The sequence below is a fragment of the Chlorogloeopsis fritschii PCC 6912 genome (genome assembly GCF_000317285.1).
In the GTDB taxonomy this organism is placed as follows: domain Bacteria; phylum Cyanobacteriota; class Cyanobacteriia; order Cyanobacteriales; family Nostocaceae; genus Chlorogloeopsis; species Chlorogloeopsis fritschii.
The window spans coordinates 1-115,343 of record NZ_AJLN01000063.1 but is presented as its reverse complement, the minus strand read 5'-3'; the positions used below and the strand labels follow the sequence as shown (position 1 = coordinate 115,343).

95 protein-coding genes, 1 other RNA gene and 1 pseudogene are annotated in these 115,343 nt (G+C 41.5%); 44 read left to right on the top strand and 53 right to left on the bottom strand.

Going from position 1 to position 115,343, the window contains the following annotated elements:
- Positions 1 to 201 precede the first annotated feature (201 nt).
- From UYC_RS0110870 to UYC_RS0110860, 3 genes and pseudogenes are all read left to right on the top strand, one after another.
- On the top strand, positions 202 to 750 hold the full coding sequence (locus UYC_RS0110870; RefSeq protein ID WP_016876902.1) for a L,D-transpeptidase: 549 nt from the start codon (positions 202 to 204) through the stop codon (positions 748 to 750).
- A 182-nt stretch (positions 751 to 932) separates the two neighbouring features.
- Positions 933 to 1,247: pseudogene (locus UYC_RS0110865) on the top strand (aldo/keto reductase); the annotation flags it as partial.
- A 681-nt stretch (positions 1,248 to 1,928) separates the two neighbouring features.
- Positions 1,929 to 2,639 carry a hypothetical protein gene (locus UYC_RS0110860; protein ID WP_016876904.1) on the top strand — a complete coding sequence of 237 codons (711 nt, stop codon included), beginning with the start codon at positions 1,929 to 1,931 and terminating at the stop codon, positions 2,637 to 2,639.
- Between the two features lie 72 nt (positions 2,640 to 2,711).
- On the opposite strand, the gene UYC_RS0110855 is transcribed toward UYC_RS0110860, so the two are convergent.
- Positions 2,712 to 3,647 (bottom strand): alpha/beta fold hydrolase, encoded by a 936-nt coding sequence (locus UYC_RS0110855; protein ID WP_016876905.1) that lies wholly within the window; start codon positions 3,645 to 3,647, stop codon positions 2,712 to 2,714.
- Positions 3,648 to 3,798: 151 nt separating this feature from the next.
- Here UYC_RS0110855 and UYC_RS0110850 point away from each other — a divergent pair, with 151 nt between their 5' ends.
- Positions 3,799 to 4,671 (top strand): shikimate dehydrogenase, encoded by an 873-nt coding sequence (locus UYC_RS0110850; protein WP_016876906.1) that lies wholly within the window; start codon positions 3,799 to 3,801, stop codon positions 4,669 to 4,671.
- A gap of 176 nt (positions 4,672 to 4,847) precedes the next feature.
- On the opposite strand, the gene UYC_RS0110845 is transcribed toward UYC_RS0110850, so the two are convergent.
- Positions 4,848 to 5,897 carry a hemerythrin domain-containing protein gene (locus UYC_RS0110845; RefSeq protein ID WP_016876907.1) on the bottom strand — a complete coding sequence of 350 codons (1,050 nt, stop codon included), beginning with the start codon at positions 5,895 to 5,897 and terminating at the stop codon, positions 4,848 to 4,850.
- A gap of 296 nt (positions 5,898 to 6,193) precedes the next feature.
- Positions 6,194 to 7,477: an acetylornithine transaminase gene (locus tag UYC_RS0110840; RefSeq protein WP_016876908.1), complete on the bottom strand. Its 1,284-nt coding sequence runs from the start codon at positions 7,475 to 7,477 to the stop codon at positions 6,194 to 6,196.
- 141 nt (positions 7,478 to 7,618) lie between these two features.
- Between UYC_RS0110840 and UYC_RS0110835 the strand changes: the two genes are divergently transcribed.
- Both UYC_RS0110835 and UYC_RS0110830 read left to right on the top strand, forming a co-directional pair.
- The gene (locus UYC_RS0110835; RefSeq protein WP_016876909.1) at positions 7,619 to 8,683 is read left to right on the top strand and encodes a potassium channel family protein; all 1,065 of its coding nucleotides are present in this window, start codon (positions 7,619 to 7,621) and stop codon (positions 8,681 to 8,683) included.
- A 381-nt stretch (positions 8,684 to 9,064) separates the two neighbouring features.
- Positions 9,065 to 10,261, top strand: a complete 1,197-nt coding sequence (locus tag UYC_RS0110830; RefSeq protein ID WP_016876910.1) for a sensor histidine kinase — start codon at positions 9,065 to 9,067, stop codon at positions 10,259 to 10,261.
- Positions 10,262 to 10,423: 162 nt separating this feature from the next.
- Here UYC_RS0110830 and UYC_RS35495 read toward each other — a convergent pair whose 3' ends face one another.
- The 4 genes from UYC_RS35495 to UYC_RS0110805 all read right to left on the bottom strand — a co-directional run bounded on the left by UYC_RS35495 (position 10,424) and on the right by UYC_RS0110805 (position 14,849).
- Positions 10,424 to 12,040, bottom strand: coding sequence for a mercuric reductase (locus UYC_RS35495; protein WP_235181618.1), 1,617 nt, complete (start codon positions 12,038 to 12,040; stop codon positions 10,424 to 10,426).
- Positions 12,041 to 12,234: 194 nt separating this feature from the next.
- A complete protein-coding gene (locus tag UYC_RS0110820) occupies positions 12,235 to 13,005 on the bottom strand; it encodes a TVP38/TMEM64 family protein (protein WP_016876912.1) in 771 nt (256 codons plus the stop codon).
- 116 nt (positions 13,006 to 13,121) lie between these two features.
- The gene (locus UYC_RS0110815) at positions 13,122 to 13,859 is read right to left on the bottom strand and encodes a TVP38/TMEM64 family protein (RefSeq protein ID WP_016876913.1); all 738 of its coding nucleotides are present in this window, start codon (positions 13,857 to 13,859) and stop codon (positions 13,122 to 13,124) included.
- Between the two features lie 279 nt (positions 13,860 to 14,138).
- Complete coding sequence (locus UYC_RS0110805; protein ID WP_016876915.1) at positions 14,139 to 14,849, bottom strand: TIGR04283 family arsenosugar biosynthesis glycosyltransferase; 711 nt, start codon at positions 14,847 to 14,849, stop codon at positions 14,139 to 14,141.
- Between the two features lie 204 nt (positions 14,850 to 15,053).
- Between UYC_RS0110805 and nrtS the strand changes: the two genes are divergently transcribed.
- The 3 genes from nrtS to UYC_RS0110790 all read left to right on the top strand — a co-directional run bounded on the left by nrtS (position 15,054) and on the right by UYC_RS0110790 (position 16,750).
- On the top strand, positions 15,054 to 15,239 hold the full coding sequence (gene nrtS / locus UYC_RS35490) for a nitrate/nitrite transporter NrtS (protein ID WP_321164251.1): 186 nt from the start codon (positions 15,054 to 15,056) through the stop codon (positions 15,237 to 15,239).
- A gap of 154 nt (positions 15,240 to 15,393) precedes the next feature.
- A complete protein-coding gene (gene ttcA, locus UYC_RS0110795) occupies positions 15,394 to 16,203 on the top strand; it encodes a tRNA 2-thiocytidine(32) synthetase TtcA (RefSeq protein ID WP_016876917.1) in 810 nt (269 codons plus the stop codon).
- Positions 16,204 to 16,252: 49 nt separating this feature from the next.
- A complete protein-coding gene (locus UYC_RS0110790) occupies positions 16,253 to 16,750 on the top strand; it encodes a pentapeptide repeat-containing protein (RefSeq protein ID WP_016876918.1) in 498 nt (165 codons plus the stop codon).
- Between the two features lie 32 nt (positions 16,751 to 16,782).
- Here UYC_RS0110790 and UYC_RS0110785 read toward each other — a convergent pair whose 3' ends face one another.
- Entirely contained in the window at positions 16,783 to 17,613 is an 831-nt protein-coding gene (locus UYC_RS0110785) for a redoxin domain-containing protein (RefSeq protein ID WP_016876919.1), read from the bottom strand.
- A 341-nt stretch (positions 17,614 to 17,954) separates the two neighbouring features.
- On the opposite strand from UYC_RS0110785, the gene UYC_RS0110780 reads away from it, so the two are divergent.
- Together UYC_RS0110780 and UYC_RS0110775 are read left to right on the top strand one after the other, a co-directional pair.
- Positions 17,955 to 19,028 (top strand): DUF262 domain-containing protein, encoded by a 1,074-nt coding sequence (locus UYC_RS0110780; protein ID WP_016876920.1) that lies wholly within the window; start codon positions 17,955 to 17,957, stop codon positions 19,026 to 19,028.
- Positions 19,025 to 19,717 (top strand): MAE_28990/MAE_18760 family HEPN-like nuclease, encoded by a 693-nt coding sequence (locus UYC_RS0110775; protein WP_016876921.1) that lies wholly within the window; start codon positions 19,025 to 19,027, stop codon positions 19,715 to 19,717. Before UYC_RS0110780 ends, UYC_RS0110775 begins: the two co-directional genes overlap by 4 nt.
- Positions 19,718 to 19,825: 108 nt before the next feature.
- Here the strand turns inward: UYC_RS0110775 and UYC_RS0110770 are convergent, their stop codons facing one another.
- Positions 19,826 to 20,143, bottom strand: a complete 318-nt coding sequence (locus UYC_RS0110770) for a helix-turn-helix domain-containing transcriptional regulator (RefSeq protein WP_016876922.1) — start codon at positions 20,141 to 20,143, stop codon at positions 19,826 to 19,828.
- Positions 20,115 to 20,459 carry a type II toxin-antitoxin system RelE/ParE family toxin gene (locus UYC_RS0110765; protein WP_016876923.1) on the bottom strand — a complete coding sequence of 115 codons (345 nt, stop codon included), beginning with the start codon at positions 20,457 to 20,459 and terminating at the stop codon, positions 20,115 to 20,117. The genes UYC_RS0110770 and UYC_RS0110765 overlap by 29 nt, the downstream gene beginning before the upstream one ends.
- A 154-nt stretch (positions 20,460 to 20,613) precedes the next feature.
- Here UYC_RS0110765 and UYC_RS0110760 point away from each other — a divergent pair, with 154 nt between their 5' ends.
- A complete protein-coding gene (locus UYC_RS0110760; protein ID WP_016876924.1) occupies positions 20,614 to 22,119 on the top strand; it encodes a bifunctional metallophosphatase/5'-nucleotidase in 1,506 nt (501 codons plus the stop codon).
- Between the two features lie 371 nt (positions 22,120 to 22,490).
- On the opposite strand, the gene UYC_RS0110755 is transcribed toward UYC_RS0110760, so the two are convergent.
- Positions 22,491 to 25,193 (bottom strand): MGH1-like glycoside hydrolase domain-containing protein, encoded by a 2,703-nt coding sequence (locus UYC_RS0110755; RefSeq protein WP_016876925.1) that lies wholly within the window; start codon positions 25,191 to 25,193, stop codon positions 22,491 to 22,493.
- A gap of 199 nt (positions 25,194 to 25,392) precedes the next feature.
- Here UYC_RS0110755 and UYC_RS0110750 point away from each other — a divergent pair, with 199 nt between their 5' ends.
- Positions 25,393 to 26,382: a cyclase family protein gene (locus UYC_RS0110750; protein ID WP_016876926.1), complete on the top strand. Its 990-nt coding sequence runs from the start codon at positions 25,393 to 25,395 to the stop codon at positions 26,380 to 26,382.
- A 328-nt stretch (positions 26,383 to 26,710) separates the two neighbouring features.
- Here UYC_RS0110750 and UYC_RS0110740 read toward each other — a convergent pair whose 3' ends face one another.
- The 6 genes from UYC_RS0110740 to UYC_RS0110715 all read right to left on the bottom strand — a co-directional run bounded on the left by UYC_RS0110740 (position 26,711) and on the right by UYC_RS0110715 (position 31,477).
- On the bottom strand, positions 26,711 to 27,460 hold the full coding sequence (locus UYC_RS0110740) for a M50 family metallopeptidase (RefSeq protein WP_016876928.1): 750 nt from the start codon (positions 27,458 to 27,460) through the stop codon (positions 26,711 to 26,713).
- 63 nt (positions 27,461 to 27,523) lie between these two features.
- Entirely contained in the window at positions 27,524 to 27,892 is a 369-nt protein-coding gene (locus UYC_RS0110735) for an FHA domain-containing protein (protein WP_016876929.1), read from the bottom strand.
- 40 nt (positions 27,893 to 27,932) lie between these two features.
- Entirely contained in the window at positions 27,933 to 28,802 is an 870-nt protein-coding gene (locus UYC_RS0110730; RefSeq protein WP_016876930.1) for an FHA domain-containing protein, read from the bottom strand.
- Positions 28,803 to 28,954: 152 nt separating this feature from the next.
- Positions 28,955 to 29,692: a 6-phosphogluconolactonase gene (gene pgl, locus UYC_RS0110725; protein ID WP_016876931.1), complete on the bottom strand. Its 738-nt coding sequence runs from the start codon at positions 29,690 to 29,692 to the stop codon at positions 28,955 to 28,957.
- A 255-nt stretch (positions 29,693 to 29,947) separates the two neighbouring features.
- Positions 29,948 to 30,688 carry a ribonuclease PH gene (rph, locus tag UYC_RS0110720; RefSeq protein ID WP_016876932.1) on the bottom strand — a complete coding sequence of 247 codons (741 nt, stop codon included), beginning with the start codon at positions 30,686 to 30,688 and terminating at the stop codon, positions 29,948 to 29,950.
- A gap of 240 nt (positions 30,689 to 30,928) precedes the next feature.
- On the bottom strand, positions 30,929 to 31,477 hold the full coding sequence (locus tag UYC_RS0110715; protein ID WP_016876933.1) for an adenylate kinase family protein: 549 nt from the start codon (positions 31,475 to 31,477) through the stop codon (positions 30,929 to 30,931).
- Between the two features lie 365 nt (positions 31,478 to 31,842).
- Here UYC_RS0110715 and UYC_RS0110705 point away from each other — a divergent pair, with 365 nt between their 5' ends.
- Together UYC_RS0110705 and dcd are read left to right on the top strand one after the other, a co-directional pair.
- The gene (locus tag UYC_RS0110705) at positions 31,843 to 32,379 is read left to right on the top strand and encodes a P-loop NTPase family protein (protein ID WP_016876935.1); all 537 of its coding nucleotides are present in this window, start codon (positions 31,843 to 31,845) and stop codon (positions 32,377 to 32,379) included.
- Between the two features lie 327 nt (positions 32,380 to 32,706).
- On the top strand, positions 32,707 to 33,276 hold the full coding sequence (dcd, locus tag UYC_RS0110700; RefSeq protein WP_016876936.1) for a dCTP deaminase: 570 nt from the start codon (positions 32,707 to 32,709) through the stop codon (positions 33,274 to 33,276).
- A gap of 5 nt (positions 33,277 to 33,281) precedes the next feature.
- Here dcd and UYC_RS0110695 read toward each other — a convergent pair whose 3' ends face one another.
- The 8 genes from UYC_RS0110695 to UYC_RS0110665 form a co-directional block, all read right to left on the bottom strand.
- Positions 33,282 to 34,931, bottom strand: a complete 1,650-nt coding sequence (locus UYC_RS0110695; RefSeq protein ID WP_016876937.1) for an FAD-dependent thymidylate synthase — start codon at positions 34,929 to 34,931, stop codon at positions 33,282 to 33,284.
- 127 nt (positions 34,932 to 35,058) lie between these two features.
- Positions 35,059 to 35,481: a preQ(1) synthase gene (queF, locus tag UYC_RS0110690; RefSeq protein WP_016876938.1), complete on the bottom strand. Its 423-nt coding sequence runs from the start codon at positions 35,479 to 35,481 to the stop codon at positions 35,059 to 35,061.
- Positions 35,482 to 35,540: 59 nt separating this feature from the next.
- Positions 35,541 to 35,924 carry a hypothetical protein gene (locus UYC_RS0110685; protein WP_026087626.1) on the bottom strand — a complete coding sequence of 128 codons (384 nt, stop codon included), beginning with the start codon at positions 35,922 to 35,924 and terminating at the stop codon, positions 35,541 to 35,543.
- A 314-nt stretch (positions 35,925 to 36,238) separates the two neighbouring features.
- On the bottom strand, positions 36,239 to 36,628 hold the full coding sequence (locus UYC_RS0110680) for a phasin family protein (RefSeq protein ID WP_016876940.1): 390 nt from the start codon (positions 36,626 to 36,628) through the stop codon (positions 36,239 to 36,241).
- 25 nt (positions 36,629 to 36,653) lie between these two features.
- An RNA gene (gene ffs / locus UYC_RS36110) (signal recognition particle sRNA small type) lies at positions 36,654 to 36,750 on the bottom strand.
- Positions 36,751 to 36,784: 34 nt separating this feature from the next.
- Positions 36,785 to 37,051, bottom strand: a complete 267-nt coding sequence (locus tag UYC_RS0110675) for a YciI family protein (RefSeq protein ID WP_016876941.1) — start codon at positions 37,049 to 37,051, stop codon at positions 36,785 to 36,787.
- Positions 37,052 to 37,089: 38 nt separating this feature from the next.
- Positions 37,090 to 38,496, bottom strand: a complete 1,407-nt coding sequence (locus UYC_RS0110670; protein WP_016876942.1) for a cytochrome c biogenesis protein — start codon at positions 38,494 to 38,496, stop codon at positions 37,090 to 37,092.
- Between the two features lie 201 nt (positions 38,497 to 38,697).
- A complete protein-coding gene (locus tag UYC_RS0110665) occupies positions 38,698 to 39,438 on the bottom strand; it encodes a cytochrome c biogenesis protein CcdA (protein ID WP_016876943.1) in 741 nt (246 codons plus the stop codon).
- Positions 39,439 to 39,674: 236 nt separating this feature from the next.
- Here UYC_RS0110665 and UYC_RS0110660 point away from each other — a divergent pair, with 236 nt between their 5' ends.
- The 5 genes from UYC_RS0110660 (at position 39,675) to UYC_RS0110640 (ending at position 41,678) form a co-directional block, all read left to right on the top strand.
- Positions 39,675 to 40,319: a Uma2 family endonuclease gene (locus tag UYC_RS0110660; RefSeq protein ID WP_016876944.1), complete on the top strand. Its 645-nt coding sequence runs from the start codon at positions 39,675 to 39,677 to the stop codon at positions 40,317 to 40,319.
- Positions 40,320 to 40,328: 9 nt separating this feature from the next.
- A complete protein-coding gene (locus UYC_RS38880) occupies positions 40,329 to 40,466 on the top strand; it encodes a hypothetical protein (protein WP_016876945.1) in 138 nt (45 codons plus the stop codon).
- A gap of 36 nt (positions 40,467 to 40,502) precedes the next feature.
- The gene (locus UYC_RS39895) at positions 40,503 to 40,625 is read left to right on the top strand and encodes a hypothetical protein (RefSeq protein ID WP_016876946.1); all 123 of its coding nucleotides are present in this window, start codon (positions 40,503 to 40,505) and stop codon (positions 40,623 to 40,625) included.
- Positions 40,626 to 40,906: 281 nt separating this feature from the next.
- Positions 40,907 to 41,305 carry a phage holin family protein gene (locus UYC_RS0110645; protein WP_016876947.1) on the top strand — a complete coding sequence of 133 codons (399 nt, stop codon included), beginning with the start codon at positions 40,907 to 40,909 and terminating at the stop codon, positions 41,303 to 41,305.
- A 181-nt stretch (positions 41,306 to 41,486) separates the two neighbouring features.
- Positions 41,487 to 41,678 (top strand): YqaE/Pmp3 family membrane protein, encoded by a 192-nt coding sequence (locus UYC_RS0110640; protein WP_016876948.1) that lies wholly within the window; start codon positions 41,487 to 41,489, stop codon positions 41,676 to 41,678.
- Between the two features lie 236 nt (positions 41,679 to 41,914).
- Here UYC_RS0110640 and UYC_RS0110635 read toward each other — a convergent pair whose 3' ends face one another.
- Complete coding sequence (locus UYC_RS0110635; RefSeq protein WP_016876949.1) at positions 41,915 to 42,703, bottom strand: hypothetical protein; 789 nt, start codon at positions 42,701 to 42,703, stop codon at positions 41,915 to 41,917.
- 804 nt (positions 42,704 to 43,507) lie between these two features.
- Positions 43,508 to 44,101, bottom strand: a complete 594-nt coding sequence (locus tag UYC_RS0110630; protein ID WP_016876950.1) for a hypothetical protein — start codon at positions 44,099 to 44,101, stop codon at positions 43,508 to 43,510.
- A gap of 205 nt (positions 44,102 to 44,306) precedes the next feature.
- Between UYC_RS0110630 and UYC_RS0110625 the strand changes: the two genes are divergently transcribed.
- Positions 44,307 to 44,948, top strand: a complete 642-nt coding sequence (locus tag UYC_RS0110625; protein ID WP_016876951.1) for an RNA polymerase sigma factor — start codon at positions 44,307 to 44,309, stop codon at positions 44,946 to 44,948.
- Positions 44,949 to 45,035: 87 nt separating this feature from the next.
- Complete coding sequence (locus UYC_RS0110620; RefSeq protein WP_016876952.1) at positions 45,036 to 46,112, top strand: tetratricopeptide repeat protein; 1,077 nt, start codon at positions 45,036 to 45,038, stop codon at positions 46,110 to 46,112.
- Positions 46,113 to 46,348: 236 nt separating this feature from the next.
- On the opposite strand, the gene UYC_RS0110610 is transcribed toward UYC_RS0110620, so the two are convergent.
- Positions 46,349 to 47,386 carry a response regulator gene (locus UYC_RS0110610; protein WP_016876954.1) on the bottom strand — a complete coding sequence of 346 codons (1,038 nt, stop codon included), beginning with the start codon at positions 47,384 to 47,386 and terminating at the stop codon, positions 46,349 to 46,351.
- Between the two features lie 708 nt (positions 47,387 to 48,094).
- Between UYC_RS0110610 and UYC_RS0110600 the strand changes: the two genes are divergently transcribed.
- On the top strand, positions 48,095 to 48,355 hold the full coding sequence (locus UYC_RS0110600) for a CRR7 family NDH-1 assembly protein (protein WP_016876956.1): 261 nt from the start codon (positions 48,095 to 48,097) through the stop codon (positions 48,353 to 48,355).
- A gap of 130 nt (positions 48,356 to 48,485) precedes the next feature.
- Here UYC_RS0110600 and UYC_RS0110595 read toward each other — a convergent pair whose 3' ends face one another.
- The gene (locus tag UYC_RS0110595; protein WP_016876957.1) at positions 48,486 to 49,034 is read right to left on the bottom strand and encodes a DUF2854 domain-containing protein; all 549 of its coding nucleotides are present in this window, start codon (positions 49,032 to 49,034) and stop codon (positions 48,486 to 48,488) included.
- A 146-nt stretch (positions 49,035 to 49,180) separates the two neighbouring features.
- Here UYC_RS0110595 and UYC_RS0110590 point away from each other — a divergent pair, with 146 nt between their 5' ends.
- Entirely contained in the window at positions 49,181 to 49,363 is a 183-nt protein-coding gene (locus UYC_RS0110590) for a hypothetical protein (protein WP_016876958.1), read from the top strand.
- 152 nt (positions 49,364 to 49,515) lie between these two features.
- Here the strand turns inward: UYC_RS0110590 and UYC_RS0110585 are convergent, their stop codons facing one another.
- The 7 genes from UYC_RS0110585 to rpoB all read right to left on the bottom strand — a co-directional run bounded on the left by UYC_RS0110585 (position 49,516) and on the right by rpoB (position 64,828).
- The gene (locus UYC_RS0110585; RefSeq protein ID WP_016876959.1) at positions 49,516 to 49,932 is read right to left on the bottom strand and encodes a response regulator; all 417 of its coding nucleotides are present in this window, start codon (positions 49,930 to 49,932) and stop codon (positions 49,516 to 49,518) included.
- A 155-nt stretch (positions 49,933 to 50,087) separates the two neighbouring features.
- Positions 50,088 to 52,304 carry a polyphosphate kinase 1 gene (gene ppk1, locus UYC_RS0110580; protein WP_016876960.1) on the bottom strand — a complete coding sequence of 739 codons (2,217 nt, stop codon included), beginning with the start codon at positions 52,302 to 52,304 and terminating at the stop codon, positions 50,088 to 50,090.
- Between the two features lie 339 nt (positions 52,305 to 52,643).
- The gene (locus tag UYC_RS0110575) at positions 52,644 to 53,069 is read right to left on the bottom strand and encodes a universal stress protein (protein ID WP_026087627.1); all 426 of its coding nucleotides are present in this window, start codon (positions 53,067 to 53,069) and stop codon (positions 52,644 to 52,646) included.
- 217 nt (positions 53,070 to 53,286) lie between these two features.
- A complete protein-coding gene (gene hisD / locus UYC_RS0110570) occupies positions 53,287 to 54,600 on the bottom strand; it encodes a histidinol dehydrogenase (protein ID WP_016876962.1) in 1,314 nt (437 codons plus the stop codon).
- Between the two features lie 725 nt (positions 54,601 to 55,325).
- Entirely contained in the window at positions 55,326 to 59,381 is a 4,056-nt protein-coding gene (locus UYC_RS0110565; RefSeq protein ID WP_016876963.1) for a DNA-directed RNA polymerase subunit beta'', read from the bottom strand.
- A 55-nt stretch (positions 59,382 to 59,436) separates the two neighbouring features.
- A complete protein-coding gene (locus UYC_RS39890; RefSeq protein WP_016876964.1) occupies positions 59,437 to 61,314 on the bottom strand; it encodes a DNA-directed RNA polymerase subunit gamma in 1,878 nt (625 codons plus the stop codon).
- A 214-nt stretch (positions 61,315 to 61,528) separates the two neighbouring features.
- Positions 61,529 to 64,828 carry a DNA-directed RNA polymerase subunit beta gene (rpoB, locus tag UYC_RS0110555; protein WP_016876965.1) on the bottom strand — a complete coding sequence of 1,100 codons (3,300 nt, stop codon included), beginning with the start codon at positions 64,826 to 64,828 and terminating at the stop codon, positions 61,529 to 61,531.
- A gap of 38 nt (positions 64,829 to 64,866) precedes the next feature.
- Between rpoB and UYC_RS0110550 the strand changes: the two genes are divergently transcribed.
- Positions 64,867 to 65,124 carry a hypothetical protein gene (locus UYC_RS0110550; protein WP_016876966.1) on the top strand — a complete coding sequence of 86 codons (258 nt, stop codon included), beginning with the start codon at positions 64,867 to 64,869 and terminating at the stop codon, positions 65,122 to 65,124.
- A 406-nt stretch (positions 65,125 to 65,530) separates the two neighbouring features.
- On the opposite strand, the gene UYC_RS0110545 is transcribed toward UYC_RS0110550, so the two are convergent.
- From UYC_RS0110545 to UYC_RS0110535, 3 genes are all read right to left on the bottom strand, one after another.
- Entirely contained in the window at positions 65,531 to 66,316 is a 786-nt protein-coding gene (locus tag UYC_RS0110545) for a TatD family hydrolase (protein ID WP_026087628.1), read from the bottom strand.
- A gap of 97 nt (positions 66,317 to 66,413) precedes the next feature.
- Positions 66,414 to 66,719 carry a 30S ribosomal protein S20 gene (gene rpsT, locus UYC_RS0110540; RefSeq protein WP_016876968.1) on the bottom strand — a complete coding sequence of 102 codons (306 nt, stop codon included), beginning with the start codon at positions 66,717 to 66,719 and terminating at the stop codon, positions 66,414 to 66,416.
- Positions 66,720 to 67,093: 374 nt separating this feature from the next.
- The gene (locus UYC_RS0110535; protein WP_016876969.1) at positions 67,094 to 67,573 is read right to left on the bottom strand and encodes a tetratricopeptide repeat protein; all 480 of its coding nucleotides are present in this window, start codon (positions 67,571 to 67,573) and stop codon (positions 67,094 to 67,096) included.
- Positions 67,574 to 68,054: 481 nt separating this feature from the next.
- On the opposite strand from UYC_RS0110535, the gene UYC_RS0110530 reads away from it, so the two are divergent.
- Both UYC_RS0110530 and UYC_RS0110525 read left to right on the top strand, forming a co-directional pair.
- Complete coding sequence (locus UYC_RS0110530; RefSeq protein ID WP_016876970.1) at positions 68,055 to 68,375, top strand: hypothetical protein; 321 nt, start codon at positions 68,055 to 68,057, stop codon at positions 68,373 to 68,375.
- An 89-nt stretch (positions 68,376 to 68,464) separates the two neighbouring features.
- Positions 68,465 to 69,007, top strand: a complete 543-nt coding sequence (locus UYC_RS0110525) for a GIY-YIG nuclease family protein (RefSeq protein ID WP_016876971.1) — start codon at positions 68,465 to 68,467, stop codon at positions 69,005 to 69,007.
- Positions 69,008 to 69,188: 181 nt separating this feature from the next.
- Here the strand turns inward: UYC_RS0110525 and UYC_RS0110520 are convergent, their stop codons facing one another.
- Both UYC_RS0110520 and UYC_RS0110515 read right to left on the bottom strand, forming a co-directional pair.
- Positions 69,189 to 69,962, bottom strand: a complete 774-nt coding sequence (locus UYC_RS0110520; protein WP_200862369.1) for an enoyl-CoA hydratase/isomerase family protein — start codon at positions 69,960 to 69,962, stop codon at positions 69,189 to 69,191.
- 56 nt (positions 69,963 to 70,018) lie between these two features.
- A complete protein-coding gene (locus tag UYC_RS0110515; protein ID WP_016876973.1) occupies positions 70,019 to 70,963 on the bottom strand; it encodes a helix-turn-helix domain-containing protein in 945 nt (314 codons plus the stop codon).
- Positions 70,964 to 71,146: 183 nt separating this feature from the next.
- Here UYC_RS0110515 and UYC_RS0110510 point away from each other — a divergent pair, with 183 nt between their 5' ends.
- The 4 genes from UYC_RS0110510 (at position 71,147) to UYC_RS0110485 (ending at position 80,050) form a co-directional block, all read left to right on the top strand.
- Positions 71,147 to 73,558 (top strand): GH116 family glycosyl hydrolase, encoded by a 2,412-nt coding sequence (locus UYC_RS0110510; protein ID WP_016876974.1) that lies wholly within the window; start codon positions 71,147 to 71,149, stop codon positions 73,556 to 73,558.
- Between the two features lie 894 nt (positions 73,559 to 74,452).
- The gene (locus tag UYC_RS0110495; protein WP_026087629.1) at positions 74,453 to 77,626 is read left to right on the top strand and encodes a cysteine peptidase family C39 domain-containing protein; all 3,174 of its coding nucleotides are present in this window, start codon (positions 74,453 to 74,455) and stop codon (positions 77,624 to 77,626) included.
- A gap of 925 nt (positions 77,627 to 78,551) precedes the next feature.
- Positions 78,552 to 79,511 carry a putative HlyD family type I secretion protein gene (locus UYC_RS0110490; protein WP_026087630.1) on the top strand — a complete coding sequence of 320 codons (960 nt, stop codon included), beginning with the start codon at positions 78,552 to 78,554 and terminating at the stop codon, positions 79,509 to 79,511.
- 77 nt (positions 79,512 to 79,588) lie between these two features.
- Positions 79,589 to 80,050 carry a HetP family heterocyst commitment protein gene (locus UYC_RS0110485; protein WP_016876979.1) on the top strand — a complete coding sequence of 154 codons (462 nt, stop codon included), beginning with the start codon at positions 79,589 to 79,591 and terminating at the stop codon, positions 80,048 to 80,050.
- An 813-nt stretch (positions 80,051 to 80,863) separates the two neighbouring features.
- On the opposite strand, the gene UYC_RS0110480 is transcribed toward UYC_RS0110485, so the two are convergent.
- From UYC_RS0110480 to infC, 3 genes are all read right to left on the bottom strand, one after another.
- On the bottom strand, positions 80,864 to 81,304 hold the full coding sequence (locus tag UYC_RS0110480; protein ID WP_016876980.1) for a Crp/Fnr family transcriptional regulator: 441 nt from the start codon (positions 81,302 to 81,304) through the stop codon (positions 80,864 to 80,866).
- An 8-nt stretch (positions 81,305 to 81,312) separates the two neighbouring features.
- On the bottom strand, positions 81,313 to 84,360 hold the full coding sequence (locus UYC_RS0110475) for an MFS transporter (protein ID WP_016876981.1): 3,048 nt from the start codon (positions 84,358 to 84,360) through the stop codon (positions 81,313 to 81,315).
- Between the two features lie 214 nt (positions 84,361 to 84,574).
- Positions 84,575 to 85,108: a translation initiation factor IF-3 gene (infC, locus tag UYC_RS0110470; protein ID WP_016876982.1), complete on the bottom strand. Its 534-nt coding sequence runs from the start codon at positions 85,106 to 85,108 to the stop codon at positions 84,575 to 84,577.
- 647 nt (positions 85,109 to 85,755) lie between these two features.
- Between infC and UYC_RS0110465 the strand changes: the two genes are divergently transcribed.
- The gene (locus tag UYC_RS0110465; protein WP_016876983.1) at positions 85,756 to 86,667 is read left to right on the top strand and encodes an alpha/beta fold hydrolase; all 912 of its coding nucleotides are present in this window, start codon (positions 85,756 to 85,758) and stop codon (positions 86,665 to 86,667) included.
- A gap of 158 nt (positions 86,668 to 86,825) precedes the next feature.
- Here the strand turns inward: UYC_RS0110465 and UYC_RS0110460 are convergent, their stop codons facing one another.
- A complete protein-coding gene (locus UYC_RS0110460) occupies positions 86,826 to 87,188 on the bottom strand; it encodes a phospholipid-binding protein (protein WP_016876984.1) in 363 nt (120 codons plus the stop codon).
- A gap of 292 nt (positions 87,189 to 87,480) precedes the next feature.
- Here UYC_RS0110460 and UYC_RS0110455 point away from each other — a divergent pair, with 292 nt between their 5' ends.
- The 5 genes from UYC_RS0110455 (at position 87,481) to UYC_RS0110435 (ending at position 91,752) form a co-directional block, all read left to right on the top strand.
- Positions 87,481 to 87,681, top strand: a complete 201-nt coding sequence (locus tag UYC_RS0110455; RefSeq protein ID WP_016876985.1) for a hypothetical protein — start codon at positions 87,481 to 87,483, stop codon at positions 87,679 to 87,681.
- Between the two features lie 607 nt (positions 87,682 to 88,288).
- Positions 88,289 to 89,551: a GNAT family N-acetyltransferase gene (locus tag UYC_RS0110450; protein WP_016876986.1), complete on the top strand. Its 1,263-nt coding sequence runs from the start codon at positions 88,289 to 88,291 to the stop codon at positions 89,549 to 89,551.
- Positions 89,532 to 90,098 carry a Holliday junction resolvase RuvX gene (gene ruvX / locus UYC_RS0110445; protein ID WP_016876987.1) on the top strand — a complete coding sequence of 189 codons (567 nt, stop codon included), beginning with the start codon at positions 89,532 to 89,534 and terminating at the stop codon, positions 90,096 to 90,098. Before UYC_RS0110450 ends, ruvX begins: the two co-directional genes overlap by 20 nt.
- Positions 90,099 to 90,241: 143 nt before the next feature.
- Positions 90,242 to 90,814, top strand: coding sequence for a DUF3727 domain-containing protein (locus tag UYC_RS0110440; RefSeq protein ID WP_016876988.1), 573 nt, complete (start codon positions 90,242 to 90,244; stop codon positions 90,812 to 90,814).
- Positions 90,815 to 91,206: 392 nt separating this feature from the next.
- A complete protein-coding gene (locus tag UYC_RS0110435; RefSeq protein ID WP_016876989.1) occupies positions 91,207 to 91,752 on the top strand; it encodes a YqeG family HAD IIIA-type phosphatase in 546 nt (181 codons plus the stop codon).
- A gap of 206 nt (positions 91,753 to 91,958) precedes the next feature.
- Here the strand turns inward: UYC_RS0110435 and UYC_RS0110430 are convergent, their stop codons facing one another.
- The 5 genes from UYC_RS0110430 to topA all read right to left on the bottom strand — a co-directional run bounded on the left by UYC_RS0110430 (position 91,959) and on the right by topA (position 99,517).
- Complete coding sequence (locus UYC_RS0110430) at positions 91,959 to 94,502, bottom strand: HD family phosphohydrolase (RefSeq protein ID WP_016876990.1); 2,544 nt, start codon at positions 94,500 to 94,502, stop codon at positions 91,959 to 91,961.
- Positions 94,503 to 94,724: 222 nt separating this feature from the next.
- Complete coding sequence (locus UYC_RS0110425; protein WP_016876991.1) at positions 94,725 to 95,720, bottom strand: ADP-ribosylglycohydrolase family protein; 996 nt, start codon at positions 95,718 to 95,720, stop codon at positions 94,725 to 94,727.
- Between the two features lie 50 nt (positions 95,721 to 95,770).
- Positions 95,771 to 96,247 carry a type II 3-dehydroquinate dehydratase gene (aroQ, locus tag UYC_RS0110420; RefSeq protein ID WP_026087786.1) on the bottom strand — a complete coding sequence of 159 codons (477 nt, stop codon included), beginning with the start codon at positions 96,245 to 96,247 and terminating at the stop codon, positions 95,771 to 95,773.
- An 8-nt stretch (positions 96,248 to 96,255) separates the two neighbouring features.
- Positions 96,256 to 96,396, bottom strand: coding sequence for a hypothetical protein (locus UYC_RS38875; RefSeq protein ID WP_016876993.1), 141 nt, complete (start codon positions 96,394 to 96,396; stop codon positions 96,256 to 96,258).
- A 439-nt stretch (positions 96,397 to 96,835) separates the two neighbouring features.
- Entirely contained in the window at positions 96,836 to 99,517 is a 2,682-nt protein-coding gene (gene topA / locus UYC_RS0110410; protein ID WP_016876994.1) for a type I DNA topoisomerase, read from the bottom strand.
- A gap of 470 nt (positions 99,518 to 99,987) precedes the next feature.
- On the opposite strand from topA, the gene UYC_RS0110405 reads away from it, so the two are divergent.
- The 4 genes from UYC_RS0110405 (at position 99,988) to UYC_RS0110390 (ending at position 105,162) form a co-directional block, all read left to right on the top strand.
- Positions 99,988 to 100,281 (top strand): hypothetical protein, encoded by a 294-nt coding sequence (locus tag UYC_RS0110405; protein WP_016876995.1) that lies wholly within the window; start codon positions 99,988 to 99,990, stop codon positions 100,279 to 100,281.
- A gap of 1,103 nt (positions 100,282 to 101,384) precedes the next feature.
- The gene (locus UYC_RS0110400) at positions 101,385 to 101,699 is read left to right on the top strand and encodes an RNA recognition motif domain-containing protein (RefSeq protein WP_016876996.1); all 315 of its coding nucleotides are present in this window, start codon (positions 101,385 to 101,387) and stop codon (positions 101,697 to 101,699) included.
- A gap of 425 nt (positions 101,700 to 102,124) precedes the next feature.
- Entirely contained in the window at positions 102,125 to 103,687 is a 1,563-nt protein-coding gene (locus UYC_RS0110395; RefSeq protein WP_016876997.1) for an NAD(P)H-quinone oxidoreductase subunit N, read from the top strand.
- Positions 103,688 to 104,184: 497 nt separating this feature from the next.
- Positions 104,185 to 105,162 (top strand): cyclic di-GMP-binding domain-containing protein, MshE-related, encoded by a 978-nt coding sequence (locus tag UYC_RS0110390; RefSeq protein WP_016876998.1) that lies wholly within the window; start codon positions 104,185 to 104,187, stop codon positions 105,160 to 105,162.
- A 106-nt stretch (positions 105,163 to 105,268) separates the two neighbouring features.
- On the opposite strand, the gene UYC_RS0110385 is transcribed toward UYC_RS0110390, so the two are convergent.
- Entirely contained in the window at positions 105,269 to 110,902 is a 5,634-nt protein-coding gene (locus UYC_RS0110385; protein ID WP_016876999.1) for an ATP-binding sensor histidine kinase, read from the bottom strand.
- A gap of 220 nt (positions 110,903 to 111,122) precedes the next feature.
- Entirely contained in the window at positions 111,123 to 111,698 is a 576-nt protein-coding gene (locus UYC_RS0110380; protein ID WP_026087631.1) for a response regulator, read from the bottom strand.
- Positions 111,699 to 111,937: 239 nt separating this feature from the next.
- On the opposite strand from UYC_RS0110380, the gene lipA reads away from it, so the two are divergent.
- Entirely contained in the window at positions 111,938 to 112,813 is an 876-nt protein-coding gene (gene lipA / locus UYC_RS0110375) for a lipoyl synthase (protein ID WP_016877001.1), read from the top strand.
- Between the two features lie 221 nt (positions 112,814 to 113,034).
- On the top strand, positions 113,035 to 113,169 hold the full coding sequence (gene psaX / locus UYC_RS0110370) for a photosystem I protein PsaX (protein WP_016877002.1): 135 nt from the start codon (positions 113,035 to 113,037) through the stop codon (positions 113,167 to 113,169).
- A 62-nt stretch (positions 113,170 to 113,231) separates the two neighbouring features.
- On the opposite strand, the gene UYC_RS0110365 is transcribed toward psaX, so the two are convergent.
- Positions 113,232 to 114,098, bottom strand: a complete 867-nt coding sequence (locus tag UYC_RS0110365; RefSeq protein ID WP_016877003.1) for a branched-chain amino acid ABC transporter permease — start codon at positions 114,096 to 114,098, stop codon at positions 113,232 to 113,234.
- Between the two features lie 183 nt (positions 114,099 to 114,281).
- Between UYC_RS0110365 and UYC_RS0110360 the strand changes: the two genes are divergently transcribed.
- On the top strand, positions 114,282 to 115,343 hold a 1,062-nt coding region (locus UYC_RS0110360), incomplete at its 3' end, for a histidine kinase dimerization/phospho-acceptor domain-containing protein (RefSeq protein ID WP_016879510.1).

Here is a 115,343-nt window from a genome sequence, read left to right as displayed (position 1 = left end):
GTAATAAGCCAAAACACATCATTAGTCATCAGTCATTTGTAATTACAAAGAACTAATGACAGTCTTAATCAGAGAATGTGCAACTTGGAAGCACATCATTAGCTTAGTTAATTCCAGTTCACAAGTGTTGCAATATTTTTTTTACATTTCGCTCAACTGCTGTGCAGTTGAGGAGTTTTTGCTCTAATTTTGGAGTTCAAAATGAGGATAAGCAATAATCCGAATTTATATAAAATACTTGCTAGTTTTGTGGTGGTTGCAAGCGCCAGTACATTATTCAATATTTTAGTAGAAGCACCATCTCATAGCACTTCATATTCTCACACTAAAGTAAAATCTACAGATAATTCCAATACTCAGCCTCTGCAGTTAAAAATTAGTCTTAGCCGTCGTCAATTAATTCTATATCGAGGCAACACCAAAATAAAAACTTATCCTGTAGCAGTAGGGCGCTCAGGTTGGGAAACTCCTACTGGTAAATTTCAAGTCATGACAAAGACAAAAAATCCTGCTTGGATGAATCCTTTTACAGGTAAGTCTATCCTGGGAGGAAAACCTGAAAATCCTCTTGGTAAATACTGGATTGGATTTTGGACAAATGGTAAAACTTGGATTGGTTTTCACGGCACCCCTAATCCTGAATCAGTAGGTAAAGCCACCTCACACGGTTGCATTCGGATGTACAACAAAGATATTCAGGAATTGTTCCATCAAGTCAGTCTAGGAACATCAGTCACAGTAGTGCAATAACTTAGAAGGCAGCCCTGATCAAACCAGTTCCATCGCCAAAGATGAAAGAGGTTTTTTCTCCTACACCCCTACACCCTCTTTATTTCCCGTGTCTCCGTGTCCTCTTTCTCCCAATTCCCAATCCCTATCCCCAGTACCCATTACCACTGCTTAACATCAAGAAGGCACTACCACTGATAATTTTTGACTCTCAAGATAATCGTGCTAAGAATAAGCTGTTTCAGGGTGAAAATTTTACCCGTGCCCAACAAGCTTTAGAAAAATTGTGTCCATTTGCAGAGCGCCATAACTGTACTCTTGCTCAGTTAGCGCTAGCATGGTTAATTGCCCAACCGCAAACTCAAGCGATCGCAAGCGCACGTTATCCTCAACAAGCAAAAGAAAATGCACAAGCTGCTGTTATTGAGCTTTCAGAAACTGAACTACCAGAAATTGATGCGATCGGGCGTATCCTTACCGACTATTTAGACGACGACTCGTTAATGTGGAATTGGTAATTAGGTGAATATGTAGAGGCGGGTTTTGTTGATTATCTTTGAGATGAAACACAGAAGATATGCTTTCAAACCGCCCCTACTAATTACTACGTTAACTGATACTAACCATTTATTGAGAAGTTTAAAGACTCGTAAAATTCAGTTAAAAGATGCTTACGACTTATCTTCAAGGTGATAATTTAAAAGGTAGGACACCAAAGAAAGCACAACCAAACTGAATCGGGCAGATGACATGGTGTCTCCCGTCATAGCCCAAGCAAACGAACGGCATGATAATCATTAAAGTGGCAAATATCCCCATAAAGGGATGCCAAATCCCAAAGCGGAAAAACGAGAAAATGCTGAGTTTGCTGTTACCAATGTCCACCTTAGTTGTTTACTTTTTATTAAGTACGTAATTACATCAACTTGATCACTAACGAGTTTGCAAAACCTGGTCACCTCTGACCAGGTTTTTGCATTGTGATATCTTGCACTATTTGATTGAAAGAGCCAGATTGCTCCAGTTCTCGTTACCAGGTTCAACCTACTAATGAGAGTTTGTGGGCTGCCGCCTCCAGACTGTCGGAACTGGTGCAAGATGTGAACATTTAGACATGATGTTGTAATTTAGTGAAATACTCGACAATTAACCAGCAGCAAATACAATAGAAAAACTGCAAATTCTGCTGGAAAAATTGAATGATAAATTATAGTTTTTACCTGAAAATAGCCGCACTTACTATTGTATCTACACTGTCTTTATCTTGTCAGAAAAGTATTATCAGAGAATTAGAACAGACACAGGCAACTGCCCAGCAAAAGCCACGACTAAATCTTACCTATGGCGATTTAGTTATTAAAGAACAAGTAGACTATATATTGATTCCTGTTGGTTTAGCCGATAAAAATGTAGATAAAGAAACTTACCATAGTTATTCGCGTTCTTATTCAGGAATAAATCAATACATCAATATAATATTTTATTCTAAGAAAGATTCTAGAACCCATCTGTTATTAAATAAAAAAGCAATTGTCACTAGATTTGAATTATTGCCACAAAAACAAGGGAAAATACCCCCTAAATTTTGGTTCTATCAAATAATTGACAGTGATACCAACGGAGATAAAAAACTAGACTATCAAGATGCCAGAATTGGATATCTCTCTGATTTATCAGGAAAGAATCTCCAACAAATTACCCCAAATAATACTCAAGTCATGAATTGGGCTGTCGTACAAAGCGTTGACGCCCTTTTGATCAAAATTCTTAAGGATTCTGATAATGACAAAAAATTTACAGATAAAGATGAGACAAATTTTATCAAAGTTAATCTTGCTCAACCAGATATTGGCACGGAGATAGTTAGCGATGAAATTCAGCAACAAATCAAATCATTGATTTTGCAATAAAGTTTTTATTGTTAATAGCTAATAGTTAATTGTAAGATTAGCCATTAACCATTAGCCATTAACCATTAGCCCTTAGCTAGGAAGAGACACAACCCACTCCCGTAATAAGGGATTTACCTGTTCTGGTACTTCATCGTGAGGACAATGCCCCGCCCGTAAAAAATGTTCTGTGAGTTCAGGATAGTATTGCCGAAACTTTTGAGAACGTTCTCTGGCATTCATCCAAGGATCGGCTTCTCCCCACAACAACAATAGCGGACAAGTTAATTGCTTCAATAAAAAATCAACTTTTTCCCCTTGGAGAGTTTTAAAGACTGAAGAAAAGACATCAAAAGCACCTGGATCGCAAGCAGGACGATAAATTTCTTCTACTAATTGGTCTGTAATTGCGCTTTTGTCGAGGTAGACTTTGTTTAGGGTTTGGCGAATTACCTTCTTTTGTCGCACGTATTGAAATAAAATGAACTGAGACAAAGGCTGTTGAAAAATCCACTTCACAACGTCACCTAGTAGTTTCTGTAATGAATCTGGTTGTTGAGGTGGTTCAATTTGAGCTTGTAATGCTTCTGGTTCAGCTGAAGGTTGGTTTTCGCTAAATGGCCCTGCACTGTTGAGTAAAACTAAACCTGCCACTGCATCGGGACGTTGAGCTGCAACACACAAGCTGGCATAGCCACCAAGGGAATTTCCTGCTAGTACTGTTTTTCGACCAATCATTTCTGTAATGAAGTCATAGAGCTGATCACGCCACAAGTTGCCGCTATACTCTAGTTTTGGTTTGGCAGAACGTCCGAATCCCAAAAGGTCTATAGCCCAAACTTCAAATTCGTTACAAAGTCCAATTATATTCTTGCGCCAGTGGTCACAAGAAGCACCGAACCCATGCACTAGTAGTAAGGGGGGACGTTGGGGCTGGGATTCTCCTGCTCTGACGTAATAGATGTTATGTCCTCGCCACTGCCAATATTGACCGGGAATTGGGGTTGTAGAGGCTGTCGTTGCCTGCATGATTCCAAAGAAATGTTAAGTAACCTTTAATTATTGTAATCTGACATTCTCAGCTGGTAGGCTGATAACCTATAGCCTACAAATATTGCCAAAGACCAATTTCTCATCTCTTGGTTTCCTTGGTATTTAGGGAATTAAAATTCTTAAGGAAATGCAACAATTGATTACAGGAAAAACAAAATTGTTAGGAGTGATTGGGCATCCAGTCGAACATTCGCTATCGCCAGCTATGCACAATGCTGCGATACAACAGTTGCAACTAGATTACGTCTATCTTCCCTTTCCAATCAAACCTGAGGATTTACAAGCAGCAATTCAAGGCTTTGCTGCCGTTGGTGTTGTGGGCTTGAGCGTGACAATTCCTCATAAACAGGCGATATTGCCTTTTTTGTCAACGATAGAACCAATTGCCCAAGCTGTAGGAGCAGTAAACACAGTTGTTCGCAAAGAGAATAAATGGGTGGGTACGAACACTGATGTAGAAGGATTTCTCGCTCCCTTGCAAACATATCACCCAGATTGGAGTCAAAAAGTAGCAGTCATTTTAGGTAATGGGGGTGCAGCAAGGGCTGTGGTAGCAGGTTGTACTCAGTTGGGTTGTAGGGAAATTCATGTTGTTGGGCGCAATGTGCAGCGTTTGAAAGAATTCCGCAATAGTTGGGGAAATTCACTCTTGGCAGTGAATCTTGAAGTTCATCGCTGGGATGAATTACCAAACTTGATTCCGCAAGCAAATTTGCTAGTAAATACAACGCCTATTGGTATGTATCCCAAGGTGGAGGAATCGCCTTTAAATGCAGAGGAAATGGCAGACTTACCACCAGAAGCGATCGCCTACGATTTGATTTATACTCCCAACCCAACTAAATTTCTCCAACAGGCGCAACAAGTGGGTGCGATCACGATCGATGGGCTGGAAATGCTCGTTCAACAAGGTGCAGCAGCATTAAAAATTTGGTTGCAAAGAGAAACCGTGCCTGTGGATGTGATGCGTCAAACTTTGCGAAAGCATCTGGGTTTATAGCTTAAGTCCACTTTTAGGACTGAAATATTTCAGCGAGTCTACTTCTAGTAGACTTTAGTTATTAGCCAGAGAATTGATTCTCTGGCGTCATAGCAACGAAGCGAGAGATTTGCAAGATGTCGGTAACGAAAGGCTTCTAGCTGTGGAGACTGTCTAAGCCGAGAAGGTTGCTGTTATTACCATCGCCTAGAGGCTGCCATTTCTTCCTGAATTTTACTCTTGGCAGCTTTGAATTCAGTAGCCATTTGCTCTTTTTGCGCATTGCTAAAATTTTTGTCAATCGCCGGGAACATGGTGAATTCTTCTTGGCGAATGTGATCTCCAACCACATCCATCAGCTGTTTAACTTTTGATCTGAACAGGTTAGCTGAAGCGGGGTTAATAGACTTAATTTCATCTAGCATCCGCTTCATCTGGGCTTGCTCGCTGTACAGTTCCAGAGTGTTCTTATCGCCGTAGAATAAGCGAATTTTTGGGTAGACGACTTCTTCTTCAGCTTGAGCGTGTGCTAATAAATCTTTGTAGAGTTGCCCAAAATACTCTTGGAGCTTTTGAGGATCTTTAGTAGCTGCGATTTCGGTGAAGATTGTATTCACCTTAGTATGATCTAGCCGGATCAGGGTCTGGATGTTCATATCTTTTTTGTCAGTGTTTTGGGTGATCGTACTGCCCGCTGCACCCGATAATGTAGCGATCGCATCTTGCACCCGTGCCCAGATTCCCTGATCGGCATCTTCTCCAGTCATTTCGCGAACACCTACCTGTTCGAGCATCCCCTTGAGTTGTTCTTGGTGAGCGCGCCCTTCAAAGTTGACGGTATTTAAAGGCATAATTGCTACTTCTATGTCTGCCCCTACTTTCTGAGCGGCTTTGTGGATTGTGATTCCGCTCATGGCTTGACCATGCTTGAGCAGTTCATGGTGAATGAGCTTTTGGTAGAATGTAAACTCATTACCTGACATCATCTGCTCAAACTGCTGAATAAATATATTGGTTGCAGCACTAGGTTCAGCGTGAATGCCGTATTGAACGATTACAGTATCTATAATGCCCAGGTTTTTTCGGTCATCGGAGAGCATATTCTCTAGACGTTCACGAATATCTAGATAAGGGCAGGCATCAATGAGTTTTTGATCGTTTGAGATAATTAAATTTTGAAATTCTTTTAAGTCTGCCAATCTTTCGGCGATCGCAAGCCGCTTTGTATCGTCTAGCGTTGTAACCACGTTTAGTTCTCCTATATGTTTCAAGCGACAAAAAGCTTGAATACTTAAATTTTGAGAACGATCGAGTTTTCAACCACCTAACCCTGGTTAGATGTTTCGGCTTCACAAAACAAGACTTATGCACGAGTCACGGAAGAATTAAACCACAGAGTCACAGAGAACACGGAGGAGTAAAAGTTAGAGAGGTATTTTGCGTAAGTTCTAAAAAAAGCTGGCAGCATCGAGAGCAGAAAACAGCGCTCCTTTCAAAGGTAGAGACACGGCATTTGCCGTGTCTTTTGTTGGTTTTGATTTACTTATGCCGTAACAGTCGCCATCGCTTTGTCAACAAGTTGCAAAGCCGTATCTACTTCTTTTTCTGTCACAATCAATGGTGGCACAAATCGAACAACTTTGGGGCCAGCTGGTACGAGCAATAAACCCTGATCAATAGCAGCTTTGACGATATCAGCAGCAGCAAGTTCAATATCTGCTTTTAACTCCAGACCGTTGATTAAACCCCAACCACGCACTTCACTAAGATGATGGGGATATTTTGCTGCGATCGCTTTTAACCCGGCTCGCAGTTGTTCGCCTCTTTGTTGAGCATTCTGTAGAATATTCTCCTTTTCTAACGTCTGGCAGACAGCGAGAGCAACTGCACAAGCAAAAGGATTGCCGCCAAAAGTACTAGCATGTTCTCCGGGCTGGAAGACATCGCAGAACTTCTTCGCCATCATGGCTCCGATAGGAATACCGCCGCCTAAGCCTTTGGCACTAGTGAAAATATCTGGCTCAACGCCAAGATGTTCGTAACCCCATAATTTACCACTGCGCCCCATGCCAACTTGCACTTCATCGAAAATGAGCAGCACGCCCGTTTCATCGCAAATTTGCCTGAGCTTTTGGAAATAAGCTACATCTCCTGGACGAACACCACCTTCTCCTTGCAATGGTTCTAATAAAATTGCTGCTACTTGGTAATCACCTTCATCCAGCTCGCTAATGGCTGCTTCGACTGCCGCTACGTCGTTGTAAGGTACGTGGTAGAAACCTGGTACAAGGGGATCGAAATTTTTTTGATACTTCGGTTGTCCGGTGGCAGTAATCGTTGCTAGAGTCCTACCGTGGAAACTAGAGTGAGCGGTTAAGATAATGGGTCGTTCAATTTGTAACGCGGTATGGGCGTATTTTCGCGCAAGCTTAATCGCTGCTTCGTTAGCTTCCGCTCCAGAGTTGCAGAAAAATACGCGATCGGCGCAGGAATGTTCAACTATCCACTTGGCCAGTTCTGCCTGCTCTGGAATGTAGTACAAATTAGAAACGTGGTGTAATTTTTGAATTTGGCGGGTTACCGCCTCCACCATTGCCGGGTGAGCGTGCCCTAAGGTACAAGTGGCAATTCCGGCTACAAAGTCGAGATATTCTCGCCCCTGGGTATCCCAAACGCGACATCCAGCACCCCGCTCTAAAGCGAGGGGAAATCGCCCATAGGTGGACATGACAACTGCATTAAAATTATCGGCGTCAAAGGGGCTAGATGATACAGAACCAGACTCAGAGGGAAAGGGGGGTTGTTGAACAAGAGTGTCTAGGCTCACTGCGATCGCTCCTGAAAATCCTCTACGGTATACTAAATCACTAGCTTGATAGAAATCTTTAAAAATTTCTGATTCTCAGCTATTACTTCATCTTAGGCTGACGCTCAGTTATCCTCAAACGAGTGGCGGTGGTGAAACATAGTGTACTCATCTTTGGAACAAAAATATCAACGCATTCAGAAAGAGTTAATGGCAGGGGTAGTTGCCCTTGTGGGCGTGCTTCTCATCGGTACTTTCTGGTATCGCTTTGTGGAAGGCTGGTCATGGGAAGATGCAGCTTATATGACGGTAATCACCTTGGCTACCGTCGGCTATGGTGAGACACATCCATTGGGTGACAGAGGACGATTGTTTACCATCGCCCTGATTTTAATGGGAGTTATTACTATCGGTTATATAGTCAATCGATTTACAGAGGCCGTTATTGAAGGCTACTTTCAAGAAAGAATTCGACTACAACAGGTGCGACGCACAATGGAATCATTATCGGGGCATTATATCATCTGTGGATTTAGTCGGACTGGTCGTCAAATTGCCATGGAATTTCAGGCAGAAGGCGTCTCTTTTGTGATTATTGACTCAGATTTTGAATCTGTGCGTAAGGCTCAGGAGATGGGCTATACAATATACCAAGGCGATGCGACTTTAGATGAAACTCTACTGAGAGTAGGTATTGAAAAGGCAGCTTGTATAGTAGCAGCTCTACCTTCTGATGCAGAAAATTTATACACAGTACTATCTGCGAAATATCTCAATCCGGGGATTCGAGCGATCGCGCGAGCGAGTACAGAAGAAGCTTTGCAAAAGTTGCAGCGCGGTGGTGCAGATGCTGTGATTTCTCCCTATATTACTGGTGGAAAGCGGATGGCTGCTGCTGCTCTGAGACCACAGGTGATGGACTTTGTAGATGGTATTATCTCAGGTACAGACCGACAATTGTATATGGAAGAATATTTGCTCGAACCGGGTGTTTGTCCGGTTGTGGGGCAAACTTTAGGGCAAGCAAAATTGCGAGTGCAAACAGGAGCATTAATTCTCGCCATCCGCCGCACTGATGGTAATCTCATCGGCGGGCCAACTGCTGATACAGTGTTTATGCCGGGAGATGTAGTGATAGCAATGGGAACCGCCGAACAATTGCGTGCGCTCAACCAACTGTTAGGGCCAATTAGTTCCAAAAAGTTGCGCAGACCGAAGAAAATGTAAGAAGGGGATAGGGGATAGGGGATAGGGAACAGGGGATAGGGAACAGAAAGAAGCAAGGGTGAAGGGTGCAGGGCGCAAGGGCGAGAAACCACTAACTGTCTTGAAAATAGGGGCTAGGGGCTAGGGACTAGGGGCTAGAGAAAAGAGATTTTCATTCCCTCGTTGTGTGATTTATTACATGACCGTCTAGCTTGAAAATAGGGTTGGGGGAACAGGTGAAGAGGTATTTTCATGTATCCTGGTGTACGCAGTTCATGAAGGCTACTAACCAATGACTAATGACTAACCTCCATCTTGCGTAAGGTGCGATCGCTTTATCAAAAGCATTAATCTACCTTTAGTTGAAGGGCTTTGCGCTTACTGTCTTTGGTTGAGTAGAAGATGGATTTTTGTCAGGTTCTAATTGAAAAAAGTGATGCCATTGTAGATCGATGGGTAGAAGCGGTTTACCAAGATCAACAAATTGAAGCTACTAAAGAGCTTACTTTCAATGCTGTAAAGGATAGCTTACCCCGTGTTTTAGAAGCATTAGCGACAGTGCTTTCTGAATCTGTAAGTAGTGATTTGCAAACCGTAGTTGATGCAAGCCTCGAACACGGAAGGATTCGGGCAGAACAAGAATTTGAGCCAGCAGAAATTGCGCGAGAGTATCGTTTACTCAGGTTAGTAATTTTTTCCCTTTTAGAAGAAGATTTATTAAAAGCAACTCCAGCAGAGATGCTGCGGGCTGTGCGTCTAATTGATGCAGTTATTGACGAAGCGATCGCCTGCTGTTTCAACAGTTATACTCAAGGACGACTACAAGAACTTAAAAAACTTCAAAGTCAGTTGCAGTTGACTAATCAAGAGCTAACTCGTTTGGTTCAAGCTAGTCAAGATAGTATCTCTCATTTGGCTCACGAACTAAAAACGCCTCTCACTTCAATCATTGGTTATACAGAATTATTTTTGCGCCAGCACCGTCAAAAACAACCGGAAATTAAGGACTCGTATACAAATCTTGAAAGTATTGAGCGAGTCTTAAAAAGCGGTAGGTTGCTGCTGCGGCTGATTAACGACACTTTGGAAATTTCGCGTTACGATGCCGGCAAGATGAAATTACAACCCACTCAAATCGATGTGGGTGGGTTAATTAATTCAGTTCTAGAGATGATAGAGCCATTAGCGCGTGCCAAAGAATTATCCTTGGTTGTGAATTGCGATCGCGCTCCTGAGAAAGCAATCGTAGATCCGCTTCGACTTCAGCAAATTCTCACTAATCTACTTAGCAATGCCATCCGATACACAGAATCTGGTTCGATTGAATTGGAGTGCTGGGTAGCCGACGAGAAACAGTGGGCTATTTCTGTTACTGACAGTGGTATTGGCATTTCCCCAGATGCTCAAGCAAAAATATTCGATCCTTATTTTCGGGCAGTCAAAGGTCTAAAACTGCAAAATTCTGATGGTACAGGATTGGGTTTAGCGATCGTATCGCGGTTAGTTGAGTTAATGGGCGGTGAAATCAAAGTGCTTTCAGAACTTGGCAAAGGATCTACATTTACAGTGATTTTGCCATTAGAAGCGATCGCGTGGTGACATTTGTTAGTAGGGGAGGCAGCACGCCCTTGCGGGTTAAGCACGTCGAGTGCGACTGCCGTGCGGGTTTTATGGATAATCTTGCCGTTCAAACTGATAATTTATCTTCTAAACCCGCCCGTACAGTAGTTAGTAGTTTCTCCCCCCTGCGCCCTGCACCCTTCACCCTTGCTTCTTTCTATCCCTTGTCCCCTTGTCTCCCACTCTCCCCCTCTCCCACTCCTCTTTATCTATGACAATTTTGTCAGCAATCCCAAGAAGCGTTTGGTTTTTGGTGTCAATAGTGTGCGGCGATAGGCATCTGCTGCTTTTTTTTATACCTTCTGCCTGAGTCGGATAAGGATGAATTACACTACTAAGTTTACTTAAACCAATTTTATTGACAATCGCCGTGGTAACTTCGGAAATCATCTCACCTGCATGACGCGCCACAATTGTGGCACCCAAAATTTCATCAGATCCTTTTTTGTGGAGGATTTTGACAAAGCCTTCCTCTTCACCATCAGCGATCGCGCGATCGACACCACTAAAATTAATCTTGATCGTATTAACTTCAATTCCTTTTTGCTGGGCTTGTTGTTCGTACATTCCCACATGGGCAATTTCTGGATCGGTATAAGTCACCCAAGGCATCACTAGACTGCTAAGTTTATAACGTCCCAAACCAAAAGGAGAAAATAGCGTATTTTTAATCACAATTCGCGCTGCCGCATCAGCAGCATGGGTAAATTTCCAATCCATGCAGATATCGCCAGCAGCAAAAATCTTGGGGTTTGTGGTTTGCAAGTAATCATTTACCTTTACACCGTGGCGGCGATCGTACTCCACCCCCACAGTTTCTAAATTCAAACCTTCTACATTTGGTACACGTCCCGCACCTGCTAAAATTTCATCTACTGTTACCGAATCTTCTTTGCCATTGCAGCGAAAGTAAAGCTTCTTGCCATCGCTAGTCTTTTCCACTCGCTGCATCTGACAATTAAGTACCAAGCGAATTTTTTCTTTGAGAAAGACATTTTGGACAATTTCAGCAGCATCGGCATCCTCTTTATTAAGGATATGAGAACCGCGATGGAAAAGTATCACCTCACAACCCAAACGCCGAAAAGCTTGTGCCAACTCGCAACCGATCGGCCCTCCACCAATCACTGCTAAACGTTGCGGGCGTTGGATCAGGGAAAAAACTGTCTCATTCGTAAGATAACCTGCTTCTTCAATTCCTGGAATAGAAAGATTGGCTGCTCTAGCACCAGTAGCAATCACAGCTTTTTTAAAACGCAGGATTTTGTCATCAACTTCCACAGTATTATTACTCGCAAATCCAGCGCTTCCCAAAAAAACGTCAACACCCAACTTTTGAAAACGTTCCGCCGAGTCGTGATGGCTAATACCAGCTCGAAGCCGTCGCATCCGCTCCATGACAGCAGGAAAATCTACGTCAACGTATTGGGGAATATTCACACCAAAGTTTTTAGCACTCCAAATTTCACCCACTACACGCGCAGATCGGATCACGCACTTTGATGGCACGCAACCAACATTCAAGCAATCTCCGCCCATGAGATGCTTTTCTATCAGTGCCACCTTTAAACCCAAACCCAAACCAGCGGCACCAGCCGCCACCACCAACCCTGCTGTACCAGCGCCAATTACCACCAAATCATAACAATCAGCAGGTTTAGGGTTAACCCAGTTTGGTGGATGCACGTAGGAAACCAGTTTCTGATTGTACTCATCCACCGGGCGAACAATCACTCTCTGAAATTCAGAATTGGACATTAGTAGCTCCCTGGTTGTTAGTAGGTAGTAGATAGTAGTTAGTAGATAGTAGTCAGTAGGGGGGGGTTTTTTTGATTAACTTTCGGTTCAAACCGATAACTTATCTTCTAAACCCGCACGGCAGTCGCTACAACGCGGGGAACCCGCGCAACGCGCTGCCTCCCGTACAGTAGTTGGTTATTAACCACTATCCACTAACCATTAACCTCTTGTTCTAAAGCTTTACGAGCAACACGAGTAACATAAATCGTTACGGCAACTGTGGCAATAAAACCAATAATCCGAATCGCCCATTGTACAGTTGGGTTGGTAGGTTGAGCTTCTGTGCCAATCATGGCAAGATTTCCAGCTAGGGAACCAATATAAACATACATGATTGTTCCGGGGATCATGCCCACAGAACCGATAAAGTAGTCTTTGAGTGAAACACCTGTGATTCCAAAGGCGTAGTTCAATAAATTGAAAGGAAATACAGGCGATAGCCGTGTCAACAGCACAATTTTGAATCCCTCTCTGCCAACAGCGCGATCAATAGCGGCAAATTTTTTGTTATCTGCAATTTTCTTGGCAACCCATCCCCTTGCCAAATAGCGCCCGACAAGAAAAGCAGCCGTAGCACCTAAAGTTGCACCAATGAAAACATAAACAGAACCCCAAACTACGCCAAAGACAACACCAGCACCCAAAGTTAGAATCGAACCTGGCAAGAAAGCAACGGTAGCGATGATATAAAGAGCAATAAAAGCTACTGCTCCCACTGCACCCAAACTTTCAATCCACTGTAAGGCGTTTCGCAACCATTCTTGAGGATTAAATCCTTGTGTATTGGCAGATTGCTGTGCTAAAGCAGGATCTGCATTTAAAAAGAAAGTAATAGCAAATGCAAGTAATGTCAAGAATATCAATTTGAAAAGATTCGGTAATTTTTTGGGTTGAAATTGATATTTGACTAGTTGATTTTTCATGACTTGTAATTATGGAAAAATTTAATTAATAATCTGCTTTTAATCGTTGATAACTATATAAAAGAACTACACCAGGCGTAGAGAATACAAAGGAAGAAAAAAGAGAGAGGCTGATATTAATCTGTTTCCTCTATAACTGCAACACTTTCTTTTAAAGCCTTCTGAGCTATTTTTGTTATGTATACAGTTAGGGCAATAGTGGCAATTAAACCGATCGCTTGCATGATCCATTGCCCTATTTGAGTTTGTGGTGTAGTTGGCTGATGAGGTGTATTAATCATTGCTAGATTACCAGCAACAGAACCAACATAAACGTACATTAAAGTACCCGGAATCATGCCAATTGAACCCAAGATATAGTCTTTGAGTGAAACTTGTGTAATTCCGAAAGCATAATTTAATAAGTTAAATGGAAATATCGGAGACAAACGCGTCAAAAATACAATTTTGAATCCTTCTTTAGCGACAGCCCGATCGATGGCTTTGAATTTTGGATATTTCTCAAGCTGTTGACACACCCAATCTCGTGATAAGTAACGCCCAACCAAAAACGCAAAAGTAGCTCCGAAAGTTGCAGCAATTAACACATATACCGAACCCCAACACAAGCCAAACAGGCAGCCTCCTTTGAGTGTTAGTAGGGAACCAGGTATAAAAAGTAATGTAGCCAGGTTATAGATAACCATAAAAGCGATCGGTGCCCAAGCACCTAAACTTTGAACCCACAAGATAGATGTCTGCAAATTTCCTTGAAGATTAAATTGTTTGGCAACAATTACCAGGGCGGCAACCAGAAAAAATAACAGTAGCAGTTTGAGCTTGGGTGTGAAAAGACGTTTATATTTTTGGTGCATGGGATTAGGGACTAGAGACTAGGGACTAGGGGCTAGGAGACAAGAAAGCACCAGGGGCAGGGGGCACCAGGAGAACAACCAACCACTAACTACTAACCACTGTACGGGAGGCAGCGCGTTGCGCGGGTTCCCCGCGTTGTAGCGACTGCCGTGCGGGTTTAGAAGATAAATTATCAGTTTGAACGGCAAGATTATCCATAAAACCCGCTCCTACTAACAAATGACAAATGACCAATGACTATCTGAACTTAAGATTACTCTGCTTAAATTAAAAGCAGCTTAAAACTCCCTAAGTTTTTCCCCACGATACCAACGACGAATTCGCTCAGGAGCAACTCCCAGAAAATAAGCAATAATTACTATTTGATTCATTAGGGTTGTTTGCCATACCCCTTTTTGTAACCAACGACGTGCCGAAGTAATTATTGGCACTGTAATAAGCGTTATTTTCCCTAATTTTCTTAAACGTCGTATGAATTCAAAGTCTTCCATGATAGGTAATTCAGGAAAACCATTAACACTATCAAAAATTTTCTTAGTTAAAAAAATTGCTTGGTCGCCGTAGGGCATTTGCCAAACACGCGATCGCACATTCACGCCCCATTCCACCAACCGCAAACTTGCCAATTTTGCATCAATCCGCAAAGCAAAGGCACCCGCTACAACTCCAGGCTGTGCTAGCGCTTTACGAATCATGAGATCAAAATCAGAAGGTAAACGGGTGTCGGCATGGAGAAATAACAAAATCTCTCCGCTTGCCACTGAAGCTCCTGCGTTCATTTGACAAGCACGCCCTAGACTAGATGTTATAACTTTCGCACCCAAAGACTTGGCTATTGTTATTGTGTCATCTGTTGAACCGCCATCCACTACAATCGTTTCTACATCTTTACTTAGTTGGATACTGGCTAATGCCGCTTTGATATTATCCGCTTCATTGAGAGCCGGAATGATAATAGAAATTTTAGCTATGCCAAGATTTTGACTCATGATTTTCGACAACTGATGCCTTGAACGTGACGCAAGTTATTTGTTTGGATCATCTGAACCAACAGAAAAAATTTCTAAGTCAGGGTAATGAGATATATTATTCGATTTGTCAACCAAAGTATGATAGTGTTCCTTTTTATGGATGACTGATTCAAAGAAATGAAAACTTTTAAGGAATATTGCTTGTGTCTTTTTGATAAAGACATGATGCCAACAGCACTAAAAGTTTCTGTAGTAGTTGGTTCTATTCTGTTTATAATCAATCACGGATCGGCGCTTGTGAAAGAGCGTATGGATCGCGAGCGCTGGATTTCTGCTGCTTTGACCTACATAGTTCCTTATTTGGTTAATATTCATGGTCAGTATGTAAGTCGCTCTAGGCAAGGCTGATTCTCCATCCTTTGTGTTTATTAAAAATTTTCGCTCTCGATTTAAAATAAAATTTTGTCCCACTTGTGCAATTACTCCTTTTTGGTTGATAAATCAACGCGTAAATTGATTGAGTGAAATTCACTACAATAATCAAAAAATAGGGAGACATGAGATGGAATCAACGGAGGTTCTTCAGTCAAAAACCTTCAAAAAGTTAGAGGCAAATCTGCGTAGCCTGGTAGGGAAGGCAATCCACGATTACAAAATGATTGAGGATGGCGATCGCATCATGGTTTGCCTCTCAGGTGGTAAAGATTCCTACACGATGCTCGACTTGTTGCTAACTCTCCAACGAAAAGCCCCCGTAAAATTTGATATTCTTGCCGTGAACTTGGATCAAAAACAGCCAGGCTTTCCAGAACAAGTACTACCAGAATATTTAAAATCTTTGCGTGTGCCTTACCGAATTGTAGAAGAAGATACGTACAGCATTGTTAAAAGTATTATCCCTGAAGGCAAGACAATGTGCAGTTTATGTTCGCGCTTGCGCCGGGGCATTCTCTATCGTATAGCAAATGAAGAAGGTGCGACTAAAATTGCTCTCGGTCATCATCGAGATGATATTGTAGAAACACTGTTTCTGAATATGTTTTATACAGGCACGCTTAAAGCCATGCCACCCAAGCTCAAAAGCGATGATGGGCAAAACGTAATTATTCGCCCACTTGCCTATTGCTCAGAAAAGGATATTGAGCGTTACGCCGAGATGCGACAGTTTCCTATTATTCCCTGCAATCTTTGCGGCTCTCAGAAAAACTTGCAGCGATCGCAAATCAAACAAATGCTACAAACTTGGGAAAAAGAAAATCCAGGCAGAATTGATAGTCTGTTTCGTAGCCTTCAGAATGTTTGCCCATCTCATCTTGCCGATCCCCAATTGTTCGACTTTGCTAGCTTGAATTCTCAACAAATTGCTCACTAAGCGTGATGGGGAGAGCTAGTATCAAAATTAAGGCTCGGAATTTGGGATTATGAAACGGATAATTTTAAGTGTTTTTCTTTTCATTTGCTTGGTAGGTTGCTTGTTAAACCTGAATACTCCTCCTGCATTGGCACAGGAGAACACTGTTAATTACACACTCGCAGACTTACGAAATCGAGATTTTTCCCATCAAGATCTACACGGAACATCCTTTGCAGGTGCAGAAATGCAGGGAGCAAACTTTAGGGGAGCAAATCTCAGCGGCACTATTCTCACTAAAGGATCGTTTCTAAAGGCAGACTTAAGCAATGCCAATCTCTCAGAAGTATTTGCCGATCGCGTCATTTTTAATGAAGCTGATTTAACCAACGCCATTTTTACCGATGCCCTGCTCACTAGCAGTCGCTTCTACAATGCTGCGATTATAGGGGCAGATTTTTCTAATGCCCTGCTCGATCCCTATGAAGTGAAACAGATGTGCGATCGCGCTGATGGAGTCAACCCCGTTACAGGTGTGCCAACCCGCGAAAGCTTGGGGTGTCGTTGAATTGTCTAAATTTGTTGGGGCGATCGCATCAGTTAGCATATCAACTGAATATTACGTGCACTTAAACCAAACTTACCCTTGACTACCTCAAATTTCACAGCTGTACCAGGTTTAATTGTGCGATATCCTTCACCAGGTATGGCAGTAAAGTTGAAAAACACATCATCACCCTTTTGTGTGGTGATGAAACCATTACCAGTTTGCAAATCAAAATCACGAACTACACCTTGCTCTACAGGCAGCCCATTTGCACCCAAAGGTGGTACACCATTTGCCCATTCTTGCTGGGGAATGCGAATTTGTCGTACTTCTGGAGTGTTGTAAGCCTCGTAGTGGTAATTCGATAAAGTTTCCATAATGGCACGTAAATCACGCCTGAGTTCTTCAACTGTTGGTCTTCCCACAAAAAACCAACCGTTATATATTTTGTAAATACTCAAGTCAGGTTTTAGCACAAAAGTATAAGGTTGGGCGCGATTAGCATACTCGCCTTCCGTCTGATCGAGAATGTTGATTTGTTTAATAATTTCCCGTTTTTCATCTGATAAAAAAGTCCATTGTACTCCCAAGCCAGCGCGAAAAGCAGCTTGAACAATAGGCGGATCTGCACTCACACAAACTAACTGGCAATAGTTCACCCTCAATTCGTCTTGGAATTGGATAAACTCTCGCATTTGCTGTTGATCGCGCGGGCAAAAAAAGCCTCGATAAAATACCAAAATCAATGGGTAACCATCGAGGAATCCCAAATGTTGATCTAGTAAACCGGGTTTTGTAAATTGGGATAGTTGCGTTAGTTCATTACGATAATTTGGCAGTGTAAAGTCGGGGAATTTTTCACCGATTTGTAGATTAGTTGTCATGAGGATGCTTGTCAGTCAGCTTACAAGTTATTAAGCCATGCCAAGATGAGTTTTGACTGAGAGACAACTGGGAATTGATTAGTTGATGTTGAGAGGTTGCTGTAAGGGGAAATGTTTTCTTTAAAGTCGGAGAGAAGCCAGTTATTTTTACATTCTGCATTGCATCTTACTTTGCTAGCTATTATCTAGCTACTTTATTAGCAAATGTGTAGTGGAATACTTGCTCTAAAAGGAAGGGCAATGTATTTTACATTAACTGCAATATATAAATAGTTAAACCCTAGCTTCCTTGTGTACACTCCTCACCTAAGCTGTGAAACATACTACTCCAGGTAAGAAATATGCCGCCCAAGCTAGAAATAACGGATGAAATGCGAGAAGCTGCGGAAGCAGAGATTCGCGAGAAGCAGAAGCCTGTTGATTACGACACAAAAGAGTATCCCATCGAAATTCTCATTCAGAAGTATCAGGACGGACTAGATGACGATACAAACGAATTATTCATTCCAGATTACCAACGGGAAATAGCTTGGGATGAGGAAAGGCAATCAAAGTTTATTGAGTCTGTACTTTTAGGTTTGCCAATACCCTATATTTTCGTTGCTGATGTCCGTGAGGAAGCACGTTTAGAAATAATTGATGGTACACAACGCATCCGTACCTTAGCAGAATTTCTCAACGATAAACTCATTTTAAGTGGATTAAAGAAATTAGAGAAACTAAATGGCTTCATTTTCACTGACTTGCCACTAGCCCGTCAAAGACGCTTCAAAAGAACTACCATTCGGATGATCCAACTTACCGAAAATGCAGATGAGGAAATACGAAGAGATATATTTGAACGCATTAATACTGGTAGCGTTGAACTGAACGAGATGGAAAAGCGCAGAGGTATAATGCGTGGGCCATTCCTTGAAATTATTGATGAACTATCGAAAAATAAAAAATTTCTTGATTTATGTTCGTTTACTAAAGTTGCTATTGATAGGCGTGAACCACAAGAATTTGTATTGCGTTTCTTTGCATTTTTAAATAATTATAATAATTTCAATGCTAACAAAGTAAATGAATTTCTTGATGAATATTTAAAGACCGCTAATGAAAATAATACTTGTGAGCATGAAAAAATGCAAACTGAGTTTTTGTTAATGCTAGATTTTGTAGAACAATATTTTCCAAAAGGATTTCGCCAAGGTAAAGATTATGCTAAAACAACAACTAGAATTAAATTTGAGTCTCTTTCTGTGGGTGTAGCCCTAGCTTTAAGAGAAAAAAGGGACTTAAAACCACAAACTACAAATTGGGTAAATTCTGATGAGTTTAAGAAATTAGCTGATGGTAATGGTAGCAGTTCTAGATTGAGAGTAATTAAGCGTATTGAGTATGTACGTAGCCAGCTGCTAGGGAAATTATGACAAGCACATTATTTCAGGATTTCAACTTACGCTCTAAAGAAGTCAGCAAATATTTTATTTTTCTAAAAACTCTAGAGCAAGGTACAACTAAGTTGAGTATGGAAGGCATAGATGGAAAAATCAAGATTAGAAATATTGACTCTGACTTGGAAAAAACTCTTAAGGCTAGCGGATTTTTATTACTCTATAATTTGGTTGAATCTACCATGCGAAATGCTATTGAAGCAATATTTGATGAGTTGAGCAGCCAAGGAGTGTCTTTCGATGAAGTTAGACCTGAACTTAAGAAAGTAGTACTCAAAAATCTAAAAAAATGTAACCCTGATAAAATACTTGATAATATTACAGTGATTTCACTTGATATCATTTCTGCTTGCTTTGACAAAGAAGACCTATTTTCTGGCAATATAGATGGAAGATTAGTTAAGGATATAGCAAGTCAATACGGTTTTTCATATAAGACCAATGCTATTAAGACAGAAAATGGTACTGATTTATGGACTATTAAAACTAATAGAAATGATTTAGCACATGGTATAAAGTCATTTACAGAAGTAGGAAGAGATAAAACTGCTGATGAACTATTAACAATTAAAAGTAAAGTAATTAGGTATTTAAGACAAATATTGCTTAACATTGAGCTATATTTGGTTAACAAAGAATACTTAAACTATCATGATAAAGTTTAGCTGTGGGAAATAATTTTCTGCTGAATAGAGAGACATAATAGTAATTCAATACGCTTGCCTACTTCTATCTCATGAAACGTAATCGCTCTCATCACCCCATCCTCAAAATTAATCTTTAGGCGCGATCGCAATCCGATATCCCAGCGCATCTAAGAATTCAATTAGAGTGTAAATTTCATTACCGCCAGTTTCCGACAGTATCTTGTCGAGTTTTTCGTAATGTTGTTTAGCTTCCTCTGAGAGGTTATCAGACAGCAAACGCGCATCAATAATATCTTTCAACGCTGAACGTAGTAGTTCAGGTTCGCGCCCTTCTTCTAATTCCAACATAACTCCGATATATGCAGCAGCATGTTCGGGATCTTTGAGAGAAGAAATTAAATAATCATGGTAACTACTACTGGTAGGCGTTTTCACTTCTTTCATAATCTCTCCAATATTTCTTAGCTGTAACAATGTCTTGCTCTTGCGTACTTTTATCTCCGCCACAGAGTAGAAGTATTATCGTTGTCCCTATCTGCCCAAAATACACACGATAACCAGAACCATAATCAATTCTCAGTTCAAAAACTCCTTCTCCAACAGAGCGATAATCTCCAAGATTACCTAACTCAACTCGTTGAAGCCTTCTCTCTATTTTAACCCTGGCTCTCATATCTCTAAGAGAATCAAGCCATTCTGCAAAAGGGCTTTTTCCATCTGCTTTCTGATAGTTCCGGATCTCCCTTGGTTGTGCTTCCACTCTTTGACGATAAATGCTTCATAGCATAATTTACTTGAAAGCGATCGCCCTCATCACTCCACCCATCCCCAAAATTTAATAGTTCTTATTGCTACTCCCGACGCTGAAACCCTTAAAATCAATTCCGTAGAGTACGAGTTCTTCAAAGCTCAATATGAAACTTATCTGGAAGGGGTGCAGCATAGTTTTGCAGGTGTTAGCAACAGTAGCTTTTACTACTCCTGCCCTCGCAGAAATTGTAAATATTAACCTACTACAACTCAATGACATCTACGAAATCACTCCTGTAGAGGGGGGAACTCGCGGCGGTTTGGCACGTGTTGCTACCTTACGCAAACAACTTTATCAGGCAAATCCTCGCACCTATACTTTTTTAGCTGGAGATGCCTTTAGCCCCTCGGCTTTAGGTACTGCCAAAATTAACGGTATACCCCTAGCAGGGCAGCAAATGGTAGCAGTGATGAATGCCTTGGGGTTTGACTACGCGACTTTTGGCAATCATGAGTTTGATTTGCCCGAAAACCTATTCTACGAACGATTAAAAGAGTCTCGCTTTCGCTGGTTTTCTGGTAATGTCTCAGACAGTAAGGGGCAGCCTTTTAAAGGTGTTCCTCGCTCGATAGTCTTTAATGTCAAAGGCGATCGCGGTGCTGTGGTAAGGGTAGGTTTAATTGGCGTAACTCTTGATAGTAATAAAGCTAGGTATGTTAGTTACACCGATCCGATTGAAACTGCTAAACAACAGGTGCGATCGCTCAAGGGTAAAGTTGATATTCTGATTGCTGTTACCCATCTGTCAATCGAGCAAGATCGTAAATTAGCAGAAACAATACCGGAAATAGATATTATACTCGGTGGTCACGAGCATGAAAACATTCAACAGTGGCGAGGGCGAGATTTTACGCCAATTTTTAAAGCCGATGCCAATGCCCGTACTGTGTACCTTCACCAGTTAAGCTACAACACTATCAAGAAAAACCTCCAGATTAACTCGCGTTTGGTGCCAATAACGGAGAAAATTCCCGAAGATTCCAAGATTGCAAAGGTAGTTAAGCAATGGGTGGAACGGGGTTATCAGGCATTTCGCGCCAGTGGATTTGAGCCGGAGCAGGTAATTGCGAATGTGCCGGTTGCCTTAGATGGTTTAGAATCTAGTGTTCGCAATGAATCTACAAACTTAACAGAATTAATTGCTGAGGCGATGTTGAAGGAAGTAAAAGATGCAGATTTAGCAGTATACAATGGCGGTTCAATTCGGATTGATGATGTAATTCCAGCAGGGCCAGTTACCCAGTATGATGTGATTCGGATACTGCCTTTTGGGGGCAAAATTGTTGCAGTAGAGATGAACGGTGCATTGTTGCAAAGAGTATTGGAGCAAGGACAAGCCAATAAAGGCACAGGTGGCTATCTGCAAACAGCTAAAGTTCGTAAAGACTCTAATTTAGGCAACTGGCTAATTAACAATCAACCCCTTAACCCCAATCAGACTTACAAAGTTGCTATCAATGACTTCTTAATCAGTGGTAAAGAACAAGGATTAGATTTCTTAAATCTTCAACAACCGGGCATCAAATTGATAGCAAAAAAACGAGATATTCGTTTTGCAGTCATCGATAAAATCAAAAGCCAAGCAGCTGCTAGTAAGATTTTAAAATAAAACTAATCACAAAAAACAGTAGTGGTTGTTATTAATAACAGGGCTTACGCAAAATATTTCTCTAACTCTTATTATTCCGCGTCCTCTGTGCCTGGAGTGGTTTTATTATTCCGTAAATTGTGCGTAAGTTCTAAATAAGTAAAACGCGAGCCTTACAACTCGCGTTCTTACAAAATTTGATTTTAATGCAGCATCTATTTACCGAAAACTTTCTTTAGCCCGTATGCAGCTAATCCTAAGTTTTTAACATTACCCACCTTACGCTTATTAAGAGAGCAGACAGGAAAAACTCTTTAACCTTCTGCCACGCCAGTCGCCCCAAGTCGGGGAACCCGCCCGCGGCGCTGGCTCCTCTGCCCTCTGCCTTCTATTTACATTGCAACAGATTTAACCTGACTTTTTTTCATTTCTCCAGGTTGATTTTCCCCGCTATATTCTCCTACCTGTTGGATGAGTTTTGCTACTAAACCAGTCCATCCTGTTTGATGACTTGCGCCAATTCCCGCTCCATTATCTCCATGAAAATATTCATTGAAAAGAATTAAATCATGCCAATGTGGATCTGTTTGAAATTTTTGCATTCCACCAAACACAGGACGATTGCCAGCTTCATTGTTTATGAAAATTTTGATGAGCCTTTGTGATAATTCACAAGCTACTTCCCAGAGATTTATATATTTACCTGAACCAGTGGGACATTCCACTTTAAAATCATCTCCCAGGTAATGATAGAATTTTTGTAGTGACTCAATAATCAGATAATTTACTGGAAACCAAATTGGGCCGCGCCAATTAGAATTACCACCAAATAAACCGCTATTAGATTCTGCTGGTTCGTAATCTACTCGATATTCAGAATTGTTAGCATGAAAAACATAAGGATTATCAGCATGATATTTGGAAACTGAACGAATTCCATACTCTGATAAAAATTCTGTTTCATCCAGCATTTTTTGCAGAATACACCGCAATTTATCACGGTTGACTATTGCCAGTAATCTTCTTGCGCCTACACCCCTCGTTTCCATACAAGCGACATTTTGACGCAATTTAGGGCGATTTGTAATAAACCACTCCAGACGAGTTTTAAAATTAGGAAGTGCTGCTAAAGTATCTGGTTCTAAAGTTTCCACAGCAAAAAGTGGAATCAATCCCACCAGTGAACGTACTTTTAAAGTTAAATTATGGTTGTTAGGTAAATGTAGAACATCATAATAAAAACCATCTTTTTCGTCCCATAGTTCTGTACCTTCATCACCAATGTGATTCATCGCATCAGCAATATAGAGAAAATGCTCAAAAAACTTTGTGGCAATGTCTTCATAATTGGAATTTGATTGAGCAAGCTCTAGAGCGATCGCCAACATATTTAAACAGTACATCCCCATCCAACTTGTACCATCAGATTGGTCAATGTGTCCCCCTGTTGGCAGCTCTTTACTCCTGTCAAAAACTCCAATATTATCTAAACCTAAAAAACCTCCTTGAAAGACGTTCTTACCTTCCACATCTTTGCGATTTACCCACCAAGTAAAGTTAAGCAATAACTTCTGAAATACTCTTTCTAGAAAATGTTTATCTGCCCGCCCATACATTTTTTGCTCGATTTTATAAACGCGCCATGCCGCCCATGCATGGACGGGTGGGTTAACATCACTAAAAGCCCATTCATAAGCAGGAATTTGTCCGTTAGGATGCATATACCATTCCCGTGTTAATAAAATTAATTGCTCCTTGGCAAAGTCAGGATCGATCATCGCTAAGGGAATGGTGTGGAAGGCTAAATCCCAGGCGCAGTAGTAGGGATACTCCCATTTGTCGGGCATGGAAAGAATATCTTCGTTATTGAGGTGAATCCACTCGTTATTTCTGCCCTGTTTGCGTTCATTTGGTGGAGATGGCTCTGCCGGATCGCCATTTATCCATTCATCGATAGTAAATTGATAATATTGCTTACTCCACAACATTCCAGCAAAAGCTTGTCGCTGCACTGTTCGCATATCTTCTGGCAACGAAAAAGGAGTGATGCGCTGATAAAATTCGTCGGCTTCGCGTTGGCGAGTGGCAAAAATATTGTTAAATTCATCTCCAAAAGGTGTCAAACAAAGTTCATTAGTTAGGCGTAATTGAACTATTTTTGTTTCACCCGCACCAACATTTAATATATAATGTGCAGCCGCTTTAGTTCCGATTTGATTTGGATTTACAGCTGCTTTTTGTTCATGCACTATATAATCATTAATTCCATCTTTGACGTAGCGAGAGGTATTGCTAACACCAAATAATTTTTCATGATTTGTTTCATTTTCTATAAATAAAATTTCCGTGGCTTTTTGACAGTACAGCCATCTTTTACCTAAATTAGAGTGAAAAGCTTCTATTGTAGATATGTCAGAGCTTACTTCTTTTAGAGATGGTTTATCTTGTTTCCCGTTCCAAGTCCAAGTATTTCTAAACCAAAGGGTAGGTAATAGATGGAGTGTTTTTGCTTCTTGTCCCCGGTTGATAACACTAATTTGAATGAGAATATCATCGGTTGAATTTTTGGCATACTCAACAAAAATATCAAAGTATCGGTCTTCGTTGAAAATACCAGTATCTAACAATTCAAATTCTAGCTCTTGGCGACTGCGGCGACGATTTTCCTCTATTAATTGAGAATAGGGAAATGCTCTGTGGGGATATTTATACAGACATTTCATATAGGAATGGGTAGGGGTGTTGTCTAGGTAAAAATAATATTCTTTGACGTCTTCCCCGTGATTGCCTTCATTGCCTGTTAAACCAAACAAGCGTTCTTTGAGAATAGAGTCTTCACCATTCCAAAGCGCGATCGCAAAACACAGTCTCTGATAACGATCGCAAATACCAGCAATACCATCTTCACCCCAGCGATAGGCACGTGATCGCGCCTGCTCATGCGGAAAATAATCCCAAGCTGAACCTGTGGCACTATAATCTTCCCTGACTGTACCCCACTGGCGATCACTTAAATATGGCCCCCAGCGCTTCCAATGCACCTTGCGATCGCGTGCTTCCTGCAACCTTTTTTCTTCTGCTGTTAAGCTGACCATAATTAATATTTTCCTGCAAAAATCTGATGAGCTATTTCAAGTATTTGTTATGCATCCTAATGAGAAATGATAGTTTGATTAAAAATAGATGAGTTCGCAACAAATAATGATATATAAATCCCTCAGGAGTAATTCAGCAAATATGTAAGGACTTGATTCAAACTGAAAAATTTAGATGTAATATTTTTTAATAAAAAATATGAAAACTAATTTAAGTTATATTAAGTATTGTCTACAGTTTTTATGGAAATTTGCTAGCCAACCCAGTACCAAACTTTTATTGACTGTAATTTGTTTACCAGTGTTGCTCGTCTTTATTTCCTCAGCAGTAGGTGCAAAACAGCCCAGCGACGATTTAAGTTTGTGGCAAGTTTATCAGCGATCGCTTCAGCAAGCTAAGTATGTAGACTTAACTCATACCATTACTCCACAAATTCCTGTCTGGGTAGGTTTTGGCTCGTCTACCTTTGCGCCTAGCGTCAATCCCAAAACTGGCAAGCCATACACCTATAAAACAGATGGCTTTGAGGCAACACACTATGATTTATCTACCGATCAACTGGGAACTCAGCTAGATCCACCTGCTCATTGGGCACCAAACTATCCAGCAATTGATGAGTTACCTCCCACTTATACGATTCGTCCGTTAATAGTAATTCCAATTCAGGACAAAGTAACTAAAAATCCAGGTTATCACTTGAGCGTAGCAGATATCTTAGAGTGGGAAAAGAAACATGGTAAGATTCCTGCTGGATCAGTTGTATTTGTACGCTCCGATTGGTCTAAGGAATGGCCAAACCCAGAACTAGCTAAAAGAAAACAATTTCCTGGCGTGAAGCTTGAGGCTCTCAAGTTTTTGCATCTACAACGACAGATTTTATTTCACGGGCATGAGCCACTCGATACTGATACTACACCCAATTTAGAAGGAGAAGCTTGGCTGCTGCACAACGGTTATGCTCAAGCTGAAGGCGTCGCCAATTTGGATAAAATACCAGAAGCAGGGGCGCTCGTGGCAATTGGCTACCCGAAATTCCAAGGCGGTACTGGAGGCTATGCGCGCTATATTGCTATTTGTCCGCCGAATTGGAAATATGGCGTATCGGTAAATCAGATTCCGGAGTCTCCTTTACCAAAAGCTGCAAAACCACTGCACTGGGATGAGAAGTTGGGGGTGCGAGTACGGTGAGATTGAGAAGGCAGCTATGCTGGAGGCAGAGAGCAGCGCGTTGCGGGGGTTCCCCCCCGTTGTAGCGACTGCCCAGAGGCAGAAGGTAAAACTTGGACAAGGAGAAGGGGCAAGAGCGTGAATCACAATTCTCCGTGTTCCCTGTCTCCACGAATGAATTTAATTTTGTGCAACAACTTATTTGTACCGTTCTGCTTATACCTCGTTGCAAGCATTCTCAATATAATTACTGATTTAAACTGAGCTTTAAACCCAGAACACGCATTTTTAATTGATACTCTTAACCTTCTGCCTTTTGCCCTCTGCCATCTGCCTTATTTCTTAAAAGTTACGCTGAACGATAGGCGATACGCAGACTTTGTACAAGCAAAAGCCCAGATGCGATCGCCATCAATGCTCCCCAAAACCAGTAAGGTAAAAATAATTCTTGCTGAATTTGTGCTGTATCAGATAGCCCCAAGGAACCAGCACTATGGCTAAATAAATAGTTGAGTTGATGATAGGTACTTATACAAGCTTGTACGCCCAGAAATTGAATTGCAAATCCTTGTACCCAACGAGGTGCTTTGAAACCAATACCTACAATAATTAAACCTAACAGGGGTATCGCCACCAATCCAAATAGCGATCGCACCCAAATTGCTGTTGACAGGAGCAAAAAACCCCCCAAAATTTTCAAACTCCAAGAAGCAGTTTTAAAGCTGCGAGAAGCCAATATTAAAATAGCACCTGCAATGGGCGGCCCCATCGGCCCGGCGGCGGCAACTAAAGCACGCCCGATTGAACCCAAGAAAAACCCACCGCTATAACTATAAATTGCTACACCCGAACCATTAGGAAAAATCAGTAACTGCCGAAAATCACCTCCCAAGAGCATTGCCATTAAGCCATGGGCAATTTCGTGAAACCAAGTTGCCAGTATCGTGAATGGGTATAAAATATAATCTCCGTCTGGAAATTGCCACAATACCACTGTCGCGATCGCCGCTGCCATTAACCAAGTTAGCCCCATGCGTTCAACTTCGGGTGGAGCTTCTGTTGCCAGCAATGGTTGAAAATCTTTCCTTGGTTCCCTCATGGTTCGATTTCCTTAGGTTTTACCCTCTACCGGAATTGCACGTAATATTTATCCTAACCGCTCCTAAAAGCTTCTAGGGGTGAGTGAGCTATTGTGCGACATAGCATCGGTGAGGTGCGCCTCTGTGGGAGTACCTAAGCGGATTTGGATTTGAGGCCCAGATCTGGCAAGGCGAAGGATAGCTCCATCAGTAATCGGCGCTTGCCGAATCGCCTCTCCATCCAAATAAGTTCCATTCGCACCTAAGCTTACAACTTCCCAGCCATTTTCTACTCGTCGCAATTCAACATGATGGCGGGAAACCACAGCACTGTATAAAACAACATGGTTATCCGCCGATCGCCCAATGCGAATGACTGGTTCGTTGTCTTCAAAAGCCCAATTTTGAGCAGGTATCGATTGTAGTGGTTGTAGGAGGATAAGTGTAATCACGTGAGTGGCTTGTATCAATCCTCCCCACTATAACCGCTACTTAAAAGAGTTGAAACAGGAATGTTACCATATCTCCCTTACCCAAACTGATGCGATCGCCTGGTCTTAAACGATGTCGATTTCCTGGCAATAAGGGTAAATTATTGATGTAAGTGCCATTGGAACTACCTACATCTTCAATGTAATAGGCATCTCCCTCGACGCGAATATCCGAATGAATACGCGAGACAATTTCTGAGTTGGGAAACCCAGAAACATCTATATCTGGAGGTATGCGATCATTTGGTTTGCCGATATGAATTACAGAGAGATTTTGTGGTAATTCAATCTGTCTGTCAGTTTGGACGTGAACTAGTCGTGCTGTTACCTGCTGCAATTGTGTTCTTGCAACTGGGGCTGGGGTTGGTTGAGGTGATGGTTCTGGTTGTGGTGCTGGTTGTGGAGTTTCTTCTTCGGCAGCTATGGGTTGAGGTGCTGGTGTTGGTTCAGGTGCTGCGGTTGGAGGTGGAGATGGGCTTGTTTCTTCAGCAGTGAAAGATGGAGCAGCAATCGTTGGTTGTGAAGGATTGCTCTCTGGAGGAATTGCCACTGCTGTTGGCGGTAAGGGTGAAGAGTCAGGGGAACTATAACTAGCTGTTCCACTCATCGGTATTGGTTGCGGCTGTACTAGTGGATCGGGGTTCATCAGAGGTTGTACTTCCACCGGGATATCCGGTGCGATGGTTGCTGCTACTGCCGTTGCCGTACCTGCACGCAGGTGATAACCACATTGTCCGCAGAAAGAAGCATCTGCCTGTACGGTTGCCCCACAACTGGGACAATTCGTAGTTGCTGGTAACGGGGTATAGCAAGCTTCACATTGGATAGCGCCATCAGGGTTGGGATGATTGCAGTTAGGGCAGACGATCATGGTGATAAGCCTTTTGTTCTAGGTCATCGTATAATATGCCGACAAGCAGAGCGGCAACTCTAGCTTCCGATTTTAACAATTACTGTTTTACAGGTAGCTATGCAGTGGGCAGTAAGCAGAAGGTTAAAAAATAAAAATTTACACGTTATGGTTTATCCTTCATCTTTTTTTAGATCGCTACCGCTACCTGCTGCTGCGTCTAAAAGCCACCAAAGTTCTCCTTGAGGTTGAATTAAGCGAGATGGATAAGTTGAGCTATCTGCCTCCGGAGCGAATACTTGAGCTAAAGCTGGTTTTTTGTTGGCACCAGCCACTACAAAAATAACGCAACGGGCTGCGTTAATGAATGGATAGGTGAAGGTGATCCGAGGATTGCCGTCTTTGTTGCCAACGGTGATTAAGCGATCGCTAACTTTGAGGGCTTCCGTATGAGGAAACAAAGATGCAGTATGTGCATCATCGCCCATGCCCAACAAAATCACATCCAAAGCGGGGAATTCACCAGGTGAGCAATGAAAAAATTCTTGCAATTGTTGCTCGTGTTTAGCCGCAGATATTGCTGGATCGCCCTCAGTGGTAGGCATGGGGTGAATGTTACTTGCAGGTATTTCTACTTTATCTAACCACGCACGGCGAGCCATTCCTTCATTACTATCTGGATGATCGGCAGGAACATAACGCTCATCTCCCCAAAACACATGAATCTTATCCCAAGGAAGATTTGAAGAGGCGATCGCTTCGTATAATGGCTTCGGCGTGCTGCCACCAGCCAGGGCAATAGTAAACATTCCCCGTTGTTCAATAGCAACGTTGATTTTCGAGAGGATTAATTCTAGCGCTCGTGCTACCAGCGCTGCTTGATCCGGTAAAACTTCAACCTTTTTATTCATCGCTTTCTCATCACACGGCGACTTACAGCATTACAATACCGAACTTATAACTTTCTGTCTGTTTAGCTTTTGAAACTTTTAATGTCACTATTTCGTTTCTTCAGGGCTTATACGACAAATTCCCCAAATTTCGCTCAATCTTAATAAAAATCATCAGTAACCTCAGCGAAGAGGACAAGGGCAGGGGAGAAGAGGTGACTTATGTTCCTTCTCCTTGTCTTTTTGTCCTAATTTCCTTCTGCCTCCTGCCTTCTTTTAACCTTGATACAATTGCTCCCAATCAGCGATCGCTAGCCGTTGGGCAATCAACAACTGCTGAATTCCTTTTTCTGCGAAGTTTAACAACTGATCCAACTGGGCACGGCTAAAACTACCTTCTTCCGCTGTTCCCTGAACTTCAATAATCCCTAAATGCTGATTCATAACTACATTGAAATCAACTGTAGCGGCAACGTCTTCGATGTAGTTCAAATCAAGAAACGGCTCTCCTTCTAATAAACCTACGGAAATCGCTGCTACTTGTCCAATCAGGGGCGATCGCTCTAGTACTCCCTGCTGCAACAATTTAGAAATTGCGTTTGCCAGGGCTACAAATCCACCTGTAATCGCTGCTGTTCTTGTGCCGGCATCTGCTTGCAAAACATCGGCATCTACAGTCAGCGTGCGTTCTCCCAGTGCATTTAAATCTACTGCTGCCCGCAAGCTACGTCCAATTAAACGCTGAATTTCTTGAGTTCGTCCAGATAATTTCAAAAATTCCCGTTCTTGCCGTTGTAAAGTCGCACTTGGTAACATTCGGTATTCAGCAGTGAGCCAACCTTTGCCAGTACCAACGAGAAACTTGGGAACTGTCTCAGCTACACTCACGGTACACAATACTTTCGTCTCGCCGCAGATTGTCAAAACAGAACCGGGAGCAAAGCGAGTGAAATTTTGCTCAAAGCTGACGGGACGAAGTTCGTAAGGTTGCCGACTGTCTGGACGCTGCCAAGCCATTAGGGTAGCCTCAAATTTCTGATATGTAATACTGCCTTCAGGTTACCTTTTCAGTTAACAGTTTAGATATTTTTAAACAACTACGTAAGAATTTCTATGTAAGTGAAAGGCAGAGGGCAGCTTTGCTGGAGGCAGAAGGAATAGATAGGGACTAGTGTCTAGGTATTAGGTATTCAATAATCCCAGTACCCAATCCCCAGTACCCAGTACCTTTTTAGTGTGCGCAGTTCATAAGGCTACTTACAACAAAAAACTCATAATGTTATACTGCACTATTTCTGGAGGTTGGTCACCGTTGATAGTCAATAGGCGACGGCGGCGATCATAATATTCTAAAACGGGAACCGTGCGATCGTAGAATAACTCAACGCGACGCTGCACAATTTCGGGTTGATCGTCTGGCAGAGAACGCCCTAAGGCACGACTAACCATCACAGCTTGTGGTACTTGTAAATAAACTGCCCAGGTTAACTGCTGTCCCAAATTATCCAATAAAAAATCCAATTCCTCTGCTTGAAAGGCAGTACGGGGATAACCTTCTAATATCCAACCACGGTGAGCATCTGTATACTTGAGCCGAGTTCGGATAAATTCAATAATCATCTCGTCTGGGACTAAATCCCCTGTTTCTATATATGGTCGTGCAATCCGACCTAAACTGCTCAAGCGAGCGATCGCTTCTGGTAAAATTTCACCGGTGGAAATCAGAGGAAGATCAAAGTGATTGCAAAGCCTTTGTGCTTGAGTACTTTTCCCTGCTCCCGAACCTCCCAAAATCACCAATCTCACAAAAGTTAACTCCTCATACTCCCCATTTCACAACTGTCTTACTCTGTTTTGCAAAACAAAAAGCAAATTTCCAATCCGGACAATTATAAAGATATTCACAATATCATAGTCTTCATACCCGCTTTGTTCCTTAGATTTTAAGTGATTTTATATGTATAATTTTTAACAACAACTTTAATGACTACTGCGAGCGAGGATATCTTAATGACTCTTGACTTTGGTGCAAACCTAGTGTTTGACTAGGAAAGAAATTCCAAAATAAAGTACACACTGCTAAAAACAGCTTGATTATCAATACAAACACGTTTGCTCAAAATATCCTCAGTAATAATACTTTGATTGTGTAAAATTTTAAACATTCTTCTATGGTTACCCAGCTAGAAACCCCAAGTGGAAATTTAACCCTTGTCTTGCCATACACTGTTGAGGGACTCGTACAAGTTTTCACGAGTACACATCGTAATTTCTTTACCAGTGTGATGGCACAAGCACTGAGAATTGCCGGTCAAGGTACACCAGTGCTAGTAGTGCAATTTCTTAAAGGAGGGATTCGTCAAGGACACAAAAATCCGATTCGGTTGGGACAAAATTTGGATTGGATTCGCTGTGATTTGCCTCGTTGCATTGATACACCCCAACTTGATGAATCCGAAGCTCAAGCCTTACAAAAGTTGTGGCAACATACACAAGAAGTTGTCTTCGAGAGTAAGTATTCTCTCGTTGTCTTAGATGAGTTAAGCTTGGCGATTAACTTTGGTTTAATTCCCGAAGCAGAAGTTTTATCTTTTCTGGCAAAACGCCCTGCTCATGTTGATATTATTCTCACAGGGTCAGAGATGCCCAAATCAATTCTGGATTTAGCAGATCAAATCACGGAAATCCGTCGCAGTCATCAGCCTTAGGTAATGTAAAAGGGACTAGGGACTAGAGACTAGGGACTAGGAAAAAGCAAGGGAGCAGAGAGCAGGGGAAAAACTTACCCGCTCACCAGTCTCCAGTCTCCAATCCCTGTACTCTACGAGAAGCCGCTTGCGCGTCTACGCGTAGCGTCTCTGTCAGGATAATCCTCGATTCCCAATACCCAGTACCTAATCACCAGTCCCCAGTCCCTTTTATTTTATGCATCCTACTGCTTTCACATCAGCTACATTCGGTGTATCCTGATAATTTGGTTTGACGAGTATTTCTATTTCAAGCAAGTGATTAAGAACGATAAATGGATTGCCCAAATGGCTGAAAAAGGCATGATTTTGCCTTTTGAGTCAAATTTAGTTCGAGAAATTAAAGTAAATACAGCTTTAGGAATGAATCCTGTAATTAGCTATGGCTTGTCTTCCTATGGCTACGATATCCGCCTTTCACCAAACGAATTTCGCATTTTTCGTCATATCCCTGGAACTGTAGTCGATCCCAAAAACTTTAATTCTCAAAATCTCGAACCGACTCAACTACATACAGATACTAATGGCAGTTACTTTATCTTACCAGCCCATTCTTATGGATTAGGAGTTGCCTTAGAAAGGTTAGAAGTGCCAGATAATATCACAGTGATTTGTATTGGTAAAAGTACGTATGCTCGTTGTGGCATTATTGCAAATTTAACACCTGCTGAGGCTGCGTGGCGCGGTCATTTGACTTTGGAATTTTCCAATTCTTCTAGTGCCGATTGCCGTATTTACGCCAATGAGGGTGTGGTGCAATTACTATTTTTAGAAGGCGAGCCTTGTGCGATCAGCTACGAAGCCCGACAAGGCAAATATCAGGATCAGCCAGAAAAGGTTACCTTGGCTAGAGTTTAATCTTTCTACTGTCGTTGCTGCAATTTTTTATCAATTCGTTGCTCTGCTGCTAATCGCTCTAAAGCATAATCATTCATGTCTACAAAATGCATATGAGCTATTAATGCTGGGTGAACAGCAGCAATTTGTCGATATATTTCTTGAGCGATCGCACGATAAGAAGGATGCCCTTGTCGTGAACTTCGTAATTCCACAAAATGATAAGCTTCACGCAGATTCATCTTCATTCGCCAGCGCACACGATAGGCGAAGGCTACAACATATTGTGCTGCGTCTGGTAAGTCTTTGCTAATCAACTCAGTTGTTTCGGCAGCATGATCTAAAGCTTGCCGATAAAGCTGGGTCAGTTTTGCTTCTTCTAATTCTGGTGGAACTACGTAGCCGTGATGGACGGAGTAGCTTTGACGTTCTTGGGAAAGCACGCGATGTCGATGTAGATCTCGATAAGCTCCCAAATCGGCTAACACATCAAATGTATAGTATGTTTCTTCAAAAGCACGTCCAGGGCGATGAAAGCGCGACTCTCGTTCGCCTACATAGGTACTTATAATCTTTACTCGTTCTGGAGTTGATAAACCAGTAACGTATTCTTTGAGTTGCTCAAAAGTCAAATCAGTGTGAGGATAAAGGATAGCTGCAACAATCTTTACCTCTGCATCCGGATCGTACTCTACTAATTGAACAGTGGATGTTGATGCAGGCTCAATTTCCTTGTGTAGAGACGCGAGATCTCGCGTCTTGAGAAGATTTTGTGCCAGCAATTTTGTACGCTGGCTATTTTTTGATAAGTAAAGCGCAGCCTTAGCACCTCGTTCGGTTTTTGCACGTTTGACAAATGAAGGTATGAGATGATCTAGCTCTTGTTGCATAGAAATTCCAAGCGTGCGAACTTCTTCGTGAGGTGAGGCTGCAAGCTTGACTAGCAAATATTCCAAAGCTCTTCCATTACCAAACAATCCAACATTAGTCAAAGTTGCCATAGGCAGCAAACCGCGCAACAAGTCTAAAGTTTTGGCTCTGGTTGCATTGTTGTATGCTCGTTCTGAGGTGGTTGGATCTTGAGGAGTACAAGAGCGCACCCAACTCAACAGAGGTTCAGTTAATGCAGTGTAAGTGTCAAATAAACGATCTAGTGTTGTCTCATAAAGTGATGCGTGGCTTGATGCCATAATCGACGATTCTCGATGGTAGCGATAACGCCCGTTGATTTTGCGATTAAACGGCACATATCTTGTTGATTTTTCTAAGGGAGAAATTCCCAAACGACTGTCTTCAAGAGCTTTGGCTGCAATATTACTAATTCCTTCACAGGCAATATGCGCTCCTCCTAACTCTGCCACAGAGTCATCGCCGTACCCAATCAAGACGCGATCGTAAAATGCTTCTGCTTGTTGAATTGCCACTAATTGATCGACGTTATTTTTAGCTGTTTCACCAACAATTTGAGCAAAATTAGCTTCGCTTTCTTTGATGAATTCATCCAGAAGTATACGGCGTAAGCTTTTATCACTACGGCTATAACGCGAGAATAAGGCACCTTTGACTACTTCGGGGAGATTCCGCAAACCAAAAACAGAGCGATCCAAATTAGTCACAAAAGGCTGTAGCAAACAGTTCTCCTGTTCAGTCAGCGATTCTTCCCAAAAATCAGTCATTTCTACTATCTCTGTTCTGACAATTACTAAATTAGTTCTGCGATCGCTCGTCGTCGCTCTCAAAGTAAGTGATATTTGTGGAACCAAAACACCGCTACGATGCTGGGATGAGTTGGTAAAACAGGTTTTAATTTGGCTTTGATTTGAGATGTTGCACTTCAATCACCGTATGCACGTTACCGCGCGGTGCAAAATCTGCTTTGACTGTGGCTTCTAGCGGATCGCAAGCGGCGACAAAATCATCCAAAATTTGATTGGCAGATTCTTCGTGAGAAATATAGCGATCGCGGTAACTGTTAATGTAAAGTTTGAGCGCTTTTAATTCCACTACCTTTTCATCAGGTATGTAGGTAATGTGAATGGTGGCAAAGTCAGGATAGCCGGAAAATGGACACTTACAGGTAAATTCCGGCAAGGTAATGTCAATGTTATAGCGACGTCCGATTCGCGGATTGGGAAATGTAATTAATTTCCCTTCCGCAATGTTGCGTTCGCCATACTTTACTTCTTGGTTTAGCTGAGATACGGTTTCAGGTGAGGAGTTACTCATAAAAAATTACAATAATTATTGGCTATTCGTCATTAATTAAAAACCCTGAGACTGTGTACTTAAAAATCTTCCGCTTCCCAGTCTGGGCAATTCTCATCATCCCACCCATAGGGATGCATTGCACACACTAATAAATTACCACCGTAAGCTTGACCGTGGTAATGACGACAACCAATACAGGCTGGATTTTGTGTTGCTGAAGGTTCAACTGGATAAGGAAAAGCCGGATCTAAATCATCTCCCACCACATCCTCTAGTTCCCAGTATAAGTCCTGCACATACTGGTCAAGTTCAGTTGCAATTGTATTTTGTAACTGTTCGGTAATTTCTTCTGTAATCTCAAAAACAGTGTCTAGCATTTCACTCATCCCCAGGAAGAAACGTTCTACCTCATCCGCCACTGTTTGTACCATTTCCCAAAAATCTTTTTGCCAATTTTCCATATAATTAACGTCCTTACAGGCTATTTCAAAAAAAGAGGACACTGGTGTATTTGCCAGATTATGACTCAAGCTTCCCAAATAGCGTGCATTTTCCCCGGTAATGGGTGCGTAAGCATTGTACAAACGTTTTTAGGGTAGCTTTCCGTAGGGTACTAATTTGCCCTAACCAAATGTCCGTGGACGTTCAGTGCTACTTGGCTGGAAGCACTGAAATACACCCTGAGGAATTTAGTTTCAACTCAAATTTTACGCCATTAAGTAAAAGGTTGATATCAGCATTGCTGCGCTAATATCAACCCTTTATAAATTTCTAATTAATTATCGTGCTGCAGACGTTTTAACTCGTCTTCTAGTTCTAAAACTTGTTTACGTAATTGATCTACATCATCATCGGTTTGGGCAGCTTTCGCTGTTGGCTGCTCATCTTCCTCTAAAATTTCGATGCGGCGAGGTTCTGAGGGGGTAGTGGTTTCAGCAGCCGTTGTCCCAGATGTAGGTGGCTGTTGAGCTTGCTTCATCATGTCTTCAACGAAGCGGCGGGCTTCCTCTGTTGTCATTTCGCCCCTTGCAACCATTTCGTCTGCCATCTTTTGAAATTGCGATCGCAGTTCGGTTAGTGTCCCACCTGCTCTCTCGCCCGCATAAGAAGCCAACCCAACACCGAGATAAAAAGCTTTTTTAACAATATCTCCAAAACCAGGCATTGCAGCTTTTGCGCTCCTAAAATAGGGCGACCCGGAGACTACGCCTACCGTAAGCATCCCGTGTTGCTGCTACCTTCCGGTCCTGACAAGATTTGGGCGTTACAGTCGCATAGATCCAGGTCTAAAACTAGGATAGCATTAAATACTTTAAGTGTGTTATTCAGCTACAATTTTCCATTCGTATAGCTTGTAGTTAACGCAACCGTTTTTTACCAACGGATCGCGAGCCACGATCGCCTGTGCTTCATCCATTGAGGCTGCCTCAAATATCATCATCCCACCTCCAAACCCAGACCAGTAGCCAGACTTGGCTTTGTGTCCTTTGGCAATCAACTCTTGGATGTAGGCTTTATGGGCAGCTACATATTGGTCAAAAGTAGATTTATCAACTTTGCCTTCCTCAATCTTCACGAAAGTGGGCATTTGCGGGCATCCTCTTGTGTTACCTCTGCGTTGGAAAATTATGAAGCGATCGCTTTTTCCTCAATTTTCTGCTGAGAACTTAGACGCTCCAAAATCTGCAAAACTTCTTGTTCAAACGCCACCTGAGCACGATTCGTTTTACCACCCACATACAGGCAGCCATCTGTTTGCAAAGCCCAAATTTGCGAGTGAGAGAAGTAACTCATCACGACACCCAGCATTAATAAGGCAAATCCTGCATATACGATTGGTACTCCCGGATCGGCTTTAATTTGCAAGCCCGTACTGCCAACTACATCTAAAACAGTCAACTTTACTCCATTGACTTGGGTAGACATCCCACTACGCACAGTATCAACCAACTTACCAGTAGCATCGTAAATTAACACTGTTCCCTGCAAGTCTTTTGCCAGTAGCGAGACACCTTCACTCAAATCTGGTTTTGTTGGAATCCAGGTTCCCCAAATACGCCCATTGCCATTGGTGTTCAATTGCGCCATTGGCAGTTGGAAAATCGGGCTTTTGTTCACCCGCACCCGCACAGCAGCAAGTCCCCAATCAGTTTGATAAAAAGTTACACCACGATAGCGCAGGGGCTGATTAACGAAAATCGTCTTGCGATCAACTTCTTCTCCTTGACTATTCAAAACAGATAAATCTGAATAAAACTGGTCAATACTTCCAGTAGATGTATAATCAATCCAAAAACGATTGACACGCAAAGTCCAATCTTTAGTGATTTGTGTGGCTGCCCAAGGCCCAGCATCAACAATATTTTTGACTTGAAAATTATTACCACTGGGAATCATTTCTTGAGCCATAAATCCAGTCATCGCTCCCCAAATTGACCCTAGTAGAATCACCACAATACCGATATGCACAATAATAGGGCCAATGCGTCCAACTATTCCCTTGCGGGCATAAAGAACATTATTTTTATCTTGTTCTTGAAATACTTTGTAACGGCGATTTTGCAATATCTGAGTGAGTTTTTGTAGAGAATCATTTTGTGTATCTACATCTAGTTCCGCACTCAATGCGAGTTTTGTAAATTGTCGGGATTGGTCGTAAAATTTCCAACGGCGGGCAGCTTTTAAAGCTGGTAACTGACGTGTAAATGTACAAGCAGTTAAGCTAGTACCAAAAAATATGAGTAAAGCTAAAAACCACCAAGTGCGGTATACATGGTCTAAGCCTACAGTCAAAAGAACTTTCCAAGAAAGGAAACCAAAAAGAGCAGGATTTTCTGGATAGTTGGCTTGATAAAAAGCTAAGGATTGACCTTGCTCAATCACAGTACCGCTGACACTAAAGAGTGCAATCACCAAAAGCAGAACTATTGCTAGACGTAAATCTGTCAGTACAGGCAAAATATCTTGCCGTAAAGACTGATTAATGGTTGACCACAAATTTGATTTTTCAGAAGTTGTATTGTCTACAGTCATTTTAATTATTAGAAGTCATTTTTATGAGTTAGTAGTTAATAGTTAGTAGGAGCAGCTTGAGTTGAAAAATAATCAACAAAACCTGCTCTTCCAGTAGTTAGTAGACAGTTATTGATGATATTACTTATTAGTTTATGATTGAGAGATTTTGTTTAATTCACCTATTACTACTAACTACTATCCACTAACCACTAACCAATTTTATAATCCGCTTAAGGGAATTCGAGAAATTAGAGAAAAAACACCAAATCCTACCAACAGGATTCCACTAACTGGGTTAATCCAACCAGACCAACGCCGCATTTCTAGTATCTTTTTAATAGAAGCGGTAAACGTACCTGCTAAAATTAATGGCGCTACATAACCTGCTGCATAAGAAATTAGCAGAATAGCACCTAAAATGAAGTCTTGCGTATTTGCAACCCAACCCAATAAGCTAGCTAAAACAGGTGTGCTACAAGGGGAGGCGACTAAACCAAAACTCATGCCAATTGCATATGCTCTTAATCCTTGAGGCAACTCTTGAGAAATCCAATCTGTACCTCCAAAAGAAGGCAACTGCAAGGGCAATGCTTCTAATAAATTCAGTCCCATTAAAATAGCTAGGATACTGACAATAATCGGCAAACCAATTCCTATTTGCCCGTAAACTTTTCCGACTACAGCTGCTACAACTCCTAGAGTTGCTAGTGTAGTTGCTAATCCCAAAGCAAACCAAGTTGATTGGGCTGCTGCTTGTAAGCGGCTTTTTGCTTCATAGCCACCAATGTAACCAATAGTAATTGGCAGCATGGAAAGCATACAAGGGGTGAGACTGGTAAGCAATCCGGCAACAAAAATGATGCCAATACTAAATAAACTCAGGTGCGTCAGTTGGTTAGAGACAAGGGAGTTAGCGAATTGCTCTAATTGATAGAGGTAGGTTTGCAGGGTTTCAAGCATGGAAAAAATAGAAAGCTAAAATGCTTGCACTGCTTGAATATTAGCTTAATTTGGTCTGCAAAGTGGGAGCTAAGAGTAACCTATCCTTTGATTTTATGTTCCACACCTAGATCACAGAGATCCTCGACTTCTTTGGAGAAGTCAGGGATCTGAACACCATTAAAACAGATAATTCTGCCTGTACAGACTTTTCCAAAGTAAGCTAAATCTATATTCGCACTGCTAGGAGTGGAAAAATGTTGTTGGAGTTAAAGCGCATCCAAGTTCCACCAGGACAACGAGTGCTGCTACAAGATGTAAACTGGCAGGAATTTGAAACTATTTTGGCAGATTTAGGAGAACACCGTGCAACACGAATTGCTTATGACAGGGGAATACTAGAGATTATGACACCACTGCCAGAGCACGAATATGATAAAGAAATTATTGGTGACTTGCTCAAAGCTTTATTAGAAGAGCTAAATATTGAATTTATCAGCCTTGGTTCTACCACATTTAAAAATCAAGCAATGGCTCAGGGTATAGAACCAGATCAGTGTTTCTATATAAAAAACGAAGCGAGGGTTCGCGGCAAGAAACGACTAGATTTAACTGTAGATCCTCCTCCTGACTTAGCGCTAGAAGTTGATGTTACCTCTCGAACTCATCTCAATATTTATGAAGCGCTCAAAGTTCCAGAGCTTTGGCGGTTTGACAAAGGCAAGCTCCAAATCAATTTACTGCAAGATGGGCGTTATGTAGAGTCGCAGGAAAGCCTAAATTTTCCCAATTTACCATTAATTAAAGTTATTCCCCAATATCTTGAGCAAAGTAGAACTGCTGGCAGAAACGGAACCCTCAAGGCTTTTCGCCTCTGGGTAAGAGAACAAATACAACAGTAACAACTGAAAATGAGCGAACAACTGCTCAAAGAAATTAAAATTCGCCCAGCTACATTAGAAGATGCAGCAGCTATTTGTCATGTTCTTGTGATATCAGTACGGGAACTGTGTGCTCGTAATTATACGCCCAAAGAAATAGAAGCTTAGATAGGCGATCGCTCCCTGCAAAATTACCGCTACACAATGCAAGAACTGGGCAAGGTAAGAGTTGTCGCTGAAAAAGGGAAAGAAATTGTTATTTTTGCTTATTTACTAAAAGAAAAACCCACCTTATTAATAAATGGCAAATTATTAAGAAAAAATTAAAAAATTTTTGGGTTGAGTTGAGCAAGAATGAAATCCAAAGTTCACGAGATAGTTTAACTTTCTTACTTCAACGTGGCTTATGTATTCTAGGCATCAATAGTGACATTTCAACCTAGATATTAGTAATGAAATTATTAATTATCAATTTTCTATAACCAAGCTATTAGCCTAACGGCATAAACAAAATCTACCTTGGTAATGATGTTCAAGCTGATTAGATAGATGAATATAGTTTAAGAAGTTTAAAAAACTATAGTTTGTTGTTTTTTTAGGTGAAAACGATGACAGGAAACTTATTAGCAGCCTTAATTACAGCTTTAAGCTTGTTGATTGTTGATTTAGTTGTTCCTGGTGTTAATATTGCTAATTTTCCAGCGGCTTTAATTGCAGCAGTGGTGATTGGTGCAGTCAATGGGTCTGTGAAACCAGTTTTATCTACTTTATCCTTACCGCTTAACTTCTTATCATTTGGAGCATTCTCACTCATTGTTAACGGCATTTGCTTCTGGCTGGTAGCAGCTTTAGTACCTGGGTTTAGTGTACATGGACTGATAGCTTTTCTTTTAGGCCCTGTAGTTCTATCTTTGTCTAGCACTTTTATCAACAACTACTTCGCCGAAAAGAATCTTTTAAAGGGCAGCACTGAAACAAAACCCAAAGCCGAATTGCCTTCTAGCTAACTATCAACCTATGGTAAAACAGACGCGATCGCCCGCGTCTGTCATCCACAAAAGCTCAAGACAATAGATTAAGCAATAAAGCTAAGTGAATTAATTCCTGAGACGGAGTTAGAAATTCGCTGAGTTTCCGAAAATAGAAAGCAGAACTCAAGTAATTCAAACAAATAGTAACAGAAATACCATGAAATTGCTTCGTTACATCCTCGGTTTCTTTTTGCCTCCACTTGGTATCTTCCTAACCTATGGAATTAGTACCACCTTGGTAATTAATATTTTACTCACTCTTCTCGGTTGGCTTCCCGGTAGTATTCATGCAATTTGGGCGATCGCCAAATATGATGAAAGATTGAGTAGAGAAGGACAAATCTATTAAGCCTGAAAAGCTATCAATCAATTTCTCCTAAATAGTTTCCAATTACCCCTTTTTTCCTATTTCCGGAAAAGGGGTAATTTAATCAAATAAATACTCTGCGCTCCTCCGCGTTTAAAAAGCTAATCTTTGACACAAAAGTATACTGAATTCACTTGCTTTCTGATAACCAATTAAAATACCAAAAAAATATAGGGTGATTATTAACCACCCTATATTAATCAGCGATTTCTTAACTTTTATTTACTTACTTTATCAACTGGTTCTTTTTCCTTTAGCCAGTCTGCGGCTGACAGCAACAACTCCCTCAAAACTTGTCGTAACTGATGCTCTTTTTTCGCCAGTACTGTACCAGCCTCGCCAAGTTTTTCTTCTACTTCAGAGTGCTTTTGTTGTACCTGTGTAACTACCGCTTCTGCTTGTGGGCGAGCTTGGTTAAACCAATTTTTAGCTTCGTCTAGATAATCTTTAACTTCTTCAGAACGTCCGCCATAACGTGCTGCTAAATTAGCTCTTACAATCGCTAGTTGTGCTTTTAATTGAGCGTAGCGTTTCTTTAATAGAGAGACTTCTTCACTGTTTTGTATTGCGCTTACAGCAGAATCAATAGCAGTTTTGGTATCAGCAGATTTATCTGTACTTGTTTGTTGAATTTCTGCTAATAATCCTTCTACTTCTTGCTGGATGTTGTTTTCTTCTTCATCCAACTTTGCTTCTAGTTGTTTAACTTCTGCCTGAGTTTTAGCGATGTTTTCGTGTCTTTTACTATTCACAGCTTCTAGCGCTCCTTCAATTGATGCTGTTACTTCTTCTTTGAATTCACTACCCTTGCTTTGCAAATTTTCTATCACAGTAGAGACAGCATCTTTAACAATAGAGCGAAGTTCTCCAGAGCCTTCTTTAAATTCAGAAACTACCTGAGATACAGCAGACTTTACTATTTCACGAATTCGCTCTGCTCTTAGCTGCCCAGTTTCTTTTGCTTGTTGGATGTCGGTTTTAATTTGTTCTTTGATATTGTTAGTCATCTTTTAGAGGTGTAGGAATTTAACTAATTTGGATAAAAATTTATAGAGGAAGACTATGCCATACTGCTATTGTGGCGTAAGCTTTTTGAAAGCAGTACTGCCTTTAGATAGAAAATCACTAATCGATTAACGGATATTGAAAAGAGAAACTTAAAGTAAACGCCTATAAAAAAGATGACTAGGGAAACTACTTGTGGAAATATGTAAATAAATAAGCTATAAGAGAGCTTCCCCTTTACAAGGGTTTTCTGTAAGGTGGGCATTGCTCTCCAATATTTAAAAGGTTTACTAAATAGGCTTTGACAGGCAATGCCCACCCTACAATTTGTGGTCTAGGGAAACTACTTGTGGAAATATGTAAATAAATAAGCTATACAGAGAGCTTCCCCTTTACAAGGGTTTTCTGTAAGGTGGGCATTGCTCTCCAATATTTAAAAGGTTTACTAAATAGGCTTTGACAGGCAATGCCCACCCTACAATTTGTGGTCTAGGGAAACTACTTGCGGAAATAGGTAAATAACTAAGCTATAGGAGAATTTCCCATTGAATTACGCAAAAATAAGTACTACAAGGCTAAGTTAGGATCTGAAATGCGATCGCGAGTATAGAAAGTACGTAGAGTAACCTTGAGATTACTAAATTGAAAAAATTAGCGAGAAATTTCCGAGGGGAATTTCTCGCTATTTAATGGCTTTTACCTATCAAGGTTTAAGATAGTTTTCTGATATTAAAAGTATTTAATTAATACTCAACGAGAAGCATAGCTCCACCTCAAGTATTCTTTGGATCAAAACTCCAACTTCCTTAGTTTGCTACCTCAGCCAGCTCAATAATTCGCCCTTCGTAATCCTTTATCAAAAAATTGAGCGGCTTTCTACTGCGAATCTTAAACTTTAAACCACGCATTTCCACACGCATTAAAATCAATTCTAAGCAGTCGTGGTCAAAACAAACGTGGCGCTGCTGATTTTTACTACCCAAGCTGGCTCCGGTAATCACGTGCAACTGAGTATTTTTCTTGAGCTGATACCAAAGTCCGTCACTAGCATTTGTCATTTTGCTAGAAAAAGACGGGCTACTTCCTAAATAAAGTGGATCAACCCCCGTTGCACCTATAGTTTGCTCGTAGTTGTAGTAGTAGTGCAAAGGCACTTCCGCCGCTGGTAAATCTAGCAGCCCTTCATACAACTGTCGTGCAACTTCCAAATCCGACACCATCACTGTATATACTTTTGGTGCACTGGTAAGGAACATCCACATGGCACCGGCATATGCTGCTAGGAGCATTACCATTATGCCTTGGGTGGAGAACAAGCTATCTAATGGTAGGGAAGGCAAGAAAGAACCTAAAGTATAGGGATTGAGCAGGAATGGTGTCACACTAACTGCTATAACCATGAACAGAATTGGGAATTATATATATGGAATATTGAAGCCGCTTTTGTTTTCTAGATTAAGGACTTAAATAGCCTATATGTTTCTAGTGTATCAAGTGATAAACCTGATTAGTGTCAGTCGTAAACAGACTAACACAACAACTGTACAACTAACTTAAAGTTTTCCACTGCCAAGTTAATTTTAGCAATATAGGCTGGTTTAGATTGTGCAAATTCCTCATTTTTCTGAAACTAATCACCCGCTGGTTAAATCACTGTTTCATCACACTGATTCTGAACTTGTCAGTTTGTTTCAGTGTCATCCTGATTCGGGAAGATACTTTGCAGCAATTTTTTGTCGTTATAGCCCCATCGTCTATACTTTAATTCGCCATTCCGCTCGATCGCCTGTACAAGCAGATTATCTGTTTGCCCTTACCTGGCGACATATTTACTACGAACTTGGCGGATTTAATGCCAGCAGCGATCCCTCTAACCAAGAAAGTCTTACCCTGCAAAACTGGTTAATTAACCAGACAGCTTACTGTATTAACGAAATTGAAGTTCCTCCCACAGAAGCGATTCATTATTCTCTGAAGACAACTTCTCCGCCGCTGTGGTGCTATGTGGAACAAGCCTTAGAGCAACTACCACCGATGTTGCGTTTGATGGTTTTGATGGCTCAGACATTTCACTGGAGCGAAACGAGAATTGCTGCTTACCTACAGGCAGAAGGAGAAACAATTTCCCCCACCGAAGTAGCAAATTTTCTTCAAGAAGGTTATCGTATGCTAGAAGAAAAATTACCAACGGACATCCGGTCTATATATCTGGGCGAAAATTTACTTCCTCCCGCTTCTACGCAATAACACTTACTTAATTTTATTTCTAAGTAAGAAATTTATAAATTGTTGCCACACCTTCTGTTTATAACCGCAATTACACGGGCAATTTTTATGAAACAACGGTATCTTATCCTAAGGCATCCGATTTTAAACTTAAGCAGTATTGCTTACTTTTTAGCTTTTACTTTTTTACTTAGTCCCATCGCTGCAACCGCAGCAGATATTACTCAACAACTCCACCGTCCAAATAATAAATCGGTGGTACGAGAATTAAGGGATCAAGCAGATAATTTGCTGCGTACTGGCGAACAGCAACGAATCTCAGGCAGTTTCGATCAAGCAGTCAACTCTTGGTTAAATGCATTAGAAATTTACCATTCTATTGGTGAGCTAAAAACGCAAGGTTTAATTTACGATTTTTTGAGTGAAGGCTATCTACAACTAGGACGTTACTCACAGGCAGAAGATGCAATGCGGCGAAGACTGGCGATCGCCCGCGATGTCAAAGACTTTCAAAATCAGATTTTCGCCCTCAATAATATCGGTACGTTGTTGCTGCAACAAGGAGAACCTGCTAGTTCCGCTAAAGCTTTTACAGAAGCACTCGAAATTGCTCGTCATATCAAAAGCCTTGAAGGGCAAGGATTGTCTCTGAGTAACTTGGGTTTGGCAACTGCAAGATTGGGAAATTATGATCGGGCAATTCAACATTATGAAAATGCTTTAACTTTCCGGCGTCAAACTGGCGATTTAATTGGTGAAGCTAATACCTTTAATAATTTAGGCGATGCTTATCTAGCAGCTGGCAATTATCAAGGTACGATTAGCACCTACGGGGCAGCGCTGCGGATCGCAAAATCAAAGGGCGATCGCGTTAACGAACTGCGGGCGATAGATGGTTTAGTAACCGCCCATAGCGCTGTCGGGCGTCACGAGCGTGCGTTTGATTTACTCCAACAGCGATTGGCATTTGCTCAACAATCACGAAATCTGCGCGAAGAATTGAAATCTTTCGAGTCTTATGCTCAGTTGCATGAAAAACTAGGCAATTATCAAAATGCTCGCAATTTTTACGAAAGAGCAATTCTCGCAGCCCGCACGCTCCAAGACAGCAAGCAGGAAGTGCTATTGGTTGACAAACTGACTCAAATGATGCGCAAAGCCAGTGTCAAGGGGACTAGGGATTAGGGACGCTTGAAGAGGAGGGGCAACAGGGGAGGGAAGAAGAGAGCAGGGGGAGAGGTGCAGCAGGGGAGGCAGTGCGCCCTTGCGGGTTAAGAGACTTGTAGCAACTGCCGTTATTCACGTTTACTCCCCCAGCTTCCCCATCTCTCCTTGTCCCCGTGTCTCCGTTTCCCCGTGTCCTCTTCCCAGTACCCACTGTTTCCTGTCCCCTGTTCCCTGTTCCCTATCACCTATATTTATCAATGCTGCATCTGCTTGAGGTTAATGCGATTGCGCCCCTCTGCTTTTGCTTGGTAAAGCGCCTGATCGGCTGCTGCAATTAAAGTTGAAGGTGATGTATCAAAACTGGGAATGATCGTGGCGACTCCTAAACTTAGGGTGACGTACTGACTGACTGTAGATTCTGAATGAAGAATTTTTAATTCTCTAACTCCAGTTTGCATCGCTTCTGCCAGATGAACAGCACCCCATGCATGAGTGCAAGGCAAAACCACAGCAAATTCTTCACCACCGTAACGTGCTACTAAATCCTGATTCTTCTGGGCTGTATCTTTTAAGACAGTGGCTACCTTTTGCAAACAAGCATCCCCGGCTGGATGACCGTATTTATCGTTGTAAAGTTTAAAAAAATCAATATCGCACAAAATCATTGATAGTGGCGATCGCTGCTGTGCTAGTTCCAACCATTGAGAATTGAGATACTGATCGAAGCGACGACGATTAGCTACGCCAGTTAAGCCATCTTCATTAGCAAGTTGTTGCAGAGCTTGGTTAGCTGCTTCCAACTGTTTGTATACTTGCCCTTGTTGGAGTAGCCTTCTGACTCGTCGGCGTAACATTGCCCAATGAATTGGCTTAGTCACAAAATCGCTTGCTCCAGCCTCAAAGGCACGATCTACCGAGTCGGCATCATCCAATCCCGTAATCATCAGTATTGGAGTGCGATCCCATAGCATAGAAATTAAACTGCTACTGAGGGAAGAACCACTATCAAAGGATGCGAGTGCTAGTGCTAAATTTTTCTTGGTAATGTGGAGCAGCTCTTGACAACAGGTAAAGCCATCCATGATTGGCATGACTGCATCTAATAAAATTAAATCCGGTTTGACAACAGTGTAAGCATCTAAACACTCTTTACCATTGCTAACCTCGACTACCCGGTAACCCTCTTGTTCCATCGCTTCACGCAACAGTAATCGCATCGTCGCATCATCATCAGCCACCAGAATCAGAGGAGGCTTGCTAGAAATCGAAGAAAAATGGCTTGTGCCTGGCATGGGCGCTTTCCAGCGAAATTAAGAGTTAGAGCTAAACATTTACTGATAAAACTTCAAAAAACGGCTAAATATAGCGTATATGACAGTTTTTATCTCAAAAAAGTTCTTATAACTGCTCATCAAGCACGAGATATATCGGTGAGAATTCTACTTTTATACTTGTATCTCTCCCAAATGCTTGATTTTTCGTTTCACTGCCTAAGTGGAATGGGCGCAGTTCCCCATATTGATAAATTGGTAGGTAGATTTATATTCATAAGTAATAGCAAGAGTGAGAAATGGTAGTATTTATATTTCCCACGAATAAACAAGACAACCAACAAGAAATTGCTATTTTCTTGAAAACTTCAAATGTATAGCTGAATTTTTAAGTTCCGCAGTTAGTTTAGACACGAATTGCAGAAAGAGAAATTTTGGATTGTTAGTAAATTGTTAGAGATTTTTTGACTTTTAGCTAATTGTTGAAACTGCTACACTTTCAGGTTGTCAAAAAAATGAATGATTTTTTTAGTATCATTACTGAGGTAGATTACTAAAATAATATAAATATGTAAAATCTTACTAATACTCAAGTATTTGAACTTAAAGTTTATCAATTCTTGATAAGTAAAATAAAATTATGAGGATGAGCAAAACTAAAACTAAATAAAATTCCAATCATAAAATTTTTTCAATTTCAAATCTTATTTATACCTAGTAGGTGCTATTATGCCCGATTCATTAATGTACCAGCAAGAATATTTTGTTGTGTTAGAGACGAATCAACCAGAACAGTTCCTAACTGCGCCGGAGTTAATAGAAAAACTAAAAGGAATTCTACAAACAATTAATCTTCAGGATTTATCTCCAGATCTGCGTTCTCTGGATTCTGTAGAAGAGAGAGCAAAATATCTACTAGATACCACTTGTGAACTGAATATTGGGCTTGGGCAATATTTGCAGTGGTATGCAGTACGCCTAGAAAAATAAATTTGTTGTCAATAGTCAAAAATCAATAGTCGTAGATATTTGCTAATGACTAATGTACGGGCGGGTTTAACGAGATAAACGCGTTAGCCTTCACTCTCTGCGGGCTAAACCCGCCCCTACTGACTAATGACTATTTTGCAGTAGTAATGAGCGTCAGTTCAATTTTATCTGAATCTACTTGCGTAATTTTCACATCCACTCCAGGGCCAAAATAACTAGTCATTTTTTCTTGTTTTTGTTGCCAAAGGTCAAATGGTACTAGTGGTGAGTCAAATTCTAGAGTTAGAGCATAAGCTCCGTTAATTTCCTCTTCTCGCAACCCTGTTAGCTCTGGTTGTTCTGCTTCCGAAGGACTTAAACCCAGGTAAGAGAGCGTGCGATCAAAATGAGTATTCTGCCCGTAACTATAGCGGGTGATATCTTTGCGAATTTTATTTTGAGTAGGAGTGGCTTGCTGTTTCTGCAATGCCAAAACTTGCGGCGTAGTCGGTTTGCTGTAGGGAATGGGTTTAAGTTCGTTAGCTTTGAGTGCTAATCCTCCCAGCACCAGTGGAATCCCGTAAAAAAATCCGACAAGATTAAGAGTGGCATTATCAGCTGCGTAGGCGACGATACCGACGATGGTGAGAATACTGCCGACTGTTAAACCCAGCGTTCCCAAAGAAATTTGGCGTAACATGACTTTAGCTTAGTATCTAATTCTTAGCGTCTCAGTTTTATTATCATCGGTGATCGCGCAAGAATTAGGGAAGAGGAGCAGCGAAAGTCTTTTTGGTTTTGAGTTAACTTTAAATAAATGTGAGAAAAGTTTCTAACGGGAAAACAATGGATCCACAGACTATCAAAGAACGAATTACCGAAATTCAAAATAAACGCGAGTATTTGCTAGGCTTACTGGAGCAACCAAATCTAGGAAGTTTGAGAATAGATGTCAATCAAGCTTTGGAAGAAATGGATGAGTTAATTGATGAATACAGACGCACTTTTCCAGAGACAGAATCTAATTAACCCTTAACTAAGCACCCAATAATAAGCACCTACGTCGGTAGTAACCATAATTCCCCGGTTCTACCGACGCTTTTTGCAAATCTCTGTTCATATTTACAAGTCCCCAAAATTAAAATTTCTCTTGGGTCACATTGATTTAGTTCACTGTAATTTTATCCTGTTACTGAATCATCGGTTGCCCGTTGCCCTAACTGCCTCACCAAAGTAACTAGTTCGCCAGTAGGTACATCTTTCTTACAAAAAGCATCTAAATTTCCCGTTGCTTTCGCTTCGAGCAATTTAGAATCCTCTACAGAAGAGTAAGCAATAATTTGGGTATTGGGAGCAATGGACTTGATATGATTAGACGCGCTCCAACCATCCATCACAGGCATCTGTAAATCTAAAACAATCACATCAGGCTGGTAGCGCTGAACCATTTCTATTGCTTCTTGACCGTTAGAGGCTAAACCTACTACTTGAATTTTTTCCTGGGCAGACAAGATTAATTGTAGGGTTAAACGAGTTAGTTCGTGATCGTCAACCACTAAAACACGCAAGGTAGAAGACTCACAAGACAACATTAACATCCAAGGAACAAAAACAGATGTACAACAACTTTTATAGTTTATGAGAACATCTATGAAACTTGACTCTATCCTATGGTTGAATAAATCGCAATTAGCTAATTTATATCTACGATTATTGAATATCTACATGGGAACTTTAGACTAAAAATGGAGGTTTAACTGTCAAGGGATACAGAACTTTTTTTTGAATTAATTAGAGTTGAGGCGATCGCTGTTGAGTTTAATGCCATAGACATGAGAATTTTTTGCGAGCTAGTTTCTGGGCAATCTTCGCCAGGATGTCTTTGGATGTAGCTGCCATCGGCTTGTAGTTCCCAGGCTTGGCGGTTATCTGCTAACATTATGCCTAAAATTTCTTGCAAATCTTTAGCAATATCTGGATCTTGTACTGGAGTCACTACTTCCACGCGGCGATCGAGATTGCGGGGCATCCAATCAGCACTGCCAATATAAATTTCTTCTTGCCCATTATTATAAAAATAAAAAATGCGGGAGTGTTCTAAAAACCGACCAATAATACTAATAACGCGAATATTTTCGCTGATATCTTTCAATCCCGGACGCAAACAGCAAATACCCCGCACAATTAAATCAATTTTTACTCCAACGCGAGATGCCTCGTATAAAGTAGCAATGATTTGTGGATCGACTAAAGAGTTCATTTTGGCTACAATTCGCCCAGAATTTCCTTTTTGAGCATTCTCGATTTCTCGATGGATGAGGCTCAAAAGGCGATCGCGCATATTTACAGGCGCAACCAAAATTTGCCGATAAGATTTTTGCAGCGAATAACCAGTTAAGAAATTGAATACATCTGTAACATCAGCTCCTAATTCTTCTCGGCAGCTGAACAATCCCAAGTCTGTGTAAAGCCTGGCAGTTTTTGGATTATAATTACCAGTCCCGATATGCACGTAACGGCGGATGCGTTCTTGTTCGCGCCGCACCACCATGACAATTTTACTGTGGGTTTTGAGTCCTACCAGACCGTAGACAACATGAACTCCGACACTTTCTAAACGTCTTGCCCAATAAATATTGTTCTCTTCATCAAACCTGGCTTTAAGTTCTACCAATACAGACACCTGTTTGCCATTTTCGGCAGCAGCAATTAAGGCATTGACTATTGGTGAGTCTCCAGAGGTGCGATAAAGAGTCATCTTGATTGCCAGCACATTTGGATCGTGGGCAGCAGTGGTAATAAATCTGACTACTGATGCGGAGAAGGATTGATAGGGATGGTGTACGAGCAAATCCCGTTCCCGAATCACGGCAAAAAAGTCTTTGCCTTCCTCTATTTCTCGTACTTCTGTACCAACGATGTTGGGTTCGCGAATTCGTTGCAGGCGGGGATGAACGACAGATTGCCAAGGCGGATCTTTAAGTTCTGGTAGGGGCAATGACATAAAATACATTAAATCCCGCAATCCCAAAAGCCCGTCTACTTCGTAAACATCATTTTCTGTTAATTCCAAATCTTCTAGCAAGCGATCGCGTATGGCTGCTGGAGTTTCAGATTTAATTTCCATCCGCACCGGAGTACCGCCAACGCGCCGTTTTCGCAGTTCTTGTTCTATTGCCAACAGCAAATCGTCGGCTTCATCTTCTTCCAGTTCCAAATCGGCATCGCGAGTAATACGGAACAGATGGTACTCTTGGATATTCATCCCCGGAAATAGAGACTCTAAATTGTGAGCGATCGCCTGTTCCAAAGGTATACCAGTCCAAACAAATGGTTTGCCCTGATGCTGAATTCCTAATTCTGGTGGTAAAGCCAAAAACCGAGGCAAGACTTTAGGTACTTTGACTCTGGCAAATAATTCTTCTTCTGTTTCAGGATTTTTGACGACAACTGCTAAATTTAAGCTGAGATTGGAAATATAAGGAAAGGGATGACTAGGATCGACAGCAAGGGGAGTAATAACAGGAAAAATTTGTTCTTCAAAATAATTGTCTAAATAATTTCTTTGTTTCTCTGTCAAATCTATGTAATCTAAAATGTGGATGCCATGATGTGCAAGCTGCGTCCTCAGTACGTTTTCAAAATGTTGATGCTGTTGAGCTACTAAAGGACGGAGAAAAAAACTAATTTCATCTAATTGTCTTTGTGGTGTGAGACCATCGAAAGTTAACTTGCTAACTTTCGCTTCCACTTGTTGTTTTAGTGCTGCAACCCGCACCATGAAAAATTCATCTAGGTTGGAACTCGTGATTGCCAAAAACTTAAGACGTTCCAGAAGAGGTGTGCGCGGGTCTAGTGCTTCATGTAATACTCTATTATTAAACTCTAACCAACTAAGCTCACGATTGAGATAGTATTGCGGATCGGTGAGATTTATCGGTTGGTTTGTAATTTTTTTAGATTTTGGCATGGTTACCCAAATATAGGCAAAAGCAGTCCGTACACTGGACGATCAAGACTTTAGAAAAGCAAATTAACCACAAGGCTTGTTTGGCGATCGCTTTACTGTAATTTGTGGCTAAGTCTAACCACATACATAGTAAATTAAATCAAGCTGCAATGGATACTATTGCAAAGGTTGATCCATTTATTTATATATTCTTTAAATTGTTGGTTATCAGTTCCCAGAGTTTTTAGCAACCTGTCTTCTCAGGAAAAAATTTTTTATCTTACCTCAGATGAATTCATTTCAACATTAGTTTTGCAAATAAAATATTGATCTAGGTCATTCCCTAGACTGTATTAATATTTATTTTACCTTTACCACTAATACCGAACATGGCCCTTCTTCTACCACTTGGCTGCTGACAGAACCTTGAACAATTCGGTTCATACCGGTTAGTCCACGGCTACCAATGACTATCAAATCAGCCTTATGAATATTAGCAAGACGGATAATTTCTTCTGCTGGATCGCCACTGACAAGTTCTATTTCACTTTCGACGGGTAGTTGAGTTTGGTATATTTGCAGCTGTTTTTCGACTTGTAAAGAAGAAAGTGCTGGCGAATCTGGATGGGGGCGATCAGCTGGTAGCTCCATTTCTGATTCTGGAGGAGGAAAAACATGACAAAGAATCACCTTACTGTCTTTTGCCAGTACCAAGTCCTGTAATGTTTCAATTACTCGGTCGGCAATTTCTGAAGCATCTAGAGCTACCACAATATTCTTTAGCACCACTCGTCGTGTCTCCAAAAGAGTAGTCATAATCAACTGCTTACAATTAAAGCGATTCTTATGGCTTTTTCAAGTTGTATAGCCTTACACTTTAAGTTTGACGCCATCATTTAATTTTTATCTAAACTCTAGGGAAAAATTAATAATTAAGTAAGAGTTAGTAGTTAGTGGTTAGTCGTTGATTGTCAAATAAGATAACTCACAGCCAAAAGTTTAATTATTCGTCCTGTTTTTCTTTTTGAACTCGACGTCGAACTGAATCAGCGTGAGAGGGCAAGCCTTCAATTGCTGCAAGTACATTAATTGCGTCTGCCACTTTTTTCAAGGCTGTAGGGGTATACTGAATAATACTTGAATTTTTCAGGAAAGTTTCGACTCCTAATACCGAGGTATAGCGAGCAGCACCAGAGGTAGGTAAAGTATGGCTAGGCCCGGCAATATAGTCTCCTACTGCTTCCGGTGTGGAGTAACCCATAAAAATTGCACCGGCATGACGAATAAGTGGTAATAATGCCCAAGGATCTTCTACTTCTAACTCTAAGTGTTCAGGGGCAAATTCATTGGACAACTCGGCTGCGGCTGTTAGAGACTCCACAATCACAATTAAGCCGTAGTGAGCAAGTGCTTTCTCTGTGAGGGTGAGTCTGGGGTGATCCACCAACTGTCTTTCCACGGCGACTTGTACGTTCTTCGCTAGCGCCGGATCGGTGGTTAATAAGATTGCTGCCGCCATTGGATCTTGTTCGGCTTGTGCTAGCATATCGGCTGCAACATGAACGGGATTTGCGGTTTCATCAGCAATAATTAACACTTCGCTGCTTGCCCCTGCCAAAGAATCAATCCCGACTGTTCCATAGACGAGTTTTTTGGCTAGGGTCACATAAATATTACCCGGCCCTGCGATCACATCTACTTTTGGAATTGTTTTTGTTCCGTAAGCTAAAGCAGCGATCGCCTGCGCTCCGCCCACGCGATAAATTTCCTGTACTCCAACTTCTTGGGCAGCTACCAAGACTGCTGGATGAATCATTTTCCCTGCTCCTGGTGGTGTCATCATCACCAAGCGCCCAACTCCAGCCACTTTTGCTGGAATTGCATTCATTAATACCGTACTAGGGTAAACAGCGCGACGCCCAGGTACGTATATCCCCGCACGGTCTACAGGGGTATAGCGCTTGCCTAGCACTACTTCATCATCGCCAAAGTGTACCCAGCTTTTTGGAACTCGTTGACGGTGAAACGCTTCAATTTGCTGACTAGCTAACCGTATTGCTTCCAGTAACTCTTGCGAGATCTGTTGGTAGGCTGCATCAAGTTCTGCGCCTGTAACACGCAGTTCTTCTGGCTTGAGAATTTGATTGTCAAATTCTGCTGTGTAATGCAATACAGCTCTGTCACCTTGGCGCTTCACGGCTTGCAACACTTCCCGCACTGTTGCTTCTTTGTGAAGCACCTGTTCATCATGGGTGCGATCGCAGATCCTTTGTAGTTCCGATCTGACGTCTGCCTGCTGAGTAATAATTCGCAGCATGGAGTAAGGACAATGCCAACGTTAGAATATTCCCGCTTGAGAATGAGTCTTGCTCCTTGCCCCAAGGGGTATCGGTAGCTAACACCAACTCTCTTCTCTAGCTTAACCTGGATTTTTTTGATACTCCCACGGTTTCCAGCACATAGTTCTTCAAGAAGAAAATTATAGTGTGATCGGGCTACTTACTTTTCGACCGATCTAGCAATGAGCAGAAAGTGGACGTGCTAATTTCCACCTTTTGACTTTGCCATCTCCCAAAGATTGCAGGAATGTGTGTGGTTTCACATATAGCCGCTTTTGTCAAGATGAGTAAATTTGAGTATAAATTTTGCCTATTTATCTACTTTACCAGCTTGAATTGATTACAGACACAAGCGGTTGGGTGCCTGCATTTAAACCCTTGAATTTTAGTCATTCACAAATTCTCACCTCAGAGTGATACATTTCCAAGGGAACAGACTAAATTTAAGGCTATTGCTGCCACGTGATTGCGGTGGTGATTTATGACGTAGTACTCAGGTACCTAATTCTAACGTATTTTTTGTGGAGAAAGCAAAATAGGTGTGGAGCTTTCATACATTTAGCCACCAATTGCTGATTCGTGTTTAAAAGTTGAGGCTGACACAAAGACTAGATCCAAATAATAACAAAACGTGAGGAAGCAGTGAGAATATTTACTCATCTACTGCTTTCTCACGTCCGTTTGACATTAGCTTAGTTTATTTTTATTCGTCCTCGAAATCGTCGTCCTCGAAATCGTCTTCCTCGAAATCATCTTCTGCGAGGTCGTTGATTTCACTTGGAATCAAATCATCATCATCATCCAAGATCGACTTATCTGTACGTCTGGTGCCAAAGGGCGAATCAATCCCCAAAGTAGGACTATCCAGATTGTAAGTGCGGGCTGTACGGTCATCCAGCACCATATCTAATGGATCTTCAACTTCATCCAAGACACTGCTGAGTCCCTCAGCATAATCTTCGACTACACTAGGTTCTTCATAAGCATTAAAGCCCGTTCCAGCAGGAATCAATCGTCCGATAATCACGTTTTCTTTCAAACCGCGCAGCCAGTCAGATTTTCCTTCTATTGCTGCTTCGGTCAAAACGCGTGTTGTCTCTTGGAAGGATGCGGCAGAAATAAAGCTATCGGTATTCAAAGATGCTTTGGTAATACCTAACAATACAGGGGTGTATTGTGCTCGCGCACCACCGGTGATTGCCATTGCTTCATTGACTTGCTCGATTTGGCGCAATTCTACCAATTCACCGGGCAGCATGGTAGTATCACCACCATCATCTACCCGCACTTTTGATGTCATCTGTCGGACAATAACTTCAATGTGTTTGTCAGCAATATCAATACCTTGGGACTGATAAACCAACTGCACTTCATTTACCAGGAAAGTCTGGACTTTTTGCAAAGCATGGCTAGCACAGGCATATACTCCATCTTCAGAACCCAGGTTAAAGAAGACTTCCAAGATTTCGTGGGGATTGGCTGGCCCGTCTGTCAGCGTCTGTCCCGCACTTACTGTTTGTCCATCTGTAACTACTAAGTTCTGTCCTGGCCCCATAGTGTAATCTGTGACTACGCCATTGGATTCGATCACTTTTACCGCGATCGCCTCATCGCCATCGCCATAAACTACCTTGACTTCTCCCGCCCGTTTTGCTAAAATACACGCTTCTTTTGGCTTTCGAGCTTCGAGTAGTTCCTCAATCCTGGGCAAACCTTGAATGATATCTCCGGTCTTAGCCCGCTCAAATACCAATAACACCAAGTTATCGCCGCGCTGTACCAAGTCTCCATCTTCTACCTGCAACACTGCACCAGCACTGACGCGATAGGGACGACCGACGCGAACAGTGACTTCCCAAGTGGCAGGGGCAAGGGAAGAAGAGGTAGTAGCCTCTGCTCCTCCAGCTCCTGCGGCTTTGACTGATACAACTTGCCCCGATTCTTCAGTAAAGATGCCAGGAGCAATTTCTGCACCTTCTACCACCAAGTCACCCGCCTTAACTTTGGGTTGGACAGTAGCATTAATCGTGACCATATCGGTGTGACGACGCAATACTAAGCAGCGACGAACGGCTTCCGTACCTTTTTTGACGCCTCGCACAATCCCGCCTTCTTTACATAAAATTTGGGTACGAGCGACAACAGAACCAGGGGCGATAGTTTGTCCGTCTTCAACTTCAAGGGTAGTATGAGTACTTCCTTGAGTGGCATCAGCAGCGATATCTCGACGAACTGTTAAAGATTCCAAAATCACCAGTTGCAAGCGTTGAATTTCTGGGTCGCTGGGATCGGCTACTAACTCAATATCTGCTGCCAAGGGAGAAGAAGTGTGTTCTTGTTCGCCTTCTTGTTCAATTTCCAGTACGAGCTGGGTTCGCAATAGTTCTACGCCTTCAACCGATCTGACACGCTCAGAATCTTTGTAAGGCAAGCGCTGCACTGCACGCAACTGAATCGAACGCCCGGTTTGTTGGCTGACAGATGTAGTTGATGGCACATCAGGCTGGTTGGGTACAGGAAACTCAACCACAGGACGAGAAAGCAGCGCGGGGCCTTCTGGAGTTTCTACGTACTGAATATATCGCAAGTCGTTGAAGACTTGTCCCATAAATTCTTCTCCAGGCTGAACAAAGGTGTTATCTTTGCTCATCACTGCTTCTGGATCGTCTACCATCAGCAGTTCTCCCGGCTTAATCACTACTTCCCGCAAAATGTCATTTTTCTGCGTGACTTCAATCACACCGCTGTTTTGACAGAAGATATCTTTAACTACCTCTGTACCAGCTTCTAAAAACTGACCGTCTTCTACCAATAACAAGGAGATATCTTTGTTGACTTCGTGGGTTTCTTCAGGAATCCACAGCAGCGTGCCTCCTTGCACAACTTCATAACCTTGCTTGGCTTTACCTTTTTTCTGGACATCGACACCAGCGTATTTGAGCATACCTCCAGTAGTAGTGCGATAGCGGTCATCAATCAACTCAGCTACCACCTGACCATTTTGAACTTTGGTTCCTGGAGTTGCTCGCAGGTTAAAAACTTGGTTGTTACCAGTAGTTACCAAGTAATTATTCTTACCTTGGGAGCTTTGGACGGTGACTGTTGCCTGGTCTAAAACAACAGAAGCGGTAATAATTTCAATTTCCCGTGTAGATTTGCCAGGTATTGCTTCTGGCAAGCGCACCACTCCACCATGTTGAGTGGTTAACTTAGTTTCTGCCAAGACGCCGTTACTATCTATAGTGTCATTTTCTTTGACTACTAATTCGGCTCCTGGTGGTAAGTTATAAACTTCACCTGAGAGAATCCAGATCAAACCACCCCGTGTAGCAGTTGTTGTGGTATTGCCTTGACGGTCAGTTTTTTGTTCTGCTACCAGTTCGGCAAATTTTACTTCACCTGCCAAGTCAGAAACTACATCTTTAACTGCTTTTTCTGTATTGGCACGAGTAGTGCGTCCACCGATCGCTACTTCTGCGATTAACTGCCCCAACTTCACCTGTTGCCCGTCGATAACATACAGTGTAGACCCTTGAGTAACGGGGATTTCTTTGTTGGCTTGGGAGCTATCTTTAGGAGATTCCAAAACCAAAGTGGCGTTGGCTTCCACATACAAGGCGTCTTCCCCGTGACGGGTACGATAGGCTCTTGTCCGCATTCTCTTGGGAAAGCGAACTGTACCATCCATTTCTGCCCGTACTTGTCTGGCAACTTCTCCAGTAAATACACCGCCAGTGTGGAAAGTACGCATTGTCAACTGGGTACCGGGTTCACCGATACTTTGGGCAGCAATAATACCCACGGCTTCACCCAGATCCACCATTTTGGCATGGGCTAGACTCCAGCCATAGCAATGTTGGCAGACTGATCGCGCCGCTTCACAAGTTAGAGGCGATCGGACAACAACCTCAGTCACTCCGGCTTTTTCAATTGCTTTGGCTAGATCGTCGGAAATAGGGGTATTTCGTGGTGCAATTACTTCTTTGGTCGTGGGATGGATCACATCTTCTCCAACCACTCTTCCCATCAGGCGAGTACCAAGGTTAATCATGGTTTTGTCGCCTTCTCTCATTGCCCGTAAGGGAATGCCTCTAGTAGTACCGCAGTCAATTTCCCGGATAATTACGTCCTGGGAAACATCTACCAGACGACGGGTCAAATAACCAGAGTCTGCTGTCCGCAAGGCTGTATCTACCAACCCTTTACGCGCACCGTAAGAGGAAATAATATATTCGGTGACGGTCAGTCCTTCGCGGAAGTTAGTTTTAATCGGCAAGTCGATAATTTCTCCTTGCGGATCGGCCATCAGTCCGCGCATTCCCACCAATTGTCGTACCTGGGAGATATTACCCCTAGCTCCAGAAAATGCCATCATGTACACGGAGTTAAGGGGATTAGTCTTTTTGAAGTGGGTGACAACTTCGTCTTTGAGGGCTTCCGATGTTCCGTTCCAGGTATCAATTACTTTCTGGAAACGCTCCACTTCCGTAATTTCACCGCGTTGATAACGTTCTTCTGTAGCGCGAATTTCTGCTTCTGCGGCTTCGAGTAGCGATCGCTTGGAAGGAGGCACCATCAAATCTTCCACGCTAATTGAAACTCCAGCTTTGGTAGCGTAGCGGAAGCCTAAATCTTTGAGCTTATCTGCCATCACCGCCGTCCGCGCTGTACCGTAATGCGTAAATGCCCAAGAAATTAGATTTCGCAGTTGGCCTTTGTCAACAACACGGTTGCGGAAAATCATTTTGTCGTTAGTCATTTGTTGTTAATCCATTGCTAATTGCTGAGTACTATGAGCTACTAGCTATTAACTATTAGCTGGCCAGCGCTTCCTGAATCGCTTTATTGTAAATTACGCGACCTGGCGTAGTGTATATATACTGTGTAATTACATTTCCTTGAGCATCTTCTCTGACTCGACGATACTTATACAACAAAGTCCGAGTCCCATCACTATTTTCAATGACTTCTCGTGGCTCATGATCTGGTTGATCTGCCTCCATTTCGCCCTCATAGCGGACGTAAACATAGGCGTGCAAATCGACTTGCTCTTGCTCGTAAGCCATAATTACATCATCTAAGGAAGCAAAGTACCGTCCTGCGCCCTTTTTGGCATGGGGATTTTCCGCAGTTAAATAATAGGCTCCCAAGACCATATCTTGGCTGGGCGTGATAATTGGTCTACCTGTAGCTGGTGACAAAATATTATTAGAAGCCAGCATCAACAATCGCGCTTCCGCCTGACTTTCCAAAGATAAGGGTACGTGTACCGCCATTTGGTCACCATCAAAGTCAGCGTTAAATGCCGGACATACGAGTGGGTGTAATTGGATTGCTCTTCCTTCCACTAAAATTGGTTCAAAAGCTTGAATACCCAAACGGTGTAAGGTAGGGGCACGGTTGAGCAAAACAGGGTGTCCCTCAATTACTTCTTCCAATACATCCCAAACACTGGGATCGGAGCGAGAAATCAATTTTTTCGCGGCTTTAATATTGTTCACCATGCCGCTGCGAATTAAGCGGTGGATGACAAACGGCTGGAATAGCTCGATTGCCATTTCCCGTGGCAAACCACACTGGTGGATGTTCAGCTTTGGCCCTACCACAATTACGGAACGTCCGGAGTAGTCTACCCGTTTACCCAACAAGTTTTGCCGGAAACGCCCTTGTTTACCTTCAATAATGTCTGACAATGACTTCAGTGGTCGATTATTTGCCCCTACCACTGTCCGTCCGCGACGTCCATTATCAATTAAAGCGTCTACTGCTTCTTGAAGCATCCGCTTTTCGTTGCGAACGATAATTTCTGGAGCCAAAATTTCTTGCAGGCGTGCCAGACGATTATTACGGTTAATTACGCGCCGATATAAATCGTTTAAGTCACTGGTAGCAAACCGTCCACCATCTAGCTGCACCATCGGACGCAAATCTGGGGGAATAACAGGAATTACCGTCATCACCATCCATTCTGGCTTAGAGCCTGTGGCTATAAAGTTGTCAATCACCCGCAGACGCTTAATTAGCTTTGCTCGCTTTTGACCTTTGGCAGTGGTGATTTCCTCCCGCAAGCTTTCTGCTTCTTGTTCTAAATTGATATCAGCCAGCAGGCGCAGCAGTGCCTCCGCACCAATGCCTACCTCAACACCCTGCAATGTAGAATCTTCGCTGTAAATCTGATCCTCAATTTCCAGCCACTGGTCTTCACTAAGTAGCTGTTTGTAAGTTAAAGTTTCAGCATTACCAGGACTAAGTACGACATAAGAATTGAAATATACAATTTGCTCGACATCCCGCAGGGGCATATCCAGCAGGATCGAAATATAACTGGGAATTCCTTTGAGATACCAAACGTGGGCTACAGGTGCAGCAAGTTTAATGTAGCCCATCCGGTGACGGCGAACTCGCGATTCTGTGACTTCTACCCCACAGCGTTCGCAAACGATACCACGATGGCGTACTCTTTTATACTTACCGCAGTGACATTCCCAATCTTTAGCAGGGCCAAAAATGCGCTCACAAAATAAGCCATCCATTTCTGGCTTGAGAGTCCGGTAGTTAATTGTCTCAGGCTTGGTAACCTCACCGACAAGTTGACCGTTAGGCAGTGTTCTCTCACCCCACTGACGAATACGTTCTGGCGATGCCAAACCGATTTTTACGTAGTCAAACTGATTAGTTTGGGCGTGTCTCATCTGTTTTAGTGCTGCGTTCTAAGTTATAAATTCACTTAATTTGCACGGGCATTGCAAGCCGTGCTAGTAGGAGTATTCAGTTTTTCAAGGGTTAGGATTAGGGGCTAGAGGCGCTTAGGCTAGGGGCTAGGAAGAGGAGGGGGAGAGTAAGGAAAAATTCTTCTCCTTGTCCCCTTGTCCCCTTGTCCCCTTGTCCCCAGTCCCTAGTCCCTATTTACTCTTCTTCTTCCAGTGACTCCCGGCTTAAAGATTCATAGGTTGGTCGTGGAGGTGTGCGACGGGCGTTATTATCTGCCATCAAATCAACTTCCGCATCTACGGTACTGCCATCTGATTGCGTCTCCACTTTGTGGACGGCAATATCCAATCCTAAAGATTGCAATTCTCGCATCAACACCTTGAAGGACTCTGGTGTTCCTGGTCGAGGAATTGCTTTACCTTTGACGATCGCATTCAATGCTTCGTTACGTCCTTGCATATCGTCAGATTTGACTGTGAGCAACTCTTGCAAGGTGTAAGCTGCACCAAAGGCTTCCAATGCCCACACTTCCATTTCTCCAAACCGCTGTCCACCTTGTTGTGCTTTTCCACCCAAGGGCTGTTGGGTAACCAAGGAATAAGGGCCTGTAGAACGAGCGTGGATCTTGTCGTCTACTAGGTGTACCAACTTCAGCATATAAGCCACACCCACAGTCACCGGACGGTCAAAGGGTTCGCCAGTACGTCCGTCATACACTAAGATTTTGCCGGGATCGTCCGGGTTAAATACCCAGTTTCTACCTGTTTCGTCTCTGGCTTCTTGTAATTTGCCGTGTACTATCGAACGGGATGCTTCTTCGCCGTACATTTCGTCAAAAGGCGTAATCTTAAACCGCACTCCCATGTTTTGACCAGCCCAACCCAATAGACACTCAAATACTTGACCGACGTTCATCCGGCTGGGTACGCCCAAGGGGTTTAGCACAATATCTACTGGTGAGCCATCGGGTAAGTAGGGCATATCTTCCATTGGCAAAATCTTGGAAATAATCCCTTTATTTCCGTGGCGTCCTGCCATTTTGTCACCAACTTGGATTTTGCGCTTCTGAGCTACATAAACCCGCACCACCATGTTGGCTCCTGGTGGCAATTCATCACCTTGCTCGCGGGTAAAAAGACGTACATCAACTACGCGTCCTTTTTCTCCGTTGGGTACGCGCAGGGAGTTATCCCGTACATCTCTGGCCTTTTCACCGAAGATTGCTCGCAGCAGTTTTTCTTCTGGCGGTTGGTCAGATTCACCTTTCGGGGTAACTTTACCTACTAAGATATCTCCAGCTTCCACCCATGCACCGATGCGGATAATTCCCTGCTCATCCAAATTTCGCAGCGCATCTTCACCAACGTTGGGAATTTCTCTGGTGATTTCTTCTGGGCCGAGTTTTGTCTGTCTGGCTTCAATTTCATATTTTTCAATGTGAATTGAAGTGTAGATATCATCCTGTACCAGTCTTTCGGAAATTAAAATCGCGTCTTCGTAGTTGTAGCCTTCCCAAGGCATATAGGCGACGATAATATTTTGACCTAGTGCTAACTCCCCGCCTTCGGTAGAGGAGCCATCCGCCAAGACTTGACCAGCTACAACCCGCTCACCAATCCGTACTAATGGTTTTTGGTTGAGGCAGGTGTCTTGGTTAGAACGCTGGTACTTAGAAAGTACGTACTCTTGTTCGGGAGTATTGGGTTTGGGACGCACGCGAATCTTGGTGGCATCTACGTAGGTGACTTCTCCATCGGTGCGGCTGATAATCACCATCCCGGAGTCCCGCGCTCCTTGTGCTTCTAAGCCAGTTCCTACCAATGGACGCTCTGGTTTAAGCAGGGGTACTGCTTGCCTTTGCATGTTCGATCCCATCAAAGCGCGGTTGGCGTCGTCATGTTCCAAAAAGGGAATCATGCTCGTAGCTACCGACACGATTTGCACTGGAGAGACTGCGATATAGTCTACTTGTTCCGGTGTGGTGGTTGCCCAATCCTGACGATAGCGTACAGGTACTTGCGGCCCGATCAGGTGACCGTTTTCATCAATTGGCGCGTCTCCTGCTGCCACCCGGAAGTCATCTTCTTCGTCGGCAGTCATGTAGACTGGTTGCAAGTCAAATCTGACACGCCCATTTTCTACAGGACGGAAAGGTGTTTCTAAGAAACCATACTGGTTTACCCGCGCATGGGTTGCGAGAGAACCAATCAAACCAGCGTTTGGCCCTTCTGGTGTTTCGATGGGACAAATACGTCCGTAGTGGGAGGGGTGAATGTCTCGCACGGCAAAGCCAGCGCGTTCGCGAGTTAAACCACCAGGGCCCAGGGCAGAAAGCCGACGTTTGTGGGTCAATTCTGCTAAGGGGTTGGTTTGATCCATGAACTGGGATAATTGGCTGGAGCCGAAGAATTCTTTAATTGCCGCTACTAAAGGTTTGGGGTTAACTAAGGAAGCGGGTGTCAAGACTTCGGCATCAGATACGGTCATTCTTTCCCGGATGATTCTCTCCAGGCGATTTAAGCCTACTCTTACCTGGTTTTGTAGGAGTTCGCCGACGCTTCTGACTCGGCGATTTCCGAGGTGGTCAATGTCGTCTGTGCTACCAATATCGTATTCTAAGTTAATCAGGTAATCTACCGCGGCCAAGATGTCTTGGGGGGTAAGTACCCGCACTGTTTCTGGCACTTGCAGGCGCAATTTTTTGTTAAGTTTGTATCTTCCGACACGTCCCAAGTCGTAGCGTTTGGGATCGAAAAAGCGGGAGTCAAGGAGTTGTTGTCCGCCCAAAACTGTAGGTGGTTCACCAGGGCGTAGCTTGCGATACAACTCCATCAAAGCTTCTTCTTCGGAGAATTGCCCTTCTTTTTCAATCGTTTTTTGGAAATACTCTGGGTGGCGCAGGGCATCAAAGATTTCGTTATCTGACAAACCCAGAGCTTTCAGCAACACCTGAGCTGAGAGTTTGCGGGTTTTGTCGATGCGAACCCATACTAAGTCGTTACGGTCTGTTTCAAATTTCAGCCATGCTCCCCGGTTCGGAATTAAACTAGCTGAATAAGTACGCCGCCCGTTTTTGTCAATTTCGGATTTGTAGTATACTCCAGGCGATCGCACAATCTGGTTGACAATTACACGCTCGGCACCGTTAATAATAAACGTACCGCGCTCTGTCATCAGAGGCAGATCTCCGATAAATACTTCTTGTTCTTTAATTTCCCCCGTTTCTTTATTAATTAAACGTGTGGGTACATACATTTGGACAGCATAAGTGCTATCCCGCCTTTTCGCTTCTTCAACGCTGTACTTTGGCTCCTTGAGTTTGTAGTTCTGACCCAGAAAATGCAGTTCGAGTTTGCCAGTATAGTCAGTAATCGGACTAAAGGAGTTAAGTTCTTCGATCAGCCCTTCCTCTAAGAACCAGCGAAAACTAGAACGCTGGATCTCAATCAAGTCGGGCAACAAAAAGGCGGGTTCCATAATAGTTTCGTTAGTCATGCCTCTACCTTTGTCAACCTGGTTAAAATTGTGGGTGTGTGGGAACTTCTCCTTACACCACCTGCTGGGTGCAGGTGCAGGCAAACGGAGTAATTAGACCTGGGAAAAGCGATTTTGGCAAGAGGGCAATTGACCACCTTAAGGGCAACAGTTGCCAAGATTTGGTGATTTGCTTAATTTTTACGAACAGCTGGTTTAGCTTTGCCAAAATATGTTTTGCTTTCCTCACTTCACCCTCCAAAACCGCGCTGTTTCAGCTACGCAGTTCTTTTGCTGTTGCCTTCCATCGAGTTTGATGTCTTTCTATCGTGAGCGATGATATTCTAATACTGAGGGAATAATGTGCCAAGCTTGCTGTTGTGTGCGTGTAGCTTGATTTTGACGGGTGGTACTCACAGGGAAATTACTTTTATAAAATAAATTTGTATTGCTTTAAATTTAGATTTCCGCTGCCTCAAAACTAAATATCTTCTCTACCTACTGTGGAAAAGGCTTGTCATAGATTTGTAGCATTGTCTCTAGACATGGGGAGGGTAGTTAAGCCCAATTGGTACAACTCAAACACAAATGTTAGCTGTTGCCTCCTTAAACATTATGGCGTAAGGAAACCTGTTTTGGAGGCAATAATATTATCATATTTTTGCCCCCTAATAAATAATCTTTTTCTCCGACATCTTTCAGAATATACCCGTAGCTGCATTTTTATAGTGCCAAGCCAAATAATTTACAGGCATTTTGAGTAGTAACAGATGCGATCGCATCTGTCGTTTCCCCCCTCAGACGAGCTACCTGTTCGGCTACATAACGAACGTAAGCAGGCTCGTTGCGTCGTTCGCCTCGTTTGGGAACTGGAGCTAAAAACGGACAATCTGTTTCGATTAACAGGCGATCGCTTCTCACCGTCACGGCAGATTCTTGGATGGGCTTGGCGTTTTTGAAGGTAACGGTGCCGCTAAAGCTAATGTAAAAGCCTAAGTCAACAAACCATTGAGTCTCTTGTGGTGTTCCGCCCCAGCAGTGCATTACACCCCGCAAACTTTCGCCTTGGAGATTTTTCCATTTTTCCAGCACCTGTCTTACCTCTGCCGCTGCATTACGGCAGTGGATAATCACTGGTAAATTGAGTTCTGTCGCGATCGCAAGCTGGGCTTCAAACACCATAATTTGATGTTCGTAGTTATCAGCTTTGTAAAAGTCCAGCCCTGTCTCTCCAATTGCTACTACTTTAGAATCGGAACAAGCTAAAGATTTGATTTCCTCTGGGATTTGATGATGCCATTTATCTGCATCTAAAGGATGTAACCCCACAGCAAAGCTAATTTCGGGAAAACGTTGAGCTAGAGCTTGAATACTAGAAAATTCTGTTGGCTCAACACAGGAGTGTACTAAACGCACCACACCTGCCTCTTGCCATCGCGATCGTACTGCCTCTAAGTCTGACTGAAAAAGGTCAAAGTTGATGTGAACGTGGGTGTCAATCAGCTGCATTTTAGTCATTAGTCATTAGCCATGAATCATTAGTCATTAGTCATCAGTCATTAGTCCGGATTTAATTGACTTTTGACCGTTGACTTTTGACTTTTGACTATTGTGCAGTTGCTGCTGCTTGGGTATGGGCTTTTAATTTACGAGCTAATCTTGATTTTTTTCTAGCTCCGTTGTTGGGATGAAGGACACCTCGCTTCACGGCTTTATCGATTTTGCTGTAAGCTTCGGACATCCGAGCCAATGCTTCTTGCTTGGCTTCAGGGGTAGGGTTGGCTGCATAGGTGTCAACAGCAGCAAGGTATTTTTTCATCAGCGTCTTCACTGCTGATTTATAGGATTTATTGCGCAAACGATTGCGTTCTGCGATTTGGGCGCGTTTCAGAGCAGACTTTGTATTCGCCACAGTCAATTCCAGAAAGACTATATATATGTACACACACTACTAGACTTACTAATATAGCATCCAGAACGCCAATGTTAGGATTGCCGAAAAAAAAGTTGTGCTTGAGTCTTCTAACCTACCCAATCTAGGTCTAGTGCCGCCACAAGTGTGGGTAGTGACTCCACATCTGAGAATGGGTTGGGATATTATGGATGCCTGAAATTGATGCAATAAATTTTTCTTTTTTCCCAAGTAGCAGTTAAAGATTTAAGAATTTTTCGCTTCACCAATTCCTTTTTAATTGCTCTGATTTTGGGAATTTGACTAGATTACGGTAACTGTGATTATACACTTACGTCAGCTAAAGCTAACCGCGGTTTTCTTGGGACTCGGTATTACCTATATATTACGCGCTTAAATCTTTCTGCCGCATTAAGAACTTTCATATTTCCCTGCTGGCGAGACCAATGGGATGCTCTGCGAGCATCCAAAAAAGCATTGTGTTTATCTCCTAATTTTCTCAAAGCCATAGCACGGCCAAGATAAGCAACGGCATAACTTGAGTTGTAGTAGAGTGCTAAATTATAAGCTGAGACGGCTTTCTGGTACTCTCCTCGATTATAGTGTTCAAAACCATCTTTGACATAAGCAGTCGCAAGTTTGGGATTGCTGATTGAATTGGGAACTGGAGTTACTCTTTGACGTTCTATCCGATCTCGCATTTGCTGCTCTATCGACATTGCTGGTGCATTTATTGGAGGTGGCATCTGTGGTTGGGAGATGAAAGGATCGAACTGTGCCTGAGCCTTATTGCTCAAACTTGTTAACGGTACTAAAGACGCCAGGATAATCCAAAGGTGTTTGAGCTTGCTCATGGTCTATTCCTCCCCAAAACACTGTATTAAGATGTCACTTTGTAGGCTCACCTCCAACGAGGTTCAAGATTACTCAGAAACCTAACTAAACTAAATTATGAGAGAGAATTTTCCATCAAAATCACCCAAATTGGGCTAATTATTCAACAATTTTTAATTTAATATTCTTAATTTAGAGATTAGGGCTAAACAAAATTTTGTCTAGGATACGGAATGCTTTGGGCAGAATCAAGCATGAAAAATTTTACCCCTACCAACAGATACGGCGCTGGCTCTCCAGCGTACTGCCTCCTCTGTCTTGGTTTCAACACAGTACATAAACCCAAAAACACTTAGCTTCACAATTCTTAATCTCAAATAGCTACCCTTCTCTGCTGACAGGAGTCACACTATCCAATAGGCTTATTTAAAGTGGCATTTTTAGCGCGCTCCAGTGATGGACGCCATAGTTCTCAGTAGTTAACAATTACCTGTAAGTAAAATGACTCTGAAAATTGTCGAAAATTTTGATAGCAGTTTCACTCTCGAACCACAAGCAAAAGAAACTCTATTTAAATTATTGACTAGCGAAGCTTTTTTAAATCAAATTTGTCAAAATTTACAGTGTGAAAAAGTAGAATTTACAGAATTGCTTTTTCAGCCAGTTCCTTACAGTACAGCAACTCCCAAAGGAATGCCAGCAGAATTTGAAAAATATCAAGAATCTGACGAATACGTTATTATTAACGTGCCAGCTAATTTTATGTTCACAGCTAAAATTTTTCAGCCCAGTCGTCTTTGTGCAATTTATAGAAAGAGTTAATTGCTAATAGTGAATGGCTAATGTTGAAAAAACACCTAGTTATTTACAATCAAAAAATACTAAAAATTTTAAATTTTTGAATTTTATTTATGTCGACAGAAACAAATATTCCTTCTTTATTAAGTTTAGCATATGTTCCTTATATTGATAACAATGGTCAATTACCTGAAAATTTCCAAGGTAAAATAGGAGTTTATGCTATTTTTCACCAGGAAAAAGTGCTGCAATATGTAGGATATTCTCGTGATGTTTATCTCAGTCTTAAGCAGCACTTAGTACGGCAACCACAAAAGTGTTATTGGGTGAAAATCCAAACAATTGAACGCCCTAGCCGCACAGTGCTAGAAAATATTGAGAAGGCATGGATTGAAGAAAATGGCAGTGTGCCTGTGGGCAACAAAGATGATAAAGACCAATGGACACAGCCTATTGATGCTAAGGTATTAATGACACCGGAAGAGTATGCAAATTACGAGAATTCTATTGATGAAGTGGCAAAAACCAAAATTATTAAAAATGTGGCGCGCCGAGTAGAGGTGGAAATTTTAAAAGTTTTAGAGGAGCGTGGATTACAAGCACAAATTAGATTTAATCCGAAGTTGAAGGAAGAAGGGTTACTGGATTTGAAATAAATCTACTTCTATCTAAAGATTGAAAAGAGGAGCTAGGTCAAGCATAAATCCAGGTAGTATAGATTCTGCTTGGGTGATGTAGGAAATAATTTCTGGCTCAGTCAGGGTGATTTTATTTTAGTTCCTTACTCCACACATATTTTTAGCAGTTTTCCCAAGCGGCTTTTGCTTCTTCAATCGATTAAGAATTTTTGGGTTTCACGGCTGAGACGATTGAAAGCCCCTCTAATCCCATGTCAAATGACAGTTCATCAATCACTTTTCGCTTGAGTTTTCGAGTAAACATAAGCCGAGTGTAGCGGCGTGTATATGGATCGAGGCGAAGAAGTTGCTGTGCTAACTCATTGGCTCTTGCCAGCAATTTGTCACGGGGATGAACCTCATTAACCATGCCGATTTGCAATGCTTCCTTGGCTGTCAATTTCTGCATCGTCAACAGGAAATAGTGCCCCCGAATATCACCCATTGCTGCCGGGTATAGAATCTGTACTCCATCGGCTGGTACAACCCCACCCCCAACTGATAGATGCTGGTTATCTTGAAAGTAAGCCTCCTCAGCCGCTAAGATGATATCTGCCATTAGCGCATACTCACCATGAATGGGAGCAGGGCCATTAACGGCTGAGATAACCGGAACGCCAATATCGAGAAAATTATAAAGAAGCTGGCGAGCCTCAGTAAGAATGGCATACCAACCAGCAGGTTGCGTGATGTCATCCACGGTAGAAAAGTCAATGTGACTGATCCATTTGTCGCCAGCACCTGTAAAAATAACAACCTCATTCTGGCGATCGCGAGCAATTTCACCAAACGCATCTGGAAATTCTCGATGTGCTTTACCTGTATGGATGTGGGAACCGCCATTGGTATGCATAGTCACTGTCAAAATGCCAGAGTTGGTGCGCTCCATGCGGAGATTTTCGTACTTGTTTTTGTAGTCGTTGAAGTTTGTCATATCCTTTACAGCAGAAAGAATGTGTTCTTTGCTATCTGCTTTTACTGTAGGGAGACTCAAGCGGTGTAGTCTTGTACGCTCTTGCCGATCCAGAGGACGTTCTTGCTGTTTTGCTGAATGGCTTTAGGCGAAACTCCTACAATCCTTTTGAAATGGCGATTGAGGTGACTTTGATCGTAGAAACCAACATAGGTGGCAATCTCAGCGATCGCCATATCGCCTTGTTGCAATAATTCCTTAGCACGTTCGACTCGACAACGAATCTGATACTGATGGGGTGCTGAACCTGTTGATTGTTTAAATAAGCGAGCAAAATGATACGAACTCAGATTTACTTCAGCTGCAATTTCATCCAAACTTAAATCTTGGTCTAAATTTTCTTGAATATAGGCGATCGCTCGTTGCAACTTAGACTTAGATAAACCACCAGAGTACTGCCTGACAATTTTCTCAACGCTACTGTACTCTCTAATTAAATGAACAGCTAGAGCATTCGCTAATGATTCAGCGTAGAGACGATTACCCAGTTTTTCAGACTCTAATTCTGTCAGGAGCAAATGACTGATATGCTGAATTTGGAGATCGGCCACAGCAAAATAATTGAAGACTTCAACATGAGCAGCATCAACTTCAACTGCTTCTGCTGCGACTTTAGTAACAAACGTTGGTTCAAAGCAAAGGTGCAAAACATCCACCTCACGATCCCAGTACCATTGTGTCGGGTGATATGCAGGTGTGAGGATAATGTCTCCCTTCACAACCTGTCCTTCATAAACCTGTCCATCAAGTTGCTGCACTAAGCGGTAGGGTGAACCACAGTTTAAGGTGATCAGGTGTTGTGAGAGCGGAGGAGAAATTAATTCATTCGCGGGATGATGGTAGTATTCAATCGTGATGCCATTCCAACCCTTCGATTTACTCGAAAGCACTGGTCGATCGGGCAACTCATCTAGAAGGCTTATCGTTTCGAGTGATTCATCCTTGGGCTGACTTTGGCGCATCGGATTGAATTTCTAGATGCTATATGAGAAGTATACAGCGATGGTGAGAGCGCGATCGCACAAAACAACTAATAACTCTTAGATGGAACTGAAGTGTAAATTTCCTAACAGTGGACTTGAGAAATTTTACACATCGCGCTAGTCTTCATTATCGTGACTGCACGCTATTAATTAATAGAGGCGATGACAAATAAATCCTCTCCGCAAATTCCTTCCTGTACTTGGAGTCGTCCCATTGGTTTAGGTTGGGACAAGCCCTACACCGTCCGCTATGCTAGTAATGTCGATGATGGCCCCTGGCATGGAATGCCTTTAGGCGGTTTTGGTGCAGGTTGTATCGGCCGTTCTTCGCGGGGAGATTTTAACCTGTGGCATATCGACGGTGGCGAACATATCTTCAAAAATATTCCCGCCTGTCAATTCAGTGTATTTGAGTCAGATGCCACATCTTCCCAAGCTTATGCTTTGTGTACAGAAGCTCCGGAAGATGGCAGTCTACAAGCATGGCAGTGGTATCCAACAAGTAAAGATGGCGTAACTGGTACTTACCATGCTCTTTACCCCCGCAGTTGGTTTGTGTATGAAGGGGTATACAAAGCCCAGTTAACCTGCGAGCAATTTTCGCCTATTTGGGCGAATAACTACCAAGAAACTAGCTATCCTGTGGCGGTATTTCTGTGGACTGTACGTAACCCGACAAATGCACCTATTACTTTGAGTATTATGCTCACCTGGCAGAATATGGTAGGTTGGTTTACTAATGCCTTGAAATCTCCGGAGATAAGGTTGCGGGATGATGGTAGCCCAGTGTACGAATATCAGCCGCGCTTGAATGAAAGTAAGGATAATTTTAACGAGTTCTTTGAAGATACTGAATATATCGGCTGTATTTTAGATCGCTTAGGTATAGGTGAACCAGTTCAGGAAGGAGAGGGGCAATGGTGTATTGCCACACGCAAAGATCCGAATGTGGAAATCTTTCACCACAGCCGTTGGAATCCAGTTGGTACGGGTGAAGATGTATGGGAAAGCTTTGCACAAAATGGTTCTCTACCTAACTATATAAATAAAACTCCAGCAAAAGAGGATGAACAAATCGGAGCAGCACTCGCTGTGCGGTTTACTCTGCAACCAGGCGCAACATTGCAAATTCCTTTTGTTCTAACATGGGATTTTCCTGTGACTGAATTTGCGGCTGGCATTAAATATGACCGCAGATATACAGACTTTTTTGGTAATAACGGCAAGAATGCTTGGGCGATCGCATCTACTGCGCTACAACAATATCAAATCTGGCAACAGCAGATTCAAGCTTGGCAACAACCTATTTTTGAGCGTGCAGACTTGCCAAATTGGTTCAAAATAGCTTTATTTAATGAGCTTTACGATCTTACTGCTGGCGGTACTCTTTGGAGTGCGGCATCAGAGCGCGATCCAATTGGTCAGTTTGCAGTGTTAGAATGCTTGGACTATCGCTGGTACGAGAGCCTTGACGTGCGGCTTTATGGTTCTTTTGCACTGTTGATACTTTTCCCAGAGTTGGAGAAGGCAGTAATTCGTGCATTTGCACGGGCGATTCCTAAAAGTGACGATCGCCGCCGCGTTATTGGCTACTATTACACCATTGGCGCAGAAAGCCCTATGGCTGTTCGCAAGGTAGCAGGTGCAACGCCTCACGACTTGGGCGCTCCCAATGAACACGTTTGGGAAAAGACAAATTACACGAGCTACCAAGATTGTAATCTGTGGAAAGATTTAGGTAGTGACTTTGTTTTGCAGGTATACCGCGATTTTCTCCTCACTGGTGCGGATGATGTGCAATTTCTGGCAGACTGCTGGAATGCCATTGTGGAAACCCTCAACTATCTAAAGACTTTTGACAAAGATGGAGATGGAATTCCGGAAAATTCCGGTGCGCCCGATCAAACTTTTGATGACTGGCGACTACGGGGAGTAAGTGCTTATTGCGGTGGGTTGTGGTTGGCAGCTTTGGAAGCTGCGATCGCGATTTGTGATGTTTTGATAACAAATTACCAAGGCGTAAAAAACACGGAGGAGTTAACAGAGCAAAAATCTATCTACGAAGCATGGTTACAACAATCTCGCCCAATCTATGAACAGAAGCTTTGGAATGGACAGTATTACCGACTCGATAGTGAAAGCGGTTCGGATGTAGTGATGGCAGATCAATTATGCGGACAGTTCTACGCACGTTTATTGGGGTTACCTGATATTGTGGAGAGCGATCGCACTTTGTCCGCTTTGAAAACGATTTACGATGCTTGCTTTCTCAAGTTTCATGATGGCAAGTTTGGTGCTGCTAACGGACTCAAGATTGATGGTTCACCAGAAAATCCCAAAGCTACCCATCCTTTAGAAGTGTGGACAGGTATCAATTTTGGCTTGGCTGCATTTTTAGTACAAATGGGAATGAAAGATGAAGCTATGAACCTAACAAAAACAGTAGTCCAACAAATTTACGATCATGGGCTACAATTCCGCACACCTGAAGCTATCACTGCGGTTGGAACTTTTCGTGCTAGTACTTATCTACGGGCAATGGCAATTTGGGCTATTTATTTAGTTCTTAGTTAGTGGTTAGTGGTTATTTGTTTACTACTCCTCTGCCCCTGGTGCTTCTGGTGCTCCTCTGCCCCACCTCCTCTTGTCCCTTTGTCTCCTTATCGCCTTGTCCCCCGATCATTTTTCCCCTTTTCTCCTACTCTCCCACAGCCCTCACTCCCAATATTTTTTTGATTGCCCGGACATAAAAGTCCGGTTTTTCATTGCAATTGATTGTAAGTGACTAATATGAATTCTCAAACAATTGCAACTAATCTCTTTAATTTGACTGCCTTTTTGGACAACTATTATGTTGCATTCTACTGAGAAAGTGGTAAGATTATACCTTTTTCATCGATTGTGATGTGACAAAGTTAACAAATAAGCTTTGGAGAATCATCTTAGAGCAGTTAATAGCAAGAATAAGCTTTATGTTGGTTTTGAAGACTCCCGATCAAAATTTTCTGTTTCCGGAACCAGTATTTGGTTTGTAGCTTTGGGGACAGAAGCAATTATTATCCAGTAAAAATTTTTCAATGTTAACAACTTATGACATCAACAACCTATTTCTCATCTTTTTTACGTAAATACACGTTTCTCTTTTTGAAATCTAATTTTTTTTACCTGATGCATGGTGCTGATTAATGCAAAGAAGAAACAGCTAATTTGAGTAATTTTGATGAAAAGCACATTTAATGGAACTGATTGTAGGGTATTCGATACTGGGATTTTCAAAGTTTCACAGATATGAAAAGCGATAGCAAAAATCAAAAGGAAGCGATTGGTGATGAAAGACAAAAAAAGATGTACTTCTCAAAAGTTATTATTGTGAGGCAAGATGCTTCATTGAAAGAAGTTTTGAACTGTCTGAAATGCAAATGTACACTTCAGAAATCAAATTAATCAGCTTACACAGATATCAAAACAATGAACTCGTACTCATCGTCAGGAGTTCAACGAGAGCAAAGTTATGCAAATAACCAACACTCTCCCACTCCAGAAGCGACTATCCTAAAGTTTTTAAAGAGAGTCGCAGGAAATTCAACCCTCCCATCGGACTTTAGTCAGATTTGGGTTATGCGTGAGTTTCAACTAGGTGACGATTTGACTAGTTATACTCCCAACAGACAAACGGAAGACAGTAACAATTTTCTTTTCCTGGTTTGTAAAGGTAGAGTGCGGCTTTTAGGATTTGATACGGCTGTTGGACGGGAAGTGTCAACTCATTTGTTATTGGCGGGGCAAACTTTTGGAGGAGATGATCTGTTCTGCTCTAAGCCTTTACCATACCGGGCGGTTGCAGCTAATGCTGGTTTTGTAGCATATGCTTGCTTGGATCGTCTCAAACAGTGGTTAGAGGAACTGCCTAATCTAAAAGATTACTTTCAGCAAATGACTGATGAGCGACAAGCACTGATTTTCTTCAAAACAGTCACTGAGTTACGTTCACACACCAGCCATACTTTACAACAACTTATACCCTACTTAGTAAAAACCAAGGTAAGTGCTGGCTCATCTTTAACAGAAGCAACTTCTAATTTACAAGGGCGCTTTTGGTTGCTACATGGAAAGGTTAGCAGTTCTAGTACAGAAACTCAACCACCAATAGTAGGAGAAAGTTGGGGTGATCTAGATTTTACAATTACAGATTGGATTGCACAAACCAATCTAATACTATACCACATTTCTAAAGACAATAGCGAATCAGTGGCTGCGATCGCTCCAGAAATATTCTCTACCAGACAGGAGGAAGAGGACAAGGGGAAGTGGGGACAAGGGGAAGTGGGGACAAGGGGAGGTGGGGATGCGGGGAATTTTCTCTTTGCGTCTTCTAGCGAGGATACAAAAACACTATCGACTACACCAGAGATTGATTTTTGTGCAACTAGAAACCAACATCGCTTGGTTAATAGATTTTGGCGTCGCTATCCTTTTATTCCACAGCAAGATTCATCAGATTGTGGTGCAGCGTGTTTGGCGATGATTAGCCTTTATTGGGGTAAACGCTTGAGCTTGGCTAGGCTGCGAAACATTGCACAAACAAACCGCACGGGTACATCTTTAGCTGCTTTGGCAGATGCAGCAGAAATTGTTGGATTTGATGCATTACCAGTCAGGGCTTCTTTGAGCAAGCTAGAGTTGCAAGCTAAACCCTGGATTGCTCACTGGCAAGGAATTCACTTTGTGGTTGTTTGGCAAGTTAAAGGCGATCGCGTGTTAATTTCCGATCCGGCAATCGGTAAGCGATCGCTACAAAAAGCAGAGTTTGAAGCAAATTGGACGGGATATGCCTTGCTGTTATTCCCCACCGAACGGCTAGAAGCCAAACAAAGTAAAAAAATTTCCTTTAGTAAATTTTGGCAGACATTTTGGCATCAACGCCAGCTACTTGGGCAAATAATTTTGGCTTCGGTACTGCTACAAGTTTTTGCACTAGCGGTTCCCATAATTAGCCAACTTGTAATGGATCGAGTGTTGCCCTACAAAAGTTTGCTCACTCTGAATATCTTTACTATCTGTTTCCTCTTTTTCGGTTTGTGGCGAATTACCATCCAAGCAGTACGGCAATATCTGCTCGATTATTTGTCCAACCACATGGAACTTGCAGAACTCAGCAGTTTTATGAGCCATATACTGCACTTGCCATTGCAGTTTTTCGCATCGCGCCAGGTGGGAGATATCATTACCCGGATTCAAGAAAACCGTAAAATTCAATTGTTTTTTGTTAAACAAGCGATAATTACCACGCTAGATGCATTGATTGTGGTTGCTTACCTGGGGTTAATGGCTTCTTACAACTTGCGCCTTAGTTGCGTAGTTGTGAGTTTAATTCTACTCATCGCTATTTTGAATTTAGCAGCTAATCCATTCATCAAAAAAGTATCGCGAGAACTGTTGCACAAATCAGCCGTGCAAAATTCTGCACTAGTAGAAATCGTCACTGGCATTGCGACAGTTAAAGCTGCCGCAGCCGAAATCCCGATGCGTTGGCGTTGGGAAGAACGCTTCACAAATATGGTACAAACGCGCAGGCGCGCACAGAAGCTGGCGAATAACTTGCAACTAGCAACAAGTTCGATTAATCATCTTGGTACTACAGCATTGTTGTGGTATGGGGCGACATTGGTGATCAATCAGGAGATATCGGTTGGTCAGTTTGTCGCTTTTAGCGTGATGGTTGGTAGTATAGTCAAACCTGTTTTGGCTGTGGTGGGGCTGTGGGATGAGTTTAAAGAAGTAATAATTTCTCTTGAGCATCTAAATGATGTTTTAGCCACCCAACCAGAAGTAAATCCACAAAAATCGCCACTGGAGTTACCACACATTTGCGGTGATGTGGATTTTGAGAATGTCAGTTTCCTTTACAATACCGATACGGAACGTAATACCCTGCAACATATTTCCTTTGAGGTAAAAGCAGGACAGACAATTGCTATTGTTGGTGCTAGTGGCTCTGGTAAAAGTACTTTAGTAAATTTACTTGTAGGTTTATATCGTCCTGACAGCGGACGAATTTTGATTGATGGGCACGATATTGCTAATATTTCTCCCCAATCTTTGAGAAATCAGGTAGGGATGGTGCCGCAAGAGATTTTTTTGTTTTCGGGCACGATTTTAGAAAATATTACATTGTTCAACTCAGAGATTTCTCTAGAGCAAGCGATCGCTGCTGCCAACCTTGCAGAAGCACACGGCTTTATTCAGGCTTTACCTTTTGGCTACAACACCCGTGTAGGAGAAGGAGGCATGATGCTTTCAGCCCCAGAGCGACAAAGAATAGCGATCGCCCGCGCCTTGGTGAGGAACCCACGCATTCTCATTTTGGATCAAGCCACCAGCTGTTTAGATGCAGAATCAGAACACAGATTTTACAAAAACCTAGCTCAATTTAATCGTCTCAACAATGCTTCCACAGGTGTAACTATTACCACATTTATTATTACCCATCGTCTTGACACTATTAGTCACGCTGACTGTATCCTCGTTTTAGACCAAGGTATTCTAGTTGAGCAAGGTACTCACAAACAACTAATGGGAATCCACGGTCTTTATTACCACCTATCTCAACAGCAATCGCATCTGCGATCGCACTTAGATTGACCATTAGTTTGCATCAACATACCAAAAATTTTTCAAGATAATTACGAGCATTAACTACGACTTATTTTTTATAATTTGCTGAATCTTGCATTTTTGCACAAGCATAATTAGCTACTTTTTATCTCGGAAAATATGCTCTAAGTGTAATTTATTATATTTTAGTAGCACTCAAATCAATAGATATTAAACCGTACTTTAAAACTGTATTGGTAATAACTTATTCTCTAAAAAAACTAGTTAATTTTTAAGCAAAATTAATAACAAGTTTACTATAAGTTTGCAATCAAATGTTAACTTGAAAGTGCCTCCAGATAAGCTATCTGCTGGCAGAGTACATAGAAAGCTTCATCATTACCCGTAAAAACATTATCAAATTGTATGGAACTTAAAGATTATATTGTGGCTATAGGCATAGTCAGAAATTTTGACTGTTCAACAACAGAGTTAATGGTAACTTTTCCCAGAAACCTATGAAAAATAAAAATCAAAAAGAAACAGTAGGTGAGGGGCGAAACCCCTACAGTATTTAACACTTGTGGACAAAATGAAAAATGTATAATACTTAATTAAATAGAAGAACATATTCAGCGCATTCAATCTAACAAGAAATGCCAACACCGCAGATGACATCCAAAGGGGAAAATAGTATAAGTACGAATGTTGTTCTTACAGATTGTGGATGACTATTTTGTCATAGCTCTTGTAGAACAAAGCATGATTACTTAATACGATCCTAACTATCGGTGTACATCAAAACATCTACATTACCAGGGAAAGTAATTAAATTAAGAGTTAGCCCAAATTTCCGAGGATATAACTGCATCTACCAAGAGCCAAACGGAGACTTTTTCATACAAGTCAAAGGAAATGAGTCAAGCTTATCAAAGCTAAAGCTACAGTCAGGTTTCCGATTTTAGGTCAGCTCATGGACAGAATCATCAGGTCAAATGCAGTCGAAACCTCAAGCCAATCAGGGAGTTTAGAGATTAATATGCAGGATGTGCATCCCTGTTATAATCAAGTTCCTGAAATAGTATCAATCTGTGGGGGTAGTGTCGCTTCAATCATCAGACAGCAACCACAAGAGTTGCCCTTAGCAGCGGCGTCTCCAAAACTACCTACAAATACCCATAGCAAAATAGCGACACCTTTACGGGTAACAGCTACAAGTATGGGTAATTGCTCTATATCCTTGCAGAAAATGCTAGAGCAAACGCCTTCAATTCTTCCTCGTATAGTTTTGCTAGGCAGTCTAACTTTTTTGGCGACTGTAATAGCTTGGGCGTTTACGGGAAAGATAAAACAAGTCAGTCAAGTCAGAGGGAAATTCATACAACTAGGAGAGCTTTATCAATTCCAGCCACAGGGTTTTGACAAAGCAGTGAAAGCCAAGACTGAACGAGTACCGAGATTTCCCAATCTCCCAATAGATGGGGTTGTACCCTCCCTTAACATTCACAGCACTAACAAAATAGCTCAACCCAAACAATCTATTGCGGAAATCGCTCCTAGCAATACATCCCCTGCTTTGGTGATTAACCTGCCTTACCACAACATAGACTTTGTCAACAAAGGAGACAAAGTACAAATCAAACTAGATGCTGATACCTACAGCCAGCCATCAGCAAAAGGTAAAGCAGAACAACAAAACGCTTTTGAAGTTCAAAATCGCAGTATTCTCTCAGGCAGAATTGTATCCATCTCTGGTGATGCTCAACCTGAGCAAAAATTCGGTTGGGTGTATCGGGTTGAAGTGGCTTTAGCTCCCCATCAATCCATCAAATTAAAAGCGGGACAATCAGCTACCGCCCAAATCATTTACCAGCGTCGCATTTCTGATCTGTTCCTGACACCAATCAAGGAACAACAAAAACATAGAGAGTAGTTTATAAATTCCAATTGCGCTCCAAAATCACCACATTACTGACAAACTGATTTACTTTATTGAAGGCAATGAATACTATGCATCAGAACATTACTAGCAATTTCGATAAGTCAATTAACCCGGAACAACTCGATCAAGTAGTTGAAGCAATTCTTGCAGGCAAGTATTCCTGGGCTTGTGTATTAATGCTGCGGTTTGCTGGCTACAATCCTTTACATTACATTCCTTACCGCACCTATAACCGATTGATTAAAGAAAACTCGCAAATCAAGAGAGCTAGCCAACAACGCACCGAAAATCTTAAAATTGCCGCTTTACCTTCTGATCAAAAGTCTGACAGCCCTACACAAAAAAGCTGCTTAAGCAAAATCAAAGATCTTGCTTATCTAGAAGTAGTTGGCAAGAAAAAAACAGAAATTCGCGGTGGTAGTTCAGAGCGGTGGCTGGCTACTCAAATTCACGAGCATCAATCAATTAAGCCTGAACTAAAATCAGACACCACTCAAGATTCATCATTCAAATTCTCTGCGTTTAACTAAAATATCTCTTGAGTTACCAGATCCTTAGAGACTGTTGATGAAATTGGCGATCGCCATGTAAATTACGACGCTACAACAGCAAAATTCCCCGACTTCTTAAACAAGTCGGGGATCTGTTTTTGATTAATCTTAAATCATTCTGCCAAAATGGCAAATCAATTATCAATATTTTGAATATTATAAATAACAAGTACAAGTAGCTGCTTGAAGTAAAAAATTATAAGTAAGGAGAAAACAATAAAATACTAAAACTTATGTTTTAATTACTCAAATTGATAAGAAGTGAAATACTCCTTGACTTAGGTTTCTAAAAGTCATACCGTACTGTTGGTGGTTATTTTTCCAAAGTAGTCTCAGCATTGCTTATAAAACTTTCAACACCGGGGTGGGTGTTCCTAAGTTCCCAAAAAGTTAATGTTTAATAGTACAACTATTATGGAAAAAGAAAAAGTAACGGTAAAACTGATTTTGACTGTTGGAACTTCCAGTAACTTTGCTTCTGTTTCAATTATTTCATCTTAGTTCTCCCGATTAGGATTCCTTCTACTTTTTCAATCACAATTGAGAAAGCAATGACTGGAAGCTCGCAAACATCTATAGAGCTTCCAGTTTTTTTATCCAAACAACTGAGAATAACTTTTTTTCCTAAAGTAACAAAATAGCGATTAGTTTTGCCTTGAGTAGAAAAAGTATCTGATTAACCGTAAGGTGGGCACTGTTCACAACGTAAAAATAAGAGTTTTAAGAAAGTTAGACAGTGCCCACCCTACAATAATTGTAATCAAGCAACTAGTGCAAGATGTGAATAAGTAACTAATTTTTTGCAGCGATCGCATTAATTTTTTCATTCAGTTCTCGAATCCGACGAGATAAAATTCCAATAATATTTACAGCAATTTCTGGTGTTTCATCAATAGCTTCGTAAAGTTGTTCTTGTGTTAGTTCCAAACATTCACAAGCTTCCAAAGTTGTTGCCGAAGCAGAACGCGGTTGAGCGTCAAAAACTGACATTTCACCAAAAGATTCTCCTTTGGGAAACACTGCTAACTGTTGGTTGCCAATATGAACTTTGACTTTGCCAGAAACGACAATATAAAGCGATCGCCCCTCATCCCCTGCTTGAAAAATAGTGTAGTTTGTGGGAAATTCCAACTCATCCATAACTGAAGCCAAGCGAACAATAAAATCATCGCGTAATTCTTTAAAAATAGGTACTCTACGAACAAATAATAAGCGTTCAACAGTAGTTAGCATAAGATTAGTTATAAATTTTTCATTAACTCTTGCACTTGAGCAACTACAAGTGGGTGGGGATCTTTTTGCAACTGCGGTAAAATTTTGAGCAGAATACGAGGTGATACTGTACTCAAATACGCCACTGCTGCTTCCCGAACAAAGCCTGTAGGATGACGCAAACTTCTCACAACCTGTTCGCTAGTCAGTCGGATATTGGCAACTTGAGCAAAATGAAAACAACAAGCTACACACCAATCGGAAAGCAAATTATCCTGTGTTAACAAAAAACAAGTACGTTTGCCAATTGTCATTTTTTCATAATTGGCAATTCCCACATCTATTAAATGTTGCAATTTTTCTGAGGGCGATCGCCGATCTAAAACATTTAACAATACAGATTTATTTTGCAAGTTAACAATATGCTCTAAAATCTCTAAACCCCGTGCTAAGTTTACCAATGATTCAGAGCGCAAATTGAATGCTGCGGCTTGAATTTGTTCTGTCGGGCAAATTATTTGTAGTAGCAACAGTAATCGCTCTTGAACATCGATTTCTACTTCTAACAGCGCGTGTTGCAAAAGTGATAACACAACTACAATTCTTCTATCTGAGTTATAAACTTCTAAAGTATCTTTTGTGTTTAAGTCTATTTCTTGGGCATAAATTTTGCCTTGGCTTTTGAAGTCTATATATGCAGCGTAAATAACACCTAAAAAACCCAATTCTTCTTCAATGAGTTTTTTTACCTGATTTTCATAAAAGCGATGCTCCAAGGAAGTGGCTTCGCGATCGCCTAAAACTAAAACTCCCTTTTTTTGCAGCCTTTTCAATAAGGGACGGAGAATATGACCCCTACTTTTACCCTTAGATAATTCTAGATGCTGCCATAAAGTATCTATCGCCTCTATAGTAGGAATTTGACCAATAGTACGCCAAGCATACATCCGCACAATTTCCGGTTTATAAATATTAGTAGCTAAGTTTATCAATATTGGTAAGGCTTCATTCTCTAGTCCTACTAAAGCACCCATTGCTGTAGTTCGCGTTGATTTATACTGAAGCCCCAATAGTAATGCTGTATAGTATTCCTCTAAATGGGTTGCTGAAATTGTTTCTAAAACAGCACAACGCACTCCCAAAGACTCATCCTGCAACAAATTCGGTATGTAAATCCGCAACGCCTGCAAGTAAACTGCTTCTTTAAGCGCTCTGACTGCATTTACTCTTTCCCTTTCTTGTTTGTGAGTGAGCATCCGCCGCAAAGTATTAGTTGCGGTTGACTTTTGTAGTGGCGTTCCCAGGCGTAACAATAAAGCAGCAGCAGTCGCACGAATAATGGAGTGTTGTTCTTCTGTTAAGTATTGTTCTAAAAGACTGACGTCTGGATCTGGATCGGAAAACCAAACGTAGCTTAAGGCAAGGGCAAAAACTTCTGGATTAATTAGGTGTTGAGGTAACTCTAACAAAGCTCTGACTTCTGGCAAATAATTAGAATTTGTACCTGCCGCCAATAAAATCTCTAAACTAGGTTTTTGTAGCGAGGGAGGAAGCTTGACTAGCAAGGGTGCTAACACTTCTGTTGCACCTTGGGGATCAATTTGAGATAAAAGTTCGATACAAGAGCGCTTATCTGCTTCGGTACCTTTTTCTCCTAAAGCTTTCACGACTGCTTGTTTAAATGTGCGTAAATCTACATCTGTGGCGCTCAGTTGCCCTCGCTCGGCACTTAAAACTAATAGGTTAACGTAATGCGATCGCAGCAACCAAATCGCCCCCAAACAGCACGCAGCTACAACCATTGTTTCTACTACCATAATCGCGCTACGTTCTGACAAGGGCAGAAATAGCTTTCCCAACCACAGAGTGATGAGAATAATTACACCTGCAATCCCAGCCCCAAAAGCGTCTGCTATACCTCCTGATAGTGACTGAACGCTGCTGCGAATCCGATCTGGAATTGGTTGAAAAAGCAAAGGGCTACTGCTGGCAACAAAGGTATAACGTAAAATTTCATCTAAGAACTTGAGAATAACTAAGCCCCATAAAAGATTGTGGGAATTGCTCCAAGGTAATAAACCCAAAAGGGGTAGTGTTAAGGGTATAACAATACCTGCGGTGAGGGGTAAAGTTGCAGCAGTAATAAATACTCCAAAACGTTCGAGAGCACGGCTAGAAATAAATAACTGCATTCCTAGCTCGCAAACTCCCATTATTCCACCCAGTAAACTTAAAAAGGTAGCAATATCTTTACCCTGAAAATTTGACTTTAACTGAGCGAGATATTGAAAATCTATCAATACTCCCATTGCTTGTAGGAGAGTAAAAAATGCAAACAACAACCAGGCATAATGCTTTAGAGAACCATAAAGACGTTGCTGTTTATAGTGCTGGGCTGGTTTTATCTGTCTTTGAGGAACATCAGGAAAAGCCTGCGAATAATTTTTACTTAGATATAAAAGAATCCCTGCTCCCAAGACAACGAATATACCAGCGAAGGGCATAATCACATTATTAAGACCTACAAATAGCAGCAAAAAAGGTAAACTAAAGCCGCTGAGAACATCAGCCACCAAAACGCCACTGCTAATAATTGGATAGGTACGCTTAATTTCCCGAATATTGAATAATTGGTTAGCTGCAATTGAGGTATTGAGATCGTTAACAACGTAGAATGCATCCACCCACAACCGCAGGATAAATATGATAAATACCGAAAAGAACGAAATATGTAAACCTAGATGCAAAAACATCAAGGGCAAAAACATACAGGGTGCGATCGCCACAATCACCTGCCGCAAAGGAAAAATTTTTTGCAGCCAAGAATAGAAATAAACCAAGACTCCACCCACAAGTGCACTGGCGGTATACATCAAAGGCAGGAACTCAGATCCATACTCATCCAAAAACAGCGCAACCGCAGAATCTTCCGACCATCGTAATCCTATTGAGGTAGTAGTATAAAAAGCAAACATTAACCACGTGCGATCGCTCTCCTCAGGTCGAAGGTTTACCCACTTTAGCAGTCGCGTCAAAATCCTTTTTCTTTGAATAGCTTGGTAATTTTTCAGTTCCATGCAGTTTTACTTTCTAGTAATTTCACCCCTAAAGTTTCAAGTAAAATATATAACAGTTTTTTATAATGTACGAATGGCTTTTTGTCGAAGGGATACATTGAGCAACCTCGATCAGATTTATTGACATAGCAAAAATCCCGATCAACTGAGTATATTTTTCCCACTCAGCGATCGGGACTCTCAATTTAGCTGTTGAATTTAAATCAATAATTATTTATTTCTTAGGAGATAGGAGCATCATCATATTTCGCCCCTCTTTCTTCGGTGCTTGCTGTACCTCAGCCACCTCATCTAAATCGGCAGCCATCCGTTTGAGCAGCTCTTCTGCCATGTCGCTGTGTTGAATTTCTCGACCACGGAACATTACAGTAGCTTTTACTTTATCACCGTCTTTGAGAAAACGTTCTGCTTGCTTGACACGCACATTATAGTCATGTGCCTCTATCTTGTAGCGCATCTTCACTTCTTTGACATCAGCAGTGTGCTGTTTCTTCCGGGCTTCTCGTGCTTTCTTCTCCTGCTCAAATTTATATTTCCCATAGTCCATAATCCGACAAACCGGCGGATCAGCCTTATCACTGAGCAGCACCAGATCCAGCTCTTTTTCCTCTGCTAGTTGCAGCGCTTCCTGTGGGGACATAATTCCCAATTGTGCACCATCAGTATCAATGACCCGAATTTTCGGGAAACGAATTCTTTCGTTAATTTGGGGTAAATCGCGGGTTCTTTTTTTCTCTGTCACTGGCATTATGAGTTGTGGGAGCTGATTTTTAAGAATAGGGCTTGGTTTGGTATTTTTTCATTTGCCTTAAAGGCAAAGACATTAAATTTCTGAGGACTGAAAATAGACTGTATTTCCAGGGTTGCCAATCCACAAGATATTCTCTTGTTGGTTGTATTTGTCATTCTACTCATTCTGAGAGGATTTCTATCTAATCGTTAACCTAAATTACACAACTGCAGCATTTGTTAACTATTGTACTATTTCTTTGTGACAATGTTAACATGGGACTGTTTCAGTATCATGGTCGGGATTACAAAGCAATATTCAATACTTACTGAATAAGGACGCAGAACACAGAAGATAATTTGCAGAACTTAGGTACTTGCTTTGACTCCTGTAGATGTGCCTTTTTTGGCTTCACCCAGTCCCTTTTTCGCTCTCTTGTAATTATGTAATATATATTACAGTAATTTATTGCTGTCTAAGCAATATTGCTGAGGAAAGTTTAATTGTTGTTCTTTCTTGAGGATGTATTAAGCGATCGCTCCCTAGCAAAAATCCTCAACTCAAAACATTAACCACGCAGATATCGAGCGATACCCTGATTAAGTCGAAATTAAGCTAGTAATAGAAATAGCAGTATTCCTATAGCTAATAAACTTGGAGGCAGCGTGAACGGCACAGTTCACTGGCAAGAACGAGTGGGCAATCAAAGAGACTGGGTTTGGCGAGGTTGGCAAACCCGCTACACCTATATTCGCCATACCCAAAATCACTATAAGGCGACACCTTTGATTTTGCTACATGGATTTGGTGCTTCTATTGGACATTGGCGACATAATTTAGAGGTTTTGGGGGAGCAACACACAGTTTATGCCCTTGATATGCTGGGTTTTGGCGCTTCTGAAAAAGCAGCCGTTAATTACAGCATCCAGCTATGGGTGGAACAAGTTTACGATTTTTGGAAAACATTTATCCGCCAGCCTGTAATTCTAATAGGTAATTCTATTGGTTCGCTGATTGCCTTAGCTGTCGCCACTGCCCATCCAGAGATGATCCAGGGTGTAGTGATGATGAGTCTACCAGATCCATCATTAGAGCAAGAAGCTATTCCTGCTTTACTAAGACCTGTTGTTAACACAATTAAAAATATCGTAGCTTCCCCGTTGTTGCTCAAACCCTTATTTTATTTAATACGCCGACCAAGTTTTTTGCGTCGTTGGGCTGCTATTGCCTACGCTAACCCAGAAGCGATCACAGATGAACTGATAGAAATATTAGCAGGCCCTCCTCAAGATCGGGGTTCTGCCCGTGCTTTTACCGCTTTATTCAAGGCTACAATTACTGCCAATTTTGGGTTCAGTGTTAAATCTGTATTGCCAACTCTAACAATCCCTATGCTTTTAATATGGGGACAAAATGATCGGTTTGTTCCCCCAGCCCTTGCTCATGAATTTGCTCAGTACAACCCAAATCTGAAACTACTGCATCTAGAAAATGTGGGGCATTGTCCACATGATGAATGTCCAGAAACAGTGAATCAGGCTATTTTAAATTGGATTATTTCAATTTCTAATACATAAGTATATAAGTAAAAACACAGATTCCCGACTTCTTAGAGAAGTCGGGGATCTTACAGGATATTAGAAGTGATTTTTATTTTAGTGTTCTTGTGTCTCATACTTTATTTCCTAACATAAGACACAAGGACACTAAGTAAAATGACTATATTTTCAACTACCTAGCCAATGGTAACTTGACTAGTGTCAACAGAAGTTGCTCCATTCACTGACCGCGCCACAGAAACCATCTGGTTAAGAATGTCTTGACTGGGGACTTTCCCTTTTAATACAACAGTACTACCTGTTTGAGCAACCCAGAGAGTTTCTATGTCAGTCAACTGCTGATCTTGATCAAACGCAAGGGCGACACGTTTCGCTAAACCACTTTGGTCGTATTCTCCATTTAATCCCATTCTTTCAGGAGCAATTTGTTGAGTAGCAGCAGGTGTCGCTGAAGTTTGTTGCTGTACTTGTTGAGGAGTAGGATTTACTTGGGCATTTTGAGGTTTTTCTAGTCCAAACAGTCTTTTAAGCCAACCCATATACTTTTTTCCTGGGATAACTAAATTTCCACATGAAAGTATAAAAGTTAAATACAAAAGTTACATCTACCTAACATCTGATATGCAGCAAAAATAACTTCTACCCATGGAGCAATAAGGTTTGAACACTGACCTACTTCATTCCACAGTGGGATTTACATTTCTCTACAATGTACCTAACAAGCGTTAAACTTCATTGCAAACTAAGAAGACAGGTAAAACAACGTGATAAGTTTTGAAAACGTGAATCAATAACTCTAGATTTAATCAAGAGAAGGAGAATACGGTGGCAATGGAATCAACTCTTCAAAATGGCACAGGTGCAGTACGTGAAGACTTTAGTGAATATGTTGCCCACCTCCAACTGCACATGGCTCTGCAAGCTCGCAATCTGGTTCCAACCTTGAAGCAAACAAATTCAGATAGTCGAGAGCAACTCCTCCATCAAACTCAAGCTCATTTTGAAAAGCTAGTTTCTCGCCGTTCACTCTGAACTAATTGATACAACTGTTTAATAAAATTTAAATAAAATTAATAGCAGGTCTTGTTGAATCAAGCTTTATGCAGCGTTCATCAGATCTGCCTTTTTTATATTTGGCTATAGCCCCTTTGATGAACATGATCCCAAATTGGCATAGGAAGCCTTTTAATCCAAAATCACACCACTTGCACTCAATAAGGGAACCTTCAAGGGCGCAGTAGCTCCAAAATCCAAAATGGATATGAATACCTGTAAGCACTAGCTGCTCGTGATAGTATAAAATTTGCAATTAAGCAAGTAAATATCAGAACTTAGTTTTGTATAGCGTTCCCTATACGTTGGCTTGCTCCATAAAATTCTTGAATTGTACTGTTTGTAGTTAAGTGAGAGAACATTCACTTATTAAAATCACTCTTTTGGATCAATGGTAAGAAACGGAAAGCCGTTAAGATTAATGCAGCGAGAAGTTAGAGAGTCGGCTTGCACTGAAGCGCGTTAGCTCCACTCTAACGAGAAGCCAACGGCAGTCCATACCCTGTGGGAACCGTCTGATAGGCGTCTTAAGCAAAGCAAGGCTCCAAACCTTGAAAGTTCCTTTCCTCCAATTATTTAAGGCTGAATGGCAGCTCGAATGAAAATGAGTTCATTACTTACTCGAAATCTCAGTATTCTCATCCGCCCAGTACAATACCGTGACTTGGACGGCATTGAACGTTTAGCTCAAGATTCATTCGCAGCCAAAACCCAAAAGGGAGCGGAATTTGCTATGCGGCAGATGCAATGGCTGCGTCGCTGGTATGGATTGCTGAAATTTTTAAGTTGGTTTCCCAACCCATTAAAGTATATTTTTTGTGGCTATGTAGCAGAACAGGGGCGAATGCTTCTGGGAATGATTCAAGTGTCTCCATTCAATCGCACGCGGAGCACTTGGCGGGTGGAACGCGTAATGTTAGATCGTGGTGCCGATAAGCAAGGAATTGGCTCACAGCTTTTGCGTTATTGTTTTGAGTCAATTTTAGAAGCTCGTACTTGGATATTGGAAGTTAATGTCAATGACACAGAAGCGTTGGCATTATACAGACACAATGGCTTTCAGCGTTTAGCTGAAATGACTTATTGGGAAATCAAACCAGAGTTGCTAGCTGAATTGGCACAGGCACAGCCAGATTTGCCAAACTTATTGCCTGTGAGCAATGCTGATGCTCAATTGCTGTATCAGCTTGATACGGCTTCAATGCCGCCTTTAGTAAGGCAAGTATTTGATCGCCAAACCCAAGATTTTAAAACTAGTTTGTTTGGTGCTTTAATCGATGCTGTTAAACAATGGATGACGAAAACAGAAGTCGTGAGCGGCTATGTATTTGAACCCCAACGCAAAGCAGCGATCGGTTATTTTCAGATCTCGCTAGATCGTAAAGGTGAGGAAGCCCACATTGCAACATTAACAGTTCACCCAGCATACACCTGGTTGTATCCAGAACTGTTAACTCAACTTGCTCGCATTGCCCAAGATTTCCCTCAGCAACCCTTACAACTAGCTTCGGCAGACTACCAGCCGGAAGGAGAAGAGTATTTGGAGCAAATTGGAGCAAGTCGTGTAGAACACACGCTGATTATGTCTCGCTCCGTTTGGCATAAGGTGCGGGAGTCTAAATTTGTCTCTTTAGAAGGTATTCAGCTACCTGAGATGTTACAAGGATTGCAACCGGCACGCAAACCGATACCGGGTGGAATGTTATGGCTCCCACCAAGACAGCAAACGCCTTCAGAGCGCTCTGTACAACCCAATCCATCAAAAGAAACTATTAATTTTTCTAGCAAAAATTCTCACCTGGAAGCATCCTACCAATCGGAGTCGGTAGATGCGCAAAAACAGGAGTAGTGATGTGGCGATTAATAAAGCAAAAGAGCAAAAGCGGGAGAATAACACAGCAGAAGCCGAAGAAGGTACTTCTACACTCTTTCACACCCCCGCTCCCCAGTATATTTCCGCTTTAGGTTTAGATGTTGGTCGTAAACGTATTGGTGTGGCAGGATGCGATCGCACTGGTTTGATTGCCACTGGTATCACTACAATTGAACGCACATCTTTTGAACGGGATGTGGAGCAAATCAGACAATTAGTCGTTGAGCGAGAAGTACAAGTGTTGGTCGTTGGTTTACCATATTCTATGGACGGTTCTTTGGGCTTTCAAGCACGACAAGTGCAGAAATTTGCCAAACAACTGGCTAAAGTGCTCACAATTCCAATGGAATATGTAGATGAGCGATTAACTTCCTTTCAAGCAGAACAGTTGTTAATTTCTGAAAACCGTTCTCCATCACGTCATAAACCGTTAATAGATCGCAAAGCCGCAGCTTTGATTTTGCAACAATGGTTAGATGCCCGACGAGCTAACCTTAAATTCACAGAAGCATCTGCTGAGTAACCATAGCTTTAGCATGATATTCTGAAATCTGTTACCCAGCGCTTAATTGTGTATCTAAAACTCATTGTTTGACAGATCATGTCATTAAGCAGTTAAACGATTTCTCAAGTAGCTGGTAATTGTAAAAGTTCTACACTTGGGTTATGTTTTCCTCTTCTTTTCCTGACGAACACGATCACGAACATTCTGGTACCATCAGTTTGACAGATGACAAAGGGCGATCGCTTGAATGTTATATAGAGCATTCGCTCGAAGTTGATGGGCAAGAGTATTTTTTACTTCTTCCTGTTGACTCACCAGTAGAAATTTTTGCTTGGCAAGGTGATGGTGAGGAAGAAGAAGCTATTCTCGTGGAAGATGATGCGACTATCGACCAAATTTTTACCACTGCCCAAGCAGTTTTGTCTGAGCAGAACTTAATTCTCAAGAACACTGCTTACGCTTTAACTGTAAGTGGCGAACTACCACCAGTTGAAGAGTCAGAACTTTTCACCTTAGAAATAGAAGATGAAGAGTCAGATTTAGAACCGGAGCAATTACAGTTATTATCTAGCTTTTACTACGAAGAGCAAGAATACGCAATTTACACTCCCCTAGATCCACTGCTATTTTTTGCACGGATATCAAAAAGCGGTAAACCTGAATTACTTTCTCCAGAAGAGTTTCGCCAAGTACAACCTTTATTAGAAGAACAGTTGTTCAATGAAGTTGAATAGATGCAAAAATGAAGATTTTTAATAAGTAATTAAGATTTTTTAGTCTTCGTTATGCTAACCATACCTGAGCCAAAAATTTGCCAGTATTTATTGGCTTTAGGTATGATAGGGCTATGCGAACTGGAATTTGCTGCGACTTAGTTCAGTTCTCGTCATTGTGACAGATACCCAAGCAAAATTCCAAAAAATCTAAACTTAATTTTGACACGAGCAAAAGTAAAATTTAATACTGAAATAACAGGCATAATATTCATGTATTAAATTTTGCTCGCAAATGCAAAGCTTTTATTGTTATCATCTACACCCAAGAATTTAGCACATAACTAATAGTCAAAGCTAATAATTTTTCCAATGACTATTAACTAATGACTAGTGACTATTAACTAATGAGTATGCCTTGGAACAAGCTCTTACAGCCTGATTTAATTTTGGAAGGTTCAATATTAAACCTCACACCAGACATAATTCAACGATATGGGCTGAAGGGGATGGTGTTGGATGTAGATGAAACTTTGGTACCGATTAGAGCAGCATCTGCTTCAGTTGAATTGCAACAGTGGGTGAAAGAAATCCGTCAGGTAGCAACACTGTGTTTGGTAAGCAATAACCTCAGTGAACCTCGGATTGGTGGTATCGCTCGTTCCTTAAACTTACCCTACTATCTGGGTGCAGCCAAACCTTCCAGACGTAAAATCAAGGCTGCACTCCAGACTATGAATTTGCCAGTACAGCAAGTCGCAATGGTAGGCGATCGCTTGTTTACTGATGTTTTAGCAGGCAATAGGTTGGGGATGTTTACTATTTTGGTCGAACCTATTATCCATCCAGATGTGGCGCTTCGTTCCCATCCAGTACGTAACTTTGAAGTCTGGATATCTGAAATTATGGGAGCTTCCATATCTCCTAAAAAGCGTAGGTTTACAAATCTTGATAAATAGTCAGGAAAATAAATCTAAAGAAAAGATTAAAAATATTTTGTTGAAGACAAAAATAGGAGATTATAAATATTAATGAGATGGGATCAGCCAAATAAAGATCCTAAAGATAGTAAGTAAATATAAATTTGTAAAGCGTCAACCTAAAACTTTATATAGGTTGGCGTTTTACATTTTAATTAGATTTTATTAGCTATTAATTTGCGTTTCTAACTTTTCTCACTTCCAGTTTTTAATTTTGGATAAGCAATGCGTTTGTGATGAAATTGTTGCCAAACTTCCACAAAAATCTCGGCAATTTTTGTTAATTCTTCACGTGTTAATCCTGAATCAACAAGTTGATTGTCTTGCCATCTGGCACGAAGGATATTGTTTACCATTGCCAAAGCTTGTTCGTAAGTAGCCTCTTTAAGCGATCGCAGTGCCGCCTCGCAAGAATCTGCCAACATGACTATTCCAGTTTCCCGCGACTGAGGTATGGGGCCATCGTAACGAAAATCTGCCTCGTCCACTGATAAACTAGGATCTTCCTTTACCATTTGCTGTGCCTGGTGATAAAAATAGGCAATTTGCATCGTTCCCTGATGCTCTGGAATAAAAGCTTGAATAGAGGAAGGCAACCTGTGTTTCCGCGCCATTGCCAAACCTATACTGACGTGCTTTTTAATAATTTCTGCACTCTTCCAAGGATCTTTAATTTCTGTATCGTGTTTATTTGGCCCCCCCATTTGATTTTCAATAAATGCTAAGGGATCGTGCATCTTACCAATATCGTGGTAAAGTGTCCCCGCTCTTACTAGTTCAATATTGCATCCCAGTTGTTTAGCTGCTGTTTCGGCAAGGGTGGAAACAAACAGGGTGTGTTGGAAAGTGCCAGGAGTTTCTGTAGCCAGTCGCTTTAGTAAGGGGCGGTTGGGGCTTGCTAGTTCTGCCAAGCGAATTGGAGTGACTAAATCAAATAGTTTTTCTAAATAGGGACTTAATCCTAGAGCTACAATGCTCCAAACTAAACCAGATAAGGCAAAAAATCCCGCTTCTTTGAGTACGACATACAATAAACTGGGACTAAATGCTGCACCAAATAGGAGCTGCATTACCAGGTACACACCACCTTCAGTTAAAGCGATCGCTACACCCAAAAGTGCTAATTCTTCACGCGATCGCAACCGATGTGCCATGCAACTGCCTAAGATTCCTCCTGCCGCTCCTGCCAAAAGTCCAATCTTGTTGATTTCTAGGCTAATCGGTAGCAATACCACCAATAGCCCCACCACTGTCACACCCAAATTAGCTCCGTAGAAACTACCCAGTAATAAACCAACTCCACTCCAGGTGGTATAAGGTGTGCCCAAAGTTAACACTAGTGGTGTACTCAAAGTCAGCAGTAATACCAATAGGCGATCGCTCTGGCGTAACCGACACTTGAAACGCCGCTCAACTGTGGCAAAAATGATGACAGCCCCACAGACAGCACCTCCTAAATACAATAATCCTTGCCAGTTAATTTCTCGCTGTACCAAGCGATAATGCTCTAACACGTCTAAATTCCAGGCTGTAATCAGATCTCCTTTGCGGATAATTACATCACCTTTGCGCATGGTTACCATTACAGGTTTGATCCCGGCAAGTATCTTAGCTGTCTGTAGTTTTGTTTGCTCTTCATCTTTTGTCAGATTAGGCTCTAAAACAGCTAACAATAACTTGGTTGCCAAAGGTTTGGCTTCTTTCGGCATCAACGTCTGTACTTGCACGCTGACTGCATTTTGTAAAATACTAAAAGGCAGTCCAGGAGGAATACCTTGAGTGAGAATTCTTTCCGCACTCTGCTGGATACCCATTTGCGTTTTTGCCCAATCCTCGTCGGATAAGTCGAGGAAGGAGATTGTTTCATAGACTATTTCTGAATCTTTATTTAGCAGTTGTGAAAGCTTGGTGCGGGCTTGGGCATAACCTTGGCGTGCTTTCAAAATTTTGGTTAAAAGTGAGGATAAGTTTTGCCCAGAAGTCTTGAGGCGGTAAGCTTCCAATTCTGCTACTGCTTGCATAAAATCAGCATTTTGGAAAAACTCAGCTGATTTTGCATCCTGGGGGGAAGAAGCTGGAAGTAGGGGAGGCTGTCTTAAAGATAGTGAGTTTGTACTGGATCTCTCAGTTGTTGGATTTTGAGTCAACATTCCTAATTTTTGCCGATCAGGGCGCTCTAAAGCCAACAGCAAAGCTTGCCATTCCGAATCGGCACAGGAGCGCAGATAACGCTGACTGCGTAAAGATAAAGCGAGCGTATCAAAAAAAGGAAAGGAGCCTGCAGCAGATCGGATTTGATTACCCCGCTCTAGAAGTTGTTGCAATTTTCGGTTGATTTGTTCATTAACACTTTCATCAACCATCAACACTGGGACAAAACTTTTACTCGCTGCTTTGCGCTGGGCTTCTGTTTTTTTCTTATTCTCGATTTGAGTAGTATGAGGTGCTCTGATCGTCTCTGGAGCGATTGTATTGATTTTTAATTTGGGCTGATTGTATAACTTTTGTCCCATTACACCCGTAAGGGACAATACCGCGATCGCAAAAAGAATCGGAGAGCGTTTGCTATTGGTACAACCAACAGCCACCTTGGAGATTGGTGCTCTTTGAGTTTGATGTCTACCTTCCACAGGTGATTTCGATAGATACAAACGGTTTAGGACTTGGTAACGTCGCCTCCAGTAAGATAAGTGCTGGGATAAGGATTGAAAAAAGGGCTGCGTTTTCATCTCTTATGACGCAGTTGCTTACTGTCATAGCTTAAATAAAATAATTCTGAACGTAAACGGGCTTTCAACCCATTATTTGCCACAACTGTTACCTATAGAAACTAAATCAAGGATTATCTGTCATCCAAATATAAATAAAAATTTTTATTTATAAAATTTAACTTTTTGTAATTGATGTTTTTCATATTTCTTAAATAGCACGGTAAATACGTAGAGAAGACATTAACGTATCCGGATGACACGGGGAGCTGCAATCGCCTGGGGAAGCACTTTGCTCGATGCGATCGCCCCTTGCTCTTCGCTGATTTCGTTTTGATCTAAAGCAGGAAGGTACACTCCAGACCAGGTAGCAATCAGTGCATCTGCCAATTGTAGCATTTGGGAGAAATTCGTCAGGTGCCACTGTTGCAAGTTTGTTTTTGAAAGTAAAAAGTGCCAACTAATCGGAATACCTACGGTACTGTTATAAGCTCCTGATAAAGCGCCAGTAATTGCACTGATTTCTGGAGAATAAGAGTTAACCCGATTAGCCCGTAAAATAGAAAGGCGAAATTCTTCCAAAGTACTAAGAAAACAGTAAAAAGCCATTGCCATTGTGTAATTGAGCTTATTTTCTCTGTTTAGCTCAACTTGCGTTTTTTCTAATCCCGTATGTTCTCCTAACAAATTATTTAATTTGAATAAAATTTTTGGCACTCTTGTCGGTGTTGCTCCCAAAAAAGAAATAGCTTGCGGAATCAACGCCAGGCGAGTAAGTTTATCAGTTAGCGATTGAGCGATCACATAACCTACTACCAATGTCCAATCTTGCACGAGTGGATCGTCATCCCAAATTTTAACCACATCGAGTAAAGATTGTCTAAGTTTGATTGGATTTTCGTGACAAAATAGCGCCACCGGCAAAGTCAACAGAATTATTTCTGGCGAACTCAATTTGCTTGCCTCTAAAATAATCCCTGCTTGTTGCTGACGCCTTACCCAATCATCAAAATCAAACCTGCCCAGTTCAATTAAACTTTCAGCACCCAAGATCATTAGTTTTTGCCAATGTCCGGATGAAATCTGCTCAACTTCCCTGATTTTGCTGTCGAGCGTACTCTGGCTGTGGTGTTGATCTAAATTAATCTGAGACTGCTTTTTGCCTGCCAAGACAAAATGTTCGCCAATTAAGGCTCCTAAAAAAGTGCCTCTCACTCGATTGACAACAGAGTAGCGCATAAATTTAAAGACATTAAAACGTGAAGACTAAAGAATAAAAGATTTATAGTTTATACTTTAGCTTCACACTTCGTCCTTAAGTAATACACTAAAGCTTGCAAACCCAGGATATAACTTTGGGCACCAAAACCACTAATTTGCCCAATTGCTACTGGAGCTATATAAGAGTGGTGGCGAAATTCTTCTCGCCGATATATGTTACTCAAATGCACTTCTACTGTGGGCAAATTCACAGCAGCGATCGCATCCCGTAGAGCTACGCTGGTGTGGGTATAGGCTCCAGCATTAATCAAAATGCCTTGGTGTTTTCCCAAGGCATCATGAATTGCATCTACTAAAAATCCTTCGTGGTTTGAGTGCATAACAAACACTTCTACCGCCAAATTTTTCCCTTCCACTTCCAACTGACGGTTAATTTCAGCCAAGCTTAGAGAACCATATATGCCGGGTTCTCGCTGTCCTAGCAAATTTAAGTTTGGCCCGTGCAGCACCAAAAGGCTTAATGGACGAAACGTCAAGTCCTGCACCTTTATTCTCAAGAGCGACGGCGCGAGCGATCATCTACAGGAATCGGAATTAATTCCGGTTCCGGCTCAACCTCTGGCCCCAAAAGGGCTTCAATTAGCTTGCGTGCCAATTCTTTAAGCTTTTCTAGCACCTTTTCTATATAGTCCATTGGACTGACCGCTCCTGAGATACTACCTCTATTTTTTCAACTTGTCAGCTAAGGAGAAACTAGCTTTTGTTGCACTCTGGCTTAGAACTTAGTAAACTCACGCTCCCATGTTTCGGGAATAAGCCACATCTAAAAAATTTGATGTTGTTTTCTCCCTTGTTTTTTAGAGTATCACATTTACAACCTAGACAACTGCATCCTACGAGGGATAGGTGTTTTGCAGGGCGCAGTTAGTGCAAAAATTTAAAAAGCCCGCTTGTCCAAGCTGCGTGCAGGATGTGTACTGTCTTTTGCTTCTCGTTAAAACTTATAAGTTCGAGCGAGTAGCAGTCAAAATATAAATGTTTTTTATCCATTGTGGTTTGAAGACAATGGAGTTTTGATGATACAGCATAGTCAATAGTAATAAATATTGACTATTGACTATTAACCATACCATTTAGCTGTTTTTTTTGGTAGCAGTAGCTGATGATTTCGCTTTTGATTTGGCACTAGAGCCAGTCGTTGACTTAGTAGTAGACTTCGTCGTTGATTTACTCGTTTTGCGAGTAGATTTCCCGCTCGATGTTTTATTTGCCAGCGCCTCAACAGCCATATCTAAAGTTACATCTTCTACTGATACTCCTTCTGGAATCTTAGCATTGGTTTTGCTGTGCTTAATGTAAGGGCCGTAAGGGCCGTCGTATATATTTACTGGTTCGCCATCTTCTGGGTGAGATCCTAATTCCCGTAAAGCAGCCTTAGACTTACTGCTGTTACTGCGTCCCTTTTTCGGCTCAGACAATAACTCTAGCGCCCGTTCCAAAGAAATTGTCAACACATCGTCACCCGCTTTTAGAGAACGATAGTCTTTTCCTTCCTTGGCATTATGGACAACGTAGGGGCCAAAACGCCCCAAATTCGCTTGAATTGTCGCACCTGTTTCTGGATGTGTACCGAGTGTCCGGGGTAGGGACAAAAGACCAACAGCCATTTCTAGGGTGACATCTTCAGGTTTTACTCCCTTGGGTAAAGAAGCCTGTTTGGGTTTGGGATTTTCGTCAGATTTGTCACCTAATTGGACGTAGGGGCCGTAAGGGCCTATTAGCATATAAATTGGTTCGCCTGTTTCGGGATGACGACCAACTTCGTCCGGCCCGGAGGTTTTTTGCCGCAGTAAAATTTCTACCTTTTGGGGATCGAGATCTGCGGGAGTTAGGTCTTTAGGAATTGATGCTGTAACAACACCGTCACCATTTTCAACTTCGATATAAGGGCCAAATTTACCAATCCGAACTTTAGCCTCTAGATTTTCCAGTTCTACTGTCCTAGCTTTATTGGCATCAATTAAGTCTTCCTTTTCTTTCACTAGGGGTTCTAGACCCTTCTCTCCCAGATAAAATTCCCGCAGGTACGGCAGCCATTCGGCTTCGCCCGTAGCAATGTCATCGAGGGTTTGCTCCATTTTGGAAGTAAAACTTGGATCGACAACATCGGGGAAATATTTTTCTAGTAAATCAGTGACGGCAAAGGCGGTGAAAGTAGGCACGAGAGCGTTATTCACTAATTGGGCATAACCTTTGTCGAGGATTGTGCCGATGATACTGGCATAGGTACTGGGACGTCCAATGCCTTCACTTTCTAAGGTTTTCACCAAAGTTGCTTCGGTGTATCTGGCTGGAGGTTGAGTTTCGTGTCCAACTGCTTCGAGATTGTTACAGTTGGGATGATCCCCGACTTTGAGATCGGGCAAGATAATTTCTTGATCTTCCAGTGCTGCTTCTGGATCGTCACTTCCTTCAACGTAAGCGCGCAAATAGCCCGGAAAGTCAATGCGTTTGCCAGAAGACCGGAACCCAGAGTCTTCCACTTGCAGTTGGACTGTAATTTGGGTTTGGCGAGAGTCAGCCATTTGACAGGCGACGGTACGCTTCCAAATCAAATCGTACAATTGTAGTTCCCGACCGCCTAAGCCTGTTTCTTGAGGGGTGCGGAAGGTGCTACCCGCAGGACGAATAGCTTCATGGGCTTCTTGTGCGCCTTTGGATTTGGTAGTGTACTGCCGAGGTTGGGGACTGAGATATTGCTTGCCGTAAAGTTGTTCTACACAGCTGCGGGCTGCGGCGATCGCCTGTTCCGACAGGTGTACGGAGTCTGTACGCATATAGGTGATATAACCCTGCTCGTACAAACTCTGAGCAATCCGCATCGTATCTCGCGCTGATAGGCGCAGTTTGCGGTTCGCTTCCTGTTGTAAGGTCGATGTGGTAAATGGAGCCGCAGGCTTGCGAGTAACGGGGCGTTCTTCTATGTCTGTGACTGTCCAACTTTTCCCACTCAGGCGTTCCTTCAGCGCTGCTGCTTCCTCTTGATTGAGCAGAACAACATTCCGACCTGCGGCAATTTTGCCTGTTTTTGGGTCAAAATCGCTACCTGTTGCCAATCTAGTTCCAGCTAAGGTAACAAGCTGGGCGGCAAAGGTTTGGTCTTTTTTGCTTTTTGCTTGTGGGGGAGTCAAAGTCGCCTTTAAATCCCAGTATGTTGCTTCCTTGAAAGCGCGACGTTCTTGTTCGCGGCTTACCAATAGCCGTACCGCCACTGATTGCACCCGCCCAGCCGATAATCCCCTGGCGATTTTTTTCCACAACAAGGGAGAGAGGGTGTAGCCTACCAATCGATCCAAAATTCGCCGTGTTTCTTGGGCACGAACCAACTGCTCGTCAATATTGCGGCAGTTGTGCAAAGCTTTTTTGATGGCATCTTGAGTAATTTCGTGAAACACCATCCGCTTAGTTGGAACCTTTGGCTTGAGCAATTGGTGCAAATGCCAACTTATGCTTTCACCTTCCCTATCTTCGTCTGTTGCCAGAATCAGTTCTGAAGCGTCTTTCAATGCTTCTTTAAGTTGGGTGACAATTTTCTTTTTATCTTTGGGAACGACATACAAAGGTTCAAAGTCGGCGTCTACATTTACCCCGAGCTGCGCCCATTTTTCCCCTTTGACATTGGTGGGAATTTCACTAGCTGACTGGGGTAGATCGCGCACATGACCCATAGAAGCCTCCACCCGATAGCCTTTTGGCAGGTAGTTGCGAATGGTACGAGCTTTGGTCGGAGATTCGACGATGACGAGAGTTGACATGGAAATTTCAAAAAAAAGAATAGCTGCTAGGCTAAACAGTCAAATTGAGATAATTGAGAGCTAGATGTAAAGATTATCAATCATTCATACAGATGTGATTTAATCCTCACATAAACTGTCCGCTCGTAAAATCCCCTCAAACTGCGGCATAGGACTGTTGCCACTCCCACAGTGTAGTTTTTCCTAAAGGATAGGGAAAGCGGATCTGTAGAATTTCCAGTTATTTCAATCTTTAACTTATCTCAGGCATAATTGGCGACTACTATGTTGAAAATATCTATTTTTAAGGATAAAAGAGGTATGGTCTTGCCCGACGCCTGTCCGGAGACACTCACCAGCATAAAAAATCCTCCAATGATTAATCCTGCTCACATTCTCTGCCTCTTGCCTAACCTCCTAACTGTGCCAAAATTAAATCAAAGCTTTTAAGCTTGAATAGACTTGAACTCTGTAATCAAGGAGAAACTGTCGTGCAACCAATTCGTCAAGGTGACGTTATTTTACTGCCTGTACAGCAAATAGAGGGGCAAAAACTATCACATTTAACTTTGGCAGAAGGTGAAGTGACCGGACATAAACATCGCATCATGGACGGACAAGCAGAATTATACGAACAAGATGGCACCTTATATTTGAGTGTACTTTCATCTGAGGCAGTGCTTGTTCACGAGGAACATCAGGCAATTGCTATTCCCCAAGGTACATGGATGGTGAAAATTCAGCGAGAATATGAACCTCAAAGTTGGCGCTATGTCGCGGACTAAGAAAGTAATAATTCTTTTTCCGCTTTGCGCTGCTACTGCTTAAGTGCCTTTTGAACCGAATACCTAATTGTTTGCTTTATATTTTGTTAAAGTAATTACTGTTTATTCATTCCGAAAATGGATTGTTTCTGATTATTTGTCATGTATTTTAAGCTTTAACTACGTGCCATTCCTCAGAAAATTTAAAAAGTACATTTCGTGTATCTTTGTCAGATAAATACTCACAGAACACTATATTATCTTATTTTGAAATGGGTTTGAAACCCACTTCAGTTTTTTTGATATCTTTAGCGAGCTTTTAGGTCAAGACCTTACTCTACTAACAATTTTACTCGTATTCACTGAAAATTTAATCTCTATTGTGAAAGAAGATTTTAGAAACTAAATGGTTATTAGTACATAAATAATATTTGTAATTGACGTTAATTATAAACATAGTGAATTTAATATTTGATAATTATACATTTTTATTAAATACAGAGGTAAGCTCAACAATTAAAAATTAAAGTAGTTTACTAAGTTATATAAATCCAACTGGCTTTAAGACAAAATCAATTAATACTATTGTGCTTTATCTACCAAGGTAGTAAAGTTAGGATCAATCGTACTTAAAATTTAACTTTTAGAATTTTATCTTATTTAACCATCTACTCCCAAAGTTGTAGAAGCTGAAGCTGGGTCAAGATACTGAATGTATAAAATTTTCCTAAAATCTAACAAATATAGCGAATTTTTGATTATTTATACTCCATCTTAAGACAGATTTTCCATAGATATTTAAGAATTCAAAGTTTAGGAATTTCTATAATTTGAAAAATATGGATTTTAGAGCATAGCTTCTGCTTTTTTGACCAGAAAAAACAAGCAATATTAGTTATTTATTTCTGCTATATCCTACAAATTACCGAGTGTCGTAAAATTCAATACATTTTAATTAAAAATGCAGTTTATTATAAATTTTATGCCTTGCTGAAATAGAAATTGTGGTAAGATAAACTTGGAGAATTTAGTTCGGTGGTAGTGTTCTTGTTTTTGTCAAACATTGCAAGTGGCTCTCCGGATGAACATCTCTGCATATGCATAAGTGATTTCTGGAGAGATTAATGTCGATTTACGTAGGCAACCTATCCTACAACGTTACCCAAGAAGACCTCAGCAAGGTGTTCTCTGAGTATGGCGCTGTGAAGCGAGTTCAACTTCCCACGGATCGGGAAACAGGCCGTGTGCGAGGCTTTGGTTTTGTAGAAATGGAATCGGAAGCCTCAGAGGATGCTGCCATTCAAGCTTTAGATGGTGCTGAGTGGATGGGCCGCGTCATGAAAGTCAATAAAGCAAGACCACGGGAGGAAAGAGGCAGTCGCTCTGGCGGTAATGGCTGGGGCAAAAGTAACAGCGGTGGATACTCTAGGCGCTATTAAATCTTGAATATATTCATAAACTGGAGCTGAAAAGCTATTGCCTAAAGGCAAAAAACAGCATTTCGCAAGTACGATTTAATACAGAAACAGCAGTTCAGTAAATAACTGAATCTGTTTATTTAAGTGTAAGCAGGTCAGCACAGACTGAACTGCTTATTAGTTTGAAAACTCACATGAAAATAGGGGCTAGAGACTAAACAAAAGCAGTCTCGACGAAAAAATTTCACCACCTAAGTTATGAAAAAGGGTTCTTTCCCTTACATCCTTATTTTGGCTTTGGCATAGCGATCGCTAAACTGAAAAATAAACTAATTTGATGGTATAGATCTGGTAATCAAGACAGCTTCACGAAACTTGAGTAGAAAACACAATAGAATTAACACAGTTGGCCCTTTTGTGTCTAATTGCCAAAACCTATACAGCTCATGGATTTTGCTAATGTTGCATCACAGTTGAATGCTGGAACGATATTGCCAGAGGGAATAGTGGTAGCCACCCTCTTGGGGGTTTTGATTGTGGACTTGATATTGGGGCGTAATTCCTCGCGCTGGATTGGATATCTGGCGATCGCAGGTTTATTCGCCGCAATTTTTGCCCTGTATTTGCAATGGGATAATTCCAATCCCATGTTCTTTGCTGGTGCCTTTAATGGTGATGACCTCAGCATCGTATTTCGCGGTATTGTGGCTTTATCTGCCGCCGTGACGATTTTGATGTCAATTCGCTACGTTGAACAAAGTGGCACCGCTTTAGCAGAATTCATCGCGATTTTGCTGACTGCTACCTTGGGAGGAATGTTTTTATCAGGGGCTAGCGAGTTGGTGATGATTTTCGTCTCTCTAGAAACCCTAAGTATTTCCTCTTATCTACTAACAGGTTATACAAAGCGCGATCCCCGTTCTAATGAAGCGGCGCTGAAATACCTGTTGGTTGGTGCTGCTAGTACAGCTGTATTTTTGTATGGAGTTTCCCTGCTGTACGGTTTATCTGGCGGGCAAACAGAACTAAATGCGATCGCCAATGGCATTGCCACAGCCAACCTAGCCCAATCCTTGGGTGTGGTAATTGCTCTTGTGTTTGTGATTGCAGGTGTAGGCTTTAAAATCTCTGCCGCACCCTTTCACCAGTGGACACCAGACGTTTACGAAGGCGCACCTACCCCAGTGATTGCCTTTTTGTCTGTAGGTTCTAAAGCAGCTGGATTTGCCCTCGCGATTCGCTTGCTAACAACCGTTTTCCCTCTCGTTGCTGAGGAGTGGAAATTTGTTTTCACTGCCCTTGCCGTACTGAGTATGATTTTGGGTAACGTAGTTGCCCTAGCCCAAACCAGCATGAAGCGGATGCTAGCTTATTCATCCATTGCCCAAGCTGGATTTGTGATGATTGGCTTGGTTGCTGACACCCAAGCAGGATATGCCAGCATGATATTTTATCTGTTGGTCTATCTGTTTATGAACCTGTGCGGTTTTACTTGCATTATTCTCTTCTCGCTGCGAACAGGAACCGATCAAATTGCCGAATACTCTGGTTTATATCAGAAAGATCCTCTTTTGACATTAGGCTTAAGTATTGCCCTGTTGTCTTTGGGAGGCATCCCGCCCTTAGCTGGATTCTTCGGAAAGATTTACCTGTTCTGGGCTGGTTGGCAAGCAGGTCTTTATGGTTTAGTGTTACTAGGTCTTGTTACTAGTGTTGTCTCCATCTATTACTACATTCGTGTAGTCAAGATGATGGTGGTAAAAGAACCTCAAGAAATGTCCGATGCAGTCAAGAATTATCCTGAAGTGCGTTGGAATTTGCCTGGACTTAGACCTTTGCAGGTAGGTTTGGTAACTACTTTAATCGCCACTTCCATAGCTGGGATTTTATCCAACCCCATATTTACCCTAGCGAACAATTCCGTCACCCATAGCCCCATGTTGCAAGCCAAAGCAGTTGATAGCACTCAGGTAAGTGCTGTGTCTGCGAAGCCAACTGACGGATTGTAAGCTTATTTGCAAATACAACTCACAGTAATGCGTCAAGACGCCTGACTTTAATGTCAGGCGTTTTTGCATATGTAGGTTGTAGGCGATCGCTTTTACCATGTCATAACAGTGTACTATCTTCTATAAAATCCTTGTAGTGCAAAGGATACAAAGGATTTATCCTCATACCTGTTTTTAGAGTTTCTAGTTATTATTACTGAGAAAATTTTAAAAATTTGTTCTATTGTATACATTACTACATATACTATTCAATATAAATACAATTGAACATTAATAAAAAATTAAAAATAATTGAAATGCAATAGACATTTATCTTTATTGAGAGAAATGTAAATGTTGATATTGCTTTTTGACAAAGTTTTTAGTGACTCTCATAGTTTCAATCTAGATATAGGTACAAGTTCTTGTACCCATATAGTGTGAGAAACAAAAACGAGAATTACTATAGATAGCTTATAACTTTGTGCCAGGTCAAAACATCAACAGGAGTTACAAAGATGAAAGAAGTATTTAAGTTTATTGAAGTCAAAAAACAGGAATTTGCCAAGTTACCCTTCTGTGAGTTTTTGCAAGACAAAAGTATAGATCCAAGACAAAGATTAGCTTGGGCTCCATGTTTAGCTCCTTTTGTCATGAATATTTGGGAAGTCAATAAATATTTTTTACGGGAGGAACCAACCAGCGATCCTATACAGAAAATTATCAACAAACATACTTATGAAGATGACCATCATTATGTGTGGTATTTAGAAGACATGGAGAAATTAGCTTTTGATTACTCCAGTAAATTTAGCGATAGTTTACGATTTTTATGGGGTAAAGAAACTCAAAGAACACGTCAAATATGCCAGAAAATTGCAGCATATAGTTTTCAAGCAGAGCCTATTTTAAAATTTGCAATCATCGAGGTGATAGAAGCAACAGGTAATGTTGTTTTATCTTTGACAACAGAGGTTTCGCGAGAACTAGAAATATCCACAAAGCATAATTATCGGTACTTTGGCGAGCATCATTTGGCAGTGGAAACTGGACATACAACTGGAACAGATGATATTGAGATATTAATTGAAAATATAGAACTTCCAGAAGCTACTCGCAAAAAAGCTTTTTGGTTAGTTGAAAAAGTGTTTGAAGCTTTTGCTGATGGTCTTAATGAGTTTTATCTATATGCAAAATCTCATCCAATTGAACCACCACTACATGACATAAATCTTGCACAAAATCATCAGAGTATAACTGCACAAAAAGATGAAAGTCTTCAAGCACTCTCCCAAGATAAACACTTAGGATATTATTTAGTAGAAGCTGGTTTATTAACACCAGAACAAGTAGAAGTAGCTTTGAGTCAGCAAAAAAGAACTGGTATACACTTTAATGAAGTGATTACAAGCAATAACTGGATCAATCATCAAACAGTCGAATACATTATCGAAAAAGTCATCATGCCAGAGCAGGAGATTATTATGGCTAGTTAACCCACAGAAGAACAATTTCTTCTGATTTTGGATTTAAAACATTAACAGTCATATCATTTCAGATATACTTCCCAACCTGAAAAAGGGTTGGGAAGATTATTTTTTGTTATCCTTGTATCGGTATTTCAATCATAAATTCAGTTCCATTTCCAATCGAGGAATTACAAATTAATTGACCCTTGTGTTTATCCACAACAATTTGATAACTAATAGACAAACCTAACCCAGTGCCACTTCCTACTGGTTTAGTGGTAAAAAATGGATCAAAAATTTTCTGCTGCACCTCAATAGGCATACCACAACCATTATCCATAATCCGAATTCTCACTATGTTCCTATCTGCTAGTTCAGTGTGAATCCGAATCTGGGGTAATGGGAATTGGGTTTTTTCTGTGCACCATGTCTCCTTATTCCCTTGCCCCCATATTCCTGTGTCTCCCCCTGCTCTTACTATCCCCTCTTCTAAAGCATCAATGGCATTACTGAGGATATTCATAAACACCTGATTTAACTGACCAGCATAACAATTAACTGGGGGCAGTTGTCCGTATTCTTTGATCACTCCAATCTCAGGGCGATCGCTTTTGGCTTTGAGCTTGTGTTGTAGGATCATTAAGGAGTTGTCGATACCCTCATGAACATCTACAGGCTTCATATCGGCTTCATCTAAGCGAGAAAAGTTGCGTAAGCCCAAAACAATATTGCGGATACGCGAAGTCCCAATTTTCATAGAATCTATCAGCTTTGGGAGATCTTGGAGCAAAAATTCCAGATCAATTTCCTCAGATTTTTGTGTGACTGCACCAGACGGATGAGGATATTCTTGTTGGTAAACTGTGATTAAATCCAATAAATCCTGCACATACTCCCTAGCGTGAGCGATATTGCCATGAATAAAGTTGATAGGATTATTAATTTCATGGGCAATTCCCGCAACCATTTGCCCTAAACTAGACATTTTTTCATTTTGAATTAACTGGCTTTGGGCATTTTGCAGATCTAGTATGGCTTGTTGTAAACGTTGATTATTGTTGTTGAGTTCCTGGGTTCTCTGCTCAACCTTTTCCTCTAGCGTATGACTATATTCCTCCAAGCTTTTTTTGGCTTGAATTAAATCTCGATAAAGAATTGCATTCTCTAGAGAAATTGCCCCTTGAGTGACGATTAACTTGAGGAGTTCTACGCGATCGCGTGTAAATGCTGCCGTTGTCAGATTATTTTCTAGATAGAGAATACCGAGGAATTTTCCTTGATTGCTAATCGGGATACACAACAGACTCTTAGGTTGCTGACGAAGCACATAGTAATCATTAGCTAAAAACTCTTCAGCCTTGGTATCATCAACGACAACTATCTCTCCTGTACGTTTGACATAGTTAACCAAAGTAATAGGAAGAATATCTTGACTCAACTCAAGGCGAAGCGATGGGAACTCTGTATGAATAGGGGCAAAAGCGGAACTAGAACTGATGGCGGTAACTGTTAAGTTCAAATTATTACCTGTATTCAAAATTAAAGCGCATTTCGAGGCTCCCGCGTTCTCCATCACAGCTCTCATTAAGGTAGAAAGTAATTGCTCTAGCTCAATTTCCCCAGACAGCGCTTGAGAAACTTTAATGACAGCTGCCAAATCTAAAGAGTCGGAAATACTTGTTTGAGAACCAATGACAGTTTGGCGATCGTTCAGGGTTGATACGGATGCAGTATCACCAACCCTGCTTTGCTCGCTGGGGTAATAGTTTAGTGTTTCATGCTGAAGAATATGAGCAAGTAACTGGGGATAGCACTTTGCTAAATTGTCTACTTTGGCTTTTGCTCCCCAACGAACATAGCCATAGTAAGCATCAATTAAATAAACTTGAGCAATTTTCTGTCTGCCGCATTCTAAATAAAACTTAGCAGCGAGTTCGTTAGCCAGAGCTTCTTCATGAATGTACTCGTTTTCTTTGGCAAGACAAATCGCGCGATCGTAGCAGTTGATTGCCTCCAAATTATTGCCTAAAACTCGATGTTGCTCTGCCTCCAATAAGTAATATTTGTGCAAAAAATTCATGGGAGCTTGTTCAGCCAACTTTTTGAATTGGTTTTGATAATCCAAGACTTTCCCTAAAATTTGTTCTTGTTCCGATTGATTAGCTTCATGATAAACTGCCAACAATGCTAAAGAACTATAAAAATAAAAGATAGCAACAACGAACCTAGCTGGTACTGCATCTAGATATTCTTCTATTAACATTGCTTGCTTTTTAGCTTCCAAGTAATCCTGAAATAGATAACAGAGAAATAATTTTTGTAGATGCCTGTAAAAAATTACTGTTTTATTATCTACTTCATTACGAAGAATTAGCATATTTTCTTCATTATCTATTTGCTCTAATAAAGAATCATTGATTTGAGACTCTCCTAATAAGTTTAGAATTGTTTCTCTATTAATTGCATTCAGGTGAAGAGGTGTTGTTTGATTTAATTGAGCAATCTTCTGATGATATGTATTTATCTCTTGTTCAAGAGTAACTAATTCTTTTCCTTGCCAAAAAGAATGCTCAGAATACATATATAGTGAATAGGCAGATTGTTCTATATCTCCTATTTCTATACCTACAGCATAAGCTTCCAACAAGTGTTTGAGAGTTGCTTTAATATGTTCTTGCCAAACTCTGATGAAAGCATTAACCACAAAGGTAACTATACATTTGATTGCTTTAGCATCTTCTTTTTTCAATAATTGTAAAGCAAGTTGACCAAATTTATAGCTGGAATTAATATCTGAAAGATTCCAAAGCGTGATTCCGTAGGTACTATAGGACAAAGCAGAAGTGCTGCAATTGCCATATTTAAGTGATAAACTTACTTGTTTAAAAACAAATAGAGAAAAAAGTAAAGGTTTTATAGTATACGCAATCGGAAGGAGCCTCCCCAGAATATTCATGATTGCTAATGTTGTCGATTCCACCATCTCAGGTAAATCGATTAACTGTTCAATCTGTTTATCTACTAAAGCTAGTTGGGTTTCTTGCAAAGCTATTTCAACATCGTCTTTAGTTGGTTGGTTTGGAAAATCTATTCCTAAAAAACTTAGCACTTGTAGTCCTATATCAATGGCTTCTATACCTTGACCCTGTGCTTTATATGCTTCAATTTGAACTTGATAAACTTTCACTTTTTCCAGCAGTGTTTTGGCTTGTCCTAAAACCTTCTGGATAAATTTCTTGGTATATTCAAATTCACCAGCTAGGTATGCAGCTTCTGCTGCTGTTTCATATAAAGCCAGAGTTAGCTCATATTTCCTCTCCCAGCTATCATCTGCTAAAAGTTCTATACCAGTTGATAAATACTTAAGCGCTGCTGTATATGCCGTTGATGCCAACGCTTTATGCCCAGCAATTAAATTCATCTCGGCTAGCTCATCGCGTTTAGCCTGAATTACAATCAGTTTCACTGCCATATTGAACTGATTTACCAAAGCAAAAATATTGTTTTCCCATTCTGTAACTGGAGTTTTTGTTAATAGCAGTTCTCCAATCTTTAAGTGAAATATTTGTTTTTTGTTTTCAGGGATTAAAGTATAAGCCGCTTGCTGTACTCGGTCATGTACAAATTTATATTTGGGTACTGCGATAGATACTTCCACATCGTCACTTGTCAGTAAACTATCTCCATTTTCTGCAAATAATTTGTAATTCTCTGTTTGAGGTAGTATTAATCCTTCATGTAAGGCTATCCACAAATCTGAGGCTGTATCTGTGATATTTTTTTCATAGACAATAGAAAGAGATTTGAGGTCAAACTGATTGCCAATACAAGCAGCTAGTTTCAGAATTTCTTGAGTAGGTTTTGGTAACTTTTCTATTTGAAGCGCCATAAATTCCACAACATCATCTGTTAGGGATAATGTCTTGATTTCTGTAAGACTATACTGCCAATAACCAAGGTCAAAGTAAAATTTTATCAGTCCATCGGTATGTAAAGACTTAAGAAAACGAGTAGAAAAGAAAGGATTACCTTTAGTTTTCGCAAAAACCATTTGAGTGAGAGGAACAGCAAGCGTTTCCGTACAATGGAGAGTATCAGCAATTAAACGATTTAAATCGCTTTGATTTAAATTTTTGAGGGTAATTGTATTGATAATCGCTCCATCTTTTTCACTTTGATTCAGTGCTAAATAGAGTGGATGTGTTTTAGAGACTTCATTATCTCTGTAAGCACCAATAAGTAGAAGGCTATCCTGAGTTTCACCTATTAGTTCTGGTTCCCATCTCTCTAATTCTTTAGAGTTTGAGTTAACTAGTAATTGAATAAATTTCAAAGAAGCCGCATCTGCCCATTGCAAATCATCTAGAAAAATAACTAAGGGATGTCCTTGGCTGCTAAAGACTTTAATGAATCTTTGAAATAGTAAATTGAAACGATTTTCGGCAGCACTACCAGAAAGTTCGGCAACCTCTGGTTGCTCGCCAATAATTTGTTCTAATTGAGGAATGACATTAGTAATAACCTGAGCTTGATCGCCTAATGCCAATAAAATCTGCTCTTGCCATTGTTGAATTTGAGCATCTGATTCACTCAGTATTTGCCTGATTAAATCTCGAAAAGCTTCTATCCATGCAGAAAATGGAATGTCACGTTGGAACTGGTCAAATTTTCCTCTAATAAAGTAGCTACGCTGGCGAACGATGGGTTTGTGAACTTCATTGACAACAGCAGTTTTTCCCACACCAGGATCGCCAGCAACTAATATCATTTCCGTTGCTCCACCTGTCGCACGCTCAAAAGCAGCGAGTAGGGTTTCTACTTCTTGGTGACGCCCGTAGAGTTTTTCGGGAATCAGAAAACGATCTGAGATATCCCTAGTTGCTAATTCAAACGAGTCTATCTTTTCTGTTTGTTGCCATTGTTGTTTGCACACTTCTAAGTCATACTTTAACCCCAAGGCACTTTGATACCGATCCTCGGCATTTTTTGCCATCAGCTTGCTAATGATGTCAGATAAGATTGATGGGATTTTCGGATTAATATAGCTGAGGCGTGGTGGTTCTTTGGCAATATGGCAGTAAACTAACTCCATCTGGTCAGTATTTGTGAAGGGTAACTGCCCAGTAAGAAGTTCAAAGAAGGTGACACCGAGGGAATAAAAGTCGGCACGATAGTCAATTCCTCGGTTCATCCGCCCGGTTTGTTCTGGAGAAATGTAAGTTAGAGTGCCTTCTAAAATGTTGGGATTTGTCAGACTTTGAAGTTCTCTTGGCAAAACAGAGGCGATACTGAAGTCAATGATTCTGATTTCTTTGGTGTTTGGATGAATCAGAATATTAGCGGGTTTAATATCTTTGTGAATGATGCGATGGCGATGTAACCCGTCAAGGATGGAGGTAATTTGAATACTAATATCTAGAAAAGTCTGTAGATTTATAGGTAATGTTTCTATATTTTTTCCTATCCATTGTTTGAGAGAAACGCCACCAAAGTCCTCCATCACGATCGCATAACCATTGCGATAGTTTTCTAAACTATAGGTTTTGATAATACCCGAAAGATTGAGATTTTTAGTGATGGAATATTGATTACGGAACTGGGCAATTTCATTAAAGCTAGGATATTCATTCCGCATCATTTTAATGATGACAGGTTTGTGGTCTTGTTCTCTGATACCCCGATAAACAATTGTTCTGCTACCCAAATAAATTTGTTCGACAATGCGATAGCCAGGAAAGGGCTTAATTGTATCTACTAATACTGTCATCTGTTTACCCTACAATCTTGGTATTTCTGTTTTATTATTCCCTATGGTAGATTGACAATATCATTTCTTTATGTTCTTTATGTATAAAATCAACTTAATTTTAGATATAATCTCTGTAATAATATGTAAATAACTGTTAATTTTTAAAGCTTTAAAAAGAAAAAAGCCTGCTTAGGCAGGCTGGTGACTTTAAGCGTACATATTAAGAATTTAGGGAATACTATTTGATTTTCTGTTTAATAAAGGTCACTACCTGAGCTAGTTGTTTCTTCAAGCCATCAATTTCTGCTTGCATAACAGCAATTTTTTCATTCAGTGCTTGAATTTGATCAGCAGAGGAAGTAGTTGCGATCGCTTCGGTTGCTGTTGCACCGTTATTATTTGTGGGTGTGGCGACTGGAGTTGGTTCTGGGCGTGGCTGTTTAGCCTTTGTCATGGCTGCTTTAATTGCACCAAGTAACTGCTTTTGGTCAAAAGGCTTGCCGAGAAACTCAAAACCTTCAAAGGGTTCTGGAAGCTTTTCCGTTACCTCTTCTTTCCGACCAGACATAATTACTAAAGGAATCTTCCTTAGCTCTGGTTGAGATTGAATCTGCTGAAAAACTTCCCAGCCGCTCATTTTTGGTAACAAAAAATCCAGCATGATTAAGCTGAATTTTTCCTGACGGATAAAATTTAGCCCTTCTACACCATCTTTTGCTTCCAATACCTCAAAGTTGCCAGGAGGCAACATCTCTCGTACTTTTACCCTGACCACTGTAGTGTCATCTATAACTAGAATCTTGTTACTTGTCACGACTGTTTACTCTAACAGAAACTTTAGGTTTGATGGCTGTTTTGCCGATTAATACTGTTGAATGCTCCCACTATATCCAATATTTTTCTTGATTGGGGGATAGTATTTTCTTGGAGAAAACTAGAAAGCTTAGGTATTGTACTTAACCTCTGCTTCTGGTTGTGAAATTTATGTCATGGTAATAAAAGTATGGCGGTAAGCCTGCTTGCCCTACTCTTGTTAAACTTGTTTGGATGTCTATGTCCTCTTTGCGAGCAAACCAACTCAAGTCCGAAATTACGGCTATGCCGACATGGTTACGTCGCCCGATTGGCAAAGCCAGCGAACTCTCGAACGTACAACGTATTATCAAGCAACGCCAAATTCACACAATTTGCGAAGAAGGACGTTGCCCAAATCGGGGAGAATGCTATGCTCAAAAAACTGCGACTTTTTTACTGATGGGGCCGACTTGCACTAGGTCTTGTGCTTTTTGTCAAGTTGATAAAGGTCATGCACCCATGCCTTTAGATCCCGAAGAGCCTCAAAAGGTAGCAGAAGCCGTACAGCTTTTAGGATTGCGTTATGTGGTGCTAACTTCTGTAGCGCGTGATGATTTACCAGATCAGGGCGCTGGTTGGTTTGTCAAAACAATGGAGGCAATCCGCCAGTTGAACCCGGAAACTCAAATTGAGGTGTTGACTCCAGATTTCTATGGTGAGTACCAACGCATAGCCACGATCGCCAAAGCAAAGCCAGCTTGTTACAACCACAATATTGAGACAGTACGACGCTTAACAGGCAAAGTTCGGCGCGGAGCAAAGTACGATCGCTCACTGCTAGTGTTACAAATTGTTAAAGAGATTGATCCAACTATTCCCACCAAATCCGGTTTAATGCTCGGACACGGAGAAACAGTTGAAGAAATACTGGCAACAATGACAGATTTACGTAACGTGGATTGCGATCGCCTGACTATTGGTCAGTATATGCGTCCTTCTTTAGAACATTTACCAGTACAAAAATACTGGACACCAGCAGAGTTTGACGAATTGGGAGCGATCGCCAAGCAAATGGGATTTAGCCATGTTCGTTCCGCACCGCTAGTTCGCAGTTCTTACCACGCCGGGGAATAGGGGACTAGGGGACAGGTGATAGGGGACAGGGGACAGGGGATAGGGGACAGGGATTAGGAATAAAGAATTCCCAATCTCCAATCCCCGATACCCGATCTCCAATCCCCAACCCCCCATAAGTAAGAGTACTCAAAATCACGAAAATATTTTTAACGAATCTAGTAAATGGGTGCAGCTGTTTGGTATTTCTGAAGAAGTCCTTAAGTTAGGAGATAATTCTCATGGCTACAGCTGACAAACCCGTGGCTCAATCAACAACAGCTAAACCCCCCTATCCATTTCGTACAGGTTGGGCGCTGTTCCTTTTAGCTGTTAACTTCCTTGTGGCTGCTTTTTATTTCCACATTATTGAATAAGCAGGTATAAACAAGGAAAAAGGTAAAAGCCTTCTTCCTTTTGCCTTTTGTTGTAGTGTTGCTCAGATCGTGCCTCGGAACAATCCTTTGGGACGAATGAGTAACACTATAATCATAATTAACAGTGCTACTCCTTGTTTATACTGAGAACCTAGCCATGGTGTACTCACTTCCTGAACAATGCCAATGATAAAAGCAGCAGCGATCGCTCCATAAGGGTTGCCAATTCCACCTAAAATTACTGAGGCAAACAGTGGTAATATTAAGAACCAACCCATATTTGGTCTTACAGCTGTGACCAAGCCATACATACTACCACCAAGGGAGGTCAGACTACCAGCAATCACCCACGTCCAAATAATTACTTGGTCAACATTAATACCAGAAACCCTGGCTAAGTCCAAATCGTCAGCAACAGCTCGCATTGCTTTGCCAATTTTGGTATTTTGCAGCAGGTAATGCAGCGCTAAAATTGCCACCAAAGCTAAACCTAGAACCAGTATTTGATTTTGCTGGATGTTTAAACCCAAGATATTTAAAGCTTGAGGTACGGGCAAATTGTAATTTCTGTTACTACCTCCCCAAAGGAAGATAATGCCATTGCGAAGGAATAGTGCTAATCCGATGGAGATAATAATCAAAGTAGTGGAATTAGCACGGATAGAGCGCATCTTTGACCACAGCAGTTTTTCCGACAACAACATTGCTGCTACCGTTCCCACGGCTGCCAGTACCATTGACAGCCAAATATTTATCCCTAAGGAATTTGCCAGTAGTGTTAAATAAGCTCCTAAAGTGAGAAAATCACCGTGGGCAAAGTTAGACAACCGTAAAATTCCATAAGTCAGTGTTAAGCCGACTGCACCCAGAGCAATAATGCTCCCGACTGCAATGCCATTAACGATGAGTTGAGCAAATTGTGCATCCATAGTCTTAGGTTAGTCTTTCGCAATTCCAAGATAGTGTTTTCATACAACAATTCATGGTCTCACCCCCAGACACGACACTAGCAATTTTGGTTTATAAATATAAGAAAGCGAGTGCGCTAATATACATAGCATGACCTTCGCATTTTTGTGCAAAGCTAAACTTTTTAAGCGGTCTAGTTGACCATGCAGCAGTATTCAAGCTTACCAGAACAGAACTCCCAAGTAGATGCAACATCAAAACTGTTGACAAAAATTCAGCAACTTCAGGCTGAGTTGTGGCTGGAACGCAGCTTGAATAAGTTGCAAAATAGCCTTAATAGTTGTCTTGTTTCTTTTTTTACTAAAAATCAACAGACAGCGACGACAGAAGCAGAAATATTTAAAACTGTGGTAGACGAGCTAAAAAATGCCTTGGCGCAAGGTAGGGTAGCGATAGCACTCGTAGAACCACAAAAAACTGTTTGTAAAGTTTCTTATATTGATTGTGCTTCATGTCGATGCGCATCATCTCCGTCATTTCTGGAGATGAGAGGAAAAAAGCTTGATTTGGAATTAGAAGCAGAGATAGAAATTGAAGATTTGGAATTCCTCTCCAAACAAGAACCACCTAGTGCTTGGCAGCTAACCGATATTAATCAGAGCATTATTGGTTGGTTAATTTTCACCACTGCATCAATTCCATGTGATGGTGAGTCACTCGAAGATAGATCTATTGAACTCAGAGCAGAATTAATGGCACGTGCTGCTAAACAGTGTGTGGCAACCATAGCACAATTGAGGCAAATCCAATCTTTACAGCAGCATTGCCAGCGATTAGAACACTTTAATCAGGAACTAGAGCGCACTAATCAACTTAAAAATCAGTTCTTGGCTAACACCAGTCACGAAATCCGCACACCCCTAAGTTCGATTATCGGTTTTACCCACCTACTTTTAGCAAAAGGCTATGAACCGAATAATGAACGCCATCAAGAGTATTTACATATTATTCAGTCCAGTGGCAAGCATTTGTTAGCTTTAATTAATGATATATTAGACCTCTCCAAAATCGAAGCAAATCAACTAGAAGTACAGTGTGAAACAGTAGATGTGCCAACCCTGTGCCGTAATATTTTGACACTCGTAAAAGAAAAAGCAGCTAATAAAAACTTAAAGTTAGTGCTGGAGCTAGATCCAAATGTTACTACCTTTGTAGCTGACTCTTTGCGACTGAAGCAGATGCTGTTGAATTTGCTTTTTAATGCC

Excerpts from the sequence above, each read along its gene's own strand:
- UYC_RS0110870 (WP_016876902.1), top strand. The coding sequence starts at position 202 with ATGAGGATAAGCAATAATCCGAATTTATATAAAATACTTGCTAGTTTT.
- UYC_RS0110860 (WP_016876904.1), top strand. The coding sequence starts at position 1,929 with ATGATAAATTATAGTTTTTACCTGAAAATAGCCGCACTTACTATTGTA.
- UYC_RS0110855 (WP_016876905.1), bottom strand. The coding sequence starts at position 3,647 with ATGCAGGCAACGACAGCCTCTACAACCCCAATTCCCGGTCAATATTGG.
- UYC_RS0110850 (WP_016876906.1), top strand. The coding sequence starts at position 3,799 with ATGCAACAATTGATTACAGGAAAAACAAAATTGTTAGGAGTGATTGGG.
- UYC_RS0110830 (WP_016876910.1), top strand. The coding sequence starts at position 9,065 with ATGGATTTTTGTCAGGTTCTAATTGAAAAAAGTGATGCCATTGTAGAT.
- UYC_RS35495 (WP_235181618.1), bottom strand. The coding sequence starts at position 12,040 with ATGTCCAATTCTGAATTTCAGAGAGTGATTGTTCGCCCGGTGGATGAG.
- UYC_RS0110820 (WP_016876912.1), bottom strand. The coding sequence starts at position 13,005 with ATGAAAAATCAACTAGTCAAATATCAATTTCAACCCAAAAAATTACCG.
- UYC_RS0110815 (WP_016876913.1), bottom strand. The coding sequence starts at position 13,859 with ATGCACCAAAAATATAAACGTCTTTTCACACCCAAGCTCAAACTGCTA.
- UYC_RS0110805 (WP_016876915.1), bottom strand. The coding sequence starts at position 14,849 with ATGAGTCAAAATCTTGGCATAGCTAAAATTTCTATTATCATTCCGGCT.
- nrtS (WP_321164251.1), top strand. The coding sequence starts at position 15,054 with ATGATGCCAACAGCACTAAAAGTTTCTGTAGTAGTTGGTTCTATTCTG.
- ttcA (WP_016876917.1), top strand. The coding sequence starts at position 15,394 with ATGGAATCAACGGAGGTTCTTCAGTCAAAAACCTTCAAAAAGTTAGAG.
- UYC_RS0110790 (WP_016876918.1), top strand. The coding sequence starts at position 16,253 with ATGAAACGGATAATTTTAAGTGTTTTTCTTTTCATTTGCTTGGTAGGT.
- UYC_RS0110785 (WP_016876919.1), bottom strand. The coding sequence starts at position 17,613 with ATGACAACTAATCTACAAATCGGTGAAAAATTCCCCGACTTTACACTG.
- UYC_RS0110780 (WP_016876920.1), top strand. The coding sequence starts at position 17,955 with ATGCCGCCCAAGCTAGAAATAACGGATGAAATGCGAGAAGCTGCGGAA.
- UYC_RS0110775 (WP_016876921.1), top strand. The coding sequence starts at position 19,025 with ATGACAAGCACATTATTTCAGGATTTCAACTTACGCTCTAAAGAAGTC.
- UYC_RS0110770 (WP_016876922.1), bottom strand. The coding sequence starts at position 20,143 with ATGAAAGAAGTGAAAACGCCTACCAGTAGTAGTTACCATGATTATTTA.
- UYC_RS0110760 (WP_016876924.1), top strand. The coding sequence starts at position 20,614 with ATGAAACTTATCTGGAAGGGGTGCAGCATAGTTTTGCAGGTGTTAGCA.
- UYC_RS0110755 (WP_016876925.1), bottom strand. The coding sequence starts at position 25,193 with ATGGTCAGCTTAACAGCAGAAGAAAAAAGGTTGCAGGAAGCACGCGAT.
- UYC_RS0110750 (WP_016876926.1), top strand. The coding sequence starts at position 25,393 with ATGAAAACTAATTTAAGTTATATTAAGTATTGTCTACAGTTTTTATGG.
- UYC_RS0110740 (WP_016876928.1), bottom strand. The coding sequence starts at position 27,460 with ATGAGGGAACCAAGGAAAGATTTTCAACCATTGCTGGCAACAGAAGCT.
- UYC_RS0110730 (WP_016876930.1), bottom strand. The coding sequence starts at position 28,802 with ATGATCGTCTGCCCTAACTGCAATCATCCCAACCCTGATGGCGCTATC.
- pgl (WP_016876931.1), bottom strand. The coding sequence starts at position 29,692 with ATGAATAAAAAGGTTGAAGTTTTACCGGATCAAGCAGCGCTGGTAGCA.
- rph (WP_016876932.1), bottom strand. The coding sequence starts at position 30,688 with ATGGCTTGGCAGCGTCCAGACAGTCGGCAACCTTACGAACTTCGTCCC.
- UYC_RS0110705 (WP_016876935.1), top strand. The coding sequence starts at position 31,843 with ATGGTTACCCAGCTAGAAACCCCAAGTGGAAATTTAACCCTTGTCTTG.
- dcd (WP_016876936.1), top strand. The coding sequence starts at position 32,707 with ATGGCTGAAAAAGGCATGATTTTGCCTTTTGAGTCAAATTTAGTTCGA.
- UYC_RS0110695 (WP_016876937.1), bottom strand. The coding sequence starts at position 34,931 with ATGACTGATTTTTGGGAAGAATCGCTGACTGAACAGGAGAACTGTTTG.
- queF (WP_016876938.1), bottom strand. The coding sequence starts at position 35,481 with ATGAGTAACTCCTCACCTGAAACCGTATCTCAGCTAAACCAAGAAGTA.
- UYC_RS0110685 (WP_026087626.1), bottom strand. The coding sequence starts at position 35,924 with ATGGAAAATTGGCAAAAAGATTTTTGGGAAATGGTACAAACAGTGGCG.
- UYC_RS0110680 (WP_016876940.1), bottom strand. The coding sequence starts at position 36,628 with ATGCCTGGTTTTGGAGATATTGTTAAAAAAGCTTTTTATCTCGGTGTT.
- UYC_RS0110675 (WP_016876941.1), bottom strand. The coding sequence starts at position 37,051 with ATGCCCACTTTCGTGAAGATTGAGGAAGGCAAAGTTGATAAATCTACT.
- UYC_RS0110670 (WP_016876942.1), bottom strand. The coding sequence starts at position 38,496 with ATGACTGTAGACAATACAACTTCTGAAAAATCAAATTTGTGGTCAACC.
- UYC_RS0110665 (WP_016876943.1), bottom strand. The coding sequence starts at position 39,438 with ATGCTTGAAACCCTGCAAACCTACCTCTATCAATTAGAGCAATTCGCT.
- UYC_RS0110660 (WP_016876944.1), top strand. The coding sequence starts at position 39,675 with ATGTTGTTGGAGTTAAAGCGCATCCAAGTTCCACCAGGACAACGAGTG.
- UYC_RS38880 (WP_016876945.1), top strand. The coding sequence starts at position 40,329 with ATGAGCGAACAACTGCTCAAAGAAATTAAAATTCGCCCAGCTACATTA.
- UYC_RS39895 (WP_016876946.1), top strand. The coding sequence starts at position 40,503 with ATGCAAGAACTGGGCAAGGTAAGAGTTGTCGCTGAAAAAGGGAAAGAA.
- UYC_RS0110645 (WP_016876947.1), top strand. The coding sequence starts at position 40,907 with ATGACAGGAAACTTATTAGCAGCCTTAATTACAGCTTTAAGCTTGTTG.
- UYC_RS0110640 (WP_016876948.1), top strand. The coding sequence starts at position 41,487 with ATGAAATTGCTTCGTTACATCCTCGGTTTCTTTTTGCCTCCACTTGGT.
- UYC_RS0110635 (WP_016876949.1), bottom strand. The coding sequence starts at position 42,703 with ATGACTAACAATATCAAAGAACAAATTAAAACCGACATCCAACAAGCA.
- UYC_RS0110630 (WP_016876950.1), bottom strand. The coding sequence starts at position 44,101 with ATGGTTATAGCAGTTAGTGTGACACCATTCCTGCTCAATCCCTATACT.
- UYC_RS0110620 (WP_016876952.1), top strand. The coding sequence starts at position 45,036 with ATGAAACAACGGTATCTTATCCTAAGGCATCCGATTTTAAACTTAAGC.
- UYC_RS0110610 (WP_016876954.1), bottom strand. The coding sequence starts at position 47,386 with ATGCCAGGCACAAGCCATTTTTCTTCGATTTCTAGCAAGCCTCCTCTG.
- UYC_RS0110600 (WP_016876956.1), top strand. The coding sequence starts at position 48,095 with ATGCCCGATTCATTAATGTACCAGCAAGAATATTTTGTTGTGTTAGAG.
- UYC_RS0110595 (WP_016876957.1), bottom strand. The coding sequence starts at position 49,034 with ATGTTACGCCAAATTTCTTTGGGAACGCTGGGTTTAACAGTCGGCAGT.
- UYC_RS0110590 (WP_016876958.1), top strand. The coding sequence starts at position 49,181 with ATGGATCCACAGACTATCAAAGAACGAATTACCGAAATTCAAAATAAA.
- UYC_RS0110585 (WP_016876959.1), bottom strand. The coding sequence starts at position 49,932 with ATGTTAATGTTGTCTTGTGAGTCTTCTACCTTGCGTGTTTTAGTGGTT.
- ppk1 (WP_016876960.1), bottom strand. The coding sequence starts at position 52,304 with ATGCCAAAATCTAAAAAAATTACAAACCAACCGATAAATCTCACCGAT.
- hisD (WP_016876962.1), bottom strand. The coding sequence starts at position 54,600 with ATGCTGCGAATTATTACTCAGCAGGCAGACGTCAGATCGGAACTACAA.
- UYC_RS0110565 (WP_016876963.1), bottom strand. The coding sequence starts at position 59,381 with ATGACTAACGACAAAATGATTTTCCGCAACCGTGTTGTTGACAAAGGC.
- UYC_RS39890 (WP_016876964.1), bottom strand. The coding sequence starts at position 61,314 with ATGAGACACGCCCAAACTAATCAGTTTGACTACGTAAAAATCGGTTTG.
- rpoB (WP_016876965.1), bottom strand. The coding sequence starts at position 64,828 with ATGACTAACGAAACTATTATGGAACCCGCCTTTTTGTTGCCCGACTTG.
- UYC_RS0110545 (WP_026087628.1), bottom strand. The coding sequence starts at position 66,316 with ATGCAGCTGATTGACACCCACGTTCACATCAACTTTGACCTTTTTCAG.
- UYC_RS0110535 (WP_016876969.1), bottom strand. The coding sequence starts at position 67,573 with ATGAGCAAGCTCAAACACCTTTGGATTATCCTGGCGTCTTTAGTACCG.
- UYC_RS0110530 (WP_016876970.1), top strand. The coding sequence starts at position 68,055 with ATGACTCTGAAAATTGTCGAAAATTTTGATAGCAGTTTCACTCTCGAA.
- UYC_RS0110525 (WP_016876971.1), top strand. The coding sequence starts at position 68,465 with ATGTCGACAGAAACAAATATTCCTTCTTTATTAAGTTTAGCATATGTT.
- UYC_RS0110520 (WP_200862369.1), bottom strand. The coding sequence starts at position 69,962 with ATGACAAACTTCAACGACTACAAAAACAAGTACGAAAATCTCCGCATG.
- UYC_RS0110515 (WP_016876973.1), bottom strand. The coding sequence starts at position 70,963 with ATGCGCCAAAGTCAGCCCAAGGATGAATCACTCGAAACGATAAGCCTT.
- UYC_RS0110510 (WP_016876974.1), top strand. The coding sequence starts at position 71,147 with ATGACAAATAAATCCTCTCCGCAAATTCCTTCCTGTACTTGGAGTCGT.
- UYC_RS0110495 (WP_026087629.1), top strand. The coding sequence starts at position 74,453 with ATGAACTCGTACTCATCGTCAGGAGTTCAACGAGAGCAAAGTTATGCA.
- UYC_RS0110490 (WP_026087630.1), top strand. The coding sequence starts at position 78,552 with ATGGACAGAATCATCAGGTCAAATGCAGTCGAAACCTCAAGCCAATCA.
- UYC_RS0110485 (WP_016876979.1), top strand. The coding sequence starts at position 79,589 with ATGCATCAGAACATTACTAGCAATTTCGATAAGTCAATTAACCCGGAA.
- UYC_RS0110480 (WP_016876980.1), bottom strand. The coding sequence starts at position 81,304 with ATGCTAACTACTGTTGAACGCTTATTATTTGTTCGTAGAGTACCTATT.
- UYC_RS0110475 (WP_016876981.1), bottom strand. The coding sequence starts at position 84,360 with ATGGAACTGAAAAATTACCAAGCTATTCAAAGAAAAAGGATTTTGACG.
- infC (WP_016876982.1), bottom strand. The coding sequence starts at position 85,108 with ATGCCAGTGACAGAGAAAAAAAGAACCCGCGATTTACCCCAAATTAAC.
- UYC_RS0110460 (WP_016876984.1), bottom strand. The coding sequence starts at position 87,188 with ATGGGTTGGCTTAAAAGACTGTTTGGACTAGAAAAACCTCAAAATGCC.
- UYC_RS0110455 (WP_016876985.1), top strand. The coding sequence starts at position 87,481 with ATGGAATCAACTCTTCAAAATGGCACAGGTGCAGTACGTGAAGACTTT.
- UYC_RS0110450 (WP_016876986.1), top strand. The coding sequence starts at position 88,289 with ATGGCAGCTCGAATGAAAATGAGTTCATTACTTACTCGAAATCTCAGT.
- ruvX (WP_016876987.1), top strand. The coding sequence starts at position 89,532 with ATGCGCAAAAACAGGAGTAGTGATGTGGCGATTAATAAAGCAAAAGAG.
- UYC_RS0110440 (WP_016876988.1), top strand. The coding sequence starts at position 90,242 with ATGTTTTCCTCTTCTTTTCCTGACGAACACGATCACGAACATTCTGGT.
- UYC_RS0110435 (WP_016876989.1), top strand. The coding sequence starts at position 91,207 with ATGCCTTGGAACAAGCTCTTACAGCCTGATTTAATTTTGGAAGGTTCA.
- UYC_RS0110430 (WP_016876990.1), bottom strand. The coding sequence starts at position 94,502 with ATGAAAACGCAGCCCTTTTTTCAATCCTTATCCCAGCACTTATCTTAC.
- UYC_RS0110425 (WP_016876991.1), bottom strand. The coding sequence starts at position 95,720 with ATGCGCTACTCTGTTGTCAATCGAGTGAGAGGCACTTTTTTAGGAGCC.
- UYC_RS38875 (WP_016876993.1), bottom strand. The coding sequence starts at position 96,396 with ATGGACTATATAGAAAAGGTGCTAGAAAAGCTTAAAGAATTGGCACGC.
- topA (WP_016876994.1), bottom strand. The coding sequence starts at position 99,517 with ATGTCAACTCTCGTCATCGTCGAATCTCCGACCAAAGCTCGTACCATT.
- UYC_RS0110400 (WP_016876996.1), top strand. The coding sequence starts at position 101,385 with ATGTCGATTTACGTAGGCAACCTATCCTACAACGTTACCCAAGAAGAC.
- UYC_RS0110395 (WP_016876997.1), top strand. The coding sequence starts at position 102,125 with ATGGATTTTGCTAATGTTGCATCACAGTTGAATGCTGGAACGATATTG.
- UYC_RS0110390 (WP_016876998.1), top strand. The coding sequence starts at position 104,185 with ATGAAAGAAGTATTTAAGTTTATTGAAGTCAAAAAACAGGAATTTGCC.
- UYC_RS0110385 (WP_016876999.1), bottom strand. The coding sequence starts at position 110,902 with ATGACAGTATTAGTAGATACAATTAAGCCCTTTCCTGGCTATCGCATT.
- lipA (WP_016877001.1), top strand. The coding sequence starts at position 111,938 with ATGTCCTCTTTGCGAGCAAACCAACTCAAGTCCGAAATTACGGCTATG.
- psaX (WP_016877002.1), top strand. The coding sequence starts at position 113,035 with ATGGCTACAGCTGACAAACCCGTGGCTCAATCAACAACAGCTAAACCC.
- UYC_RS0110365 (WP_016877003.1), bottom strand. The coding sequence starts at position 114,098 with ATGGATGCACAATTTGCTCAACTCATCGTTAATGGCATTGCAGTCGGG.